Source organism: Nocardia arseniciresistens (assembly GCF_046764875.1).
In the GTDB taxonomy this organism is placed as follows: Bacteria; Actinomycetota; Actinomycetes; order Mycobacteriales; family Mycobacteriaceae; genus Nocardia; species Nocardia arseniciresistens.
Map to the genome: position 1 here is coordinate 629,005 of NZ_JBKORD010000001.1, position 114,748 is coordinate 743,752.

Annotated in this window: 98 protein-coding genes and 2 pseudogenes (2 of these 100 running past the window's edge); 59 read left to right on the top strand and 41 right to left on the bottom strand. The window is 66.3% G+C overall.

Annotated features, from left to right (window positions below; all coding sequences use genetic code 11):
• Positions 1 to 1,192, bottom strand: partial view of a HAMP domain-containing sensor histidine kinase gene (locus ACLMAJ_RS02895; protein WP_412011857.1) — the 5' portion only. Its footprint begins 296 nt before the window's first position; only the first 1,192 of its 1,488 coding nucleotides appear in the window; the start codon lies at positions 1,190 to 1,192; its stop codon lies beyond the left edge, outside the window.
• An 11-nt stretch (positions 1,193 to 1,203) separates the two neighbouring features.
• Complete coding sequence (locus ACLMAJ_RS02900; protein WP_412011858.1) at positions 1,204 to 1,890, bottom strand: response regulator transcription factor; 687 nt, start codon at positions 1,888 to 1,890, stop codon at positions 1,204 to 1,206.
• A gap of 317 nt (positions 1,891 to 2,207) precedes the next feature.
• Here ACLMAJ_RS02900 and ACLMAJ_RS02905 point away from each other — a divergent pair, with 317 nt between their 5' ends.
• Genes ACLMAJ_RS02905 through ACLMAJ_RS02925 form a run of 5 tightly spaced genes read left to right on the top strand, consistent with a single transcriptional unit; the run spans position 2,208 to position 7,300 of the window.
• Positions 2,208 to 5,111, top strand: coding sequence for a sensor histidine kinase (locus tag ACLMAJ_RS02905; protein WP_412011859.1), 2,904 nt, complete (start codon positions 2,208 to 2,210; stop codon positions 5,109 to 5,111).
• Positions 5,108 to 5,515 carry a roadblock/LC7 domain-containing protein gene (locus ACLMAJ_RS02910; protein ID WP_412011860.1) on the top strand — a complete coding sequence of 136 codons (408 nt, stop codon included), beginning with the start codon at positions 5,108 to 5,110 and terminating at the stop codon, positions 5,513 to 5,515. Before ACLMAJ_RS02905 ends, ACLMAJ_RS02910 begins: the two co-directional genes overlap by 4 nt.
• A 7-nt stretch (positions 5,516 to 5,522) precedes the next feature.
• Complete coding sequence (locus tag ACLMAJ_RS02915; RefSeq protein ID WP_412011861.1) at positions 5,523 to 5,897, top strand: DUF742 domain-containing protein; 375 nt, start codon at positions 5,523 to 5,525, stop codon at positions 5,895 to 5,897.
• The gene (locus ACLMAJ_RS02920; RefSeq protein ID WP_412011862.1) at positions 5,878 to 6,501 is read left to right on the top strand and encodes a GTP-binding protein; all 624 of its coding nucleotides are present in this window, start codon (positions 5,878 to 5,880) and stop codon (positions 6,499 to 6,501) included. Before ACLMAJ_RS02915 ends, ACLMAJ_RS02920 begins: the two co-directional genes overlap by 20 nt.
• The gene (locus ACLMAJ_RS02925; protein ID WP_412011863.1) at positions 6,494 to 7,300 is read left to right on the top strand and encodes an MHYT domain-containing protein; all 807 of its coding nucleotides are present in this window, start codon (positions 6,494 to 6,496) and stop codon (positions 7,298 to 7,300) included. The genes ACLMAJ_RS02920 and ACLMAJ_RS02925 overlap by 8 nt, the downstream gene beginning before the upstream one ends.
• 60 nt (positions 7,301 to 7,360) lie before the next feature.
• On the opposite strand, the gene ACLMAJ_RS02930 is transcribed toward ACLMAJ_RS02925, so the two are convergent.
• Positions 7,361 to 8,173, bottom strand: a complete 813-nt coding sequence (locus tag ACLMAJ_RS02930; RefSeq protein WP_412011864.1) for a VOC family protein — start codon at positions 8,171 to 8,173, stop codon at positions 7,361 to 7,363.
• Between the two features lie 332 nt (positions 8,174 to 8,505).
• On the opposite strand from ACLMAJ_RS02930, the gene ACLMAJ_RS02935 reads away from it, so the two are divergent.
• Both ACLMAJ_RS02935 and ACLMAJ_RS02940 read left to right on the top strand, forming a co-directional pair.
• Entirely contained in the window at positions 8,506 to 8,943 is a 438-nt protein-coding gene (locus ACLMAJ_RS02935) for a hypothetical protein (protein WP_412011865.1), read from the top strand.
• 439 nt (positions 8,944 to 9,382) lie between these two features.
• Positions 9,383 to 9,607, top strand: coding sequence for a hypothetical protein (locus ACLMAJ_RS02940; RefSeq protein WP_412011866.1), 225 nt, complete (start codon positions 9,383 to 9,385; stop codon positions 9,605 to 9,607).
• Between the two features lie 82 nt (positions 9,608 to 9,689).
• Here ACLMAJ_RS02940 and rpmF read toward each other — a convergent pair whose 3' ends face one another.
• The 3 genes from rpmF to mrf are packed head-to-tail and all read right to left on the bottom strand — an operon-like array spanning position 9,690 to position 11,456.
• Positions 9,690 to 9,863: a 50S ribosomal protein L32 gene (gene rpmF, locus ACLMAJ_RS02945; RefSeq protein WP_412011867.1), complete on the bottom strand. Its 174-nt coding sequence runs from the start codon at positions 9,861 to 9,863 to the stop codon at positions 9,690 to 9,692.
• Position 9,864: 1 nt separating this feature from the next.
• Positions 9,865 to 10,146, bottom strand: coding sequence for a type B 50S ribosomal protein L31 (locus ACLMAJ_RS02950; protein WP_412011868.1), 282 nt, complete (start codon positions 10,144 to 10,146; stop codon positions 9,865 to 9,867).
• Positions 10,143 to 11,456 (bottom strand): ribosome hibernation factor-recruiting GTPase MRF, encoded by a 1,314-nt coding sequence (mrf, locus tag ACLMAJ_RS02955; RefSeq protein WP_412011869.1) that lies wholly within the window; start codon positions 11,454 to 11,456, stop codon positions 10,143 to 10,145. Before mrf ends, ACLMAJ_RS02950 begins: the two co-directional genes overlap by 4 nt.
• A gap of 101 nt (positions 11,457 to 11,557) precedes the next feature.
• Between mrf and rpmB the strand changes: the two genes are divergently transcribed.
• The 5 genes from rpmB (at position 11,558) to ACLMAJ_RS02980 (ending at position 13,154) form a co-directional block, all read left to right on the top strand.
• On the top strand, positions 11,558 to 11,794 hold the full coding sequence (gene rpmB, locus ACLMAJ_RS02960) for a 50S ribosomal protein L28 (RefSeq protein WP_412011870.1): 237 nt from the start codon (positions 11,558 to 11,560) through the stop codon (positions 11,792 to 11,794).
• Between the two features lie 11 nt (positions 11,795 to 11,805).
• On the top strand, positions 11,806 to 11,976 hold the full coding sequence (gene rpmG / locus ACLMAJ_RS02965) for a 50S ribosomal protein L33 (protein WP_412011871.1): 171 nt from the start codon (positions 11,806 to 11,808) through the stop codon (positions 11,974 to 11,976).
• Positions 11,976 to 12,281 carry a 30S ribosomal protein S14 gene (rpsN, locus tag ACLMAJ_RS02970; RefSeq protein ID WP_412011872.1) on the top strand — a complete coding sequence of 102 codons (306 nt, stop codon included), beginning with the start codon at positions 11,976 to 11,978 and terminating at the stop codon, positions 12,279 to 12,281. The genes rpmG and rpsN overlap by 1 nt, the downstream gene beginning before the upstream one ends.
• 34 nt (positions 12,282 to 12,315) lie before the next feature.
• Positions 12,316 to 12,570, top strand: a complete 255-nt coding sequence (rpsR, locus tag ACLMAJ_RS02975) for a 30S ribosomal protein S18 (protein ID WP_412011873.1) — start codon at positions 12,316 to 12,318, stop codon at positions 12,568 to 12,570.
• A 131-nt stretch (positions 12,571 to 12,701) separates the two neighbouring features.
• Positions 12,702 to 13,154: a hypothetical protein gene (locus ACLMAJ_RS02980; RefSeq protein ID WP_412012030.1), complete on the top strand. Its 453-nt coding sequence runs from the start codon at positions 12,702 to 12,704 to the stop codon at positions 13,152 to 13,154.
• Between the two features lie 74 nt (positions 13,155 to 13,228).
• Here the strand turns inward: ACLMAJ_RS02980 and purH are convergent, their stop codons facing one another.
• From purH to sucC, 6 genes are all read right to left on the bottom strand, one after another.
• Positions 13,229 to 14,806, bottom strand: coding sequence for a bifunctional phosphoribosylaminoimidazolecarboxamide formyltransferase/IMP cyclohydrolase (gene purH / locus ACLMAJ_RS02985; protein ID WP_412011874.1), 1,578 nt, complete (start codon positions 14,804 to 14,806; stop codon positions 13,229 to 13,231).
• Positions 14,803 to 15,435 (bottom strand): phosphoribosylglycinamide formyltransferase, encoded by a 633-nt coding sequence (gene purN, locus ACLMAJ_RS02990; protein ID WP_412011875.1) that lies wholly within the window; start codon positions 15,433 to 15,435, stop codon positions 14,803 to 14,805. The genes purH and purN overlap by 4 nt, the downstream gene beginning before the upstream one ends.
• A gap of 99 nt (positions 15,436 to 15,534) precedes the next feature.
• Positions 15,535 to 17,121, bottom strand: coding sequence for a cell division protein PerM (locus ACLMAJ_RS02995; RefSeq protein WP_412011876.1), 1,587 nt, complete (start codon positions 17,119 to 17,121; stop codon positions 15,535 to 15,537).
• A gap of 90 nt (positions 17,122 to 17,211) precedes the next feature.
• Entirely contained in the window at positions 17,212 to 18,312 is a 1,101-nt protein-coding gene (locus tag ACLMAJ_RS03000) for a DUF5336 domain-containing protein (protein ID WP_412011877.1), read from the bottom strand.
• A 292-nt stretch (positions 18,313 to 18,604) separates the two neighbouring features.
• Positions 18,605 to 19,519, bottom strand: a complete 915-nt coding sequence (sucD, locus tag ACLMAJ_RS03005) for a succinate--CoA ligase subunit alpha (RefSeq protein ID WP_412011878.1) — start codon at positions 19,517 to 19,519, stop codon at positions 18,605 to 18,607.
• Positions 19,520 to 19,547: 28 nt separating this feature from the next.
• Positions 19,548 to 20,711, bottom strand: a complete 1,164-nt coding sequence (gene sucC / locus ACLMAJ_RS03010) for an ADP-forming succinate--CoA ligase subunit beta (RefSeq protein ID WP_412011879.1) — start codon at positions 20,709 to 20,711, stop codon at positions 19,548 to 19,550.
• A gap of 543 nt (positions 20,712 to 21,254) precedes the next feature.
• On the opposite strand from sucC, the gene ACLMAJ_RS03015 reads away from it, so the two are divergent.
• Positions 21,255 to 22,433 (top strand): M23 family metallopeptidase, encoded by a 1,179-nt coding sequence (locus tag ACLMAJ_RS03015; RefSeq protein WP_412011880.1) that lies wholly within the window; start codon positions 21,255 to 21,257, stop codon positions 22,431 to 22,433.
• Positions 22,434 to 22,507: 74 nt separating this feature from the next.
• On the top strand, positions 22,508 to 23,023 hold the full coding sequence (locus ACLMAJ_RS03020; RefSeq protein WP_412011881.1) for a hypothetical protein: 516 nt from the start codon (positions 22,508 to 22,510) through the stop codon (positions 23,021 to 23,023).
• Here ACLMAJ_RS03020 and ACLMAJ_RS03025 read toward each other — a convergent pair.
• Entirely contained in the window at positions 23,020 to 25,590 is a 2,571-nt protein-coding gene (locus ACLMAJ_RS03025; RefSeq protein ID WP_412011882.1) for a UvrD-helicase domain-containing protein, read from the bottom strand. The two genes, ACLMAJ_RS03020 and ACLMAJ_RS03025, sit on opposite strands and share 4 nt — an antisense overlap.
• Before the next feature lie 383 nt (positions 25,591 to 25,973).
• Between ACLMAJ_RS03025 and ACLMAJ_RS03030 the strand changes: the two genes are divergently transcribed.
• A complete protein-coding gene (locus ACLMAJ_RS03030) occupies positions 25,974 to 26,267 on the top strand; it encodes a chorismate mutase (RefSeq protein ID WP_412011883.1) in 294 nt (97 codons plus the stop codon).
• A 139-nt stretch (positions 26,268 to 26,406) separates the two neighbouring features.
• On the opposite strand, the gene ACLMAJ_RS03035 is transcribed toward ACLMAJ_RS03030, so the two are convergent.
• Entirely contained in the window at positions 26,407 to 27,861 is a 1,455-nt protein-coding gene (locus ACLMAJ_RS03035) for an NAD-dependent succinate-semialdehyde dehydrogenase (protein WP_412011884.1), read from the bottom strand.
• A gap of 133 nt (positions 27,862 to 27,994) precedes the next feature.
• On the opposite strand from ACLMAJ_RS03035, the gene pgi reads away from it, so the two are divergent.
• Positions 27,995 to 29,632, top strand: a complete 1,638-nt coding sequence (gene pgi, locus ACLMAJ_RS03040) for a glucose-6-phosphate isomerase (protein ID WP_412011885.1) — start codon at positions 27,995 to 27,997, stop codon at positions 29,630 to 29,632.
• 13 nt (positions 29,633 to 29,645) lie between these two features.
• Here pgi and ACLMAJ_RS03045 read toward each other — a convergent pair whose 3' ends face one another.
• From ACLMAJ_RS03045 to ACLMAJ_RS03055, 3 genes are all read right to left on the bottom strand, one after another.
• Entirely contained in the window at positions 29,646 to 30,191 is a 546-nt protein-coding gene (locus ACLMAJ_RS03045) for a potassium channel family protein (RefSeq protein WP_412011886.1), read from the bottom strand.
• Between the two features lie 89 nt (positions 30,192 to 30,280).
• Positions 30,281 to 30,970 carry a nucleoside/nucleotide kinase family protein gene (locus ACLMAJ_RS03050; protein WP_412011887.1) on the bottom strand — a complete coding sequence of 230 codons (690 nt, stop codon included), beginning with the start codon at positions 30,968 to 30,970 and terminating at the stop codon, positions 30,281 to 30,283.
• 51 nt (positions 30,971 to 31,021) lie between these two features.
• Complete coding sequence (locus tag ACLMAJ_RS03055) at positions 31,022 to 31,933, bottom strand: LysR family transcriptional regulator (protein ID WP_412011888.1); 912 nt, start codon at positions 31,931 to 31,933, stop codon at positions 31,022 to 31,024.
• Between the two features lie 72 nt (positions 31,934 to 32,005).
• Between ACLMAJ_RS03055 and ACLMAJ_RS03060 the strand changes: the two genes are divergently transcribed.
• From ACLMAJ_RS03060 to ACLMAJ_RS03070, 3 genes are all read left to right on the top strand, one after another.
• On the top strand, positions 32,006 to 32,446 hold the full coding sequence (locus ACLMAJ_RS03060; protein WP_412011889.1) for a nuclear transport factor 2 family protein: 441 nt from the start codon (positions 32,006 to 32,008) through the stop codon (positions 32,444 to 32,446).
• 45 nt (positions 32,447 to 32,491) lie between these two features.
• Entirely contained in the window at positions 32,492 to 33,319 is an 828-nt protein-coding gene (locus tag ACLMAJ_RS03065; RefSeq protein ID WP_412011890.1) for a hypothetical protein, read from the top strand.
• Positions 33,320 to 33,539: 220 nt separating this feature from the next.
• Positions 33,540 to 34,454, top strand: a complete 915-nt coding sequence (locus ACLMAJ_RS03070; RefSeq protein WP_412011891.1) for a hypothetical protein — start codon at positions 33,540 to 33,542, stop codon at positions 34,452 to 34,454.
• A 58-nt stretch (positions 34,455 to 34,512) separates the two neighbouring features.
• Here the strand turns inward: ACLMAJ_RS03070 and ACLMAJ_RS03075 are convergent, their stop codons facing one another.
• Both ACLMAJ_RS03075 and ACLMAJ_RS03080 read right to left on the bottom strand, forming a co-directional pair.
• Positions 34,513 to 36,132 (bottom strand): acyl-CoA dehydrogenase family protein, encoded by a 1,620-nt coding sequence (locus ACLMAJ_RS03075; protein WP_412011892.1) that lies wholly within the window; start codon positions 36,130 to 36,132, stop codon positions 34,513 to 34,515.
• Between the two features lie 16 nt (positions 36,133 to 36,148).
• On the bottom strand, positions 36,149 to 36,838 hold the full coding sequence (locus ACLMAJ_RS03080) for a TetR/AcrR family transcriptional regulator (protein WP_412011893.1): 690 nt from the start codon (positions 36,836 to 36,838) through the stop codon (positions 36,149 to 36,151).
• Between the two features lie 76 nt (positions 36,839 to 36,914).
• On the opposite strand from ACLMAJ_RS03080, the gene ACLMAJ_RS03085 reads away from it, so the two are divergent.
• Entirely contained in the window at positions 36,915 to 37,697 is a 783-nt protein-coding gene (locus tag ACLMAJ_RS03085) for a crotonase/enoyl-CoA hydratase family protein (RefSeq protein ID WP_412011894.1), read from the top strand.
• Entirely contained in the window at positions 37,645 to 39,033 is a 1,389-nt protein-coding gene (locus ACLMAJ_RS03090; RefSeq protein WP_412011895.1) for a hypothetical protein, read from the top strand. The genes ACLMAJ_RS03085 and ACLMAJ_RS03090 overlap by 53 nt, the downstream gene beginning before the upstream one ends.
• Here ACLMAJ_RS03090 and ACLMAJ_RS03095 read toward each other — a convergent pair.
• Positions 39,016 to 39,696: a pyridoxamine 5'-phosphate oxidase family protein gene (locus ACLMAJ_RS03095; protein WP_412011896.1), complete on the bottom strand. Its 681-nt coding sequence runs from the start codon at positions 39,694 to 39,696 to the stop codon at positions 39,016 to 39,018. The two genes, ACLMAJ_RS03090 and ACLMAJ_RS03095, sit on opposite strands and share 18 nt — an antisense overlap.
• Before the next feature lie 81 nt (positions 39,697 to 39,777).
• On the opposite strand from ACLMAJ_RS03095, the gene pdxR reads away from it, so the two are divergent.
• From pdxR to ACLMAJ_RS03115, 4 genes are read left to right on the top strand one after another with little or no spacing between them, the layout of a single operon-like run.
• Entirely contained in the window at positions 39,778 to 41,145 is a 1,368-nt protein-coding gene (gene pdxR / locus ACLMAJ_RS03100) for a MocR-like pyridoxine biosynthesis transcription factor PdxR (protein ID WP_412011897.1), read from the top strand.
• Positions 41,146 to 41,154: 9 nt separating this feature from the next.
• Positions 41,155 to 41,400: a DUF2630 family protein gene (locus tag ACLMAJ_RS03105; protein WP_412011898.1), complete on the top strand. Its 246-nt coding sequence runs from the start codon at positions 41,155 to 41,157 to the stop codon at positions 41,398 to 41,400.
• Positions 41,397 to 42,851: a dihydrolipoyl dehydrogenase family protein gene (locus ACLMAJ_RS03110; RefSeq protein ID WP_412011899.1), complete on the top strand. Its 1,455-nt coding sequence runs from the start codon at positions 41,397 to 41,399 to the stop codon at positions 42,849 to 42,851. Before ACLMAJ_RS03105 ends, ACLMAJ_RS03110 begins: the two co-directional genes overlap by 4 nt.
• Before the next feature lie 13 nt (positions 42,852 to 42,864).
• Positions 42,865 to 44,367: a carboxylesterase/lipase family protein gene (locus ACLMAJ_RS03115; RefSeq protein ID WP_412011900.1), complete on the top strand. Its 1,503-nt coding sequence runs from the start codon at positions 42,865 to 42,867 to the stop codon at positions 44,365 to 44,367.
• Positions 44,368 to 44,398: 31 nt separating this feature from the next.
• On the opposite strand, the gene ACLMAJ_RS03120 is transcribed toward ACLMAJ_RS03115, so the two are convergent.
• Together ACLMAJ_RS03120 and cobF are read right to left on the bottom strand one after the other, a co-directional pair.
• Positions 44,399 to 45,265, bottom strand: a complete 867-nt coding sequence (locus tag ACLMAJ_RS03120) for an Fpg/Nei family DNA glycosylase (protein WP_412011901.1) — start codon at positions 45,263 to 45,265, stop codon at positions 44,399 to 44,401.
• A gap of 51 nt (positions 45,266 to 45,316) precedes the next feature.
• Entirely contained in the window at positions 45,317 to 46,060 is a 744-nt protein-coding gene (gene cobF / locus ACLMAJ_RS03125; RefSeq protein WP_412011902.1) for a precorrin-6A synthase (deacetylating), read from the bottom strand.
• A 39-nt stretch (positions 46,061 to 46,099) separates the two neighbouring features.
• On the opposite strand from cobF, the gene ACLMAJ_RS03130 reads away from it, so the two are divergent.
• From ACLMAJ_RS03130 to ACLMAJ_RS03160, 7 genes are all read left to right on the top strand, one after another.
• A complete protein-coding gene (locus ACLMAJ_RS03130; RefSeq protein WP_412011903.1) occupies positions 46,100 to 46,909 on the top strand; it encodes a thymidylate synthase in 810 nt (269 codons plus the stop codon).
• Complete coding sequence (locus ACLMAJ_RS03135; RefSeq protein WP_412011904.1) at positions 46,906 to 47,415, top strand: dihydrofolate reductase; 510 nt, start codon at positions 46,906 to 46,908, stop codon at positions 47,413 to 47,415. Before ACLMAJ_RS03130 ends, ACLMAJ_RS03135 begins: the two co-directional genes overlap by 4 nt.
• A gap of 226 nt (positions 47,416 to 47,641) precedes the next feature.
• Entirely contained in the window at positions 47,642 to 47,968 is a 327-nt protein-coding gene (locus ACLMAJ_RS03140; RefSeq protein ID WP_378688246.1) for a cupin domain-containing protein, read from the top strand.
• Between the two features lie 50 nt (positions 47,969 to 48,018).
• A complete protein-coding gene (locus ACLMAJ_RS03145; RefSeq protein WP_412011905.1) occupies positions 48,019 to 49,050 on the top strand; it encodes a Dyp-type peroxidase in 1,032 nt (343 codons plus the stop codon).
• The gene (locus tag ACLMAJ_RS03150) at positions 49,047 to 49,847 is read left to right on the top strand and encodes a family 1 encapsulin nanocompartment shell protein (protein WP_412011906.1); all 801 of its coding nucleotides are present in this window, start codon (positions 49,047 to 49,049) and stop codon (positions 49,845 to 49,847) included. The genes ACLMAJ_RS03145 and ACLMAJ_RS03150 overlap by 4 nt, the downstream gene beginning before the upstream one ends.
• A 64-nt stretch (positions 49,848 to 49,911) precedes the next feature.
• Positions 49,912 to 50,454: a hypothetical protein gene (locus ACLMAJ_RS03155; RefSeq protein WP_412011907.1), complete on the top strand. Its 543-nt coding sequence runs from the start codon at positions 49,912 to 49,914 to the stop codon at positions 50,452 to 50,454.
• 219 nt (positions 50,455 to 50,673) lie between these two features.
• On the top strand, positions 50,674 to 52,134 hold the full coding sequence (locus ACLMAJ_RS03160) for a TerD family protein (protein WP_412012031.1): 1,461 nt from the start codon (positions 50,674 to 50,676) through the stop codon (positions 52,132 to 52,134).
• Positions 52,135 to 52,150: 16 nt separating this feature from the next.
• On the opposite strand, the gene ACLMAJ_RS03165 is transcribed toward ACLMAJ_RS03160, so the two are convergent.
• Positions 52,151 to 52,819, bottom strand: coding sequence for a TetR/AcrR family transcriptional regulator (locus tag ACLMAJ_RS03165; protein ID WP_412011908.1), 669 nt, complete (start codon positions 52,817 to 52,819; stop codon positions 52,151 to 52,153).
• A gap of 222 nt (positions 52,820 to 53,041) precedes the next feature.
• On the opposite strand from ACLMAJ_RS03165, the gene ACLMAJ_RS03170 reads away from it, so the two are divergent.
• The 4 genes from ACLMAJ_RS03170 to ACLMAJ_RS03185 all read left to right on the top strand — a co-directional run bounded on the left by ACLMAJ_RS03170 (position 53,042) and on the right by ACLMAJ_RS03185 (position 58,251).
• Positions 53,042 to 54,601, top strand: a complete 1,560-nt coding sequence (locus tag ACLMAJ_RS03170; RefSeq protein ID WP_412011909.1) for an amino acid permease — start codon at positions 53,042 to 53,044, stop codon at positions 54,599 to 54,601.
• 208 nt (positions 54,602 to 54,809) lie between these two features.
• Positions 54,810 to 55,562, top strand: coding sequence for a DUF1989 domain-containing protein (locus tag ACLMAJ_RS03175; RefSeq protein ID WP_412011910.1), 753 nt, complete (start codon positions 54,810 to 54,812; stop codon positions 55,560 to 55,562).
• Complete coding sequence (locus tag ACLMAJ_RS03180) at positions 55,559 to 56,179, top strand: urea amidolyase associated protein UAAP2 (protein WP_412011911.1); 621 nt, start codon at positions 55,559 to 55,561, stop codon at positions 56,177 to 56,179. The genes ACLMAJ_RS03175 and ACLMAJ_RS03180 overlap by 4 nt, the downstream gene beginning before the upstream one ends.
• The gene (locus tag ACLMAJ_RS03185) at positions 56,176 to 58,251 is read left to right on the top strand and encodes a 5-oxoprolinase/urea amidolyase family protein (protein WP_412011912.1); all 2,076 of its coding nucleotides are present in this window, start codon (positions 56,176 to 56,178) and stop codon (positions 58,249 to 58,251) included. Before ACLMAJ_RS03180 ends, ACLMAJ_RS03185 begins: the two co-directional genes overlap by 4 nt.
• Positions 58,252 to 58,307: 56 nt before the next feature.
• Here ACLMAJ_RS03185 and ACLMAJ_RS03190 read toward each other — a convergent pair whose 3' ends face one another.
• On the bottom strand, positions 58,308 to 58,592 hold the full coding sequence (locus ACLMAJ_RS03190; RefSeq protein WP_412011913.1) for a hypothetical protein: 285 nt from the start codon (positions 58,590 to 58,592) through the stop codon (positions 58,308 to 58,310).
• A 63-nt stretch (positions 58,593 to 58,655) separates the two neighbouring features.
• On the opposite strand from ACLMAJ_RS03190, the gene ACLMAJ_RS03195 reads away from it, so the two are divergent.
• The 4 genes from ACLMAJ_RS03195 to ACLMAJ_RS03210 all read left to right on the top strand — a co-directional run bounded on the left by ACLMAJ_RS03195 (position 58,656) and on the right by ACLMAJ_RS03210 (position 62,981).
• Positions 58,656 to 59,606 (top strand): helix-turn-helix transcriptional regulator, encoded by a 951-nt coding sequence (locus tag ACLMAJ_RS03195; protein WP_412011914.1) that lies wholly within the window; start codon positions 58,656 to 58,658, stop codon positions 59,604 to 59,606.
• 353 nt (positions 59,607 to 59,959) lie between these two features.
• Entirely contained in the window at positions 59,960 to 60,721 is a 762-nt protein-coding gene (locus ACLMAJ_RS03200) for a restriction endonuclease subunit S domain-containing protein (RefSeq protein WP_412011915.1), read from the top strand.
• Between the two features lie 78 nt (positions 60,722 to 60,799).
• On the top strand, positions 60,800 to 62,074 hold the full coding sequence (locus ACLMAJ_RS03205) for a class I SAM-dependent DNA methyltransferase (RefSeq protein WP_412011916.1): 1,275 nt from the start codon (positions 60,800 to 60,802) through the stop codon (positions 62,072 to 62,074).
• The gene (locus tag ACLMAJ_RS03210) at positions 62,067 to 62,981 is read left to right on the top strand and encodes a DUF5655 domain-containing protein (RefSeq protein ID WP_412011917.1); all 915 of its coding nucleotides are present in this window, start codon (positions 62,067 to 62,069) and stop codon (positions 62,979 to 62,981) included. Before ACLMAJ_RS03205 ends, ACLMAJ_RS03210 begins: the two co-directional genes overlap by 8 nt.
• 375 nt (positions 62,982 to 63,356) lie before the next feature.
• Here ACLMAJ_RS03210 and ACLMAJ_RS03215 read toward each other — a convergent pair whose 3' ends face one another.
• Complete coding sequence (locus ACLMAJ_RS03215; protein WP_412011918.1) at positions 63,357 to 63,596, bottom strand: hypothetical protein; 240 nt, start codon at positions 63,594 to 63,596, stop codon at positions 63,357 to 63,359.
• A 509-nt stretch (positions 63,597 to 64,105) separates the two neighbouring features.
• Between ACLMAJ_RS03215 and ACLMAJ_RS03220 the strand changes: the two genes are divergently transcribed.
• Positions 64,106 to 65,596 carry an HNH endonuclease signature motif containing protein gene (locus tag ACLMAJ_RS03220; RefSeq protein ID WP_412011919.1) on the top strand — a complete coding sequence of 497 codons (1,491 nt, stop codon included), beginning with the start codon at positions 64,106 to 64,108 and terminating at the stop codon, positions 65,594 to 65,596.
• 483 nt (positions 65,597 to 66,079) lie between these two features.
• Here ACLMAJ_RS03220 and ACLMAJ_RS03225 read toward each other — a convergent pair whose 3' ends face one another.
• Positions 66,080 to 66,481: a nuclear transport factor 2 family protein gene (locus ACLMAJ_RS03225; protein WP_412011920.1), complete on the bottom strand. Its 402-nt coding sequence runs from the start codon at positions 66,479 to 66,481 to the stop codon at positions 66,080 to 66,082.
• Positions 66,482 to 67,092: 611 nt separating this feature from the next.
• On the opposite strand from ACLMAJ_RS03225, the gene ACLMAJ_RS03230 reads away from it, so the two are divergent.
• Positions 67,093 to 67,404: a recombinase family protein gene (locus tag ACLMAJ_RS03230; RefSeq protein ID WP_412011921.1), complete on the top strand. Its 312-nt coding sequence runs from the start codon at positions 67,093 to 67,095 to the stop codon at positions 67,402 to 67,404.
• Between the two features lie 442 nt (positions 67,405 to 67,846).
• Positions 67,847 to 68,170: a hypothetical protein gene (locus ACLMAJ_RS03235; protein ID WP_412011922.1), complete on the top strand. Its 324-nt coding sequence runs from the start codon at positions 67,847 to 67,849 to the stop codon at positions 68,168 to 68,170.
• A gap of 4 nt (positions 68,171 to 68,174) precedes the next feature.
• Here ACLMAJ_RS03235 and ACLMAJ_RS03240 read toward each other — a convergent pair whose 3' ends face one another.
• Positions 68,175 to 68,666, bottom strand: a complete 492-nt coding sequence (locus ACLMAJ_RS03240) for a MarR family winged helix-turn-helix transcriptional regulator (RefSeq protein WP_412011923.1) — start codon at positions 68,664 to 68,666, stop codon at positions 68,175 to 68,177.
• Positions 68,667 to 68,776: 110 nt separating this feature from the next.
• Here ACLMAJ_RS03240 and ACLMAJ_RS03245 point away from each other — a divergent pair, with 110 nt between their 5' ends.
• A complete protein-coding gene (locus ACLMAJ_RS03245; RefSeq protein WP_412011924.1) occupies positions 68,777 to 69,901 on the top strand; it encodes a GDSL-type esterase/lipase family protein in 1,125 nt (374 codons plus the stop codon).
• Positions 69,902 to 69,967: 66 nt separating this feature from the next.
• On the opposite strand, the gene ACLMAJ_RS03250 is transcribed toward ACLMAJ_RS03245, so the two are convergent.
• Positions 69,968 to 70,579 (bottom strand): TetR/AcrR family transcriptional regulator, encoded by a 612-nt coding sequence (locus ACLMAJ_RS03250; protein ID WP_412011925.1) that lies wholly within the window; start codon positions 70,577 to 70,579, stop codon positions 69,968 to 69,970.
• Between the two features lie 69 nt (positions 70,580 to 70,648).
• Between ACLMAJ_RS03250 and ACLMAJ_RS03255 the strand changes: the two genes are divergently transcribed.
• Both ACLMAJ_RS03255 and ACLMAJ_RS03260 read left to right on the top strand, forming a co-directional pair.
• Positions 70,649 to 71,209, top strand: a complete 561-nt coding sequence (locus ACLMAJ_RS03255; protein ID WP_412011926.1) for a peroxiredoxin-like family protein — start codon at positions 70,649 to 70,651, stop codon at positions 71,207 to 71,209.
• Positions 71,210 to 71,411: 202 nt separating this feature from the next.
• Positions 71,412 to 71,987: an ATPase gene (locus ACLMAJ_RS03260; RefSeq protein ID WP_412011927.1), complete on the top strand. Its 576-nt coding sequence runs from the start codon at positions 71,412 to 71,414 to the stop codon at positions 71,985 to 71,987.
• A gap of 14 nt (positions 71,988 to 72,001) precedes the next feature.
• Here the strand turns inward: ACLMAJ_RS03260 and ACLMAJ_RS03265 are convergent.
• From ACLMAJ_RS03265 to ACLMAJ_RS03285, 5 genes and pseudogenes are all read right to left on the bottom strand, one after another.
• Positions 72,002 to 90,271, bottom strand: a pseudogene (locus tag ACLMAJ_RS03265) (non-ribosomal peptide synthase/polyketide synthase); the annotation flags it as partial.
• Between the two features lie 322 nt (positions 90,272 to 90,593).
• Positions 90,594 to 91,343 carry a precorrin-4 C(11)-methyltransferase gene (gene cobM, locus ACLMAJ_RS03270; RefSeq protein ID WP_412011928.1) on the bottom strand — a complete coding sequence of 250 codons (750 nt, stop codon included), beginning with the start codon at positions 91,341 to 91,343 and terminating at the stop codon, positions 90,594 to 90,596.
• 29 nt (positions 91,344 to 91,372) lie between these two features.
• Positions 91,373 to 91,798: a PPOX class F420-dependent oxidoreductase gene (locus tag ACLMAJ_RS03275; RefSeq protein WP_412011929.1), complete on the bottom strand. Its 426-nt coding sequence runs from the start codon at positions 91,796 to 91,798 to the stop codon at positions 91,373 to 91,375.
• 170 nt (positions 91,799 to 91,968) lie between these two features.
• Positions 91,969 to 92,586, bottom strand: a complete 618-nt coding sequence (locus tag ACLMAJ_RS03280) for a response regulator (RefSeq protein ID WP_412011930.1) — start codon at positions 92,584 to 92,586, stop codon at positions 91,969 to 91,971.
• Positions 92,583 to 93,791 (bottom strand): sensor histidine kinase, encoded by a 1,209-nt coding sequence (locus ACLMAJ_RS03285; protein WP_412011931.1) that lies wholly within the window; start codon positions 93,789 to 93,791, stop codon positions 92,583 to 92,585. The genes ACLMAJ_RS03280 and ACLMAJ_RS03285 overlap by 4 nt, the downstream gene beginning before the upstream one ends.
• A gap of 130 nt (positions 93,792 to 93,921) precedes the next feature.
• Here ACLMAJ_RS03285 and ACLMAJ_RS03290 point away from each other — a divergent pair, with 130 nt between their 5' ends.
• Both ACLMAJ_RS03290 and ACLMAJ_RS03295 read left to right on the top strand, forming a co-directional pair.
• A complete protein-coding gene (locus ACLMAJ_RS03290; protein ID WP_412011932.1) occupies positions 93,922 to 94,989 on the top strand; it encodes an ABC transporter permease in 1,068 nt (355 codons plus the stop codon).
• A gap of 19 nt (positions 94,990 to 95,008) precedes the next feature.
• The gene (locus tag ACLMAJ_RS03295) at positions 95,009 to 95,740 is read left to right on the top strand and encodes an ABC transporter ATP-binding protein (RefSeq protein ID WP_412011933.1); all 732 of its coding nucleotides are present in this window, start codon (positions 95,009 to 95,011) and stop codon (positions 95,738 to 95,740) included.
• A 41-nt stretch (positions 95,741 to 95,781) separates the two neighbouring features.
• Here ACLMAJ_RS03295 and ACLMAJ_RS03300 read toward each other — a convergent pair whose 3' ends face one another.
• Positions 95,782 to 96,702 carry a LysR family transcriptional regulator gene (locus tag ACLMAJ_RS03300; RefSeq protein WP_412011934.1) on the bottom strand — a complete coding sequence of 307 codons (921 nt, stop codon included), beginning with the start codon at positions 96,700 to 96,702 and terminating at the stop codon, positions 95,782 to 95,784.
• 142 nt (positions 96,703 to 96,844) lie between these two features.
• Between ACLMAJ_RS03300 and ACLMAJ_RS03305 the strand changes: the two genes are divergently transcribed.
• Together ACLMAJ_RS03305 and ACLMAJ_RS03310 are read left to right on the top strand one after the other, a co-directional pair.
• Positions 96,845 to 98,260, top strand: a complete 1,416-nt coding sequence (locus ACLMAJ_RS03305) for an MFS transporter (RefSeq protein WP_412011935.1) — start codon at positions 96,845 to 96,847, stop codon at positions 98,258 to 98,260.
• Positions 98,257 to 99,003, top strand: a complete 747-nt coding sequence (locus tag ACLMAJ_RS03310) for a 3-hydroxybutyrate dehydrogenase (RefSeq protein ID WP_412011936.1) — start codon at positions 98,257 to 98,259, stop codon at positions 99,001 to 99,003. Before ACLMAJ_RS03305 ends, ACLMAJ_RS03310 begins: the two co-directional genes overlap by 4 nt.
• A 4-nt stretch (positions 99,004 to 99,007) precedes the next feature.
• On the opposite strand, the gene ACLMAJ_RS03315 is transcribed toward ACLMAJ_RS03310, so the two are convergent.
• Positions 99,008 to 99,601, bottom strand: coding sequence for an SACE_7040 family transcriptional regulator (locus ACLMAJ_RS03315; protein ID WP_412011937.1), 594 nt, complete (start codon positions 99,599 to 99,601; stop codon positions 99,008 to 99,010).
• Positions 99,602 to 99,730: 129 nt separating this feature from the next.
• On the opposite strand from ACLMAJ_RS03315, the gene ACLMAJ_RS03320 reads away from it, so the two are divergent.
• From ACLMAJ_RS03320 to ACLMAJ_RS03345, 6 genes are all read left to right on the top strand, one after another.
• The gene (locus ACLMAJ_RS03320) at positions 99,731 to 101,329 is read left to right on the top strand and encodes a carboxyl transferase domain-containing protein (RefSeq protein ID WP_412011938.1); all 1,599 of its coding nucleotides are present in this window, start codon (positions 99,731 to 99,733) and stop codon (positions 101,327 to 101,329) included.
• 5 nt (positions 101,330 to 101,334) lie between these two features.
• Positions 101,335 to 103,392: an acetyl/propionyl/methylcrotonyl-CoA carboxylase subunit alpha gene (locus ACLMAJ_RS03325; RefSeq protein ID WP_412011939.1), complete on the top strand. Its 2,058-nt coding sequence runs from the start codon at positions 101,335 to 101,337 to the stop codon at positions 103,390 to 103,392.
• Complete coding sequence (locus ACLMAJ_RS03330; protein ID WP_412011940.1) at positions 103,389 to 104,549, top strand: acyl-CoA dehydrogenase family protein; 1,161 nt, start codon at positions 103,389 to 103,391, stop codon at positions 104,547 to 104,549. Before ACLMAJ_RS03325 ends, ACLMAJ_RS03330 begins: the two co-directional genes overlap by 4 nt.
• The gene (locus ACLMAJ_RS03335; RefSeq protein ID WP_412011941.1) at positions 104,546 to 105,040 is read left to right on the top strand and encodes a MaoC family dehydratase; all 495 of its coding nucleotides are present in this window, start codon (positions 104,546 to 104,548) and stop codon (positions 105,038 to 105,040) included. The genes ACLMAJ_RS03330 and ACLMAJ_RS03335 overlap by 4 nt, the downstream gene beginning before the upstream one ends.
• Positions 105,037 to 105,864, top strand: coding sequence for an HpcH/HpaI aldolase/citrate lyase family protein (locus ACLMAJ_RS03340; RefSeq protein ID WP_412011942.1), 828 nt, complete (start codon positions 105,037 to 105,039; stop codon positions 105,862 to 105,864). The genes ACLMAJ_RS03335 and ACLMAJ_RS03340 overlap by 4 nt, the downstream gene beginning before the upstream one ends.
• A 134-nt stretch (positions 105,865 to 105,998) precedes the next feature.
• Positions 105,999 to 107,951: an acetoacetate--CoA ligase gene (locus ACLMAJ_RS03345; RefSeq protein ID WP_412011943.1), complete on the top strand. Its 1,953-nt coding sequence runs from the start codon at positions 105,999 to 106,001 to the stop codon at positions 107,949 to 107,951.
• A 24-nt stretch (positions 107,952 to 107,975) separates the two neighbouring features.
• On the opposite strand, the gene ACLMAJ_RS03350 is transcribed toward ACLMAJ_RS03345, so the two are convergent.
• Entirely contained in the window at positions 107,976 to 108,710 is a 735-nt protein-coding gene (locus ACLMAJ_RS03350) for a DJ-1/PfpI family protein (protein ID WP_412011944.1), read from the bottom strand.
• 119 nt (positions 108,711 to 108,829) lie between these two features.
• Between ACLMAJ_RS03350 and ACLMAJ_RS03355 the strand changes: the two genes are divergently transcribed.
• Both ACLMAJ_RS03355 and ACLMAJ_RS03360 read left to right on the top strand, forming a co-directional pair.
• Complete coding sequence (locus ACLMAJ_RS03355; RefSeq protein ID WP_412011945.1) at positions 108,830 to 110,077, top strand: TetR/AcrR family transcriptional regulator; 1,248 nt, start codon at positions 108,830 to 108,832, stop codon at positions 110,075 to 110,077.
• 83 nt (positions 110,078 to 110,160) lie between these two features.
• Positions 110,161 to 111,405 carry a TetR/AcrR family transcriptional regulator gene (locus tag ACLMAJ_RS03360; RefSeq protein ID WP_412011946.1) on the top strand — a complete coding sequence of 415 codons (1,245 nt, stop codon included), beginning with the start codon at positions 110,161 to 110,163 and terminating at the stop codon, positions 111,403 to 111,405.
• 6 nt (positions 111,406 to 111,411) lie between these two features.
• Here the strand turns inward: ACLMAJ_RS03360 and ACLMAJ_RS03365 are convergent, their stop codons facing one another.
• Complete coding sequence (locus ACLMAJ_RS03365; RefSeq protein ID WP_412011947.1) at positions 111,412 to 112,539, bottom strand: serine hydrolase domain-containing protein; 1,128 nt, start codon at positions 112,537 to 112,539, stop codon at positions 111,412 to 111,414.
• 144 nt (positions 112,540 to 112,683) lie between these two features.
• On the opposite strand from ACLMAJ_RS03365, the gene ACLMAJ_RS03370 reads away from it, so the two are divergent.
• Positions 112,684 to 113,517, top strand: coding sequence for a carboxymuconolactone decarboxylase family protein (locus ACLMAJ_RS03370; RefSeq protein ID WP_412011948.1), 834 nt, complete (start codon positions 112,684 to 112,686; stop codon positions 113,515 to 113,517).
• 44 nt (positions 113,518 to 113,561) lie between these two features.
• Here ACLMAJ_RS03370 and ACLMAJ_RS03375 read toward each other — a convergent pair whose 3' ends face one another.
• The 4 genes and pseudogenes from ACLMAJ_RS03375 to ACLMAJ_RS03390 form a co-directional block, all read right to left on the bottom strand.
• Complete coding sequence (locus ACLMAJ_RS03375) at positions 113,562 to 113,804, bottom strand: hypothetical protein (RefSeq protein ID WP_412011949.1); 243 nt, start codon at positions 113,802 to 113,804, stop codon at positions 113,562 to 113,564.
• Positions 113,805 to 113,918: 114 nt separating this feature from the next.
• Positions 113,919 to 114,137 carry an MbtH family protein gene (locus ACLMAJ_RS03380; RefSeq protein WP_412012032.1) on the bottom strand — a complete coding sequence of 73 codons (219 nt, stop codon included), beginning with the start codon at positions 114,135 to 114,137 and terminating at the stop codon, positions 113,919 to 113,921.
• Between the two features lie 14 nt (positions 114,138 to 114,151).
• The gene (locus tag ACLMAJ_RS03385) at positions 114,152 to 114,619 is read right to left on the bottom strand and encodes a hypothetical protein (RefSeq protein ID WP_412012035.1); all 468 of its coding nucleotides are present in this window, start codon (positions 114,617 to 114,619) and stop codon (positions 114,152 to 114,154) included.
• Between the two features lie 43 nt (positions 114,620 to 114,662).
• Positions 114,663 to 114,748, bottom strand: a pseudogene (locus tag ACLMAJ_RS03390) (AMP-binding protein); its annotated part runs 70 nt beyond the window's last position; the annotation flags it as partial.

Genomic DNA, 114,748 nt, shown 5'->3' on the forward strand with positions numbered 1-114,748 from the left:
TTGTGACATTCACCTGTCCTCCTGCCGGGCTCCATTTGGCGGCATTGTCGAGCACGTTGAGAATCGCCCGCTCCAATCCCGCCTCGTGGCCGTAGACGAACCATGGCCGCAACTCGGCGACGAATTCGATCGAGCCGCGCCGCCGCCGCGCCCTTTCCAGCGCGCGCTCGGCAACTTCGCCGAGATCGATACGGTCGTAGACGGTTTCGGGTGCGTCCTCACGCGCCAGATCGACAAGGTCGCCGACCAAGGTCGACAGTTCCTCGATCTGCCCCATCACATCCGTGCGCAGCCCGGCCATGTCCTCCTCCGGAATCGCGGGTGCGCCGGGGCGGCTGGAGGCGATCAGCAGTTCCATATTGGTGCGCAACGACGTGAGCGGGGTACGCAATTCGTGCCCGGCGTCGGCGACGAGTCGGCGCTGCCGGTCGCGCGATTCGGTCAGTGCCCGCAGCATGGTGTTGAAACTTTCTGTCAGCCGGGCGAGTTCGTCGTCACCGGTGACGGGAATCGGCGTCAGGTCGTCGGTGCGGGCCACCCGTTCGGTCGCCGCGGTCAACCGCGCGATCGGGCGAAGGCCGGTGCGGCCCACCGCGGTACCCGCCCCCGCGGCAAGGACGACGCCGCAGCCGCCAACCACGAACAGCAGCCACGCGAGCCGGTCGAGCACCTCACGAGTCGGCTGCAACCGCTGCGAAATAATCAGTGTCGCACCGGAATGCGTCGGCATGGCCAGTACCCGCTGATTGCTCACTGTGCGCAGCGACAAGGGCAGCGCACCGTCCGCGACCGCGAATTCCTCGCTGCCGACGGGCGGAATGGTCTGCTGTGGCGGCATGTACGGCTTATGGTCGGGAAAGACGAGCGCGACGCCGACATCGTTGGAGTACAGCCCGGCAAGCACGATCGACTGGAAACCGAGGCTCTCGAAATTGTTGTTGATCATCGTGGCCGCGCGGGCCTTCAGTTGCGCGTCCACATCGGCGTACAGCGCCCGCGCCACCATCGCGTAGGCCGCGATCGAGGTCACCGCGACCGCGATGGCCACCACCGAGGCCGCGAGCAGCGTCACCCGCCAGCGCAACGAGACCGATCTGGTCAACGGCATGGGCGGGCGCATCTCCGCCGAATCCGGCCCGCGCTGCTGACCGAGCGCGGCGACCGCTGGTCGCTTGGGAACTGTTCGCACCATCAGTCACCGGCCTACGGAGGTGTTTCGCGCAGAACGTAGCCGACGCCGCGCACCGTGTGGATGAGCCGTGATTCGCCCTCCGCCTCGGTTTTGCGGCGCAGGTATCCGATGTAGACCTCCAAAGCGTTGCCGGACGTCGGGAAGTCGTAGCCCCAGACCTCCTCGAGGATGCGGCTGCGGGTCAGCACCCGGCGCGGATTGGCCATCAGCATTTCCAGCAGTGAGAATTCGGTGCGGGTCAGGCTGATCGCGCGCTCGCCACGGGACACCTCCCGCGTCACCGGATCCAGCGACAGGTCGGCGAAGGTCATCGTCTCCGACAACTCGTCCGGGTCGATGGTCCGCCTGCGCAACAACGCGCGCAGTCGAGCGAGCAATTCCTCCAACGCGAATGGCTTCGGCAAATAATCGTCGGCGCCGGCATCGAGTCCGGCAACCCGCTCGGAAACCGAATCCCGCGCCGTCAAAACCAGAATCGGAAGATCGTCGCCGGTACTGCGCAGACGTCGGCAAACTTCGAGCCCGTCCATTCGCGGCATCATCACGTCGAGAACGAGCGCGTCGGGGCGCTGCACGGTCGCCTTCTCCAACGCGTCGAGGCCGTCTACCGCGAGGTCGACGGTGTAGCCGTTGAAGGTCAGCGACCGCCGCAGTGATTCACGGACGGCGCGATCGTCGTCGACTACCAGAATGCGCATACCACCAGTTTGACCGCACCGACTGAGAGTCGACTGAGAGGTCAGCGTGCGACACGCCGCGACCCACCCGTGTCCCTTTCGTGACCTTCCACAGAACTTCCCGCGCCTGGGAACCAAATTAGGCTTGAATCATGTTCTGTATAGCCATATTCCGACGAATATCAGACTGAGTGCCCCAGATTGCCGTGGCTCACTCTGCGCGGTATGTTCCCTGCGGTAAAAAGAAGACCTCTAGTTGGTTCTCAGCGGGTTGAATCAAAACCGAACAGCCACGCGCCATCCGGGGGCCACTCGTGAAGCGGAGGCAACGGAAGCGGATGGAAGCTGCACCGCGGTCCTGGCAATTCAGCCTGTCCAACTGGTCAGTCACTCGCAAGGTCGGCATCGTACTGGTACTCCCGGTACTGCTGGCAACCGTGTTCGCCGTGCTCCGCATCAACAACGAGCTACGCACTATGTCGCAGCTGGACGCGGCGACCGAACAGGTCATCATCATCCGCCCGATCGCCAAGTTCGGCACGGCGACCGAGCAACTCGCGATCGCGTCGACCTCATCGTCGGGCAACATCACCGACCCTGCCACAGACGCCGCGCTGAGAAAATTCGATGAGGCGCTCGCCGACCTCGAGACCGCGACGCACACCTCCAAGGTGACCAATCGCGTCAACGCCGAGCTCGCCTCGGCCATCGCCACCGGCACGACCATGCGCAACAGCCTGCGTAACGGATCGCCGACGATGGTCGCCGAACAGGCCGACGAGATCGCGGTACGCATCGGCAATGCCTTCGCGAACTCGCCCCCGGTCGAGGACCTCGTCATCTCGCGATACTTCCTGCAGGTGAGTGCGATCCAGACCGCACGAAGGGTGCTCACCCAGCAGCGCATGGTGATCGAAGCTCCGGAGGCGTCCCGCAATCCGGGCGTGCGACCGCGGGTGCTCACCTCGGCGGGCGCCGAGATGACCATGCTCAACACCTACGGGGTCACCCTCCCCGACAACGTTGCCAACATGCGCCCGATGCTGGATGCCGTCTCGGACCGTATCGCCGCCTTCAGCCAGAACGCGGGCGATCCGACGTCGAATCCCGTTGTGCTCGACTCCCTCCACACCAGCGCCGATCTCTACGAAAAGACCACAACCCAGCTGACCAACACCGTCGACAAAGCTCTCGCCAACCGCACCACCGAGGCACAGACCAGCGCGCTGCGTGAAACCACCATCGTTATCGGCATGCTGCTCGCGGGTCTCGCGCTCGCGCTCGCCGTCGCGCGCACCCTGGTCGTCCCGGTCCGCAGGCTACGGCGCGACGCACTGGAGGTCGCGCACGTCAAGCTGCCGGAGGAGCTCGCGGTGGTGCGCAGCGGCGGTGCCACACCGGAGATCACACCGGTCGCCGTGCACACCACCGACGAGGTCGGCCAGTTGGCACGAGCCGTCGACGAAATCCATGAACAGGCGCTGAATCTGGCGGCCGAGCAGGCCCGGCTGCGACTGCAGATCGGGAACATGTTCGAAACCCTTTCGCGCCGTAGCCAGTCGCTCGTCGAGCAACAACTCGCACTGATCGAGGACCTGGAGCACGACGAGGACAACGGTGAACGGCTACAGAGCCTGTTTCGTCTCGATCACCTCGCAACCCGTATGCGCCGCAACGGTGACAACCTGCTCGTGCTGGCGGGCACGGCGCTGCGCCGTGGTCAGCTGCACCCGGTGCCGCTGTCGGACATGCTGTGGAGCGCGGTTTCTCAGGTCGAGGATTACCAGCGGGTCGAGATCGGCGCGGTCCCGGACGGCATCGTGGCAGGCGAGCCCGCGGTCGATATCGAGCACCTGCTCGCCGAGCTGATCGACAATGCGCTGCGCTACTCGCCACCGACAACACCGGTCGCGGTGATGGTCGCGCGCGCGGTGGACGGCGGCTACCTGATCGAGATCACCGACCGCGGCCTCGGCATGAGTCTCGAAGATCTACAGGCGACCAACGACCGGCTTGCCTCGGGTGGCGAGGTCACCGTCGAAACCGCCCGTCGCATGGGCCTTTTCGTCGTCGGACGACTCGCGAAGCGGCACACCATCACCGTCAGCCTGCGCCGCACCTCGACGATGGCGCAGCAGCCGGGCATCACCGCGAGCGTGCATCTACCCGGTGTGCTCGTCGCGCCGTCGATGGATCCGGAGCCGACCCAAAAGGGGCTCGAACCCCCGACCACGCCCACGCTGCCCGCCGCGCCGGCCCAGCAACCGCGCACGCTGGTACCGGTGCCGAGCCTGCCGCAGCGCGAGCCGGCACGCTTCACCAGTTCCGGACTACCGCAACGACGTGCGGCCATCAGGGTGGCCGACACCGCCGAGCAGTCCGCCGTTCCAGAGCCCGAGGCCGACGACGCCGAGCCACTGCCGGATATGTTCGCCGAACATCCGGTCGAGGCCCCGGAGCTCGATCTGCCGAGGGTCGCGCCGTTCGGCCCGTCCAGTTCCGCGTCGAACAGGTCGACGGGACCATCGAACGTCTCCTCCGTCGACGAAGACACCCAGGCCTGGCCCGTCTTCGACACCGGCACCTTTGCCGCCATCGACGAGTCGACACCCGCCGCCGATATCGAACCGCAGGTGCCGCTCGGCGCCACCGCGGATACGTGGACCGAGGACAACGCCGGTTCGTGGTCCGAGGAAGACGCGGATACCTGGGACGAGGATGACGCCCTCGTGTCGACAGGTGTCGTTTCGAGCGACCCGCGAGCAACAACCAGCGCCCCCGACCCGACCGGCGGCAAAGAGCCGGTGACGGTATCGGCGGGTGCGCGGCCGTCTCCCGCCAAGAAGCCCGCGACCACACCGGATTCCGGACCGGCCACCTCGAGCCGTTTACAGCCGGTGGCAGGCGAAACACCGACGCCGATCTACCAACGGATGGTCTCGGAGTGGCTGGTCGAACCCGCGACGACCACACAGCATTCGGACGCGGCATGGTCCTCACCCGCGGCGGACGCGGGCTGGCTGGCCGCCGAGGACGCGGCCAGGCCGACCACCACCTCCCGCACCTCCGGCGGCCTGCCGATCAGGCGCCCTGGAGCGCAGTTGGTGCCCGGTGGTCTGGTGCCGGACGAAGACGCGGCAGCTCGTGATCCGGACGAAATCAGGAGCAGCCTCACCAGGCATCTCAGTGGGGTCCGCAGTGGGCGGGCCGATGCCCAGTACAACGACGGAGGGCTTGGATGACCAACGCGAACAGCACCACCGATGAAAACCTGAACTGGCTGGTCACCCGCTTCACCCGGGATGTGCCGGGGGTATCGCACGCGGTGCTTGTGTCTGCGGACGGCCTGCTGCAGGCGACCAGTCCACATCTACCCAGCGATAGAGCCGAGCAGCTTGCCGCGGTAACCGCGGGCCTTGCCAGTTTGTCGGCGGGTGCCGCGCACCTGTTCGACGGCGGCAAGGTGATGCAATCGATCGTGGAGATGCAGCGCGGCTACCTGCTGGTGATGAGTATCGGCAACGGCTCGCACCTTGCCGTGCTCGCCAACAAGTCGCATGACATCGGCCGGATCGGCTATGAAATGGCCCTGCTGGTCGACCGAGTGGGCACGGCGGTCACCGCGACCGCCCGCACCGCCGTCTGAGGGTGAGATGTCCAGCCCGAACGGACCAGGACAACATCGACCGGCAACCCGCGTCAGACCATATGCGCTGACCTCCGGGCGTACCGAGCCCGCGGTCGACCTGCCGCTAGAGGCTGTCATCGAAACCCTGTCCTACACTGCACATCTCGACTGGTCGACAGGAGATCTTCGTACCGAGATCCTGCGGCTGGGCACGCACCGTCTTTCGGTCGCCGAGATCGCCGCACACCTGGACCGCCCACTCGGAATGGTGCGGGTCATGGTCGGCGATCTGGTCGTCGACGGACACTTGAGGGTGCATTCGACACTGACAGAAGAGGCGAGTTTTGACGAGCGCCGTTCACTGATGGAGAGGACTTTGCGTGGACTCCGCGCGTTATAACAACCTCGCACCCAACGATGCCGATTCCCGCGTCGCATCGACGAAAATTGTTGTCGCAGGCGGCTTCGGAGCAGGCAAGACCACCTTTGTCGGCGCGGTCTCGGAGATCGTCCCGCTGCGGACCGAGGCGATGGTCACCCGCTTCTCCGACGGGATCGACGATCTCGCCGACACCCCGGAGAAGGAAACAACCACGGTCGCCATGGATTTCGGGCGGATCGTGCTGCCGGGCAACCTGGTGCTCTATCTGTTCGGCACTCCTGGCCAGCGCCGCTTCTGGTTCATGTGGGACGACCTGATCCGTGGCGCCATCGGTGCGGTCGTACTGATCGACACCAGGCGACTCGAGGACAGCTTCGCGGCCGTCGACTTCTTCGAGGCGCGCAAGCTGCCGTTCCTGATCGCGGTCAACCGCTTCCCCGATGCCCCTCGCTTCCCGATCGCCGAACTGCGCGAGGCGCTTTCGGTCCGGGAGGGCGTGCCGATCGTCGATATCGACGCCCGCAACGCCATGGAGGTGCGTCAGGCACTCGCGGCGGTGACCGAGTACGCAATCGCCCAGCTGAAGGCCTCAGAACTGGAAGGATCTGCCTCACATGCATGAGGTCCGGTTGTTCTCACTCGGGAACAACGGTGCTGTGGACCAATTCTCGATGGGGTACTGGATCGCGGCGCTCTCGTTGGGGATTTCGGTTCTCGGCGCGGTTGTCGGGGTGGCCTGCATCCTGCACGGCGCGCGTTCGAGTCGCTTCCGACTGGTGTGGCTTGCCTCTGGCGCGGTCGCGGTCGGCGGCGTCGGGATCTGGCTTGCCACGTCAGTGGTGCTGCTGGGGGTGCATATACCCGGCAGCGATGTGCGTTTCGAGGCGGGCAGCCTGATCTCCTCGATGATCGCGGCCTTCGTCGCGGTGTTCGCCGCGCTGGTGATCATCGGGCGCACCATGCAGCTACCGCGCCTGATCCCCGGCGGGGTTGTCATGGGGCTGGGCACCGGGCTGTCGCTCTATCTCGGCATCGGGTCGATCCGGGTCCAGGGCTCGGTCGAGATTTCGCCGCTGCTCGCGACCGTGTCGGTGGTGGTCGCCATCATCACCGCGACCGCGACGCTGTGGTCCATTCAGTCCTTCCACTTTCCGATGGCGAGGGCGGCGACGACGCTGCTGTTCGGCATCGGGGTAGCGGCCGTGTACTACGCCGGTATCGCCGCGATCGAGCTCACCATTGATCCGGACGCGAAGGCGCCCAGCGGGCTGCCCCTGTTCGATTTCGTCTTCCCCATGTTCGTCATCGGGTCGCTTGCCATGACCGTGCCGATCACCGCGGTGCTGGTCGCCCCCGACCGGCGCGACACGGCGGCGATCATCGCGACAAGGCGGCGGGTCGAGCTCGAAGCGGCGCACTGATTCGCCTCCCGCCCGGCCGAGCCCGGGCGGGAGGCGACTGCGCTCAGCTCTTCGGTGTGCTCAGCTCTTCGGCGGGGCCATCTCACCGACCGTTCGGCTCGGATCGATGATGCCGAACTGCTCGCCCTGCGGCGCCGCGATGATGGCCGAACGCCCGACCGGTGAGTCCGTCGCGGGCTGTAGCACCGAGCCGCCCAGTTCGAGTGCCTTGGCGATGCCCGCATCGACATCGTCGAACTGGAACCACACCAGCCAGTAGTCCGGCATCGACTCGCCCATCGTGGCCGAATCATCGCTCAGTCCGCCGACACCTTCGGTCCGGCCCGGCGGGGTGAACATCAGATACTCGCTGCCGTCCATGTCGAAATCGGTGTAACCGAAGCCGAATACGTCGGCATAGAACTTCTTCGCCGCCGGCAGGTGGCTGGTACGCAGCTCGTTCCAGACGTAGGCACCGTGCTCGTTGTAGACCGCGGCACCGTTGTGTGCCTTCGCCTGCCATACCGCGAAGGCCGCGCCGCTCGGGTCGGCGCCGACGAACATCCTGCCGAACTCCATGACGTCGAAGGTCGGGACAATCAATTGGCCGCCGGCCGCAACCACGGCCTCGGCGCTCGCATCGGCGTCCGCGACCGCGAAGTAGGTCGTCCAGACCGCGGGCATCCCCGGCATGGCGTCGGGCTTGGGCCCGATCCCCGCCACGGCCGCGCCGGACTTCGCCGCCATCAGATAGCCGCCCGAGTCCGGGCCGCCGTCCTGGATTTCCCAACCGAACAACTGCGCGTAGAACTCACTGGCCTTGGCAGGATCGTCGACCTGACAGTCGATCCAGGCGGGCGTCCCAGGTTGCCAGACCTCGTTGCGTATGGGCATCGACATCTCCGTTTCGATGAGTTTCGGTATCGACAAACGGCCGTGCAATCGCCTCTTCACAACTCCGCGGTGTTCACACCATTCCGGCGACCACGCGAGCCACCCCTAGTCAACCAGCACGGACCGACAGTTTTCGCGTGTTCGGTAATGCCGCCGTTTTCCGTGACCGACCGTCTTACAGTGAGAGGCATGCGCTTCGGTAGACGCGCATGGCCGGAGCGAAGCCGGAGGTACGCCTACCTCGACGGTGCCGCGACCGTGCTCGGCGCCGCGAATGTCGGTGTATACGGTGGGTATTGGTCGGGGATTTCGTCGTACAGGAGGAACCGGACGTGACGCCGGAACAAGAGGCAGTGCTGCGCGATATCCAGATCCAGCTGCGCGGACCGGGGCTTGCCGGCTGGCCACAGTTGGGCACCGACGCCGATGGTCACAGTCTGACCCTGGTCGACGGGCTCGCCGCGGCGCTGCACCGCATCGATGACCTGGAGCGCGAGTCGAACGGATTGCGAACGCAGGTGGACGAATTGCGCACCGAGATAAGCGAACTCGAGGCCACGACGGCCGAGCTGGTCGACGAGGTCGAGCGGTTGAACGGGTCGCACTGGCCGTGGCCGTTGTCGCTGATCGAAGGGCCTGCGGCGCTCGTCGGGGAGCAGCTGGCGCGATTGGAGTCGTTGTTGCCGGTTTTGCCCGGTTTGCCCGGCCATGCCGACTCGACACCGGCTCGTGGCGCGCGAGTCACAGCGAAAAGTGAGTCAGAAGAGTGAATCGGCCGATGTGGCCTGAAGTTTGGCGATGAGCGGGTTCTCTCGGGGGTCCAGGAGAACCCGCCCTCTCGGAAGAGGCTACCGGCGCTCGAGCACGAAATCATCACTTCCCGGGGACTTTTACGGCTACCAAAAACCAACCCTCAGTACGTATTTCACCTGATAGCTACCTCATCGCAATCGACTCTTGAGGAAGATTACCATGTGACGTAGAACATACAGGTAGCTAATCGCTTGCCACGCGTCGCGCAAGACGCTGACCTGGACTTCTCACACGGGGCCATGTCATCTAAGTCGGTCAAATGACCTGGAAAGACGAACCGACCCGCCCGTTCACCACCCATGGCAGCACCGATCGAGTTATCGTCGGCTGGCACAGAGCGCTCGGCGGGGCGGTGCCTTGCCTCGGCGCAACTCGTTCCCATCCGAAGGAGTTCGTATGGCTGTCAACGTGGTGCTCGACAAGGCTCTCGACAAGGCGTACGAGAACAAATCGCTCGCGGACATCCTGGCCGCGCCGCCCTCGGCACTGGCAGGCTTGACCGAAGCGCACGACAAGCAGCTGCTGGAAGCCCTGAAGATCAAGACGATCGCCGACCTCGGCAACAACAAGTTCTTCCGGCTCGCCGCGACCCTGGCGGACCTTGCCGCGAAGGAAGGCTGACGCTCGAAACGGCCAGTGGGCCGACGGGGGTTCCCGCCGGCCCACTGCTGTTCGGGCACAAGCCGTTCGAGACGGACCGCAGTCAGATCCGATCGAGATCGATGAGCCCTCGTCGCACCGCTTGAAGCAACCGGCGCGGCACCTTGTGCACCACGCCACCGACATCGACCGGCACCAGATCCGGTGGCGTCGCCTTCCACTGCGCACGACGGCTGCGGGTATTCGATCGCGACATCTTGCGCTTCGGGACCGCCATGTCAGCCCTCCCCTCGTCCGGGCTGGGACGTGTCCTTGGCCCGCTTGCCGTACTTGCGCTCGAACTTTTCCACCCGGCCCTGGGTGTCCATCACGCGATTCGCTCCGGTCCAGAACGGGTGCGAATCGGACGTCACATCCACCATGAGCAGCGGGTAGGTATTACCGTCGGACCACTCCACCGTCCGCGTGCTGGTCGAGGTGGACCTGGTCAGAAACTGTTTGCCGGTGCTCGAATCCTCGAACACCACCGGGTGGTAGTCCGGATGTATTCCGGTCTTCATCTTCCTTCTCCTCTCGGGCTTTTCCCTTGTCCCGCACTGCCTTCCACGGGCCGACCGGTCGCTTCCCCGGTCTCACACGGGTCGCTGTGCCATTCGCCGAACGGGTCTTCCCACTGCGCGACCAGTTCGGGCGCGCGTTCCAGTAGGCGTAGTTCGTCGTCCTCGACCAGCGCCCAGTGCAGGGCCTGGCGGATCTCGGCCGGGTCGGCGTCGTGCACCAGGATCACCAGCGAGATGTCACGGTCGCCGAACGTGTCGTCCCAGCGCAGCGCGGCCAACGCCCGCCGCGTCGGATCAGCGCTTGCCAGCTCCGAGTTGCCCATCGCGGCCAGCCACGGACCAGCACCGCCGACCCGAAGACCGCCGCCCGCCGACTCCAGCCACACCACCTCGTCGGACTGGGTGGCCAGCCACATGCGTCCGCGCGCGGTCACCACGCCGTCGAACAGCACGTCGAGCGCTTCGTGCAGGCGCACCGGATGGAAGGGGCGGCTCGCGGAAAATTCCATCAGCGTGACCCCGTGCTCGGTGCCGAGCGGCGGTTGCCCACGCAGCAGCGGCGCGTGTGCGTCGAAGACCCTGCCGCGCCGCGAGTCCTCGGGTATCCGCGTGAGCACGGCCTCGATCTCCTCGGAGTCGAGGCTGCCATGGTCGGCGACCGATGCGACCGGCGCGCCGGGCACCAGCCTGGCCAGCACGGCGTCGAGGCGGGCCCGCTCCAGCGGATCGTCCTGACGACCGAGTGCCACAACCGCATCCGCGAACTCGACCTGACCGACGGCGAGTTGCGCGACCGTCCGTTCGTCATCCGCGGTGGCGAGCCCGCGTTCGGCGAGGGTCTCCTCGCTCGTCGCATCGGCGAGCCAGTCCGCGACCTCCAAGCAGGTCACCACGGCCGCCACCCGCACATCACGCCCGGCCGGACCGTCCACCCTGCCGACGATGCCGCTGACGACGACATTCTCGATCGCCTGGCAGACCGCTTCGGCCTCGAACGCGGGATCGAGCGCAAGCACGATGCGCCGCACCGAATCTCGCGCGGCCAACGTGCACAGCAGTGGCAACAGATCCATCCGCAGCGTGCAGGACACACAGCCGTGCGCGAGTTCGAGCACCGCGGAGGTCTGCTGCTCGCCGGTGCGCACTGTTCGATGCACGATGCCCTCGCGCAGTTCACTCAGGTCGTGCCGGATCGTCACGGTACCGAGCGCCGCGCGTAGCGCCTCGGCCGCGCTATCTACCCCGGCCGTCGCGCGCCCGGAGCACCCGGCGATCACCACGACGGGCGTTCTCCGGTCGGACTCGATCACCGGAACCCCTTTCGACAACGATTTTCATTTACCGAAGACCGACGGTACATTGTTGAGCAGTCGTTGTCGAAAATGATTTTCATCTACCGGAGGGAGCGCACATGTCGGCGCATTGCCAGGTCACCGGGCGCAAGCCGGGATTCGGCAAGTCCGTATCGCACTCGCACAAGCGGACCAACCGGCGCTGGAACCCCAATATCCAGCGCAAGACCTACTACCTGTCCAGCGAGGGTCGGCGCGTGACGCTGACCGTCTCGACCAAGGGCATCAAGACCATCGACCGGGACGGGATCGAAGCCGTTGTCGCTCGGATCCGGGCCCGAGGCGACAAAATCTGAGAGGAACACCCATGGCATCCAAGTCGACCGAGCTCCGGCCGATCATCAAACTGAAATCCACTGCGGGAACCGGCTATACGTACGTCACCAGGAAGAATCGGCGCAACGATCCGGACAGGATGGTGCTGCGCAAATACGACCCCGTTGTCCGCAGGCACGTCGATTTCCGCGAGGAACGCTGATGGCGAAGAAGTCGAAGATCGCGCGCAACGAACAGCGCAAGGAGATCGTCGCGCGCTACGCCACCCGGCGCGCCGAACTGAAGGAACTGATCCGGAACCCGGCCACTTCCGACGCCGACCGGGCCGTCGCGCAGTCGGCGCTACAACGGCTGCCGCGCGATGCGAGTCCGGTACGATTACGCAATCGGGACGCCGCGGACGGACGACCGCGCGGTCACCTCCGGAAGTTCGGACTCTCCCGTGTGCGAGTGCGCGAGATGGCCCATCGGGGCGAACTGCCCGGTGTGCGCAAATCGAGCTGGTAGACAACCACTGTTCTCGTGAGAAGGAACCCCTCATATGGCAGTCAAGCGAGCACCGTCGAAAAAGGTCCGCGCCGAGCAGAACCGCAAACCCAAGAAGAACCCGCTCATCGCCGCGGGCATAGAGACCGTCGACTACAAAGACGTGAACCTGCTGCGCCAATTCATCTCCGATCGCGGCAAAATCCGCAATCGCAGGGTCACCGGGCTCACCCCACAGCAACAGCGCCAGGTCGCAGTCGCGGTGAAGAACGCCCGCGAAATGGCGTTACTCCCCTTCACCAGCCGGTAGACGACCTCCCACGAGCATGACGAGGGCTCCCGAAGTATTACTTCGGGGCCATTGTCGTACTGCAATACGGCCTACCGGATGGTCAGCACTGGCAACCGGCATAGTCAACTAGGGTGATGCCCATGTCTCGGATGTCGGGCGCGCGCCCCGCTGCTGCTGCCGCAGTTCTGCTCGTCGGCCTCGCTGTCGCAGGATGTGGCGGCTCCGATGACGAAGGCGGACAACAGAAAACGACCACTACAACGACATCGGCACCGACCACACCCACCGAAGAGACCGGCGGAAACTCCGGTAACTCCTTCGTCGCCGATCCGACCATCGTCGGCGCCCGTCCGATTCCATTCGCCTCGTGGACCCGGGTGGCCGATGATCGGATCGCGGTGAACTTCCAGACCGGCGCGCCCGAGTGCTACGGCGTGGACGCCACCGTGAAGGAAACCGATTCGACGGTCACCATCGAATTGCGGTCCGGCACCCGTGCCGATGCGGTCGGGCGGATGTGCACCATGATCGCGGTGTTCGGCACGCTGGAGGTGCCGCTGCAGGCTCCGCTCGGAAATCGCCAGGTCCTCAGCGCCGTATAGCATCGTCGCGCAATGCGTCCCGAATACACAAGAGGACGGACCCGAAGGCCCGTCCTCTTCGTGTAGTACTCGACTCAGTGTGCGAAGTGCCGAGAACCCGTGAGGTACAGGGTAACCCCGGCTTCACGAGCCAGGTCGACGGTGTCCTGATCACGGACCGAGCCGCCCGGCTGCACGATCGCGCGGACGCCGGCCTGGATGAGGTGCTGCGGACCATCCGAGAAGGGGAAGTACGCGTCCGAGGCCGCGACCGAGCCCTTGGCACGATCTCCGGCGCGCTGCACGGCAAGGCCGACCGCGTCGACCCGGTTCACCTGGCCCATGCCGACACCGACCGAAGCGCCGTTGTGCGCGAGCAGGATGGCATTCGACTTCACGGCACGGCAAGCGCGCCAAGCGAATTCAAGATCCGCGAGGGTCTCGGCATCGGCGGCCTCGCCGGCGACAAGCGTCCAGTTCTCCGGATCATCGCCCGCCGCGTCCAGGATGTCGCGCTGTTGCAGCAGTGCGCCACCGCTGATCGGACGCAGTTCGCCACCCGCCCGCTGCGGCGCTGTGGCGCTCAGAATGCGGACATTCTTCTTACGCTGCAACACCGCGACGGCACCGTCGGCGTAGGAAGGAGCGACGATCACTTCGGTGAAGATCTCGGCGACCTGCTCGGCCATTTCGACGGTGACCTCACGATTGGCCGCGATCACCCCGCCGTAGGCGCTGACCGGATCACACGCGTGCGCCTTGCGGTGCGCCTCGGCGATGTCGGCGCCGATCGCAATGCCACAGGGGTTGGCGTGCTTGACGATTGCCACCGCGGGAGCGGTGTGGTCGTAAGCGGCCCGCCAGGCGGCGTCGGCATCGGTGTAGTTGTTGTACGACATCTCCTTGCCGTGCAGCTGCTGCGCCTGTGCGAGCCCGACGCGACCGTCATTGTTGACATACAGCGCGGCGCCCTGGTGCGGGTTCTCGCCGTACCGCAGCACCGCGGCCTGCGCCCAGGTGCCACCGAGCCAGCCGGGGAACTGCACGCCGGTCTGCTCGGCCGATACCGCCTCGCCGGGCACGAGCACGTTGGTCATCCAGCTCGCCACCGCGACGTCATAGCTCGCGGTGTGCTGGAATGCCTTGGCCGCCAGCGCGGTCCGCTCGGCGAGTGTGAAACCGCCGGACCCCACCGCAGCGAGCACGTCGCCGTAGTCACCGCTGTCGACGACGACGGCGACCGAAGGATGGTTCTTGGCGGCGGCGCGCACCATCGACGGACCGCCGATATCGATCTGCTCGACGCACTCGTCGGCGGTCGCGCCGCTGGCCACGGTCTCGGTGAACGGGTAGAGGTTCACCACCACCAGCTGGAACGCCTCGACACCCAGCTCCACCAGCTGATCGACGTGTTCGGACTTGCGGGTATCGGCGAGGATGCCCGCGTGCACACGCGGGTGCAGCGTCTTGACGCGACCGTCGAGGGTCTCCGGGAAACCGGTCAGATCCTCGACCTTGGTCACCGGGATACCGGCATCGGCGATCTTGCCCGCGGTCGACCCGGTCGACACGAGCTCGATACCCGCGGCGTGCAACCCGGTCGCGAGCTCGATGAGCCCGGTTTTGTCGTAGACGCTGACCAGCGCCCTACTGATCTGCTTGCGATCACTCACCGAAGTACTCGCTCATCTGGAATTACTGCCTTTCGTCCGTCGGAGACAATGCCTCTGATGGCGACGGCGGCGACAACCTCCGCCAGCAACCGTCGCTCGACAACCTTGATGCGCTCGTGCAGGCTGGCCTCGTCGTCGTCGTCGAGCACCGGCACCGCTTCTTGCGCGAGGATCGGCCCCGTGTCCACGCCGGAGTCGACCAGGTGCACCGTGGAGCCGGTGACGCGGGCACCGTAGGCCAGCGCGTCACGCACACCGTGCGCGCCGGGGAAGGCGGGCAGCAGCGCGGGGTGGGTGTTGATGATCCGGCCGCCGAATCGAGCCATGAAGGCCGGGCCGAGGATCTTCATGAAACCAGCGGAGACGATGAGATCCGGGCGGTACGCGGCGACGGCTTCGGTCAGCGCGACATCCCAGGCGGCGCGGTCGGGAAAGTCTTTGAGTGCCACCCGGAAATCCGGGATACCCGCGGCGGCCGCGTGCTCGGTCGCGGCGCAGTTCCGGTCGACACCGACGGCGACAATATTCGCCGGGTAGTCGGACGCGGACGCGGCAGCGATCAGCGCGCGTAGCAGGGACCCGGTGCCGGAGGCCAGCACCACAACGGTCGCAGGGGCCTTGATTGGCACCCACTGAGCATGCGAGGACGTCAGTGCTCTACTCCTGCGTGTCGGCCGAAAAGGCGGGGCTGCTGGAACGCGGGCGGTGTGACACCGCCGTCCTAGAGCCTAACGACCGTCCACCGGGTCACTTTCCGGCAGGTCCGACTCGACCACTTCGGCATCCACGATGTCCGGGATGGTATCGCCGGCCACCGCCGACCCGCGCTCGGCAAGGGCAGGCTGCTCGTCGACGAGCTCGCCCTCGACTTCTACCTCCAGGTCGGGGCCGTCGTAGTGCTGATATTCGTCGTCGAAATAGTCGTCGTCGGAGTCGTAGTCGTCGGAGTCGTAGTCGTCGGTCGCGTACTCGTCGTGATAGTCGTCATCGGCGTAGCCGTCGTCGTGATAGTCGCGGTATTCGTCATCGGGGTAGTAGTCGTCGTCCGCGTGATATTCCGGACTCGGTGTGCCGACCGGGATGACGAACAGACGGCCGAACACCAGTCCCGCATAGCCCGCGATGGCCAGCCAGAGAAAACTCGCCGCCGCGAACACCGGCAGGTCGAGACCGATCCTGCCGAAGGTGCCGAGCTCGCCGCCCCCGACAGCGCCGAGCAACGCGAGCAGCACGCTGGCAAGACCGGCCGAGGACAGCGTCGCCCATGGAGCGGTGATCCGGTCGGTGGATGTCCGCGCACTGTCCAGCCCGCCGAGCACACCGACGGCTGCCGGAATCAGCAGCAGTACCGGCCACCACCCCGCTGCGGGCCCGGTCGGCACCGCGACAAGCACCGGCACCGCGGGAATCGGCCCGCCTACAACCGAAAACACGCCGACCGACGCGTCGCCGAACTGAGTGCTCGCGCCCATCAGCACGCTTACGGCGTCGACGACGACATTCGGCAGATAGGCGAGCGAGAGCAGCGTCAGCCCGATGACCCCCGCGGCATTGCCTGCCAATTGGTAAGAGTCACCGATCCGGGACACGTGCGCGAGGAATGACACCACGGTGACCGCGGCGGCGCAGGCGAGCAGGCGCACCACGGTCCTGCTCGCACCGAAGATCCCCGCGACGGCCCAGTCCGGCATCCGCAGCAGTGTGAACACCCTGCGTCGATTGCGGCTGGCAAGCCCGGCCGACGCGGCGATCAGGTGCACACCGCCGACCCAGCCGAACGTGGCGAGAGTGTTGGGCGGTTGCAGCGCGATGACTCCGGAGGCATCTTCGGCGACCGCGAGGCAGACCGCCGTGACAAGCAGCGGCCCGGCCAGCGCCGCGCCGAGGATCCAGCCGAGATCGGCGCGACCGCTGTTGGGCTCCACCGCGCGTGCGCATTCACGTCCGGTCAGCCAGACCAGCAGGCCGGTCGGAAGCAGCGGAAGCAGTCCCAGCGAGGTCTTGCCGATCACCAGCGGAACCTGGTGCGCGGCAAGCCAACCCGCGGCGATCGCACCAGAGGTCCCGGCCAGGCTGCTGCCGGAGGCGAGCAACGTGGCGAGCACGAGGACGATGACGGCGGTCAGTGTGAGAGCCGTCGGACGGGCGGCGACCAACACCAAGACCTTGGCACGTTCCGGAGTCAGCGAGAGAAATCCGTGCTCGTCGCCGTCGCCCGGTGCCGCAGCGGCGCTACGCGACCTGCGCACCGAATAATCCGGCGCGCCACGGGACCCGGTGGCCGGGCGAACAAAAGAGGATTTCGGGGAGCTCATAGAAATTCAGCGTGGCAGCTCCCTCGGCGCGAGCGGGTCAGGCGCGCCGCGCCCGAATGCGATGGGCGCGGCGCCGGGAGAGCGGCGTAACTACTTGTTGTCGTCCGACGGACGGAACGCCTGGGTGGCGTCCGAGGCCGGGTCGGAACCCTGCTCGGTGCCGAACGGCTGGCCCTGCTGGGGCTGCGGCTGGCCCGATTGCGGCTGGCCCTGGCCGTAGCTCGGCGCACCGTACTGCTGCTGACCGGGCTGCGGGGCGCCGAAGTTCTGAGTGGCGCTTTCATCGGGCCGAGGTGTGGCGGCCGGCGAACCGTAGGGCGAACCCTGCTGCGCCGCACCGTATCCGGGCTGCTGGCCGTAGGGCTGCGGCTGGCCGTAGGACTGACCCGGCTGACTCTGCCCGTATGCGGGCTGACCCGGCTGACTCTGCCCGTATGCGGGCTGGCCCGGCTGGCTCTGCCCGTAGGTGGGCTGGCTCGGCTGACTCTGCCCATAGGACGGCTGGCCATAGGTCTGGCCCGGCTGACTCTGCCCGAAGCCGGACTGACCCGGCTGACTCTGGCCGAACGCCGACGGCTGCTGACCGAACCCCGAGGGCTGCTGGCCATAGCCGCCCTGCCCGAAACCACTCGGCGGGCCCTGTGGTGTGGCGGGCTTCGGCGCCGGCGGCGTCAGGATGCCCGCCTCGAACAGCACCGCGGCGATGCCGGCGGCCGCCTGCACTAGGGCGAGGAAGAGCACAACCCATGCGCCCCACTTCAATTCGACCCCGTCGGAGAGGAAGAACGACTGGAACATCAGTCCGAGGAAGCCTGCGACCGAAGCCGCGGCGGCCGCTCCGATCCAGTGCTGCTTCGGCAGCAGCGACAGTCCGGCGAGTATCCCACCGAGCAGCAGCAGCGCGAGCAGCGACGTCAGCGGAACCTCAAAGGAGTTGGCGCTCTCACCCGCGATCTTGGCGCCGGTCACCGGATTGATCCCGTCGCGCGCCGCATAGGGCAGGAACCCGAGCAGGAAGTTCAGCACGCCGAGGCCCGCGACGGATGCCGTCAGCAGGAACGGCAGGCCCTTGCCGTCGGATCCGGAAGTGCTCGTACTTGTGCCGGTACTACCCGCCGACTGGCCGAGGCTGGAAGGAACGGAGGGCGTCGCGGGTGTGTTGTACCCAGAGCCCCCGGTCGGGTAGGACATGTCGTCGTCTCCTAGGTCGAGTCGTGCGGTTCTAGACGGCTGGATCTCAATTGACGCTACTGCACCGGCCGGGCGAGGTCATCCTTGACGAACCGGCCGGGCGACCTGATCAAGCCTTCCGTGCCTGGTATGGCATGGCGGTCCCGACTCCATAACGATTCGCACCCGGGCCACCAGCGGTGCAGTGGCACGTCCACGACGACAGGCACGCCGTGTCGGGATCGCGCCCGCCGGGTACCGCGAAGGCCGCCTTCCGTGCACCGGAAAGCGGCCTTCGTGCGGTTGCGATGAATCAGGCGGTGATGCTTGCCTTCTCCAGGATCTCGCGGGCAAGCGCTGCGGTCTCGGACGGCGTCTTGCCGACCTTGACGCCTGCGGCCTCGAGCGCGTCCTTCTTCGCCTGGGCGGTGCCCGCCGAGCCGGAGACGATGGCGCCTGCGTGGCCCATGGTCTTGCCCTCGGGGGCGGTGAAGCCCGCGACGTAGCCGACGACCGGCTTGGTGACGTTGGCCTTGATGTAGGCCGCGGCCCGCTCCTCGGCGTCGCCGCCGATCTCGCCGATCATCACGATCAGCTTGGTCTCCGGGTCCTTCTCGAACGCCTCGATGGCGTCGATGTGGGTGGTGCCGATGACCGGGTCGCCGCCGATGCCGATGGCGGTGGAGAAGCCGAAGTCACGAAGTTCGAACATCATCTGGTAGGTCAGCGTGCCGGACTTCGACACCAGACCGACCGGGCCCTTGCCGGTGATGTTGGCCGGAGTGATGCCGACAAGCGACTCGCCGGGGGTGATGATGCCGGGGCAGTTCGGGCCGATGATCCGGGTCTTGTTGCCCTTCTCCACGTTGTAGGCCCACGCGTAGGCGGTGTCCTGCACCGGGATGCCCTCGGTGATGACCACGAGCAGCGGGATCTCCGCGTCGATGGCCTCGATGATGGCGTCCTTGGCGAACTTCGGCGGCACGAACGCGATGGAGACATCCGCGCCGGTTTCCTTGATGGCCTCGGCGACGGTGCCGTAGACCGGCAGCTCGACCGCGGCGCCATCGGAGTCGGTGTGCGCGACGGTGGTGCCCGCCTTGCGCGCGTTGACGCCACCGACGACCTTGGTGCCTGCCTTGAGCATCAGTGCGGTGTGCTTGGTGCCTTCACCGCCGGTGATGCCCTGGACGATGACCTTCGAGTCCTTGTTAAGGAAGATAGACATTTGAGGTTATTCCTTACTTGGCTCGGTTTTACCGGGAAGCCAGTTCGGCGGCCTTGTCGGCGCCTTCGTCCATTGTCTGCGCAAGTGTGATCAACGGGTGCGCGGCATCGACAAGGATCTTGCGGCCCTCGTCGACCTTGTTGCCGTCGAGACGGACAACCAGCGGCTTGTTCGCCTCGGCGCCAAGAATTTCCAGCGCCTTCACAATGCCGTTGGCGACCGCGTCACACGCGGTGATGCCACCGAAGACATTCACGAACACACTCTTGACCTGTGTGTCGTTCAGGATGACATCCAGGCCCGCGGCCATGATCTCGGCCGAGGCGCCACCACCGATATCGAGGAAGTTGGCGGGCTTGACGCCACCGTGGTTCTCGCCCGCGTAGGCGACCACATCGAGCGTGGACATGACGAGACCCGCGCCGTTGCCGATGATGCCGACCTCACCGTCGAGCTTGACGTAGTTGAGGTCGTTTTCCTTGGCCTTGAGCTCGAGCGGGTCGGTCGCGTCCTTGTCCGCGAACGCCTCGTGGTCCGGGTGCCGGAACGCGGCGTTCTCGTCGAGGGTGACCTTGCCGTCGAGGGCGAGGATCTCGTTGTCGGGCGTGCGCACCAGCGGGTTGACCTCCACCAGGGTGGCGTCTTCGCCGATGAACACCTCCCACAGCTTCTGGATGGTCACGGCCGCGGCGTCGAGCACGTCGGCGGGCAGGTGGCCCTGCTCGGCGATCGAGCGGGCGAACGCGAGGTCGACACCCTTGACCGCGTCGACCGGAACCTTGGCCAGCCGCTCCGGCTTGGTCTCGGCGACTTCCTCGATCTCCATGCCACCTTCGACCGAGCACATGGCCAGGTAGGTGCGGTTGGAACGATCGAGCAGGAAGGAGATGTAGTACTCCTCCGCGATGTCCTTGGCCTCGGCGACCAGGATCTTCTTGGTGATGTGGCCCTTGATATCCAGGCCGATGATGTTCTGCGCGTGCGTGAACGCGTCATCCGGGGTGGCGGCGTACTTGACGCCACCCGCCTTGCCGCGGCCGCCGGCCTTCACCTGAGACTTGATCATCACCGGCTTGCCGAGTTCCTCCGCGATGGCGCGGGCGTCCTCGGCCGTGTCCGTGACGCGGCCCTCGGACGAAGGCACTCCGTGCTTAACGAAGAGCTCCTTCGCCTGGTATTCGAAGAGATCCATGTACTCACCGTCTCGTCTGCGTTGCTATGACAACGTCTTTGTTGGTGGCCCGACACCCGTAGCGGCTGGTTGCAGGTCGCTCGAAATGGTCGGAAGCGGGTCGGGTCGGACTCTAACCAGTCAGATGGACGGCCAATCGGCCACATTCATCGTAAGTGGCGCAGGTCACGGGCCGACGCCAAGGCCGGGAAAACCGCTGGCCAAGGCTACTCGCGAGTAGCTTCCATACGGGGCTCCAGGTAGACCCGCCGAACCCGGGAAAGGTTGCCCTCTACTACAGGACGTCGTCTGTCGACCTCACGCGAGTGCCCAGTGAAATGTGCGATATTCCGTGCTGTTACCGTGATCAATGTCACATGTTTGAATTGAGGGCGCGCAGCGCTTGCGGACTCCGCAATCGTTTCGTTACCGTCATTGCGGTCGATGTCACAACACGGTCACGACGAGGAGGACGGCAAGCTTGGCGCAGCACAGCACTCCGCAAACGGAGAGCCGTTCCGCAGATACCGCGAACATCTCCCGCTCCATGATGTGGCACATCCGATGAACCATCGCTCCACCCTCCCCTCCTCTAATCGCGTGCGCTCCGGTCATCGTTATCGCGCCGACGACGAGGCGTTCGGCGGCTACGCCGATCAGAGCAGGCAGGCACCTCCAGAGGCCGACGCCCGGTACGCGGTCCCCGCCGCCGGAGCGCATGCCGGATACGACTTCCCCTCCGCAGGCGATCACCGCGACGAAACCTGGTCCGCGAACGAGTCGTGGTCACAGCGGGATTCGTGGTCCGACGGCGGCGCTTGGTCATCCGAGGAATCGTGGGCGCCCGACGCCGACAATTCCTGGACGCCCGACGCGGACGACTCGTGGACACCGGATACCGGTGACTCCTGGAGCCCCGACGCCGACGACTCGTGGGAAGAACACGAGACAGACGACGCCGAATCCCGTGCCGTTCCCACCGTGATCCCAGGACGCCGCTCGCAGCGGCGCGGTGGGGCACACCGGATGCCGGCACCCCCGACCGCTCTCAAGGGGCGCGCCGCGGTCGTCGCCGTCGCCGCGGGTGCGGTCGTCGCCGCGGGCCAGGCCGCTTTCGCCTCGCCCGAAATGCCTTCGCAGTCCGTCGATTACGAGGCCGCTGGGCAGATCCACGAGATCGCCGCGCAGTCGGTCAGCGTGACCGACCCCACCGCCGCACCGGATTCGCCGCAGGTGCTCAATGTCGTAGCCCCGACCAACCTGGGCCAGTTCAACGACATCCTGCAAAAGGGCCAGAAGTACGCCCAGGATCTGGCCGCCGAAGAAAACGCCAAGCTTCGCCCGCTGTTCACGAAGTTCGCCGCGGGCAATTTCACCTCCGGCTACGGTGCCCGCTGGGGCGTCCAGCACCTCGGTGTCGACATCGCGGGCCCGATCGGAACCCCGATCTATGCGGTCGCCGACGCCACCGTGCTCGAAGCCGGCCCGGCAAGCGGATTCGGCATGTGGGTACGGCTGCTGCACGACGACGGCACCGTCACCATCTACGGACACATCGACACCGCGACGGTGTCACAGGGTCAGCGGGTGATGGCGGGCGATCAGATCGCCACCATCGGCAACCGTGGCTTCTCCACTGGTCCGCACTGCCACTTCGAGGTCTGGCTGAACGGCTCCGACAAAATCGACCCGCTGCCCTGGCTGGCCACCCGAGGCATCAGCCTCGGCATCCAGCGCGACTAGAGCGGACCCGCCCCTCGGCGCGGGTGGCGTTCGCTGGGACGGATCCCCGCTCGATCGATCGGGGATCCGAACAGGTGGCCGGAGTGGAATGCCGCCGTCGCTTCGGTGCGGCTGCACGGCCGGTTGCCGTCGGCACTACCGGGGACTATCTGCTGAGTGACCGGTTCGTCGGGGCGGTGCACGGGGCAGGCCCCCGCGCTCGAACGCCTCGGCCAACTGGCCAAGGCGGGCCTCGGTGGCCGGTCGGCAGCGGCGAACAGTGGTTCAGCTGGATCCACGCCGAAGACTGGCTCACCATCGTCCGCGCCGCCATCGGACTCGACCCCGACCGCACACTGCCGAACGGAATCCTGGTGGCGGCCACCGAATTCCCCGTCCGAAACCGTGAACTGATGACGGCACTGCGCAGGCACCTGCACCGTCCGCCCACCCCCGCGGCGCTACCGACGGTCGGTGCGGTGCCGCTGCGCACCGCCCCCGCGCTCGGCCTCACCGGCAGGCACGCCACCTCAACGGTGTTGCGCGAGGCCGTATTCCGCTTCCGCTACCCCGAGCCTCGACGAGGCCTCGAGCGACCTACTGCCGTCTAGAGCTTGACCAGGGTACGGCTGTATTGCGGGATGAGGCGGATCTTGCCCGCGGTACCGAAATCGATGGTGACGGTGGCCAGTGGTCCGAAGCCCTCGGCGGCGACAACCCGGCCGAGGCCGTACTTGTCGTCGGTGACTCGGTCACCGACAGCGAGTACGAGATCGGCATTGTTGCGGGTCGCGGTGCCCGGTGCGGGGCGGCGCGGGCCTCGGTCGCCGCGCACGCCGGGGCGCTGCTCGTTCCAGCCGTCGCCTCGGGTCCAATCCCGTTCCACGCCGTCGTCGTCGCCGCGCCGCCGGATGCTCCTGGTCAGCGGTGAACCGCTCGGCTCCAGCCGCTTCCAGTCGATCAGGTGGCTCGGAATCTCTTGCAGGAAGCGGGATTCCGGGTTCGAAACGGGCTGGCCCCAGCCGGAGCGGACGACCGCGCGGCTCAGATACAACCTTTGCCTTGCTCGGGTGATGCCGACGTAGGCGAGGCGGCGTTCCTCGGCAAGCTCGGCGGGGTCACCGAGTGCGCGCATGTGCGGGAACTGTCCGTCCTCCCAGCCGGTCACGAATACGACGGGAAACTCGAGCCCCTTTGCCGTGTGCAGTGTCATCATCGTGACCACGCCGGCGCCCTCGTCGGGGATCTGATCGGTGTCGGCCACCAGCGAGACCCGCTCCAGGAAGGCCGCGAGCGAACCGGGATCCGGTTCGCCGTCGGCGGCATCGGGCACCAGGCCCTCTTCGCGGGCCGCGGCCGCGTTGTTGTAGGCCTCCGAGCTGAATTCCCTTGCGACGCTGACCAGTTCGTTCAGGTTGTCCAGCCGAGCGCCGTCCTGTGGGTCGTCGGACGCCTCCAGTTCGGCGCGGTAACCGGTGCGCTCGAGCACCGCGTCGACCACATTCCCCACATCGGGGAAGTCCAGCTCCACCTGTGTACCCGCCGCCCGAATCTGCTCCAGCAGTTCGAGGAACCCGGCGATCGCCCGCTGTGCGCGAGTATTCAGCAGCGCGACCTTGCCCGCGCCCGCATCGCGCAGCGCCTCGGCGAAACCGATGTCGCGTTGCTCGGCATGCACCGCGACACACGCCTCGGCGCGGTCGCCGATGCCCCGGCGCGGAGTGTTGAGAATCCGGCGCATGCTCACGGCATCTTCGGGGTTCTCCAGCACACGCAGGTAGGCGACGATGTCGCGCACCTCCTTGCGCTCATAGAAGCGGACGCCGCCGACCACCTTGTACGGCAGGCCCATCCGAATGAAGATTTCTTCCAGCGCACGCGAGTTGTTGTTGGTGCGATAGAAGACCGCGACGTCGCCGTAGGTGGCCTCCTTGGCATCCACCAACCGGTCGATCTCCCTGGCCACGAAGGAGGCCTCGTCGTGCTCGTTGTCGGCGACGTAGCCGGTGATGAGATCGCCCTCGCCGGAGTCGGTCCACAGCCGCTTGTCCCGACGGTTCTCGTTGCGCGAGATCACCGCGTTCGCGGCCGACAAGATGTGCTGGGTGGACCGGTAGTTCTGCTCGAGCAGGATGGTTTCGGCATCGGGGAAGTCGCGTTCGAATTCCTCGATATTGCGGATGGTCGCGCCGCGGAAGGCATAGATGGACTGATCGGCGTCACCGACTACGCACAGCTCGCTCGGCGCCACCGCGTCGGGAGCCTGCTCAGCATCACCGGATTCCGCGGCGGCCGTGTGATGTCCGACCAGCTCACGCACCAGGATGTACTGCGCGTGGTTGGTGTCCTGGTATTCGTCGACGAGCACGTGCCGGAAGCGACGCCGGTAGTACTCCGCGACCTGCGGGTGGTTTTGCAGAAGCGCCACCGATTCGCCGATCAGATCGTCGAAGTCCATCGCGTTCGCCGCACGCAATCGGCGCTGATATTCGGTGTATACCCGGGCGACAAGTCCCGGCAGCTCGGTCTCGTCGGATTCGGCGTCGGCCACTGCCCGCGCGGGCCCGATGAGCTCGTTCTTCAGATTCGAGATAGCGGTCGCCAACAGCCGCGCAGAGTATTTCTTCACATCGAGTTCGAAGTCGCGGCTGATCATCGTGAGCAGTCGCCGCGAATCGTCGGCATCGTAGATGGAAAAATTGGAATTCAGGCCGGGCAGCAGGGCCGCCTGCATGCGCAGGATCCGCACGCAACTGGAGTGGAATGTGGAAACCCACATGTTGTTGGCACGCGGGCCGACCAGGCCGATGACGCGTTCCCGCATCTCCGCAGCAGCCTTGTTGGTGAAGGTGATGGCCAGGATCTGTCCCGGCGTCGCGCCGCGCGCGGCGAGCAGGTAGGCGATTCGCCTTGTCAGCACGGCCGTCTTGCCCGAGCCCGCGCCCGCCACGATCAGCAGCGGCGCGCCGGTGTGTACGACAGCGGCGCGCTGTGGCGGGTTGAGACCCTCGAGTAGCCGCTCGGCCTCTTCGGCCTTGCGTTGCTCCCTTTCGAGACGGCGCTGTTCAGGAGACTGCGCCGAATCCACGGCTCGACCATCGCCGACCTGCGGTTTCTGGGCTGAGTCCTGGTGCCGAGTCTGCCCGGCCTGCATCTGGGGAGCCACCGTGATGTCCATCGTCCATCAACGCTACCGGCGGCCACCGACAGAGATGAAGTCCCGGTTCGCGTCGATGTACTTTCGGTACCCTGTCGGCGATGACGAGTGAACCTCTGTAGCACGCTGTGGGCAGCAGATCCGCGACGTCGTTCTCAGCAGATTCACAAATAGAAGTGTTTTGCATTGCTTCGGACCCGTGGCAGACTCACTACATGATCTGCGCGCCGGGGCTATATCCGATACGGTTGACAGCCGGATATCGTGATGACGGACCTAACGCCTGAGCGCCCGTCCGGGGGGACAATGCGACACCCAAATAGGTCTGTCGCACGGTGAAGGAACCGATCGGTAACGAGCTCGGCTCACAAGCCGATCGATGTTCTGACACGAGGAGATGAATGATGAGCACGCCTGCCACGACGACCGGGTCCGACTCGGCTCTCCCGCACTCTGAGGCGGAGATCGAGAAGCTCCGCAAGGAGATCGACCAGCTCGACGCGGAAATCCTCGCCGCCATCAAGCGCAGGACCGAGATCTCCCGAATCATCGGCCGCACGCGGATGGCTTCCGGCGGACCCCGCCTCGTACACAGTCGTGAGATGAAGGTGCTCGAGCGCTTCAGTGCACTCGGTCAGGAAGGCCACACCCTCGCGATGCTGCTGCTTCGCCTCGGCCGCGGCCGCCTCGGCCACTGACCAGCCGCCACGGCGGCTGATATCGGCCGCGACGCGCGGCCCCAAAAACTCGTGCGGCGATCGAAAGACCTCCGCACTTCCCAAAGGCCGCCCCGGGTGTCCACCCCCGGGGCGGTCGTTTCGCGTCTGGGAACAGTGCTCAGGTGAGCGCGATGTACTTGGTGGACAAGTACTCCTCGATGCCCTCGATGCCGCCTTCGCGGCCGAAGCCCGACGCCTTCACACCACCGAAGGGCGCGGCGGGATCGGAGATCACACCACGGTTGACGCCGACCATGCCACTTTCCAGACCCTCGGCGACGCGAAGGGCACGTTCGAGGTCACGGGTGTAGACGTAGCTGACCAGGCCGAATTCGGTGTCGTTCGCGGCGGCGAGCCCTTCGGCCTCCGTCTCGAAACCAATGATCGGGGCGACGGGCCCGAAGACCTCCTCGCGCAGGATCCTTGCGTGCGGCGGCACCTCGCTCAAAATGGTCGCGGGGTAGTACCAGCCAGGACCGCCCGGCGCCTTGCCGCCAAGGCGCACATGAGCGCCGGCGGACACCGCGTCCTCGACCAGTTCGCTGACGATGTTCAGCTGGTCCTCGCTGATCAGCGGGCCGAGGGTGGTTTCGGGATCGGTGCCGGGGCCGAGCGTGACACCGCTCGACATCGCCTCGACGAGCTTGGTCGTGAATTCCTCGAGTACACCGTTCTGCACATGGAAGCGATTTGCCGCGGTGCACGCCTCGCCGCCGTTGCGCAGCTTCGCGAGCATCGCGCCCTGCACCGCCGCATCGATATCGGCATCGTCGAACACCACGAACGGTGCGTTGCCGCCGAGCTCCATCGAGGTGCGCAACAGCCCGTTGGCCGAGGACTGTACGAGCTTCTTACCGACCTCGGTCGATCCGGTGAAGGTGAGCTTGCGCAGCCGAGGATCGTCGAGCAGCGGCTGCGTCACCGCACCGGAATGGCTGGATGTGATCACCGATAGCACACCATCGGGCAGACCGGCCTCGCTGCACAGCTTCGCGAGCAGCAGCATGGTCAGCGGGGTCGCCGAAGCGGGCTTGACGATCATGGTGCAACCGGCGGCCAGCGCGGGACCGATCTTGCGAGTCCCCATGGCGAGCGGGAAGTTCCACGGCGTAATCGCCAGGCACGGCCCGACCGGCTGCTTGTGCACCATGATCCGTCCGGTACCCGACGGCGCGTGCAGGTAGCGTCCGTGCACCCGCACGGCCTCTTCGCTGAACCAGCGAAAGAACTCCGCGCCGTAACGCACCTCGTTGCGGCTCTCCGGCAGCGCCTTGCCCATTTCGAGGGTCATCAGCAGCGCGAATTCCTCGGACCGCGCGGTAATCGCCTCGAAGACCGCGCGCAGGATCTCGCCACGCTCCCGCGAGGGCGTCGCCGTCCAATCCGCCTGCACCGCGGCGGCCGTGTCCAGTGCGCGAACCGCATCCTCCGGGGTCGCGTCCGCGACACGGGTCAACACCTCCCCGGTGGCCGGATTGTGCACCTCGAAGGTGCCGCCACCGGTGGCATGGACCGGCCCGCCGATCCACAACTGCGTCGGCACTGATTGAAGTAGTTCGCGTTCGGACACCATTGCGCCAGCCTATGCCGACCGCACTTTCCGTCGGCGCGGAAATCCCTCGACAGCGGTGACAGACAGTCCAACACCCGCCGAAGTTTGCGGTCCATCCCTGCGCGGCGGATCACGTGCTTGTACCCTCGCGAACGTGAGCAGCGACATCACCGCATCGGCGGCATGGGGGAAACTGCACGACCACCACGGCGCGATCGCCGAGCGACACCTGCGCGAGTTCTTCGCCGACGATCCCGCACGCGGTCGTGAGCTGACCGTCCAGGTGGCAGACCTGCACATCGACTACAGCAAGCACCGCGTCACGCGGGAAACACTTGATCTGCTCATCGAATTGGCGCGCGAGGCCGGTGTCGCCGAGCGTCGGGACGCGATGTTGCGCGGTGAGCACATCAACACCTCGGAGAACCGTGCGGTCGAACACGTCGCGTTGCGCCTGCCCGCCGGTGAATCACTGATCGTCGACGGCACCGACGCGGTCGGCGAGGTGCACGAGGTACTGCGGCGGATGGGCGAATTCACCGACTCGCTGCGTTCGGGCGAGTGGCGCGGCGCCACCGGTGAACCGATCACCACGGTGATCAATATCGGCATCGGCGGATCGGATCTCGGCCCGGAGATGGTGTATCGCGCGCTGCGCCACTACGCCGACGCCGGGATCGGCGCGCGGTTCGTCTCGAATGTCGACCCTGCCGATTTGGTCGCGAAACTCGACGGGCTCGAACCGGCGACAACGCTGTTCATCATTGCGTCCAAGACCTTCTCGACGCTGGAGACGCTGACCAATGCCACCGCAGCACGTCGCTGGCTGGTGGCCGCGCTCGGCGAGGACGCCGTCGCCGACCATTTCGTCGCGGTATCGACGAATGCCGAGCGGGTCGCCGAATTCGGTATAGACACCGCGAATATGTTCGGGTTCTGGGATTGGGTCGGCGGACGCTACTCCGTAGATTCCGCTATCGGCCTCGCGGTGATGGCGACGATCGGCAAGGAACGGTTCGGCGAGTTTCTCGCCGGAATGCATGCCGTCGACAAGCATTTCGCCACCGCACCACTGGAGGCGAACGGCCCGGTACTACTCGGCCTGCTCGGAATCTGGTATTCGAACTTCTTCGGCGCGGAATCCCGTGCGGTGCTGCCCTATTCGAATGACCTGGCCCGGTTTCCGGCCTACCTACAGCAGCTGACCATGGAATCGAACGGCAAGTCGGTACGCGCCGACGGGACCCCCGTGACCACCTCGACCGGCGAAATCTTCTGGGGCGAGCCGGGAACCAACGGCCAGCACGCCTTCTATCAACTACTGCACCAGGGCACCCGCTTGATCCCCGCGGACTTCATCGGATTCGCCCGCCCCACCGACGATCTGCCCACTCGCGACGGCACCGGCAGCATGCACGACATCCTGATGAGCAACCTGTTCGCCCAGACCAAGGTGCTCGCTTTCGGCAAAACCGCCGCGGAAATCATCGCCGAAGGTACTGACCCGAATGTGGTGCCGCACAAGGTGATGCCCGGCAACCGACCGAGCACAAGCATCCTCGCCCCGCAGCTCACACCGTCGGTGGTCGGCCAGCTCATCGCCCTCTATGAACACCAGGTCTTCGTAGAGGGCACCATCTGGGGCATCGACAGCTTCGATCAGTGGGGTGTCGAACTCGGCAAGCAGCAGGCCCTCGCGGTCGCCCCGCTACTCACCGCACCGGAAGACCCCGAGCCCCAAGGAGATTCCTCCACCGACGCCCTGATCCACTGGTATCGCGCCAACCGCTGATATCTCGGGAACCTCAGTCACGCTCAGTGTTTCGAACAGCTGCCGCTTCGATGCGACGGCTGACGCTGGTACTGACAACCGCGACAAGGGTGCCTATCACGACAAGATCGAAGGCCACTTGCACCATGGTCGCCACCTTGGCCGCCTGGCCGACGGCGTGCACGTCGCCGTAACCGATCGTGCCGAGGGTGATGATCGTGTAGTACAGCGCGTCGGTGCGGGTGCTCAGCCCCTCGAACTGGCTCGGGTTCCGCAGTTCGAGAATGTAGTAGAACAACGCGAAGAACATCACCGCCACGCACAGTGCGAACAACACGCCGTCGACGCGCCCGCTGGTCGCCCCCGGGTCCTCGATGTATCGGCCGACCCGCTGCCAGGTCAGCCAGATCAATCCGAAAACGCCCACCAGGAAGGCGACAAGTCCTGCGACCTTTGCGGGCCAATCGTCGCCCAGCGTGAACTCGAGCGGGACGCAGTAGTAGAGCAGCAGAGCACATACGACGGTGGCCACGTTCCACGTGACATGCGCGCGCCCGGAGATCTGCCGAGACTGCTTCATCTGTCCATGATCGGCCCAACCGTGCCGTCCGGTCGTAGCACTCGCCGGGCCGCCGCTACCCGGTCGAGTGTCGGCTCCGCGTCGAAGCCTCAGGCTTGCGCGGCGTAGTAGCGCCCCTCGCGCTGCCGCAGGACCAGATCGGCACGGTCCCTGGTGCCCGCGATCAGGCCGGCATTGGGCAGATCACTGTCGTGCACCTTGATCCGAGCGGCGTCGACGCTGCGACCACCGCGAATGTGGCGGCGTATCAGCCGATGCTCGATCACGTCCCGGTCGACGTCGAGGTACCAGACTTCATCGAGCAGTGCGCGCACCCGGGACCAGGGGCTGGATTCTCGTTCGTCCAGGAGCAGGTAGTTGCCCTCGGTAATCGCGATCTCGTGCCCGCCGAAAACGACACCGGCCGGCGTCGGTTCCTCGATGGCGCGGTCGAAGGTCGGCCACGGCACCGTCTCGCCGATCGGTGTGTCGCGCAGCCTGCGCAGCGTCTCTAGATATCCGTCGACGTCGAAGGTGTGCGGTTCGCCCTTGCGCTCGAGGTCTCCGGTCGCGCGCAACACCGCGTTCGGCAGGTGGAAGCCGTCCATCGGTGCGATCTCGGCGATGACGCAACCGGCTCGCAGGTTCAACTCGTCCCGAATGGACTTGGACAACGTGGACTTACCGGCCCCCGGCGGCCCCGCGATACCGAGCACGTACCGACGGGCACACGCCGCGACTCGTATCCGCAGGTGCTCGACGAGCGAACGCAGGGGCATTTCGACGGTAGTCCGCGTCATCGGGCCACCCTACTCACGCGCGTCCCGTCGGCGGCGAATTTGCGGCCACGGCTACCGAAGCCGCTGCCGCACTTCGGCGGACAGCTCGGCCGCAACATCACGTAGCGCCTCGGTGAACATCCGCCTCGGGGCAGCGTCCGCGGCCTCGGCGCGATAGACGACGGCCGTGGTTCGCACTGCCGAGGGATGGTCGATGCGGATGAGTGCGATGTTCGGAGGAACTACCGGCACGGCGATGCCCGGCACCACCGTAATGCCCATGCCCGCCGCGACCAGCCCGATCTTGGCAAACCAATCGCGCGCGACGAACGCGATGTCCGGCTCCCAGGTGGCGTCGCCGAACGCGCCGAGCAGGGTGCTGTTCAGCTCGGTGCTGCCCGCGATCCAGCGCGCACCGCGCAACTCGGAGGAGGTGACGCTGACGCGGTCCGCGAGCGCATGGCCGGATGCGGCCGCGATGAGGAGTGGGTCCTCCAGCAGCGGTTCGACCTCGACACCGTCGGGCAGGTTCCGCGTTTCGGTGACCACGGCCAGATCCAGTCGCCCGCGAGCGACAGCGGCGAGTAGCCGCGGGCTGGTCCCTTCCCGCAGTGGTACCCGTGCGATTCGGGCGGCGGTGGTGGCAATGGCCCTTGGCACCAGCGCCGCCATGGCGGTGGAGAACGCGCCGACACGAAGAAGTGCGGGCGGACGGGATGCGAGCTCATCGAGGTCGTTGCGCGCGGCGCCGAGTCCACCGAGCACCGTTTCCGCATGCCGAAGCACGATCCGTCCCGCCTCCGTCGGCCGCACCCCGCGAGCATGCCGCTCGAACAACGGCTTCCCCGCCGCCCGCTCCATCAAGGCGATCTGCCGGGATACGGCCGACTGCGTGTACCCGAGGTTCTCGGCAGCGTTCGAAAACGACCCACACCTGGCCGCCTCGGTAACCACCCGCAACCCGACGATCGTGAACTCACCCATGTGTACCAGTCATACCAAACATGCGAGAGTCTCGTTTGTCGCATGCCCTGGCTCCGCAATACCGTCGAAGTCATGAGTGCAGCCGAAAACAAGAAACTGATCGAGCACATATTCGACCGAATGGCCGAGGGCAATACGCAGGCGATGAGCGAATCAATGGCAGCGGACTTTCGCTGGACCTTCCCTGGCAACTGGTCATGGTCCGGTAGTTGGGAGCCGAAAGTGGTTGTCCTCGAGGAACTTTTGCGCCCACTCATGACACAGTTCACCGAATATCGGAGCACGGCCGACTTCATCATTGCCGAAGACGACCGCGTCGTCGCCCAGATCAGCGGCCATGGCATCACCACGCGCGGCGAGCCGTACGAACAGACCTATTGCATGATCTTCCGCCTCGCGAACGGTCGGCTCACCGAAGTCATCGAGCACTGCGATACCGCATTGGTCGAACGCGTACTCGAACACCCCCGCATACAACAGTCGTTAACACAACAGACTTCCCACAGGGAGTAAGTCCAGGATGGGCATCGATCGCTGCCCATTCCTACACTCGGGCAAATGGTGCAGCCGACTCCCTGGCAAGCGGGCGACAATAATCCACAAGGGCAGGCCGAGCCGCCCAACCCCACGTCACGTGGTGCGCCGCGACGCCAGATCGACGTCGCGAAAGTCATCGCCACACTCCGACCGCACCTAGCCTCGCTCCAAGGAAGCTGGGGCTATGTGTTCGCCGCTGTCGGCAGCATCATCACATTCATCACGCTGTTCCAACCGTGGATAAACGCCGTCGCGCGCGACGGCAGAATAAAAGCGAATCCCTTTGGGCGACTCCAGATATCCAGCTCCCTGGTGACCCTCTGGTCCGGATCGCCACCACCTCAAGTCAAGATCAACGGCACGTGGGCAGTCCTCGCCACCATTGCCATCACCATCACCATCTTCGCCACAGTGGTCAATCTTCGGGCACGCACCGAAGCACTTCGCCATTTGGTGGCCGGCACCTCGGTAGCCACGGCACTTTTTGTCGTCTTCGCCATGGTCCACTTGAATAACAAAGGCCCGGCATTGCGGGACATGCTCGGGTACGGAAACCCAAGGGATCTCGGCGGCCAAATCGGCTTGCTGATGCGCTGGGCCTCCGGCAACGGGCAATACCCGGTACCCGGCCTCACCAAGGTTTCCATAACCACCGCCAGTCTCACCGCCTGGGCATGGTTCGCCGCCGTGATGGCGGTAGCTTCGGCCGTAGCCGCTGTCGCCCAGTGGATCCGCAACCAACCGGCCGGTTCCGTCCACCTGCCGATGCGCATTTCTGTCGTCACTTCGCCGCGTGCCGCAAACCCCGCTCCGGCTCCCACTCCCGATCCGCCCCCAGCGACACCGTAAATCTCGAACATGTAGAGCACCCGTCCAGCGAGTGCTCCAATTGCTCGATTGTCGAAGTGCGACAAACGATTTCATACGGAAATTTCATACAGGCGAGGGACGGGTACGCGACCGCCGCAACACAGCAGCGCTCCAGCGTGTACTCCCAAAGATTTCGACCTTCCCACGGGCGGTGAGGTCCTACCGACGCCCTACGCTGTCGGGTTCTAATCTTGGACCGATGGTGCAGCCAACGCCCTGGAAAACGGGCAGAACCCAACAGGCGCAGACCATTTTGCCCAGCCAAACGACAGGCGGTACCTCACGACGTCAGGTCGACGTCACGAAAGTCGTCGCGTGGCTCAAACCACACCTCGCCGTGTTCCGTGGCCATTGGGGCTACCTGTTTGCCGCGGTCGGCAACATCATCACACTCTTCGGGCTTTTCGAGCCATGGGTCGACGCTTCCTCGACCGACGGCCGGATCACGGCCACCCCGTTCGGAAAATTCCAGATATCCAGCTCCCTCGTGGCCCTCTGGTCGGGAGCGCCACCGCCTACCGCGAAGATCAACGGCATGTGGGCCGTGCTCGCCTGCATCGCCGTCGTCATCACTGTCTCCGCCGCGATGATCAATCTCCGGGCGCGTACTCAGGCGCTATCCGCTCTGGTGATGGGTTCCACGGTGGCCGTGTCACTTTTCCTGGTCTTCGCCCTCGTCCACATGAATAACAAATTGCCCGACCTGCGTGCCATGGTCGGTAACGCCAGCGCGCGGGATCTGGGGAGCCAGGTCGGCATGCTGATGCGCTGGGCCTCCGGCAACGGCAATTACGCGCTGCCCGGCCTCAAGAGATACACCTGGACCACCGCGAGTCTCACCACGTGGGCGTGGCTCGCCGGAGGGATGGCTGTGATTTCGGCTATCGCCGCTATCGCCCAGTGGGTACGCAGTCGCCCGGACGGACCCATCGCCATACCGCTTCGCATGCCCATCGTCATCACACGAGCGTCCGATGACCACGCCTCCGAGCAGCCATCTCCCGATCCCGCACCCGCGGCGGCATCGCCGCCTGCCGCGCCGGAGGCACCCATGCCACCGGCACCGGCCACGCCTCCCGAGCGGCCACCCACCGACCCCGGGCATGCCGGCTGACCCAGCACCGCACGGTGATCGCGCCGGTCGAACACCCGCTCGACCGGCGCGATCGCAATTAGACGAAGGCGCGTTCGATGATGGCGCCGGTGTCGACACCGGTGGGCAGCGTGCCGAAGGCGATGCCCCAGTCCTCACCCAACCGGGTGGCGCAGAAAGCATCCGCGACGGCGGGGTGACCGTGACGGACCAGTTGAGCGCCCTGCAACACCAGAGCCATGAGTTCGATGATGCGACGAGCGCGGTATTCGATGTCACCGAGGTCGGAAAGTTCCTTGCCGACGCGGGTAATGGCGTCGTCGAGGCGGGGATTCGCGCCGCGAGCCAGCGAGACCTCGTTGAAATAAGCCTCGACGGTCTCGGGCTGACGCCCCATGGCGCGCAACGCATCCAGGGCCGCGACGTTGCCCGAGCCCTCCCAGATGGACATGAGCGGGGCCTCGCGATAAAGGCGCGGCATGCCGGATTCTTCGGCATAACCGTTGCCGCCGAAGCATTCCAGCGCCTCCGCCGCATGCGACGGTGCGCGTTTACAGACCCAGTACTTGGTGACCGCCAACGCGATTCGGCGCAATGCGGCCTCGGCCGGGTCCTGGCCGGCCCGATCGGTGGCCCCGGCAAGGCGCATCATCACGGTGGTCGCGGCATCGGACTCGATCACCAGATCCGCGAGCACATTGCGCATCGCGGGCTGGTCGATCAGCTTCTTGCCGAAGACATCCCGGTGCCGCGCGTGGTGCGCGGCGTACACCGCGCCGACGCGCATTCCGGTGGAAGAGCCGATCACGCAGTCGAGACGGGTCATATTCACCATCTCGATGATGGTCTTGACCCCGGCGCCTTCGTCGCCGACCAACCAGCCGGTGGCGTTCTCGTATTCGATCTCCGAAGAGGCATTGGACTTATTGCCGAGCTTGTCCTTGAGTCGTTGGATCCGAATGGGATTGCGGGTGTCGTCCGGCAGCACCCGAGGCAGTAGGAAGCAGGACAGACCGCCGGGGGCCTGTGCCAGGGTGAGGAACATGTCCGACATGGGCGCCGAGGTGAACCACTTGTGTCCGACCAGCCGGTAGCTGCCGTCCGGTTGCACAGTCGCGGTGGTGGTGTTCGCGCGAACGTCGGAGCCACCCTGCTTTTCGGTCATCGACATGCCCGCGATGAGACCGGCCTTGGTGGACGGCTCACGCAGACCGAAGTCGTAGGTCCTGGAACCGAGCAGTGGTTCGTATTTCGCGGCGAGCTCTTTGTTGTGGCGCAGCGCGGGCACCACCGCGTAAGTCATCGAGATCGGGCACATGTGCCCGGCATCGGCGACGCCCCAGGTGTAGAACTTGGCGGCACGCGCGGTGTGGGCGCCGGGCCGGTCGTCCAACCACGGCGAGCCGTGCAGTCCATGTGCGACAGCGACATTCATCAGGTCGTGCCAGTGCGGGTGGAATTCGACCTCGTCGATGCGGTTGCCGTAGCGGTCGTGGGTGTGCAGTACCGGCGGATATTCGTTGGCGAGCCGTCCCCACTCCTGCGCCGCGAAACCGCCTGCGAGCACGCCGAGTTCGCACACCTCCTGCTCGGCCCAGCCCGCGCCCTCGCGGTGCAGACCCTCGAGCAGCGCCGGGTTGCGCGAGACATCGAAGGGCACGATGTTCGGAACCTGGTTGAAAACCTCATGCGTCGGCATCGGACGACTCCTGTTTCTAGTGAGCGCCCTCGGCGCTCAGGTTCATCGTGTTGGGGTTCATCGTGTTGCGGTTCATCGCGCGTGGGGGTTCGTCGCGCACGCCGAGCGCGCGCATCGCGAAGGCAACGAGTTCTGGGACAACTGATTCGCCGTGTGGCGCATCGGCCAACGGGCCGACCAGCACCTCGCCGATCGCACCGACCAGTGCGGCGGCGCTGGTTCGTGGGTCCTGTGTGGGCAGTTCCCCGCGCGAAACTCCCTCGGCGATAGCGAATTCGAAGGATTCGGCGAAGGCGCGCCGAAAGTGCAGCCGCTCGGTGTCGACCGCGGCGTCGACGGGTTCGACGAGCAGAACGTAGGCGAGCTTCGGATTCTTCAATGCGCGGCCCGCGAAGGTTTCCACCGCCGCGGTGACGCGTTCTACCGCGGACGCTCCGGCCTCGACCGGGGTTGTCCGTTCGGCGGCCGCGGTGACCGCGGCGACCTCGCGGGCGACCACCTTCCTGAAGACCGCGCTTACCAGTTCGGATTTGCCCTCGAACTGCTTGTACACCGTTCCGGTCGCCACGCCCGCCTCGTTCGCGACAGCCGCCATGGACAGCCCGGCGAAGCCCTCCCTGGAGAGCACCCTTGTCGCGGCCTGCACGATCAGCGTGGCCTGCGCGTCGAGACGAGCCTGCACGGCAGGGGTTCTGCGATACACCACCCAAGAAGTGAAGCACAGATTCATTTCTTCGCGCAAGGACTGTTTCCTGATGGTTTTACGTCGTATGGTCGGATACGTGACTGACCAAGCCAACGGTGCCGCCGTCCGTGTCGAACGCTCCGGCCCCGTGACCACCGTCATCTTGCATCGCCCTGCCGCCCGCAATGCCGTCGACGGCCCGACGGCCGCCGCGCTGGCCGATGCGTTTCGCGCCTTCGACGCCGACCCAGACGCATCCGTCGCGGTGCTGTGGGGTGACGGCGGCACCTTCTGCGCGGGCGCGGACCTCAAAGCGCTCGGCACCGATAACTCCAATAAGGCGACCGAAGAAGGGGACGGCCCCATGGGCCCCACCCGCATGAAGCTGTCCAAGCCCGTGATCGCCGCCGTCTCCGGCTACGCGGTAGCGGGCGGTCTCGAGCTCGCACTGTGGTGCGATCTGCGAATCGCAGAGCAGGACAGCGTCTTCGGCGTTTTCTGCCGACGCTGGGGTGTGCCGCTGATCGACGGCGGCACGGTCCGGCTGCCGCGCATCATCGGGACAGGTCGCGCAATGGACATGGTGCTCACCGGCCGCGAAGTCGGCGCTTCCGAAGCGCTCCAGATCGGCCTGGTCAACCGTGTTGTGCCGAGCGGTGATTCGCGCCGGGCAGCCGAAGAGATCGCCGCACAGCTCGCCGTGCTGCCGCAGACCTGTCTGCGCACCGACCGGATGTCGCTGCTCGAACAGGACGGCCTCGAAGAGGAAGCAGCCATCCGCAACGAGTTCCGCCATGGCATAACCGCCCTCACCGACGGCGCACTGGATGGCGCACAAAGATTCGCCGCAGGCGCGGGCCGACACGGCGCACGCACCTGACCCGATGAGCGGGCCCGGCGCACGGAATCGACTCGGCGGCAGCGATCAACTCAACGGCGCAGACCGACTGAGCGTCGTCGACGAAATCTTTCTGCGCACGCACCGCGGCCTCGGCACGCCCATCGCGCTCCAGGGCCTGTGGCGCACTGCCGACCGCATCGACCCGCGGCTGCTCCAACAGGTCCACACTGCCCTGCGCGCAGGGCCGTTGGGGCGCCGCGTGATCGGCCCACGCGTGCCGGGCGCCCGCCGATCCTGGCGCCCCAACACCAGGGCCCACCCGCTCGACATCACCGACCGGCCGATTCCGACCACAGCGCTGCTCGACTGGGCCGACAACCAAGGCACCGACCTCGATCCCGAGTCCGGCCCTGGCTGGCGACTGTCGGCCGTCGCGCTCGACGACGGCGGATCGCTTGTCTCCCTGACGTGTTCACATGCCATCGCCGACGGCCGCGCACTGACGCTCGCGGTCGACGCCGCCTTACGCGGCCGAACCGCGGCCGAACCGGGCAAGGCCATGACCGACTCCGTGGTGCCCACGAATCCCGGGGCCCCACACTCGGACTGGACCGATGCCCTGCGGCAGTGGTCGATCGTATTGCGCGGCACCGCCCGTGCGATACGCAATGGCATTCCGAAACGGCCCGCGACAGCGGCGGCGGACCACTCCCGCGCCGGCGCCGGCAGCGCGCTGACGCACAGCGCGATCTTCCGATGCGCGGTATCGGAGTGGGACCGGACTGCCGCCGACCGCGGCGGCACCGCCAACAGCCTGTTCATCTGGCTGACCGCGAACATGCTGTGGGCCGGCGGATTCCCGCACGCGACGATAGACGTGAGCCTGCCCGTCGACACCCGAGAAGAACCGCGTGTCGACAACGACCTGTCGATGACAGAGATCACCGTCGGCCGCGCCGACACCCCCGCGTCGATTCGCGAGAAGTCCCGAATCGCCTACGAGCGCCGCATGTCCAGCCCCGGCGGTCTCCCCGAGGAGCTCCTACAGGTAGTTCCCGACCGCTTGGCCCACGCGCTGTCCAAAGGCGCAGGCGAACGAGACATCCTCTGCTCCAACATCGGAACCCTTCCCAGCTCCCTGTACGCACTCGGCCCACACCACTGCACCGGTGTCGCGGCCAGAGCCATCCACCCCGCCCTCACCGCGAACCGACTCCCCCGCACCCGCCTATCCGGCTACCTGTGCCGAATCGCCGACGACTACATCCTGTCCCTGGTCGGCCTCGACTCCACCCTCATCGAATCCAATACCGCCCTAACAGATCTCGCCACCAGGACATCAGCGACATGCCGCTTGTCACTGACCCCGTGGTGATCGGTCGAGTACGTCTTGTGGGATCTCGATGCCGGGCTCGAGGTCTGCCGAAGGAACCGGCGCGCCCCACACCTGCCGTATCGGCAGCACACCCGCCCACACGCCACCGGTCTCGATGTCTTCGGTGTCGTCGTTCGGGCCGCCGGTCCTGACCTTTACCGATGCCTCGGTGAGGTCGAGGGCCAGCACCTTGGTCGCGGCCAGCTCCTTCTTGTCGGGCCGGCGCACACGGTCCCACGCGCCGGGTGCGGCATGCTCGGTCACTATGCGTAAGGCGTGCATCCGCTCGTCGGCGTCGGTCACCTCTACTGCGCGACCGCGCACGACAGCCGAGCGGTAGTTCATCGAGAAGTGCATGGCCGAGCGGGCGTAGATGAGGCCGTCGACGAGGGTGACGGCGATGGAGATATCGCCCTCCAGTGCCGCACGCAGGTTGCCCGCGCCGGTGGAGCCGTGCAGGTACAGCGTGTTGCCGTCGCGCCCGTAGCTGGTGGGAATCACCACGGGGCCGCCCCCGAGCACCACACCGAGGTGACAGATCAGACCGGCGTCGAGGACCGCGTCCAGCTCTGCCCTGTCGGCCCTGGCCCGGTCCTTCGCCCGGGTGGGAGTGCTGCGCGTCGTCGGCGAGAGCGGGGGCCGAGAAGTGGTCGACTTGGTCATATCACTATCTTGAGGGCGTTAAGTGGCATTCTGAAATAGCCAATTCAAGGAAATTTCCACAGTCCAATTCTGGAGGCTGCCGTGCTCGACGAACTCCCGCTCGCGCTCGACCGCGACGCGGCGCGGCCGCTTTCGACGCAGGTCGCCGAGGGGCTACGGGCCGCGGCGAGCACGGGCGTGCTGCGGATCGACGACCGACTCCCGTCCTCACGGTCGCTCGCGCAGCGGCTCGGCGTGAGCCGCACGGTCGTCGCCGCGGCCTACGACCAGCTACACGCCGAGGGGTGGATCGCGGGCAAACGCGGATCGGGCACCTATCTGACTACCGCGCCCACCGCGACTCCCACCCGCCTCGGTGCCATGCCCGAATCGACCGACAACCCGGAACTGCTCGACCTCGGCCCCGGCGCACCCTGCGTCGAGGCCATCGATCAGTCGGCATGGCGCAGGGCATGGCGAGCCGCCGCCGACATCGCACCGATGGTCCGCAAGGATCGTGGTGGCGAGCCGGAGTTCCGATCGACGATCGCCGAGCATCTGCTGCGCCACCGCGGTCTCGGCGCGAACAGCGACGCCGTCGTACTCGCGACCGCCGGAACCAGTTCGGCCGTAAGCGAACTCGCGGCCGCGCTATTGCGGCCCGGTGATGCGATCGCGATGGAGGACCCCGGCTATCGGCGTGCCGCCGGCGCCTTCGTCGCCGCGGGAGTCCGCGTGCTTCCCGTTCCCGTCGATGCCGACGGACTCCGGGTCGATCTGATCCCGCCCGGCATCAAGGCGGTGTATTGCACACCCGCACACCAGTTTCCGCTGGGCGCACGGATGCCCGCGGCGCGGCGGGTTCAGCTCGTCGAATTCGCGAGGCAGGCGGGCGTGCCCATCATCGAGGACGACTACGACGGTGAACTGCGCTACGACACAGCGCCTTTGCCGCTGCTCGCGGCGATGGCGCCGGACGTCGTCGTGCATTTGGGCACGACCAGCAAGATCTTGTCGCCGAGCCTGGGAACCGGCTGGTTGGTCGCGGCCCCGGAAATCGCCGACGCGGTACTCGCGCACCGGGAACTGACCGGAACCGGTCCGAGCCCGGCGGGTCAACGTGTCCTTGTCGAGTTCGCCGAGCACGGCGACCTGGCGCGGCACCTGCGCCGATTGCGCCGCGCGCTGCCGCCACGCCGCGCACTGGTCGTCGACGAAATGCGCGAACGCGGTCTCGACGTGCTCGGCGACGACGCCGGTTCGCACATCGTGGTGCCGCTGAAATCGGCCGAGGCGGAGCGGCGAGCCGTCGCCGCAGGCCGGGCGCGCGGCGTCGCGCTCGACGGACTGGCCCGCCACCACAGCGGCGCACAACGGTGCTTCGGCATCGCCCTCGGGTACACCGCGCTCAGCTGGGCCGATCTGAAGATCGCCGTTCCCGCGGCCGGAGACTGCCTGGCCCAGTCGTAGCATGGTCTGATGACCGAACAGGACATCCTTGCGCGTATCAAGAATTTGGTCGACCGCGAGCACGAACTGCGGTCGAAGGCGACAGCCGGCGAGGTCGATCCGGTGTCCGAACGAAAGCAGCTCGCCGAGCTCGAAGTAATGCTCGACCAGGCGTGGGATCTGCTGCGGCACCGACGGGCCCGCATCGCTCAGGGTGCGCCACCGGACGGGGCAGAGGTCAGTTCGGCCCATCAGGTCGAGGGCTATCTGCAATGACCTCGGGGCCGGCCGCCACCGAGTACGACGTCATCGTGATCGGTGGTGGGCCTGCCGGGGAGAACGCGGCCGCCTACGCCATCGCGGGTAGCGAGCGCACCGCGGCGATCGTGGAGCACGAACTCGTCGGCGGCGAATGCTCGTACTGGGCATGTATGCCCAGTAAGGCGCTCTTGCGGCCCGTGCATGTCCTGTCGGGCGCGAAGGCGATGGCCGGGATCACCGCGAGCGGCCTCGACCTCGACGCGGTGCTGGCCAGACGCGACAGCTTCACCCACAACCACGACGACAGTTCGCAGGTGCAGTGGGCCACCGACAACCGGATCGACGTGATCCGCGGTAGTGGACGCCTCGCCGGTGCGCGCCTGGTCGAGGTCGGCGGCCGCACGCTGCGCGCGCGGCAGGCGGTGGTGCTGGCCACCGGAACCAAGGCCAGCGTCCCCGACATCCCCGGCCTGCGCGACGCACTGCCGTGGACCTCACGTGATGCCACCAACCTGCGCGAAGTTCCCCGGCGAGTGGTGATCGTCGGTGGCGGGGTCGTCGCATGCGAGGCGGCCACCTGGCTGGCAGGGCTCGGTGCCGAGGAGGTCACGCTGCTGGTGCGCGGCGGTTCGGTGCTGGCCAATGCCGAACCGTTCGCACGGGAGCGAGTCGCCGCCGGATTGGCCGACGTGGGCGTTCGGGTCCGCTTCGGCACCCAGCTCGCGCAGGTGGACCGCACGGACGCGAAGGACACCGGCGAAGGGCGGATACACGGCGGCACCGTGACCGTTCGATTGCGCGGCGACAACCTCGAACCCGACGATGCGCGGATCGAGGCCGACGAAATCATCGTGGCCGCCGGGCGCGCGACCGCGACCGGAGAACTCGGCCTGTCCACGATCGGGTTGCCCGACGGATCCATCGACGTGGACGACCGATTGACCGCGCGTGGTGTCGAAGGCGACTGGCTGTACGCGGTAGGCGATGTGAACGGGCGCGCCGCGCTGACACACATGGGCAAATACCAGGCCAGGGTGTGCGGAGACGTCATCGCCGCACGCGCCGAGGGCCGGGAGCTCTCCGAAGCACGTTTCGCCGCGACCGCCGATCACGAGCAAGTCCCGCAGGTCGTGTTCACCGCACCCGAGGTCGCCTCGGTCGGACTCACCGAGGCCGCGGCGCGCAAGGCCGGTTATTCGGTGCAGACCGTGGAGACCGATATCGCGGTGGCCGGTTCTTCGTTGGCGCGCGACGACTATGCCGGGCACGCGAAGCTGGTGATCGATGCGGACGCCGACACGGTGCTCGGTGCGACCTTCGTCGGTCCCGAGGTAGGCGAGCTCATCCACGCGGCGACCATCGCGGTAGTGGGCAAGGTACCGCTGGCGGCACTATGGCACGCAGTGCCTTCCTACCCGACGGTAAGTGAGCTCTGGTTACGTCTGTTGGAAGCACGCCGAACGTAGTTACCATCGATGGATGGCAGATATCACGACCGCCGACGGAGTTGTCCGCGGTCACGACGGCCGTCGCGTCGCACGCTGGCGGTCCCTTCCCTACGCGGCAGCCCCGTTGGGCGACCTGCGCTTTCGTGCGCCACAACCGGTAGTGCCATGGGCAGGTGTCCGCGAGGCGACCCGTTTCGCGGCCGCCGCGATGCAGCACAGGTCGGGTGCGCGGATCGGGCCGCGCCAATACCAGCCGACCAGCGAAGACTCGTTGACACTCAATGTCGTCGCACCGGTCGAGCGCTCCTCGACACCGCGGCCGGTGCTGGTGTTCATCCACGGCGGCGGCTACATGATGGGGACGTCCGCGCTTGGCCTGTACTCCGGGGCGCGGCTAGCGGTGCGCGGCGATGCGGTCGTGGTGTCCCTGAACTACCGCCTCGGCGGGTTCGGTTACGTCGACTTCGGCGAATTCAGCACACCGGAGCGACCCTTCGACGCCAATCTCGGGCTACGCGACCAAGTCGCCGCGCTCGAATGGGTGCAGCGCAATATCGCGGCATTCGGCGGTGATCCCGGCAATGTCACCATCTTCGGTGAATCCGCGGGCGCGCACTCGGTGCTCTCACTATTGGCCACACCGGCGGCCGAGGGCCTGTTCCATCGCGGTATCGCACAGAGCCCACCCGCCGACTGGGCGATGAGCTCCGATGACGCCCGCGTCTTCGCCCGCCGCTGTGTCGAGGCTCTCGGGGCAACTACCGAAAACGCGGCCGAGGCACTGATCACGGCCAGCGCGAACGACATTCGCCGTGCTGTCGACCGCAGCAGCGCCGAGGTGCTGAGGGAATACCCGGGCCTGTTCCCTATCGCGCCGATCGTCGACGGCGTATACCTGCCGAAGGCCCCGATCGAGGCGATCACCGACGGCACCGCACACCGGGTGCCTCTGATCATCGGCACCAATCGCGAGGAAGGCGCCCTGTTCGCGAGGTTCGCCGATGAGCTGCCGACCAACCCCGACCGGCTACACAGGCTGCTGTCGCGCGCGGGTGATGACGCCGAATTCCGGGTCATCGCCGCCTATCCCGGATATCCAGCGCCCAAGGTCGTAGTGCGCGCGGGCGGCGACTACGTGTTCTGGCGACCCTCCGTCACCGCGATGGAGGGCCACAGCCGCCATGCCCCCACCTACGCCTACCGCTACGACTTCGCCCCGCGCGCATTCCATCTCGCAGGCGTCGGCGCGACCCACGCGTCCGACCTGATCCCGGTGTTCGGCGCGGTCGACACCCCCTTCGGTCGAGCCATCACCGCAGCGGGCGGCCGCCGCGGCCTGCGTGCGGTCACCCGCCAATTCCAAGACAACTGGCTCTCCTTCGCCCGCAATGGCGTACCGCTGCCGTCCTGGCCCGCCTACACCGAGGACCGCCGCACCACTCTGATCATCGATGATCCGACCCGACTGGAGAACGACCCGGACCAGACCAAACGCATTGCTTGGCAAGACATTCGGGTGCCGACCCTGACGTGATGCGATCGGAGCGCGCGCGCCGAATGTCGGACTACTTCAACAACCGTGACATGCGCCGATCGGCCAGCACTTTGCCGCCGGTCTGACAGGTCGCGCAGTACTGGAACGACCGCTCAGCGTAGGAGACCTCGCGAACGATGTCGCCACAGACCGGGCACGGCAGCCCGGTGCGCGCGTGTACCTGTATGCCGGAACGCTTTTCACCTTTGAGACGTGCGGCGTCCTGGCCGACCGATCGCTGCACAGCGTCGGTGAGCTCGGCGCGCATGGCCGCGTAAAGCATCGAGATCGTTTCCGCCGACATGGTTTTGGTGTTGGCGAACGGTGAAATGCGCGCGGTGTGCAGGATCTCGTCGGAGTAGGCGTTGCCGACCCCGGCGATCAGTGTCTGGTCGACGATCGCGGTCTTGATGCGCTGCGAGGTGCCGTGCAGGATTTCGGTGAACTGCTCCTCGGTCACCTCGAGCGCGTCGGGGCCGAGGCGGGCAATGCCTGGCACCAGCTTCGGGTCGTCGACGATGTAGACCGCAAGCCGCTTCTTGGTGCCCGCTTCGGTCAGATCGAACGCGGGCGTCGCACCCTCGGGAGTGAAGAAATGCACGCGCAACGCCAACGGGCCCTTGCCCGGCCGCGGCGGTGTCGCACTCGGTTGATCGATCCAGCGCAGCCAACCACCGCGGGACAGGTGCGTGATCAACCACAGCCCGCCGCATTCCAGCCCGAGGAACTTTCCGAACCGACCCGCACCGGTCACATCGCGCCCGGACAGCGCCGTCACCGGCGGGTCGAACGTCTTCACCGCGCTCAACGCGGCCACATCGACGCGCCCGACGACTGCGCCGACCGCGTGCTCCCGCAGGAACTGCGCCAGCGCCTCCACCTCAGGTAGCTCGGGCACGAATCCCAGGCTACCCGGGCATACCGACACTCGAGGGTGCGATGAGCAGGGCTAAGTGCCTGCGCGAAGTAGGTAGATGTCCATGATCCAGCCCTTCGCGGCACGCAGTTCACCACGACGGCGAACAATCTCGTCCTCGACCTCACGCAGCGGGCCCTCGATCAAGGTTTCGTCGGGCATACCGAGGTAGGCGCCCCACCAGATGTGCAGGTCGGCACCGGGGATTTCGGTGAAGGCACAATCTCCGTCCAGCATCACCAGGTTGGAGCCGGGGCCGAGGCCATCCTCACGCAGCCGCCTGCCCGTGGTGATGTGCACGGGTTCACCGATGCGGTGCAGCACCGTCCGGTGCCTGGCTGCCAGCGACTGCGCGCTCGTGACACCGGGAATCACCTCGTAATCGAAGCTCTGGGCACCACGCTCGAGCACCCGCTCGACGATCCGCAAGGTGCTGTCGTACAGCGAAGGATCACCCCACACGAGAATGCCGCCGACCCCGTCGACCTGTGCGAAGGCCGCCTCCAGCAGCGTGCAGCGGCGATCGTGCCAGTCCTGTACGACACGCTGATAGTCGGCGGGCATGCGGTCGCGCGGCGGGTCCGCGATCTCCACGATTCGGTAGTCGCCCTCGACGTGCTCGGTCAGGATGGCGGTCCGCACGTCGACGAGTTCCTGCTTGTCGGCGCCCTTACCGATGACGAAGAACACTTCGACCTGCCGCATGGCCTTGATGGCCTGCACCGTCACCTGGTCGGGGTCGCCGGCGCCGATGCCGATCACGTAGAGCTTGCGCATGTGCGGAGAGCTTGCCAGGCATCAGTAAACTCGCGAGGCGTGGCCACCAATGCTCGCGATACCCAATACGAGGATCTGCTCCGTCTGGTCCTGGACTCCGGGACGGCGAAGGCGGACCGCACCGGGACCGGAACACGCAGCATCTTCGGCCATCAGCTGCGCTACGACCTCGCGGCGGGCTTCCCGCTGATCACCACCAAAAAGGTGCACCTGAAGTCGATCGTCTACGAGCTGCTGTGGTTCCTTCGCGGCGATTCCAACGTCGCATGGCTGCGGGAGCACGGCGTATCCATCTGGGACGAATGGGCTCGCCCCGACGGCGAGCTCGGCCCGGTCTACGGCGTGCAGTGGCGGTCGTGGCCGACACCGGACGGCGCCCACATCGACCAGATCTCGGAGGTGCTGCAGACCCTGCGCACCAACCCCGATTCGCGCCGCATGATCGTCTCGGCCTGGAACGTCGCCGAGCTGGACAAGATGGCACTCGCACCGTGCCACGCCTTCTTCCAGTTCTATGTGGCCGACGGCAAGCTGTCCTGCCAGCTCTATCAGCGCAGCGCCGACCTGTTCCTCGGCGTCCCGTTCAATATCGCGAGCTATGCACTGCTCACCCAGATGGTCGCGCAGCAGACCGGACTCGAGCCCGGCGACTTCATCTGGACCGGCGGTGACTGCCACATCTACGACAACCACGTCGAGCAGGTCACCGAACAGCTGACCCGCGATCCGTACCCCTTTCCAACCCTGCGGCTGCGCCGGGCGGCGAGCCTGTTCGACTATGCCTACGAGGACGTAGAAATCGTCGACTACCAACACCACCCGGCCATCAAGGCCCCGGTGGCGGTGTGAGCGAACCGAACCGCACGATCGGGCTCATCTGGGCGCAAACACCCGACGGGGTAATCGGTTTCGAGAACACCATCCCGTGGCGCGTGCCGGAGGATATGGCGAATTTCAAGGCTGTAACCATGGGCCATCCGGTGGTGATGGGCCGGCGCACCTGGGATTCGCTACCCCCCAAATTCCGCCCCCTCGACGGCCGCCGCAACATCGTGGTGACCAGACAATCCGACTGGTCCGCCGAGGGTGCCGAGCGTGCGGAATCACTCCCCGAGGCCATGTCCATGAGCGCCCCTGACACGGTGTGGATCGCGGGTGGCGGCGAGATCTACCGCGCCGCTATGGATTTCGCGACCGACCTGCTCGTCACCGAGGTGCAAACCACCGTCGAAGGCGACGCCTACGCACCCACAATCGGCCCCGAATGGCACGACGCCGAACCAGCGCCGTTGCGCGAGTCGAAAACCGGACTTCGCTTCCGGATTCGTCATTACGTTCGCAGCCGATCCGACTAATCGGCAAACCTCCGGCAACGCTGCGCCGCAGCAGCACAACACCGTTCGACCCGCGGTGACGGCGATGAACACGCCGCACACAGTGCGGGCAATCAAACCGAGCCCGCGGCACGCAGACGTCGGGCATACTCCTGAATAAGCGGCGGTGGGACATCCGTCCACCTCGCACACACAGCCCGTGTCACCAGCCCTGACTCGGGTGGATGTGAAATGTGAAAGGCGGTCCATGGACAAGAAATCGCTGACAGCGGTCGCTCGCCAACAGCTCAAATTGGCAGCCACCGCTACGAGCGGGCGTAGTTCGCAGACCATTTACGGCGGGCACGCCAATTCGCTACGCCAGACCGTTGTCGGTCTGAGCGCGGGCCAGAGTCTGGCCGAGCACGACAATGCGGGTGAGGCGACGCTGCTGGTGCTCAGCGGCACGCTGACGTTGATCAGCGGCACGAACGAATGGAAGGGTTCGGCAGGTGACCTGCTGGTTGTGCCCAAGGCACGGCACAGCGTCAAGGCAGTGGACGACGTCGCGTTTCTGCTGACGGTCGCCAAGTAGCGGCACACCGCTCGCGTGATGTGTCGGCGCGGGCATCTAGGCTGATGATCATGGGCGATCCGCAACCGATCCTCGAACCGCTCACTCCGGCCGCGATCTTCCTCGTCGTCACCATCGACGAGGGTGGCGAACAGAAGGTGCGCGATGTGCTCGCCGACCTGTCCGGCCTGCGCCGTTCGGTTGGCTTCCGGTTACCAGGGGCCGGATTGGTCTGCGTGACCTCGATCGGTTCCGCGGCGTGGGACCGGCTCTTCACCGGCCCCCGCCCCGCGGAGTTGCACGAATTTCCCGGATATGACGGCCCCAGGCACAAAGCCCCCGCCACACCCGGCGACCTGCTGTTCCACATCAAAGCCGAGGTACAGGACGCCTGTTTCGAATTGGCGATGCTGATCAGCGACCGGCTCAACGGCGCGGTGACCGTCGTCGACGAGACGGTCGGATTCCGCTACTTCGAGCAGCGTGATCTGCTCGGCTTCGTAGACGGCACGGAGAACCCCGAGGGCGCCTCGGAAACCTCGGACGCGGGACGCGCCGCGCTGGTCGGCGACGAGGACCCCGACTTCGCGGGCGGCAGCTACGTGATCGTGCAGAAATACCTGCACGCCATGACGGACTGGCGAAAGCTTCCCGTCCCCGAACAGGAACGGGTCATCGGACGAACCAAACTCGACGACATCGAGTTCTCCGACGAGGACAAGCCCGCGAATTCCCATGTCGCGGTCAACACCATCCTCGATCCCGACGGAACCCAGCGTCAGATACTGCGCGCCAATATGCCGTTCGGCAGCATCCGCGACGACGAATTCGGCACGTACTACGTCGCTTACGCCGCGACACCCAGCGTCACCGAGGCGATGCTCGTGCGGATGTTCCTCGGTTCGGACGAGGCCGAATACGACCGAATCCTGGATTTCTCCACCGCAGTGACCGGCACGTCGTTCTTCACACCGCCCCAAGATTTCCTCGACGCACCGCCGGGGCCTCCCGAGGTCGGGGAATCGTCGAGCGCCGACGACAAATCGGATATCACGGACGGATCACTCGGTATCGGCTCGATGAAAAGGAGTATGCAGCTATGAACAACCTCCATCGCGAACTCGCGCCGATCACCTCCGAGGCATGGTCGGCGATCGAACAAGAGGCGACCCGAACCTTTAAGCGGCACATCGCGGGACGTCGTGTCGTCGACCTGTCCGGTCCGCACGGCACCGACTACTCTGCCGTCGGTCTCGGCCGCACCACCTCGATCACAGCGCCGGACGAGGGCGTGCAGGCGTGCCAGCGCGTTGTCGCGCCGCTGGTCGAGCTGCGGGTCCCGTTCACGCTGTCGCGCGACGAACTCGATGATGTGGAGCGCGGCGCCAAGGACACGGATCTGGATCCGGTGAAGGAGGCCGCGCGGCGCATCGCGTTCGCCGAGGATCGCGCCATCTTCGAGGGCTATCCGGCGGCGAATATCACCGGTATTCGCGCGAGTTCGTCCAATGAGGCGATCAACGTGCCGAGCGACCCGCGGCTGGTACCCGAGGCCGTCACCCAGGCGCTCAGCGCGTTGCGGCTGGCGGGGGTCGACGGCCCGTATTCGGTGCTGCTCAGCGCGGACCTGTACACGGCGGTCAGCGAGACCTCCGATCATGGACATCCGATCCGCACCCACATCGAACGCCTCATTCCCGAAGGCGAGATCATCTGGGCGCCCGCCATCGACGGCGCGTTCGTGCTGACCACCCGTGGCGGCGACTTCGATCTCCAACTCGGCCAGGACCTGTCGATCGGCTACCTGTCGCACGACGCCGAATCGGTGCGGCTGTACTTCCAGCAGAGCCTGACGTTTCTCGTGTACACGGGCGAGGCCGCGGTCGCCTTGGAGGCGTGACCCACGCGATATCGCGCGGGCCTGCCGACCCGGTACGGTGATTTCGCATTAGGCAGGAGGCGAGATGACGATGGTGCGCGCTGGCGTGGTTTCCACTCGACGAGCGCTGTTCTACGGCGTCCTCGGGATCGGGGTGACCGCGCTCGTCTGTGGCGCGATCGTCTCGGGGTTCGGCCCGAACCGGGTGTTCACGGGGCTTCTGGCCGGTGTCGTCGCGGGCATCGCGATCCTGGTCGCACTGTTCGCACGCGACGCCGTCGTACTCACCGAAAGCGCGATCTACCGCCGCACCCCGTGGCGGGAATCCAGCATCGAATGGGATCGGGTCGTCGCCGGGCGGTTCGCCCTCGACGAGCGGGCCAGGTGGTCGCTCGCCCTCGACCTTTCCGGAGGCGACGAACGACACGGCGAACTGGTGTTGCTGTCCATTCCGCCGGTGCTCCGTCCGGTCTCGGGCGCCTACGACATGCGCAAGCGTGAGCAGGTGCAGGAAATCCGGGAGATGCTGCGCCGCAAGCGAATCCCGGTCACGGTGCTGCCGGAAATCGCGGGCGGGCTGAGTCGGCACTGGCAGATCGCACCGCCGACCCGCGGCGCGGACGCCTGACGCGAGCCCGTCTGTCGCGGCAACCGGCCTTCCTGTCGCAACCGCCCTGCCCTGTCACACCCCGGCCCCATCACAACCACGCCGTACCGGTGCGGCGTGTGGTCCCCGTGAAATGCCCGGTTCCGACGCATGCTTGGTCCGGCCATGGCTGTGGTTCCCAACACGGCGACGTTGTTCTGACGCGGGGTCGCGTTTCCGATACCGTTGGCACCTGTGTCGATGATGAAGGGTGCCAACGTACCGGTGCCGATGTCCGCGGTCCGCGTCGAGCTCGGGTGGCAGTCGGGCCAAGGAGTTCCGGACGCCGATGCGTCTGCGCTGTTGCTCGTGTCGGGCAAAGTGCGGTCGGACAGCGACTTCGTCTTCTACAACCAGCCCGCACATGCGTCCGGCGCCGTCCGGTACGAGGGCAAGCAGCAGGGGCCGACCGTCCTCGACACGTTGTCGGTGCAGTTGGCCCAGGTCGAGGCGCAGGTTGACACCATCGTGATCGCGGCATCCGCGGACGGCGGCACCTTCGGACAGTTCAACGGATTGTTCGTGCGCGTGGTCGACCCGGCGACCGGCAATGAAGTAGCTCGCTTCGACAGCACCGGGGCCACCACGGAGACCGCGTTCGTGCTCGGTGAGCTGTACCGCCGCCAGGGCGCGTGGAAGTTCCGGGCAGTGGGCCAGGGATACGCCTCCGGCTTGGCCGGTTTGGCCACCGATTTCGGTATCTCGGTCGACGACGCGCCCACTCCGGCACCAGCGCAGCAGTTCGCGCCACCACCACCGCCGCCCGCACCGCCGCAGCAGTTCGCGCCGCCTGCGCCGCAATTCGCGCCGCCGCAGCAGCAGCCCTACCCCCAGGCCTCACCGCAGCAGCCCTATCCGCCGGTACCGCCGCCCAACCAGTACGCACCGCCGCCCGCACCGTCCGGCGCACCAGTCAGTCAGTACGCGCCGCCTCCTCCGGGTAACCAGTACGCACCCCCTCCCCCGGGTGGCAACCAGTACGCACCCCCTCCGGCGCCCGCGCCGCCGGGAGCGCCGGTCAACCTCAGCAAGATCTCGCTGACCAAGGAATCGCCGTCGATCTCGCTGACCAAGCAGGGCGCGATCTCGGGCACCATGCGGGTGAACCTGAACTGGACGACCGCGGCACCGCAGAGCGGTGGCGGCCTGTTCGGCAGGAAGCGCGGTGGCGGCAGGCTCGACCTCGATCTCTGCTGCTTCTTCGAGCTGGCCGACGGTCGAATCGGATCCGTTCGCGCCCTGGATCGTTCCTTCGGCGCCCTTGATCGTCCGCCCTTCATCAAGCTCGACCAGGACGACAGGACCGGCAGCAGCACCACCGGCGAGAACCTCGACATCAACCTCGATTTCACCGCGCAGTTCCGCAGGATTCTGGTGTTCGCATCCATCTATGAGGGTGCGACCGATTTCCGCGGCGTGCAGGCGACCGCGACGCTGTACCCGGTCAACTCGTTGCCGATCGAGATGACCATGGACGGTTCCACGGACAACTCACGTGATGTTGTCCTCGCCCACATCGAAAACCTCAACGGCGAGTTCGTCGTTCGCCGCGACGGCACCTTCATTCGGCCCCCAGGGGGCCGTCCGGGCAGCGGCATTCGGGAGATCGCCCAGATGTACGGCTGGGGCTTCGAGTTCCAGGCTTCCAGCGGCAAGGGCTGATACCGGCGTAAAGAGGTCAGTCCGCCTGTAGTCGCGAGAGCAGTTCGCCCGCCACATCCCTGAGGCCGTCCAGGTCGCCGGGCCAACTGAGCATCCGGAGCACGGCATCGGGGATGGTGCGCTCGACATAGGCAGGCGCGCTGCCCGCATCGGAGCGGATGCCGATCACCGTCTCGACGAGGCGGAACGGCAGCCCCTCGACTCCCGCGACGCTCGCGCCCGCCACCTCGGCGATCACCGCTGCGGCCAATACCTCGTAGTGCCTGCGTAATTCGTCGCGCCGTAGCCGGAAGGCGGCAAACCGTTCGGTGCGTAGTTCCGGAAGTAGGTACAGCGCACCAAGATTCCAACGGGCCGCGCATAGCTGGCGGACATCGAACCAGGCCAGCGCGTATAGTCGCGCGGCCACCGACTCCGGCACATCGCGAAGGCGCTCAACGAGTTCCAAAGGTGCGGCGACGGTTTCGCCGAGCAGCGCGTCGAGGATGTCGTCCTTGGCCGCGAAGTGGTGATAGAGCGAGGCCTGTCGGATACCGACCGCGTCGGCGATGACCCGCGTCGAGGTATTGGCGTAGCCATTGGTGGTGAACAGTTCGCCCGCGACGTCCAGGATCTCGGCACGCGGTGTCTGCCCGCGACGCGGTCGCTGATCCAGTCGAGGGCGGCCGGGGCCGAGGTTTGCCACCAGCCCATTCTGGCATCGCGTTTCGTGGCTCTCACCGGCGCATTGGCGTTCGCACGCCCGGTCGTCGGCGGCCTGAGAGGTTTCTGTCACTCGATAGAAATCCAGGCAATCCAAAAGTAACCGGGGTTCCCCCAAGCGATACACGCCTGATACCGAATGCGCGATCGCGAACGCAAAACTGTCGTCTGATAGGTATTGGCCGCTCGCCGAAGGACCTCACCCATGGCCATTAAAGTCGATTCGCCCGCCCCCACCTCCGCTACCCCCGCATCACGACCCGACACCAGCTCGGACGGCGCGGACCTCGAAAGCTTCGGCTATCAGCCGGTGCTGCACCGCAAGCTCGGCCGCTACGCCTCGTTCGCGGCCGGTTTCTCCTTTGTCTCGATCCTCACCACGATCTTCCAGTTCTTCGGCCTCGGCTACTCGTTCGGCGGCGCAGCGTTCTTTTGGACCTGGCCGGTTGTGTTCGCGGGACAGTTGCTCGTCGCGCTCAACTTCGCCGAACTGGCCGCGCGCTATCCGATTTCGGGCTGCATCTACCAGTGGTCGCGCCGACTGGGTGGTGAAGTCGTCGGCTGGTTCGCGGGCTGGATGATGGTCATCGCCCAGATCGTCACCGCCGCGGCCGCGGCGATCGCGCTCCAGGTGGTGCTGCCCTCGATCTGGAGCGGATTCCAGGTCGTCGGCGAGGACACCGCGCTCACCTCGCCCTCCGGCGCCACGAATGCTGTACTGCTCGGCAGCGTCCTGCTCGTGGTCACCACGGTCATCAATGTGATCGGCATCGACCTGATGTCGAAGATCAACTCGATCGGTGTCACCGTCGAGATCGTCGGCGTCATCGCGATCGTCGCGCTGTTCTTCACTCACACCGAGCGCGGCCCCGGCGTGGTGCTGCAAACCGATCAGGCGGCACCGGGGCCCTACTGGGCCGCGTTCCTGGTCTCCGGCCTGATGGCCGCCTACGTGATGGTCGGATTCGATTCCGCGGGTGAGCTTTCCGAGGAGACCAAGAATCCGCGTACCGTGGCCCCGCGCACCATCCTCACCGCGCTCTCGGTCTCCGCGCTCGGCGGCGGTCTGCTGCTCATCGGCGCGCTGATGGCCGCACCGAGCCTGTCGGACGGCTCGCTGGCCACCGACGGCCTGGCCTATGTGCTCACCTCGAAGCTCGACAGCCCGGCGGGCAAGATACTGCTCGGCTGTGTCGCGGTGGCGATCATGGTGTGCACCTTGGCAATCCAGACCGCTGGTTCACGGCTGATGTTCTCGATGGCGCGGGATGGCAAGTTGCCGTTCGCCGGGCAGCTCGCCGCGGTGCACCCGCGCTACGGCACGCCCATGCTGCCCGCCATCGTGATCGGCGCGCTCGGCATCGGCCTGCTGGTGCTCAACCTGGGCAACGCCGCGATCTTCGCGACACTGGCCAGCGTCTGCATCGTGACGCTGTACCTGGCATACCTGCTCGTCACGGTGCCGCTGCTGGTGAAGCGGTTTCAGGGCTGGGGCCGCGACAACGCCGACGCCGGGTTGTTCAATCTGGGCCGCTTCGGCATTCCGATCAACCTGCTCGCCGTCGGGTGGGGCATCGCGATGGCTGTGAACCTGATCTGGCCGCGCGCCGAGGTGTACACCCCCAAAGGCGGCAGCTGGTGGATGCTCTGGGCAGCACCACTTTTCGTGATCGTCGTGGTTGCCGTCGGCGTCGTGGTACATCGGTTCGTCAATGCGCGACCGCGCCGCGTAGAGACCGCCGAACCCGCCGTCGTACCCGCCTGACCAGGCCGTGCGCGGTGGTGCGCATCCGCTGTCCACCACCGCGCACACCCGAACCGACCGAACCGACGCCGCCGATCCCGCACCACCTGATCCACATTCGGGCAATCCAACCGACGCAGCCACCGAACCCCCCGCGACCCGACCGACTCCGGAAGGAGGAAGGCGCTACCACTCCCCCGAACGAAGGAGTAACCGCGCCGAACACCCGATGACCAGCACCGCTTCCACCACAGACGCACGCGCGCACGCGCGATCGCAGGCAGCCGAGGCCGCTCTCGCCGACCCGATGCTGCCCGCAGACATCGCCACCGCGAAGATCACCTGGGCCCAGCGCATTCCGGCAGGTGGCTACGCCAACGTCGTGCTCGGTCGCGGCACTCGCATCCGGCTCGGCGACCCCGAGGGCGCCGCGTGCGGACATCTGCTGCTGCTACGCGCCGACGCGCCGTGGGAACGCCTCAATGTCGCGGACACCGTCAAGGTGCCGTGGCAGGCCTACCTCGCGGACGGACATCCCTTGCTCTCCGATCAGGGCCGGGTGCTGGCCACCGTGCTCGCCGACACATCCGGCCACCACGACACGCTGTGTGGACCCACGCCGGAGGCTCGTGGCCTGCTGCGACTCGCCGGAACCAAACAAGGTCTCCAGCCACGGGATATCGCACCGACGGTGTCGTTCTTCCGCGGTGTCCGCGTCGAAGCCGATGGCGCGCTGACCGCGACCGGCAGCGCAGGTGCGGGCGCCTCGGTCGATCTGCTCGTGCACCTGCCGGTAGTCGCACTGATCGCCAACGCCGCCCACCCGCTCGACGACCGCCCCGCAACGGATCTCGACGTCGTCGCCTGGTCCGCACCGGAGGACCTCACCGCCACCTACAACACCGACCCGGAATACCAACGCGCAGTACAGAACACCGAACAAGCCTGGACTGCCGCGCTGACGATGGAGGCATCGGTATGAACTCGACACTGACGCGCACCATCGTGCTCGACGAGACCGTACCCGCGTGCGCGCCGTGGTCCACGGTGGTCAGGACAGGCGATCAGCTCGAGATCATCGACCTGCACGGCAATCAGGCCGTCGACTGCCTGCTGTACTCGGCCGCCGACCATACCGACCGCTATAGCGCCCAAACCACCGTCGCCGCGCAGCGCAACATCTTCCTCACCACCGGCAGTGTGCTGCGCACGGATGCGGGGGCCGCCCTGATGACCGTTGTCGCCGACGAGGTCGGCAACCACGACACCATCGCGGGCGCCTGCTCACAGGAGTCCAACACCCTGCGCTACGGCCACCACACCCGACACCAGCACGCCTGCGTGGAGAACTTCCTGGCCGAAGCCCTGAAATGGGGGCTCGGCAATAGAGATCTGGTGTCCAACATCAACTGGTTCATGAACGTCCCGGTGGAGGCCGACGGCACCCTGGGCATCGTCGACGGATTGTCCGCTCCCGGAAAGAAAGTCACTCTTCTGGCCGAGATGGACACCCTGGTGCTCGTCTCGAATTGTCCACAGATCAACAACCCTTGCAACGGTTTCGACCCCACCGCCGTTCGACTGGTGGTGACACGATGACCGTCGCCGAACTACCGCTGGGTGGCGCGACGACCAGCGGTTCACCCGGCGCTGCCGAAACCTCCTCTCCCACAACCGTGTACTCGTCCGATCTCACACAGGTCGAGGTGATACGCCCGGGAATGCTTACGACCGTGCAGGATTGGCCCGGCCGAACCGGGTATTGGCATGTCGGTGTGCCGCCGTCGGGGCCGATGGACGATCTGTCCTTCCGGCTCGGCAATCGTGTGCTCGGCAACGACGAGGGTGCGGCCGGACTCGAATGCACGCTCGGCGGGCCCGCGCTGAAGTTTTCGGCACCGACTTGGGTGGTCGTGACCGGTGCGCCCACCGAGGTCACGGTGGACGGCATCCGGGTGCAGCAATGGCGGACGGTGCGAGTTCCCGCCGGTGGCGTCCTGGATGTCGGCGCTGTTCGCGGACCGGGCATGCGCTGCTACGTGCTTGTTGCAGGCGGTATCCGGCTCCCCGAATATCTCGGCAGCGTAGCGACTTTCACGCTCGGCAGGTTCGGTGGCAGCGAAGGCAACGCACTTCGGATCGGCGAGATATTGCCGCTCGCACCGCATATCGGGAGAGTGGCGACGGCAGTGCCGATGGAGGAGCAGCCGGTGATGAGTCGGCGCTGGGAGCTAGCGGTTACCGAAGGGCCGCACGGCGCGCCGGAATTCTTCACCCGCACCGACTTCGACACCATCATCGGCACCGACTACGCAGTGCATTTCAATTCCGACCGGACCGGTGTCCGTCTCATCGGCCCCAAGCCGGAGTGGGCTCGGACCGACGGCGGCGAGGCGGGACTGCACCCTTCGAACATCCATGACACCCCGTATTCGGTTGGCGCGCTGGACTTCACCGGCGACACACCGATCCTGCTCGGTCCGGACGGCCCGAGCCTCGGCGGTTTCGTCTGCCCGGTCACCGTGGTCGCCGCCGACCGCTGGAAACTGGGCCAACTCGCCCCCGGCGACGCCGTGCGCTTCGTGCCGATCCGCAGCGAGCGCGCGGCCTCCATCCGTGAGCTCGGCCCGGCGCGGCGGGCCGCCTGGTCCGCGGTCCTCTCGACCAGCGGCGACGGTGACGACGGTGTGCTGCGCCGCACCGATGTCGACGACGAGACCGGCGTAACCTACCGCCGCCAGGGAAACGACGGTGTGCTCGTCGAATACGGCACTATGACACTGGATTTGGGACTGCGGGCTCGTGTCCACGCACTGCACGAACATCTCCTGGCCGCCGATGTGCGCGGCGTGACGGAGCTGACCCCGGGCATCCGGTCCTTGCAGGTCCGCGTCGACCCCGCCGTCCTCTCGGTACCCGCATTGCTCGACCTGCTCGCCGAGGCCGAACGCAACATCCCGGCCTCCGACCAGCTCATCGTCCCGAGCCGCACCGTCCACCTCCCCCTCTCCTGGGACGATCCGTCGACAAGGGAGGCCATCACCCGCTATATGCACGGCGTCCGCGCCGACGCCCCCTGGTGCCCATGGAATATCGAGTTCATCCGCCGAATGAACGGATTGGGCACGGTCCAAGATGTCTATGACACCGTCTTCGACGCCGAATACCTGGTCCTCGGTCTCGGCGATGTCTACCTGGGCGCCCCGGTAGCCACCCCCACCGACCCCCGCCACCGCCTCGTCACCACCAAATACAACCCCGCCCGCACTTGGACCCCGGAGAACGCGGTCGGCATCGGCGGTGCCTACCTGTGCATCTACGGCATGGAGGGCCCCGGCGGCTATCAGTTCGTCGGCCGCACCACCCAGGTCTGGAAGCACCGCAACCCCGGCACCGACCTCGACGACAACCCATGGCTGCTCCGCTATTTCGACCGAATCCGCTGGTACCCAGTCGAAGCCGACGAACTCCTCGACCTACGTGCCGATTTCGCCGCGGGCAACATCCAGACGAAAACCGAAGACGGCGACTTCCGCCTCGCCGACTACCGCCAATTCCTCGCCGACAACGCCGATTCCATCAGCGAGTTCCGCAGCATCCAAGCGGAAGCCTTTGCCGAGGAACGCAACTCGTGGCAGCGCGCCGGAGAGCTCGCCGAGGCCAAACCCTGACCGCCAGGTATTACGCTCGATGCTCTCGCGGCTCGAGTTGGCCACCGATGACTGGGTTACCAGCCGAATAGCTCGGCCATGTCGATCGACTCGTCGTCCCAGCGGGTTTCGATAGTCAGGCGTTCGGGGGTGGGCAGCTCGGGTGACCAGCCGCAGCGGCGCCAGAAGTCTTCGCGCTGGTCCTGGGTCAGCCTTCGCGGCTCGCTCATGACTGTGCCTCGCTTGTAGCCATGGGGTGTTCGCATCGATTGTGGGCCCGTTCCGGCTACGACATGCCGGAACAGGCTCACGGGCTGCGGTTTCAGCGCGACCGCAGAAGAATTCGCGATCTCTGTGGTCATGCCGTCTACATTATGACCCACCTAGGACGTCTCTGGTCCTAGGCTTCCGGCAGACTTCTGTTCATGTTGGAAACCTCCGCCCGCCTGCTGCGTTTGCTGTCGCTACTACAGACGCCTCGCGACTGGAGCGGCACCGAACTGGCCGAACGCCTCGAGGTGGATCCGCGCACCGTCCGGCGCGATATCGACAAGCTGCGCAACCTCGGCTACCCGGTCGACGCCACCCCGGGTGTCGCGGGCTACCGCCTCGGCGCCGGTGCGAAGCTCCCACCGCTGCTGCTCGACGACGACGAGGCCGTCGCGGTCGCCATCGGTCTGCGCACCGCCGCCGGCGGCACCATCACCGGCATCGAGGACAGTTCCCTGCGCGCACTCGCCAAACTGGAGCAGGTCCTCCCCTCCCGGCTGCGTCACCGCGTCAGCCTCCTGCACTCCACCACCATCACCGTCCCCGCTGCGGCCGCAACCGTCGACCCCGATGTTCTCACCGCCGTCGCCGCCACCATCCGCGACAACCACCGCCTGCGCTTCGACTACCGAAGCCACAGCGGCACAACATCTCTGCGCACCACCGAACCCCACCGCCTGGCACACACCGGCCGCCACTGGTACCTCATCGCGTGGGACCTCGACCGCACCGACTGGCGGACCTACCGCGTCGACCGAATCACTCCCCGCATCCCGACCGGCCCCCGCTTCACCCCACGCGAAGCCCCCGATATCGACCTCGCGGGCTACGTATCCCGCGGCGTCACCACCTCCCCCTACCGCTATTCCGCCCGCATCACCGTGCAGGTCGCCGCCGAAGTAGCAGCCGACCAAATCGCGCCGACCATCGGCGTAATCGAACCGATCGACGCCCAATCCTGCCTACTCCGAACGGGTTCCAACTCCCTAGACGAGCTGGCAATCTACGTGGGCCTCTTCGGCTTCCCCTTCCACATCCACGAACCCCCCGAACTCATCGACCACATCCGAGTCCTCACCGCACGACTCAACAAAGCGGTTGAATAGTCGGCTCAACCTTTCAGGCAGCAAAGATGCCGGGCTGATCGTGAACTCGTATGGACTGCGCGGGGTAACTGTCTCCCCCGTAGGCCCCGGTGGGCACTAGGTGATCTTCCATCCGCAGCGGACGGCCCTGCATCCACCGACCTTCCGTTCCACAGAACGGCTGTGCCGCAGGCGATACCAATGGTGCGGCCCATCACGGTGGTAACACTCATGGTCAGCGTTTCGATGGAGAGTGCACAGTCGATATCGGTCATGCGGCAACCAAAAATTCACCCCGATCGTGCGGCGCGTTCGTTATGCTGCACGGTTCAACTCTGTTCCGTTGGGCTGAGGCGATGGTAAGGGCGGTACCAGTGGGCGGCGACGACCAACAGAACGATCAGCTCAACGCGGCGGCGGCGCAAACGGCAAATTTCGGCTACCTGCTGGCAGACGAACCGCTTCTTGTGTTCTACGGCGCGGTCGCAGAGACAAACGTCTTCACCGACCCCAACACGTCGATGATGAATTCTCGCCAGTTCGGCGAGACGCTCACCAAAGCTTTGTTCGCGAACCTGAGCCTATCGAAAATGCCGAAGGACCAGTTCAAACGCATCAAGGTGCTAGTGGACCAGGGCGCGCTGGATGCGCGTATACACGACTACCTGAACTTTACCGAAGAGGAAGTTGAAATCTATCGGTTGCGTCGGGGAGATATTGTGCTCTACGAAGCGTCCGGAAGCCCTGGAGCGGTCGGAAAGCCAGCTATCTGGCGGGACGAAATTGAGGACTGCTGCTTTCAGAACACCCTTATCAGAGTCCGCAGCCGGGGGCCCGATCCGCTCTATTTGCTGCACTACTCGGCGGCTATCAACTGGTGGGGTTCAACCCAATCTGAACCTCGGCCTCGTAAAAGCGATGCAAGTGGCGCTTCCGCCTCCCGATCTTCGAGATGCCCTAGTAAACGAAGCACAGAACCGACTGGATGGGGCGAATCGGCTGACCGTAGGGATCAACGCCGCTGTGCGGCGGGGGTTGATTCTGAGGCAAGCAATGCTCACCGAAGCTTTCACTGGTCACCTTATCCCCCAAGATCTCGACGACGAGCCTGCTACGAAGCAACTCGAGCGAATTAAGGCCGAACAAGACGCAACGTCGAGACCCCAACGCACTCGCCGCCGAACCAAGCCAAATCCTACCCAGGAGACCCTGCTGTGACGACCGCCCAATTCCACACCGACGCTGGGCAACTGGTCGCCAAACTGTGGAACTACTGCCACGTACTGCGCCACGACGGCGTTTCCACCTTCGACTACGTCGACCAGTTGACTCTGCTGCTGTTCTTGAAGATGGCGCAGGAACGGGCCGACCGCAGGCTCGGTCGGGAGGAGATAATCCCGGAACATCTCAGTTGGCCGACTCTACTGGACTCTGATGCCAAGGATCTCAAGGATCACTATGAGGACATCCTCGATGAGTTGGGTAGCCGCGGCGGCGCACTAGGTCGCATCTTCCACAACGCGCAGAACAAGATTCGCAATGCCGCCACACTCGAGAAGCTGATCGTTGATCTGATCGACAAAGAGCATTGGAGCAGCACCGGCGTCGACATCAAGGGTGACGCCTATGAGTCACTACTGGAGAAAGGCGCAGAAGACGCCAAATCCGGTGCCGGACAATACTTCACACCATGTGCTCTGATCGACGCGATGGTCGACTGTATGCAGCCGACCCCGAAGGACACCATAGTCGACCCGGCATGCGGCACCGGCGGGTTCCTTCTCGCCGCACACAAGTACATCGAAGACAATCATGGCGACGGCCTCTCTGTCCCAGAGGCGAAGCACCTCGAGAGTGGCGGGATCAGCGGGGTCGAATTGATGGAGGACACCGCTCGCCTGGCACAGATGAACCTCCTGGTGCATGGTATCGGCCGGGCGAGCGGCGACGCTCTGATCAAGCTCGAGGACGCGCTTGCCAAGACACCCGAGAACCGCGTTTCCCTCGTCCTGGCGAATCCTCCGTTCGGCCGGAAGTCGGGATTCACCGCGGTCGACGAGATCGGCCGCATCACCCGCGAGGATGTGAGCTACAAACGCTCCGACTTCTGGGTGACCACCACCAACAAACAGCTGAATTTCATCCAGCACATCTACACGCTGCTGGCGATCGACGGACGCGCAGCAGTTGTCCTTCCGGACAACGTGCTGTTCGAGGGCGGTGCGGGCGAAGACATCCGCCGAAATCTGTTGCAACACTGCGATGTCGGCGAAGACCGCGAAACCCGCGAAGAGTCAGAGCGTTTCAAGCCGTTCACCTATGACGAGCTGATCGCCCGGGACAAGCTCAACCTGGACATCACCTGGCTGCGGGATCCTGATCTAGAGGACAGCGAGGACCTCCAGGCAGCCCTCGCGGAGTTCGCGGCCGTCGCCGAGGCCCTGCAACTGGCAAAGGCCGAAAGGGAGGGGCTCATCGCCGATGAGTGACCTTAAGCTGTTCCGGATCGAAGGCGGCCAGGCGACCGAATTATCCGGTACCTCGGCCGCTTTGGAGCGCCATCTCCAGAACACCATTGAGTCGAACATGGAGGTTCTGTTTGGCGTACGGTTCCTGGCCTCGGAATACTCCACTGGCACCAAGCATCGAGGCCGGATCGACTCGTTGGCGATCGACGAGACCGGCTCACCGGTGATCTTCGAGTACAAGCGGGCGCGCGACGAGAACGTGATCAATCAGGGTCTGTTCTACATGGACTGGCTGCTCGACCACCAAGGCGAGTTCAAGCTGCTCGTCATGGAACGGCTCGGCACTGACGCGGCCGAGCAGATCGACTGGACCAGTCCCCGACTCGTTTGTGTTGCTGGGGATTTCACTCGATACGATGAGCACGCGGTGCAGCAGAACAACCACAACATCGAACTCGTCCGGTATCGAAATTTCGGCGATGGGCTGCTGGCCCTCGAGTTACTGACCGCGGTCAATAGCACGCCCACTCGACCGGCTACGCATTCGAGTTCCACCACGTCGGCGACACACGAACCGACAATGGACGACCGCCTGTCGAAAGCACCGGAGTCGCTGAGAAACCTGTTCGCAGATCTCGACGCGCAGCTGACGGCGTTCGGTGACGATGTTCAGAAGACCACTCGCAAGCTGTATTTCGCGTACAAGCGACTCAAGAACTTTGCCTGCGTCGAGGTACACCCACAGAGTCGGACGCTTCTCGTCTATCTCAAGGTCGATCCCGACGCAGTACAACTAGAGCCCGGCTTCTCCCGCGACGTCCGCAGCATCGGACATTTCGGCACTGGCGACCTCGAAGTCCGCTTGAAGACCTCATCAGACCTCGTCCGCGCTGAGAAACTGCTCCGAGCAAGCTACGACGCCAGCTGAGCCGAGAGCTACGCGACGAACTCTCCGGCGCGGATGCCCGCGGTATAGGCGGTCCACTCGGCCGCGGTGTAGTGCAGCGTCATGCCGTCTGCGGCACGGAGGGTGACGTCGCCCTCGGTGCGGTGCTCGATAGCGGGGAGGCCGAACGCCTCATCGACTGGTCCGCCGAGTGCTCCGTCGAGGAACGCGGCCCACGAATCGGCCGGGACCGTGACGACAGGCGGGGTGGCCGGGTCGTTGGCCGGCTACGCAAGTACTTGCTGTCAAGGATGAGCACTGTGTCCCCGGCGAACCTGACCTCGACGCAACTGGCACCTTCTTTGGAGAGCGAGGACTTGAATCAATCCCTCTGAGGAGTGCTGATGCGGTTGGTGCTCATGTCCTTGATGCTAACTCACGAGCAGTTTGCTCGATGAGTGCCAACGAATCCTGCTTGTTCGGCATCGCCGCAAACACGTTGTCGTACAGGTAATTCAGATTGCGGACGTGCTTCGGATCTTCCACGATCACACCGGTCGGACTATCGGTGGTCGCGATGCTTGCGGCCGAGGACGTTGCGGTGATCGGCGGGCATGCACGTTCACTCGGGCTTACCGCGATTGAATTGGTGGGCATGGTTTCGGCCGAAGCCCATCGGCTCGATCGACTGAGCCCTGATCGTCCAGACGCATCGGCTCTGATTCCTGGAGCCTCCGTGCGTCTTTCGCTGATGCGACCTTCCGGCAAGCGGTGGCCCGACGCCCGCACTCACATGCCGGGTATCGCGTCCTTGCGCGTGCTGACTATCGCGCTGCTGCCGCCGTCACGAACCGGCTGGCAGTCGAATTGCGCCGCCACGGCATCGATGTGTCGATCGACAACGACCTCCCCGACACCCCACCCATCCTGCCCTGCGCCGCGTTATGGGCGGATTGAACCGACGGACGCCACCAGCGCCATCAGCACCCGCCTAGCCTGAGGTTATCTGAGGAAATTCCGCTTCGGACAACTCGCGCAAGCATGACTGTCGGCCAGCTCGAATCCGGAGCCTCTCCGCTTCAGACATCATCGACGGAATCTGAAAAGGGGCAGATCAGATGCCATTCACTATGGCCTCTGACCGCCGAGGTCGATAGTATTAGAACATGCGTTCGAACGATGGGTTCGTAACTCAACGGGCCGCCGACCCGTTGCTCATCGCCGTCGCGGGCTTACTCGAACAACCCCTCACCGCCCTGTGCGACGATGCCGTCACCGACCTGCTGCGCGATATCGAGCAGGCCGCCCGGATGCTCACCACCATGGGGCATCGGCTGATCGTGGAGGCCTCCGACCGATCCCTGCCCGATCGCGCAGGAGAGAAGTCACTGAAGGCGTTCCTGATGCATACCCTGCGCCTGGCAAGCGCCGATGCCGGGAGTCGCGTCAACGCCGCCCGATCACTCGGGACCTGGCACGATCTCAACGGCGACCCCGTCGAATCACAACTGCCATACACAGCAGCGGCCCAGTCCGCCGGAGCAGTCTCCGCCGACCACGCCCGCGCGATCGCCTCGGTGATGAAGCGCGTCCCCGGATCCATGTCGAATCCCGAATACGAAGCCGCGGAAGAGATTCTGGCCGAATTTGCCCGTACCGGCTCTCCGGACGACATCCCCAAAATCGGTGAAGCAATCCTCGCCCACCTCGACCCCGACGGCAGACTCACCGACGACAAAGACCGCCAACGCATGCGCGGGATCAACATCGGCCACCAACGCGCCGACGGCATGTCACCCATCCACGGCGACATCACCCCCGCCCTGCGCGCTCTGCTCGACGCGACGCTCGCGAAACTCGCCCGACCAGGCATGAACAACCCCGATGACCCCGAAAGTCCCAGCGGGGAATACGAATTCATCAACCACGACACCCTGGCCGCAGCTGCCGGGCGCGATATCCGCTCCGCAGCACAACGCACCCACGACGCGTTCACGGCACTGCTGCAACCTGACACCTCCCTCGACGAACTCGGCTCACACCGCGGGCTGCCCGTCGCCACGATCCTGACAATGAACATCACAGATGTAGAACGCGCCGCCGGGGTGGCGACCACCGCCACCGGCGGCACTGTCCCGATGTCGGAGGCGTTGAAGCTCGCCGAGCGGGCGCTGCCGTTCCTGGTCATCTTCGACCACCAAGGAGTGCCACTACATTTCGACCGCACCAAACGCCTCGCGACACCCGCGCAACGGATGGCCTTGGTCGCCGCACTACGCGGCTGCACTCGCCCCGGCTGTGACGCACCAGCAAGTTTGTGCGCCACCCACCACGTCACCGACTGGATCAAGGGCGGTCCCACCGACATCGACAATGAGACCCTGGCCTGCGACCGCTGCCACGCCCTGATCCACGACGGCCCCGGTGGCTGGAAAACCGTTGCCCTGGGACACGACTCGAAATACCCGGGCCGAACAGCATGGATCGCGCCTCCACATATCGATCCCACCGGCACTCCGCAGGTGAACCACCGCCACCACCCCGGCGAACTCCTAGCCAATGCCCTCGCTCGCCTTCGCGCCCGCAACGAACACGAACGCCGACAACACCGCGAGTGGCTGCGAACATTGGAGCGGCCCGACACAGACGCGGCCTAACAACGGTGACTGTAGCTATTTGGCTCTGCGATCGGCGGCGTCGTGGAGTTCGGCGCCCATATCAAGTCTCCGAGAGGGTGTGATGCCAGGTGGCGTCACCGGGCGGTACTACCGTTGCGACCCGGTTTCGAGTTTCGAATACTGACACTGGTCGCGAGAATCTCCAACCGACACCGACACCGACACAAGCATCTAGAGGCAAATTGCCTGCCGGGCAGACGGTCTCGATTCATTCCGGTGGCACATCAAAGCCCGATACCCGTGCCAGAGCCCGTACCGTCGAATGCGTTGCCTGCGACGGCAGGCTGCATCGGACAACCCTGAAACTCCCGGCCGGGTTGCCCGGATTGCTGAGCTAGCGCCGAGCCTCGGGCCTACACCGGAACTGCTGCGACGGCTTCTCGGCTACTGCGCTGGGGACGGCAATCCCGGAGACCTTGGCGACGGTGATGGCGGGTGGGTTGGGGCGGCGGAACCGACAAACTACGCGGCCTCGAACATCTTCAGCAGGTACCCGATGTCCTTGCCCGAGCTGAATTCGCGCAGGATCGTGGTCGGCTTGCCGTCGCGCAGTTGCCAGATGAAGGTGCAGAGGACCGGCACTCCACCCTGCACGCGCCGCATGACGATCGCCGCGTAGTCATCGAAGACCGCGGTGGCCGGGAAGCTCACATCGTCGATGGACTCACTCACCGACTGCCCCCGCACGCGCATTGCCCGAAACCTCGCCATGAACTGCGCCTTGGAAATGATCACCGATCGCCCCGCCGCATCGGTGCGCACATTCACGAAATCCGGGTCGTACAGTTCGTCCAGCTTCGCAACATCCATGGCCAGCCCCGCCGCCAGGTAGTCCCACATCGCATCGACCACAGCCTGGTTCATCACCACTCCTTCGAGTCCCTGCCCAACTTGGTGACCACAGACTGCCGGTCTGCCCTTGCATGCCGCATGCACGAGACATGCATGCCGACCTCAGCGGCGACGACACAACACCCGAGCGTGGGCCGGTCACAAACGCGGTGCGCCAGAAGTCGTCCGCTACGAGCCGCGTACGCGTGCTCGGAGTACCACACCGCACGGTTCCGCCTCGTGCCCTCGCTCGCCAAAGCACTCAACGTCCCCACCCCGGCACCGCGCAAGCTCGGATCCACATGGGCCGAGCTGCCGTGCCCGGCCACCTCCGCCGCCGAACCGGCCGGGCACATCCGAATCGGCTATGCCCGCGCGTCCACCGCCCGCCAGTCCCTGGACACCCAACTCGACTCCCTGCGGCCGCCGGCATCGGCCGGGTCTTCGCCGAAAAGGTCTCCACCCGCGCCACCACCCCGCCCCGAACTGCACAACCCCGTCACCCTGGCCCGAGAATTGCGCGCCTCCGGCGTCGCGGTCACCCTCGTCGTACAAGAGCACAAACGCCTCGGCCGTGGAATCGAGCTGGCAGCCCTGGCCGCACAGCTCAAAGCCTGCACGGCTCCCACGACCCATCCGGGATCGTGTTCACCGTACTGGCCGCCCTGTCCGGCATGGAACGCGAATACATCCGCGACCGCACCCTGGAAGGCCACGAATCCGGCCGCAAACGCGGCAAAGCCATCGGCGGCGCCACCGTCGCCGACGACACCATGCTGTTCATGGCCCTGCACCTGCGCGAACACAACCACAGCCTGCGCGACATCGCCGCCCGCCTCGTCATCGCCAAAGGCAAGAAGAAGAGGCCAGCACCCCTCCCCGGCCACCGTCCTGCGGCTGCTCCGCGACCACGACCAGGCCGCAAGACCGACCAACTGAAAAGACCAACCAACTGAACCGCATCACCGATCGAGCGTGCACATCACTCCGGAAATCCGTTGGCGGTTCGGGCACATGCGTAGGTGGTGCTGCGCAAAGAATGGGCAAATCTACCGATGCGGGCCGTGCTACCCATACGGCAAGAATCGGAGGTGTCGGCGGACAAAGGTGTCACCCCCACCCGGGATGGAGGGTTCAACCGCAAGACGCCCGCCGAGGACGAACACGATCCCCGCGGTCCACAACGAGGTGCGGCCGAGGTCGAGCAAGGACGACCGGTGGGATCGGTGGCAGTCCCACATCTTCGCCGACGAGGCCGAAGATATCGAGACAGCTCCTGGCCGATGCCATGAGCCACAGACAACGGGGCGACGAGCGTGAGCTGCCGCCCCGTGACAACCGATCCGGCCGATAGAGGGAATCCCCTCCAAGCCGGGCAACCGAAACCGAGTCAGTTTTATGACCACTGCGCTTTTACCTCTTGCCTACGGATACCTGCGTGACGATCTACTCGACGACCACAGCTCGCCGAGCGAAGAAAGACTGCGGCTTACCGCCGAATCACTCGGGTACGAGCTGGGCACCGTGTTCCACGAGCCCGCACCGCAGAGCGCGACACTCCCCCCGGCGTTCGTCGATCTGGTCCAGGAGTGCCGGCGAGCCGCGGCACACACCGTGATCACCCTGCGCGGGCACCTGTCGAACATGTCGGTGTGCCGAATGGTCCTGCTGACGGTCCTGGACGTGCGAGCCGACGCCGCGGTGCACGAAGTCGAGTTCTGACACCTCAGAGCCGACCGACAGTGTCTTCGTCGAGTGCGGTGGCCTCAGGATTGACCGCGTCGCGCACGACGCGCAGGCCGAGGACCAACTCGTTCAGTTGGTCTCGGTTCAGCAGGCCGGTGAACCATCGCTCGATACCTTCCAGGTACGCGGGGAGCGCCCGCGCGAGACGTGTCGCGCCCGCGGCGGTCAGTACCGCGTAGGAGCTGCGGCGGTCGTCGGGAGCGGCTTCGCGGCGAACGAGCCCACCCCGCTGTAGGCGGTCGACCAGTCGAGTGATGCCACTGGTGGAAAGGTTGGTCTGGGCGGCCAGGTCGGTCATGCGCAACCGTCGACCAGGCGAGCGGCTCAGCCGCATCAGCGCGTTGGCGTCCAGGCCCGAAAGTCCGTTCGCCTTCCAGATCGGATCCAGTTTCGCGATCAGGCCCTCGTGCACCTCGTAGAGCAGGCCACTGGCGGTGAGCCGGGGGTCGTCGAAGAGGTCTGTCGCGTCCATGGGTGCGAGCCTAGTCGAGGTAATTGCTATGCGGATAGTTGACATGAGGAATATCTGTACTAGGTTGTTGTCATCGCAATATTCCTCACGTCAACTAAATGGAGATTCCGATGGCTGCCACATCGCGTTGGATCGCAGGATTCCGTTCGGCTCTCGTCGACCCGGCAGAGCAGATTCGATTGGTCGAGCCGAGGGGCTTCGCCGATCAGACAGTGCGCCAGGTGCTGCACCTCGCCGGCGGCGGCGAGCAGCTGCGGATACACCTGACCAACCGCTACGGCCCGGCACCGCTGACCATCGGCGCTGCGCACATCGCCGTACGCAAGGTGGGCGAGGAGATCGTGACCGAGACCAACGTCGAGGTGCGGTTCGGCGGGGCCACCGAGGTGATCATCCCGGCAGGCGGTGACATCACCAGCGACGCAGTCGAACTGGCCGTGACCGCGGGCACCGATCTGGCGCTGAGCCTCTACCTTCCCGAGGAAACCGGCCTGGCGCCGTTCGCCCAGATCCCCTCGGAGTCGGCCTATGTTGCCACTGGAAATCACACGGCCGCAAGCAGTTTGCCGGACGCCGAAGAGGTCACCTCCCGCTTCTACGTCACCGGAATCGACGTGCTCACCTCGACGAACACCCCACTCATCGTTGCCTTCGGCGACTCCTGGTTCGAGGGGGTCGGTTCCAGCCACGGCGCCAACCATCGCTCGGTCGACGTGCTCAACGAGCGACTGCTCGAAGGCTGGGCGGTCAATCAGGGCATCAGCGGAAACCGACTACTGACGGATGAAATCGGTGACCATGGGCTGGCCCGGTTCGATCGCGACGTGCTCGGCGTCCCCGGGGTGACGCACGTCCTGGTGAACTTCGGCATCAACGACCTGATCCTGACGGGCACCGCACCGGCGGCGGATCTGATCGCCGGTTTCACCGCTCTCGCCCAGCGCACCCACGCTGCGGGACTGCCCGTCTACGCCAACACCATCGGCCCCTTCGCGGGTGTGATCTACCCGGGCCTCAGCACCGAAACCGGCGTTCCGATGCGCAACGAAGTCAACAAATGGCTGCGCACCACAGACGTTTTCGACGCGGTGTTCGATGTCGCACTGGCCGTGGAAGATCCGAGCAAACCCGACTACATCCGCCCGGATCTGGACAGCGGCGACGGCATGCATCTCAACGACGCGGGCGCGCGGGCCATGGCCGAAACCATCGACATCCCCACTCTGACACGCTGACCACCAGAGGTCGAAAGCCGTTGCCGCGCCGGGCAACGGCTTTCGTCGTTCCACAGCGTGGATCGGCTAGGGCTGAAGGCCGCGCAGCACGATCTCGAGTCCGCCGCGAAATTCATCCGCCGCCGACACTTTTCGCGCATCGGCGGCCGTCAACGCCAAGTGCGGGTAGTCCTGCGTGGACAGGTTCGACATGTCGGCGGTGCCGGTTCCCGCGAGCGAGGCATAGTGGGCGTTCTGCAAAAACCCGAGCAGGAAGCCGATCAGCGTGCGCTGGGCGATCACTCGATCCCTGCCGGTGAGTCCACCCTCGGTGAGGACCGCGAGCATCGCCTCGATCCAGGCCAGCGAGCCGACCGACGATTGTCGGTGGCGCAACACCAGCGGTACCGCGTCGGGATGCGCCATCGCCGCGTCACGCATCCGCGTCAAGAGCGCCGCCGCGCGGTCGCGCCAGTCCCGCTGCGGCGGCGGGGACATATCGATCACCTGGAAGATCTCCTCGACCACCAGCGCCTCGAGCCCGTCGCGGTCGGGGACATAGCGATACAGCGCCATGGTCGCCATGTGCAGCTCCTTGGCCACGGCCCGCATCGTGAGCCCAGACAGGCCGTCACGGTCGATCACCGCGAGCGCGGCGGCCGCAATGGCGGTAGGCGTCAACGAGCGTGGACGGGGCATGGGTTGACAGCGTACCGGGTACGCGCATACTGATTGTAGGAGTACCGCGTACGCCTACGAAGGAGCATCATGCCGCTGCCAACCACTGTGACCACCCGAACGCTGGACACCGTCGCCGGTGCCACCGTGCCGATACCCGATCCCGATTGCCTGATACACCTGCAATTCCGCCGCTTCGCCGGATGCCCGGTGTGCAACCTGCACCTCCGCTCGATCGCCACCCGGCACGACGAGATCCTCGCCGCGAACATTCGCGAGGTCGTCGTCTTTCATTCCAGTGCCGCCGAATTGCGGAAATACGAGGGCGATCTGCCATTCGACCTGATCGCCGACCCGGCCCGAATCCTTTACCGCGAGTTCGGCATCGAGTCTGCCCCGCGCGCACTACTCGACCCACGAGCCTGGCCGGCCATCGCACGGGCCGTCGCGACCACGGTTGTGTCCGTGCTCCGCAAGAACAAGCCCGCGCCCCCCAATGAACCGGAGGGCGGCCGCCTCGGCCTACCCGGCGACTTCCTCATCGCGCCCGACGGCCGGGTGCTGGCAAGCAAACTCGGCAAACACGCCGACGACCAATGGTCGGTCGACGAACTCCTCGGACTGGTCCCGGTACGAGAACACGGACTATAAGGTCTGGCGAATGGTTCAGTTCGACAATGATATTCGGCCTGGTTCTCAATAGCTTGTTGGCCGGTCGTTCCGATATGGCGCTGCCATCCGGTGCGAACCTGCCGCGCTCTCGCCGCTTCCTCCTGATCGTCGATCTGCCCCTGCTACCAGCGAAAGAATCACACTCATGATGACTGTCGAATTGTTCATATCCGATCGGACTATGACCGATGAACGACGCCGCGAACTCGCCGAAAAGCTGATGCGGGCGCTGACCACCGAAGACTCCGCGCCGGACGCGGTGATGGACAAGATGCGCGAACTCACCCACGTCATCGTGCACACGCCCGACGTCTGGGTCACCGGTGGACCGAAATCGGCAGCCGCACCGCGCTACCTTGTTCGCCTCACCGCGCCCGCGGCGTGGAGCAACAACAGCGAATTCGGCGGAAATATCGTCCCGCTGATCACCAAGGCGATCGCCGCGACCGAGCCCGACGCCGACCGACTGTTCCGGGAGCCGCATTGCCTGGTGCAGATCGTCGGACTGCGGGAGCACGCCATCGGCAACCTGGGCCGGGCCATGAACAGTACCGAAATCACCAAGCTGATCACCGAGGACTACCGGCACGATGCGCAACAGGCGGTGCCGGACGGCTACGCCATCGATCCGGTCTGCGGCATGACCGTCGAACTGGCCACCACGCAACTCACCTTCACCCATGAGGGCGTCGACTACGCGTTCTGTGCGCCGGTGTGCCGCAAGGTGTTCGCCGAGCAGCACACGACTTCCGCATAGCGCCGGGTGTTGTCCTACTCGGCGACCACGATTCGAATCTCCGCGCCGGCCGCGTCCGTCGATTCGCCCGGAGCGACGAACCAGTGGGTGACCTCACCGTCGGCGAGATCACCGGCCAGGTCGCCGCCGCTCGCGAGCACCGAAAGCGCGCCCGCAGTCGCCGTGGCAAGGAACTCCAGCAATGCGGCCCGACCGGAGACCGCCGTGGTGAACGTCGTCGACCCGTAGTCGATTCCGTACTCCTCACGCACTCGCACGGCCCTGTCGAGGGCCTCGGCCTGGCTGAGGACGACCGGGTCGCCGTCCGCGAACAGCACGAACGCCGGATGCTCGTCGGCGAGCGGACGGACTCGATCCGAGTACGAGACCGGATACGATGGCGCGGCCGCAATTTCGGTCCGCAGCTGCGGGTCCGACGGCACCAGCCATTGCACAGCGGCCGCCGTCGCCGGTTCGAGCGTGATCCCGAACCCCGCTCCAGCGCTCTCGATCTCGGCGACCGACTGCGCGAACAGGCAGGCTGCGCCCGCCTTCTGCACGGCCCAGGCCGCGACAACCGCGTCCACCGAGCGTGGCAGTGCCACCGCGACGGTGTCGCCCGGTCCCGCACCACGATCAATGAGCACCCTGGCCAGCTGCGAGGAGCGCCGATCCAGGACGTGGTAGGCGATTTCGTCGCCGTCGACCAGCAGCGCGGGCGCCTCTGGATCCTCCTCGACAACCTCCGCGAGCACGTTGGCCACCGTGCGCGCACCGACCATGGCCACCGGTTCCTGCGTCGCCGCCGCACCGATGCCGGATTCGGCGAGTAGGCGGGTGGGCGCGCCGCTGTCGAGGATGTCGATGGCGCCGACCGGCCCCGCCGGATCGCCGAGCAGCGCCTCCAGCACCCGAATCAGTCGGGCGGACAGTGTTTCCACCGCATCGGCGGAGAACATGCTCGTCAAATACTCGAAGGTGAATTCGAGGGTCGAGTCGACGGCAACCTGCAAGGTCAGCGGGTAGTGCGCCGCGCTCTCGACACTGACATCGGTCACCGACATCCCGTCGATCGAGCTCGCCGCCGCGATCGCCGCGCAGTCGATCGGATACGACTCGAACACCACCACTGTGTCGAATTGCGAGCCGGGACCGGCCGCCCGCTGGATGTCGGTGAGCCCGACATAGTGGTGGTCGAGCAGCTCGATCTGATCGCGCTGCAACCGCTTCAGATGATCGTCGATGGTCGAGTGATCGTCGACGCGCACCCGAACGGGCAGCGTATTGACGAACAGGCCGACCATGGATTCCACGCCGGGCAGCTCAGCGGGCCTGCCGGACACCGTGGCACCGAAGACCACATCGTCGCGGCCGGTGAGCCTGCCGAGCAGAATTCCCCATGCCGCCTGCACGAGGGTGTTCACCGTGATGCCGAGTTCGGCGCAGTGTTTGGTCAGCTGACGGGTTCGGTCGGCGTCGATCTCGGTGGTGAGCTTGCGAGTCTCGTAGGTCTGCACCGAACCCGACGGCGGCGCGAGCTCGGTCGGCTCGCCGATACCGTCGAGCGCATGCGCCCAGGCGCGCATAGACGCGGTCACGTCGCGCTCTGCGAGCCAGTCCAGGAAGCTGCGGTATGAGGTCACCTGCGGCAGCACGGCAATGTCTCCGCGCGCCGCGTACAGCACCAGCAGATCGCGCAGCAGCAGCGGCATCGACCAACCGTCGAGCAGGACATGGTGGGTGGCGATCGCCAGATGCCACTGCTCGGCGCCGGTACGGAACAGCGTGTAGCGCATCAGCGGCGCGACGGACATATCGAACCTGGTCGCCCGGTCCGCGGCCAGCTGCCGCCGCAGTTCCTCGGCCCGCTCGGCTTCAGGAAGCCCGCTCAGGTCGACCTCGCGCCACGGCACCTCGAGCCGATCGACAACGACCTGCACGGCCTGCCCGGCAGAGTCGCTGACGAACGCGGTGCGCAGGTTCGGGTACCGGTCGAGGATGGCCTGTGCGCACGCGCGCAGCCGATCGCCGTGCACAGAGCCGCTCAGATGCACGACGGCCTGCATGGTGTAGACGTCCACGGTCGCCGCGGTCATCAGCGTGTGGAAGAGCAGACCGGACTGCAACGGCGAGACCGGCCACACCTCCTCCAGACCCGGGTACGCCTGCTCCCACCGCTCGATGTCGGCCTGACCGACCCGCACCAGCGGCATATCCGACGGCGCGAGACCACCGGCGTCCGGCCGCTGCGCGTGCTCGGCAAGTGCGGTGAGCGCGACGACCCACAGATCGGCGAGCTCCCGCACCTTTTCCTTGTCGAGCAGCCCAGCCGGGAATGCGAAGGTGGCGGCCAACTTCGGACCGTCGGCACCCTCGATGACATGCGCCTCGATATCGAGCGCGCCGTCGGCGGGCGCGTCGCCGGAGGTCTCGGCGGTGACCGTGACCGGCGCCGGACCCCGGTAGCGGAAGCCGACCTGACCCACCCGCGCCAGCGCGAGCAGGCCGTGACCGACACCGTGATCCGGCACGGCGAGCAGCTGTTCCTTGACCGCCTTGACGATCCCGCTCACCGCGATTCCGCCGGTGAACGCGTTGTCCAGGTCGGCGTCGCCGAGGTCGAGCCGGACCGGGTAGTCGGTGGCGAAGGCGCCGATGGTGTGCGCGAGCTCCGCACCGGACGCCGCATCGCGACCGTCGGCCTCGAGCCGGACCAGCACCGCACTGCCCTGGCCGCGCCAACGCACCAGGGCCATGGCGAGTGCTGAAAGCAGTCCGTCGGTCACTGTGCCGCGGTACAGCTCCGGAATCGCGGTCAGCACGGAATCGGTGACCGCAGTGGGCAATTCGACTCGCACCCGCCGCACGGTGGCGGCGGTGTCGATCTCCTTGTCGAAAGCACGGGACCCGAGCAGCGGATCCGGCGTCGCCGAAACCTCCTGCCAGAATGGCAGTTCGGCGGCGCGAGCGGTGGCCGCGTCGGTCAGGCCGCGGCCCCGACGCCGCAGCGAGGTACCCGCGCTCGGCAATGCGACCGGCAGCCCGGCCGCGACCTGCGACATCGCCAGGGCAAGATTCGAGATCAGTATCAGCAGCGACGGGCCGTCGACCGCGAAGCGGTGCGCGACTACCAGCAGTTCGTCGCCGTGTTCTTCATCTGTGATGCACAACCGCACGTACTGCGCCATAACGGCGTTCGCCGGATCGAGACGATCGGCCGCGGCGGCACGTTCGACGTCGATGATTCGCGACAGTTCCGCGTCCTCGAGCGGCGAATCGACCGACACCTCGCTTATCAGGTCGTCGACATCGGCAATGCTGTCGAGCACTTCGAGCACCCAGTCCTCGTCCACCCGACGCAGGCGGGTGCGCAGCGCGTCGTGGTGATCGACGACCGCGGTGATCGCCGCCATCAGCGTCACCCGATCGAGCACGGCAGGCAGTCGCAGCGTCGTCGCCTGCGAGCAGCGCCGGTAGTCGCCGCCATTCGCCAGCGCCGCCGCAATGCTCGGCGGCAGCGGGATGGCGCTGACACCGCCGCCGGGCAGCTCCGTCGAGCGCGACTGCTCGGCATCGGCCGCCGAGGTGGCCAGGCCCGCGACACGACCCCGATACTCCAGCTCACCGTTCGCGTTCCATGCCACCAGATCACCGGTGCGATACATCCGCATCGACTGACCGAACGGATTGGCGACGAACCGTTGCGCGGTCAGATCCGGTCGCGCCACATAGCCGCGCGCCAGCTGATCGCCCGCGAGGTACAGCTCACCGGCGACACCGACAGGAACCGGCTGAAGTCGTGAATCCAGCACGTACACCTGGGTGTTGAATACCGGAGCACCGATCGGCACCGACACCGTGTCGGCATCGACGACCTCGTGATAGGTGACGTCGACGGCGGCCTCGGTCGGGCCGTACAGGTTGTGCAGCCAGACACCGGTCAGCTCGCGAAACCGCTGCGCGGTGACCACGGGCAGTGCCTCACCGGAGACGAAAACATTACGCAGATCGACACATTCGACAGCCCTGTCGTCCTGCACGAAGACCGAAAGCATCGACGGCACGAAGTGCACCGTGCTGACCTGTTCGTCGGCGATGACCTGTGCCAGATAGTCGGGATCGCGGTGACCGTCCGGCTTGGCGAGGACCAGGCGCGCGCCGACCTGCAAGGGCCAGAAGAACTCCCACACCGACACGTCGACGTTGGCCGGAGTCTTCTGCAACACCACGTCGCCGCGGTCGAGGCCGTACTCCGTCTGCATCCACACCAGCCGGTTCACGATCGCACCGTGGCTGACCGCGACGCCCTTCGGGTAGCCCGTCGAACCGGAGGTGAAGATCACATAGGCGGTGTTCGACGGACGCAACGGCGCCGATCGCTCGGCGTCGGGCACGGTCTCGTCCGAGTAGGTCGACAGGTCGAGCCGATCGATCTCGAGCACAGCGGTCCGCGCGTCGAGCTCGAACTCATCCGACGAGGTCGTCAGCACACAGACCGGAGCGGCCGTATCGAGCACGTAGCCGATGCGATCGGCGGGCTGATCGGGATCGAGCGGGACATACGCGCCGCCCGCTTCCAACACCGCGTACATGCCGACCACCAGGTCGATGGACCGGCGCATGCCGAGGGCCACCAGCGACTCGGACCCGACGCCCAGCGAAATCAGATGCCGGGCGAGACGATTCACGCGACCGGCGAACTCGCCATAGGTGAGGTGACCGGTTTCCTCGAACGTCAGCGCTATCGCCTTCGGCGTCCGCGCCGCCTGCGCCTCGAACATCGAAACCAACGTGGCGGGCTCGACCTCATGGGCGGTGTCGTTCCAGCCGCGCAGCACCCGCTCGGCTTCGCGATCGTCGAGCATCGCGATATCGCCGATGACCCGATCGGGTTGGGCCGCAACCGCCTTCAGTATCCGGTTGAAGCGGCGGCCGAACTCGGCCATCGTCTTGCGGTCGAAAAGATCCGTGGCGTAGATCAATTCGGCCGTGATCCCGAACGTCGGTAGCTGCGAACCGGCACCGTTCGAGGTGCTGCCCGGCGCGTCGCTCTGCTCCGACAGCACCAGTCGCAGGTCGAGCTCGGCGACGTCGATCGGCAGATCGACACCCCTGACGGTCAATCCCGGCAACCCGAGGCTGTTCTGGCCGAGGTTCCGGAACGAGAGCATCACCTGGAACAACGGATGACGGGCCTGCGAACGAGCCGGGTTCAGGAGCTCGACAAGGCGCTCGAACCGCAGGTCCGAATGTCGGTATGCCGCGATATCGGTGGCACGCACCGCATGCAGCAGGTCGGTGAAGGTGGCGTTGCGGTCGATGGGGGTCCGCAATACGAGGGTGTTGACGAACATGCCGATGAGGTCGTCGAGCGCGCGCTCGCCACGGCCTGCGATCGGGGTGCCGATCACGATGTCGTCCTCGCCGGAGAGCCGGGCGAGCAGCACCGCGAGCGCGGTGTGCGCGACCATGAACAGCGTCGCGCCCCTGGTGCGTGCGAGTTCGGTGAGCCTGCGGTGTGTCTCGGCGTCGATCTCGAAGGCGTATGTCGCACCGCGGCCGGACGCGACCTCGGGACGCGGCCCGACGGTGGGCAGGTCGAGCTGGTCGGGCAGGCCGCGCAGGGTGCTCGACCAGTACTCGACCTGTTGGGAGATGACCGAATCCGGATCGCGCTCGTCGCCGAGGACCGTGCGCTGCCACAGGGCGAAGTCCGCGTACTGTACCTCCAGCGCTCGCCACGCCGGCTCGCCGCCGCCGACGCGCGCCGTGTAGGCGGTCATCACATCCCTGGTCAGCGGGCCCATGGAGAAGCCGTCGGCCGAAATGCGGTGCACGACAAGGGCGAGCACGTGTTCAGTCGGGCTGATCTCGAACAGCCTTGCCCGCAACGGCACCTCGGTGGTGACGTCGAAGGGGCTCAGCACGACTTCCGAAAGCCGCACGGGCAGTTCCGCTTCGGTGACATCGATCGGCGAAAGGTCGGGAATCACCCCGCCGGTCGAGACGATCCGCTGATAGGCGGTGCCGACGATCTCGGGATAGAAAGTACGCAGCGATTCGTGCCGCGCGAGCACGTCGGCGACCGCGATCTGTAGCGCCTGCCGGTCGAGCAGACCCGAAAGCCGCACGGCAGCATAGATATTGTCGACGGCCGAGTCGGGATCGGAGCGGTCGAGGAGCCAGATGCGCTGCTGTGCCAGCGACAGCGGCACCTGATCGGGACGCTGCTGCGGGACCAGCGCGGGGCGCGCACCGGCACCGGCGCGGGTCTCCGCGCGGGCCGTGAGCGCGCCGACGGTGGGTGCCTCGAAGAGCTCACGGACACCGAGGTCGGTGTCGAGCGCGGCGGACAGCCTTGCGGCGACCCGGGTGGCGCTCAACGAGTTACCGCCGAGTGCGAAGAAGTCGTCGCCGAGCCCGACACGTTCCAGCCCGAGCACATCGGCGTAGGTGGCCGCGATGATCTCCTCGACCGGTGTGGTCGGCGCGCGGAACACCGCGGCCTCGAACACCGGCGCCGGCAACGCCCTACGGTCCAGCTTGCCCGAGGCATTGAGCGCGAACTCGTCGAGCACGATCACCAGCGACGGCACCATGTAGGCGGGCAGCTGCCTGCCGAGGTCTTCGCGGATGGACTCGGTGTCCATCCGAACATTCGGCGCCGCAATGACATACGCCACCAGCTGGTCGCCGGTGTGCTGATCGCCTCGAACCACGACGACCGACCGGGCGACCTCGTCCAGGCCCGTCAGCGCCGATTCGATCTCGCCGAGCTCGATGCGCAGACCGCGCAGCTTCACCTGGAAGTCGTTGCGGCCCAGGTACTCCAGCTCGCCGTCAGCGGTCCAGGACACCAGGTCGCCGGTGCGGTACATGCGTGCGCCATCGGTGCCGAACGGACTCGCCACGAAGCGATCACTGGTCAGATCCGCCCGAGCGACATAGCCGGTTGCCAGCTGAGCGCCCGCGAGGTACAGCTCACCCGCGACACCGACGGGAACCGGGCGCAATCGCGCATCGAGCACGTACACCTGGGTGTTGAACACCGGAGCACCGATCGGCACCGTGTCGAGGTCGGCCTCGGTCACCTCGTGGAAGGTGACGTCGACCGCGGCCTCGGTCGGGCCGTACAGGTTGTGCAGCGCCGCGCCGGTGAGCTCGCGCAACCGGTGCGCGGGCTCGGGCGAGAGCGCCTCACCGGAGGCGAAAACAAACCGCAGCGCCGCACAGCGCGCGGCGGCGGCCTCGGCGACGAATACCGCGAGCATGGACGGCACGAAGTGGGTGACGGTGACCCGCTCGGTCGCGATGACCTCGGCCAGGTAGCCGGGATCCAGGTGTCCGTCCGGCTTCGCGACCACCAGGCGCGCGCCGACCTGCAACGGCCAGAAGAACTCCCACACCGAGACATCGAAGGTCGCGGGTGTCTTCTGTAGCACCGTGTCGGTGCCCGACAGTCCGTAGGCCGACTGCATCCACACCAGACGGTTCACGATCGCGCCATGGCTGACCGCGACACCCTTGGGGCGGCCGGTCGAACCTGAGGTGAAGATGACGTAGGCGATGTTCGAGGGCAGCAGCGGAGTCCGCCGCTGCGCGTCGGTCACCGGCTCGTCCGACAGGGCATCCAGGTCGAGCAGGTCGATGCGCACCTGCGCGGTGTCGATGTCGAGGTCGGCGCCGGTGGTGAGCACGCACACCGGATCCGCCGTCGCGAGAATGTATTCCGTGCGCTCGGCCGGATGATCCGGATCGAGCGGCACGTAGGCGCCGCCTGCCACGGTGACCGCGTACATACCGACGACCAGATCGATGGACCTGTGCATGCCGAGGGCCACATACGAGTCCGGACCGACGCCGCGTTCGATGAGCCAGCGCGCCAGACGATATACCCGGCCGGCGAACTCGGTATAGGCCAGACTCGTCCCTTCGAACGTCAGGGCGGTCGCCTCGGGCGTCTCGGCCAGCTGCGCCTCGAACATCGAGGCCAGCGTCGCGTGGCTATCCACTTCGTGCGCGGTGTCGTTCCAGCCCGACACCACCAGCTCACGCTCGGAGGTGTTCAGCAGTTCGATATCACCGACGGCCATACCGGGCTCGGTGATCATGGAGGTGAGCACTCGGACGAGGCGGTCGGCGATCCGCCGCACGGTCTGTTCGTCGAACAGGTCGCGCGGGTAGCCCGCGCGGATCCGCAAACGGGTATCCAACTGCGCGATCAGCGTGAGCGGGTAGTGCGTGGCGTCGGCGGCCTCGATGCCGACCACCGCCATCCCGTCGATATCCGCGGCCCGCGCCTGGATGCCGTCGGAGTCCACCGGGTAGGACTCGAACACCACCAGCGAGTCGAACAAGCCGCCGATGCCCGCGGCGGATTGGATTTCGGCGAGGCCGACGTAGTGATGGTCGAGCAGATCGTTCTGCTCACCCTGGGTCCTTGTCAGCAGCTGCTGCACGGACTCCGACGGATCGAGACGGACCCGCATCGGGACGGTGTTGATGAACAGGCCGACCATGGCCTCGACGCCGGCCAGCTGGGTAGGACGGCCGGAAACCGTGGTACCGAACAGCACGTCGTCGCGGCCGATCATCCGGCCGACGAGGATGCCCCACGCGGTCTGCAGGACGGTATTCGGGGTGACGCCGAGCGAGGCGGCGAGCGTGGTCAGTCGTGTCGTCGCCGACTCGTCGATGTCGAAGTAATACTCACTCGACAGCGCGGTGATTTCGCGGCAGGCGTCCGGCCGAGCGAGCAGGGTCGGATGGGTGACACCGCGCAGCGACTCGCGCCACACGTCCACCGAGGCCGAAAGATCCTGCTGTGCGGTCCATTCCAGGAAGTCCCGGTAGGAACGGACGGCGGGCAGCACGTTGGCGTCGGCGTGTTCCGCGTAGAGCACAAGTAGATCCCGCATGAGCAACTGCATCGACCAGCCGTCGAGCAGAATGCGATGGTTGGACACCACGAACTGCCAACGATCAGTGTCCTGCGGGGCGGCCGCTCCCGCCCGCGCCACCTGGATCAAAGTGAACCGGATCAGCGGCGGCGCGGTCAGGTCGAAGCGCCGCATCCGGTCCGCGGTGATGAGGTCTTCGATTTCGCCGGACTCGATGCGATCGTGCTCGGCCCACGCCACCCGAACGCTGTCGAGCACCACCTGCACGGCGTTGCCGTCGTTGTCGGTGACGAACGCGGTGCGCAGGTTCTCGTAGCGGTCGACCAAAGCCTGTGCGGCCGAACGCAACCTGCCCGCATCCACCCGACCGGTGAGGGTCAGCACCGCCTGCGCGGTGTAGACGTCCACCGAGCCGGCCGCCAGCCCGGCGTGGAACAGCAAACCGGCCTGCAACGCCGAGAGCGGCCAGACGTCGGCCAGCGCCGGGAATCGCTGCTCCCAGCCGTCGATGTCGCGCTGCGTGCTGCGTACCAGCGTGAAGTCGGACGGGGTGTGGCCGCCCGTACCTGTCGCACCGACGCCACCACCGGGCAGTTCGGCCGGTGTCGGCTGCGTCGCCGCCTCGATCTCCACGACCGAGGCGGGCTCTGCGACGGTGTGCTGCTCGAACACGTGGCGCGGGGTGACGACCACACCGGGTGCCCTGACCCGCGACACCAGCTGGATCGCATCGCTACGCGACGCAGGCACCCATCTGGCTATGTCACCGGTGCGGTACATGCGTTGACCGTCGACATACGGGTTGGCGACGAACCGCTCGGCGGTCAGCCCTGTCCCTGCGTGATAGCCACGCGCCAGCTGGATGCCCGACAGATAGAGCTCACCCGGGACACCCACCGGAACCGGCCGCAGCTGGGCATCGAGAATCAGTGACGACATGCCGCGGACGGGTCCGCCGATGGTCACCGTCTCGCCGATCACCAGCGGATCGCTGATGTTGGTCATGATGGTGGTCTCGGTCGGGCCGTAACCGTTGTGGAAGTTGCGCACGGAGCCGTTCGCGAGCGGCACCGCCCATTTCGCGACGAGTTCCGGCGGGCAGGCCTCGCCGCCGACGACGAGCACCCGCAGCGTATCGAGGCCGCTCGGGTCGAAGGTCGCCAGCGCGGCGGGGGTGATGAACGCGTGCGTGACCCGCTCGGCGCGAATCAGCTCGGACAGTTCCTCGCCGCCGTACACCCCTGGCGGCACCACCACGAGCGCGCCACCCGCGCCGATGGCGAGCAGCAGCTCGAGGATCGAGGCATCTACGCTCGGTGACGCGAAATGCAGTGCGCGCGAGCCGGAGTCGAGGTCGTAGCGAACAATCTGTTCGACGCTCGAGTTCGCGAGACCGGCGTGGGTGACCACGACGCCCTTCGGCACACCGGTCGAGCCCGAGGTGTAGATGACATAGGCCGGATGCGCCGGACGCAGCGGCCGGACGCGATCGGCATCGGTGATCGGTCCACCGTCGAAGGCGTCCAGATCGAGCTCGTCCAGTGCCAGCCAGCGCACCGATTCGGGGAGGCCGTCGCGGACCGACGCCACCGTAAGACCGATCGGAGAACCGGAATCGGCGACCATGTGCGCGATGCGCTCGGCCGGGTAGTTCGGGTCGAGCGGCACGAAGGCCGCGCCTGCCTTCGACACCGCCCACGCGGCGAACACCGACTCCGCGGAGCGTGGCACGGCGACGGCAACCAGATCCTCGGAACCGATGCCATCGGCGATGAGCATGCGGGCCAACCGGTTGGACCGCTTGTCCAGCTCACCGTAGGCCAGCGTCGCGTAGCGACTCGTTGAGGGGCGGTGGTCGGGCGACGGGTGGGCCGGCCGTGTTCCCTGGAACACCACGGCGGTGGCGTTCGGATCCATGGCAGCGGCTTCGGCAAGCAGCTCGGGCAGGGTACGTGCGGGGATGGCGAGCGGGCCTGTGCGGGTGATGAGATCGGCCCGTTCCTGTGCGTCGAGCACATCGATGGCACCCACCGCGACCGACGGATCGGTGGCGACGGCTTCGAGGACTCGCTGCCAACGCAGCGCGATATCTGCCGCGCTCGACTCGTCGAAGAGCTCGGTGGCATAGGTGAGCGCGAGCGTCATGCCGGTCGCGTCGTTCTCCGACAGCGTGAACTGTAGGTCGAAGCGCGCCACGTTCTCTTCGAGATCGTGCGCCGAGATCGAGAGGCCGGGCAGCTCCAGCGAGTTGTGCTCCAGGTTTTGGATCGCGAGCATCACCTGGAGCAGCGGGTTGCGGGCCTGCGAGCGTTCCGGTGCCAGCAGTTCCACCAGCCGCTCGAACGGAACGTCCGCGTTGCCGAAGGCGTCCAGGTCGGTGCCGCGCACCCGGTCGAGCAGTCCGGTGAACGACTCGGCATGGTCGATTCCGGTGCGCAGCACCACGGTGTTGACGAACGTGCCGACCAGATCGTCGAGCGCATCGGCGCGGCCCGTGATCGGCGTGCCGACCGCGATGTCGTCGGTGCCCGAGATTCGGGCGAGCAACACCGCGAGCGCGCTGTGCATCACCATGAACAGCGACGCACCGCGTTCGCCGGCGATGTCTTCCAGCGCGGCGACCAGGTCGCTCGGCAGCTCGCGTCGCAGGGTCGCGCCGCGATGCGAGGCAAGCGCGGGACGCGGCCGATCGGTCGGCAACGGCAGTTCGTCCGCGACGCCGTCCAATGCGCGCTGCCAATGCGAGACCTGGCGCACCAGCTCGTCCGCCGAGCGCGGGCGGGCGACAAGGCGGGCCCGCGCGCCGTCGGCATGCGATTCCACTCGCGCCGCAAGCGCTTCCACGGTCGAAGCCTCGAACAGCGCGCACACCGGAACCGTGGTACCGAGCGCGACGCCGATGCGCGACACCACCCGTGTCGCGATCAGCGAGTTGCCACCGAGATCGAAGAAGTCCTCGTCGACGCCGACCCTCGGCAGGTCGAGCACTTCGGCGAATATCGTGGCGACGGTCTCCTGCACCGGCGTGACCGGTGCACGGAAACTACGAGCCTGCACGGCCGGTGCCGGAAGTACGCGGCGATCGAGCTTTCCGTTCACTGTCAACGGAATCCATTCGAGACGCACCAGCGCGGTCGGCACCATGTAGGACGGCAGTTGCTCGGCCGCGCCGCTGCGGACGACGTCGAGATCCGGAATGACGTCGGGATCGGCGACCACGTAGGCCACGATCCGTGGATCGCCCGGCTTGTCCTCACGCACGATGACCGCCGCCTGGGCGATGCCGGGCTGTGCGAGCACGGCCGACTCGATCTCACCGAGTTCGATGCGGAAGCCGCGGACCGTCACCTGATCGTCCGCGCGACCGAGGTATTCGAGCTCGCCGAAGCGGTTCCAGCGCGCCAGATCCCCGGAGCGGTACAGGCGCGAGCCTGCCGCGTCGACACCGGCGAGCGGGTTCGCGACGAAGCGGGTGGCACTCAGGCCGGGGCGGCCGAGGTAGCCGCGGGCCAATTGCGGTCCCGCGACATATATTTCGCCCGCGACACCGACCGGGACCGGTCGCAGCCTGCTGTCGAGCACGAACACCTGAAGTCCGGCGATCGCCCGGCCGACGATGCTGGCGGAGGCGGCGGTAATGGTCGCCGCGTCCAGCGCGCGGTAGGACACGTGCACGGTGGTCTCGGTGATGCCGTACATGTTGACCAGCAGCGACGCGGCCCCCACGGTGCGACCGTCACGAGCGGTGACACCGTCACCGTGGCGCGCGACCCAATCCGAGAGCCTGCGCAATTCCAGCGCCTCGCCACCGAACACCACGTACCGCAGTGCGAGCGGCGCGACATCCGGTGCGGCGCCGCGATCGGCTTCCGCGAGTTGGTAGAACGCGGACGGGGTCTGGTTGAGCACGGTAACCCGTTGCGCGCGTAGCAGTTCCAGAAACTGCTCCGGCGAACGCGAGGTGTAGTAGTCGACCACGACGACGGTGCCGCCGAACAGCAGCGGTCCCCACAGTTCCCACACCGAGAAGTCGAATGCGTAGGAGTGGAACAGGGTCCACACGTCGTCGGCGCCGAAGCCGAAGTCGCGATCGGTATCGGCGAACAGGCGCACCACATTCCGGTGCGTGACCGCGACGCCCTTGGGGCGGCCGGTCGAGCCGGAGGTGTAGATCACATAGGCGATGCTGTCCGGGTTCAGCGGGGCGTTGCGGTCCGCATCGGCGATGGGGGCGTCGTCTGCATCCACGACATTGCCGGTCTCGACGGCAAAGCCGTCCACCACGACCGTCGCGACGCCGTCCGGAACGCCGACCTCGACCGTCGAATCGACGATCACGCTCGTCGGACGCGAATCCGACAGCACATAGGCGACGCGATCGGCCGGGTAGGCCGGGTCGACAGGCACATAGCCCGCGCCCGTCTTCACCACGGCGAGCAGCGCGACAACCAGGTCCAGCGAGCGCGGCAGGATCACCGCGACCAGCGACTCCGGTCCCGCACCATCGGCGATCAGCCTGCGCGCCAGCACATTCGCAAGCCGATCCAGCTCGGCATAGGTCAGCGAATCGGTACCGAACTTCGCCGCGATGCGTTGCGGATGCGCGAGCGCCGCCGCGTCGAACAGCCCGGCCAGCGTGGCGTCCGCATCGTCGAAGCGACCGGCGCTCGTTCCGATGGCGGAATCCGCGCCCGAGGACACCCAGCGCTGCGACACATCGAGCCGCTCGTCCGCACCGAGCAGATCGATATCGCCGACGATGATCGCCGGATCTTCGGCAACGCTGTGCAGGATCCGCACCAAGCGGTCGGCGAACAAAGCCACCGTTTCTGGATCAAAAAGCTCGGTGGCGTAGTTCCACGACAGGTTCAGCGCGCCATCGGCGGCCGCGCGAACGGTCAGCTGCACGTCGAACTTCGCGGTACCCGCGTCGAATTCGATCACATCGAGGTCGAGGCCCGGCAGCTCGACGGTGCCCATCTCGGCGGCCGAGACCGCCTCGAAGGTCAACGCGACCTGGAACAGCGGGTGATGCGCCTGCGAGCGAACCGGGCTGATGACATCGACAAGCCGTTCGAAGGGCACGTCCGCATTGGCGAAGGCCGCGAGGTCGGTACGACGCACCTGCTCGAGCAGTTCGCTGAACTCAGCACCCAAGTCGACCTCGGTGCGCAACACCAACGTATTGACGAACATGCCGACCAGGTCGTCGAGCGCGCGTTCGCCACGTCCGGCGATCGGGGTGCCGATCGCCACATCGGTGCTGTTGGACAGTCGGGCGGCCCAGGCGGCCAGCGCGGCGTGCACCACCATGAACAGGGCGACGCCGTGCGCGTGGCCGACGTCGGTCAGCGCCGTGCGCAGCTCGGCGTCGACCGAGAAGTTGTGCATGCCACCGGCATTGGTGGCGACCTCCGGCCGAGGCCGGTCGGCGGGCAGTTCGATCTGATCGGGCAGATCACGCAATTGCTCGGTCCAGTAGGCGATCTGGGCGGCCGCGACCGATTCCGGATCGTCCTCGCTGCCGAGCACCTCGCGCTGCCACAGCGCGTAGTCGGCGTACTGCACCTCGAGCGGGGCCAACACGGGAGTCGCGCCCGTTGCCCGATCGCTATAGGCCACCACCAGGTCGCGCAGCAGCGGACGCAGCGAGAAGCCGTCGGCGCTGATGTGGTGCATCACCAGCACGAGGACATGGTTGCGCGCATCCAGCGACAGCAGCGCGGCACGGAACGCAATCGCACTCGTCACGTCGAAGTGCACGCTCGCGAGCTCGACGATGCGTGCGGGCAGCGCACTTGCCGTCACCGGCTCGGCCGCCAGCTCGAAACGTGCCTCGTCAGTGGCATTTCGAGCGCCCTGCGCGCGAAGGTCGGCGACGCTCAGAATGCGCTGGTAACCAGCACCTTCCACCTCCGGGTACACGGTGCGCAGCGCCTCGTGGCGCGCGAGCACGTCACCGATGGCGGCATCGAGCGCGGCCGTATCCAAGGCGCCCGTCAGCCGGATCGCGACCGGAATGTTGTTGACGGCAGTGCGGTTGTCGAAGCGGTTGAGGAACCACATGCGCTGCTGTGCGAACGACAGCGGCATCAGTTCGGGACGTTGCTGCGGCACAAGCGGTACCCGATCGGCTTGTCCGACAGTCGATTCCACCCGCGACGCCAGCGCTATGACACTGGACGCCTCGAACAGCACGCGCACCGGGATCTGGGCGTCGAACGCCTGGCCGAGCCGGGTGGCCACCTGGGTGGCGACCAGCGAGTTGCCGCCCAGTTCGAAGAAGTCGTCGTCGAGCCCGACCCGATCGATGCCGAGTACCTCGGCGAAGGTGCTCGCGACGATATCCTGCACCGGCGTCGTCGGCGCGCGGAACACCTTCGCCGCGAAAATGGGTTCCGGCAGCGCCTTTCGATCCAGCTTGCCGCTGGCGTTGAGCGGGAACGCGGCGAGAACCAGGTAGGCCGCGGGGACCATATGGGCGGGCAGCCGCTCGCCGAGCGCGATCTTCACCGCGTCGATGTCCACGGTCTTGCGTGCCGCGGCGACGACATAGGCGACCAGCTGATCGCCGGTCCGCTCGTCGGTACGCACGAGCACAACAGCCTGCGCGACGGCAGGCAGCGTCATGAGCTCCGATTCGATCTCACCGAGCTCGACACGCAGGCCACGAAGCTTCACCTGAAAGTCGGTGCGGCCCAAGTACTCCAGCTCGCCGTCGGAGGTCCAAGACACCAGGTCGCCGGTTCGGTACATCCGTTCGGCGTCGCCGAACGGATCGGCGATGAAACGCTCGGTGGTCAGGTCGGGGCGTGCCACATAACCGTGCGCCAGCTGCGCTCCCGCCAGGTAGAGCTCACCGGGAACGCCGACAGGAACCGGCCGCAGCCGCGAATCCAGCACGTACACCCTGGTGTTGAACACTGGCGCGCCGATCGGCACCCACGTGGTGTCGGCGTCGGTGACCTCGTGGAAGGTCACATCGACGGCGGCCTCGGTCGGGCCGTACAGGTTGTGCAGCCTGGCACCGGTCAGCTCGCGCAGCCGCTGCGCGGTGACCGCGGGCAATGCCTCGCCAGAAGCGAAAACATGGCGCAGGCTTGTGCATTCGGCCGCAAGGGACTCGGCGACGAACACCGAGAGCATCGAGGGCACGAAGTGCACCGTGGTGATCTGCTCGTCGGCGATCAGCCGCGCGAGGTAGGCCGGATCACGATGACCGTCCGGCTTGGCGATGACAAGGCGGGCACCGACTTGCAGGGGCCAGAAGAACTCCCATACCGATACGTCGAACGTGGCGGGAGTCTTCTGCACGACGACGTCATCGGCGCCGAGACCGTATTCGGCGTGCATCCACACCAGGCGGTTGACGATCGCCGCGTGCGAGACCGCGACACCCTTCGGGCGACCGGTCGAACCGGAGGTGAAGATCACGTACGCGGTATTGGTCGGCCGCAGCGGCTTGTGCCGGTCGGCGTCGGTCAGCGGCTCGGCCGAGAACTCGGACAGATCCAGTTCGTCGATCCGAACCTGGCGCGAGACAACGGTTTCCAGATCGGCGCCCGAGGTGAGCACACACACCGGGCGCGCGGTATCGAGGATGTAGTCGATGCGCTCGGCCGGATGATCCGGATCGAGCGGCACGTAGGCGCCGCCCGCGGCGTTCACCGCGTACATACCGACCACGAGATCGATGGAACGGCGCATGCCGAGGGCCACATACGATTCCGGGCCGACGCCGTTGCGCTTGAGCCAGCGCGCCAAACGGTGCACCCGCTCGGCGAACTCGCCATAAGTAAGCGTCACGGAGTGACTCGTTGGGGGGTGGTGGTCGGGCGACGGGTGGGCGAGACTTGTCCCCTCGAAGGTGAGGGCGTACTCGTCGGGCGTCCGCGTCACCTGGGCTTCGAACAGCGAGACCAGCGTCGCGGCCGCATCGCCGACCGGTGAGGTCAGCGCCGCGTCGACCGGGAATTCGGTGGCGTTCCACTGCTCGAGCACGAGCAAACGCTCGGAGGGGTCGAGCAGTTCGATATCGCCGACCGCGACCGAGGGTTCGATGGCGACGCAGCGCAATACCCGGATGAAACGCTCGGCGAAAGCATCCGCGAAGGCCGCATCGAAGAGATCGGTGGCGTACACCAGTTCGGCATCCATCTCGGCTTCGCCGCCGGGCACCTCGCTCAGCGTGAGCCGCATGTCGAACTCGGCCGACGGCGCGTCGACGCCGAGCTCGGACACCGTGAGACCCGGCAGCTCCAGCGCGGTGCGATCGAGGTCCTCGAAGCTCAGCAGCACCTGGAACAGCGGGTGGCGGGCCTGCGAGCGAGCCGGGTTGAGCACCTCGACCAGCCGCTCGAACGGCACGTCCGCGTGCGCGAATGCCTGTAGGTCCCGCTCACGCACCTGTGCGAGCAGATCGGCGAACGAGGCCGTCGAATCGACCTGTGCGCGCAGCACCAGGGTGTTGGCGAACATGCCGACCAGGTCGTCGAGCGCCTGTTCGCCACGACCCGCGACCGGCATGCCGATGGCGATGTCGCCGGATCCGCTCAGCCGCGCGAGCAGCGCGGCAAAGGCGCTGTGCACCACCATGAACAGCGTGGTGTCGTGCCCATGCGCGACCCGGTTCAGCTCGTCGATGAGATCACCGGGGACCCGGAAACGGTGCGTGCCAGCCGAATACGACGCCACGGCGGGACGTGGGCGACCGGCAAGGCGCAGCTCGTCCGGCAGACCGGCAAGCGCACCGCGCCAATAGTCGAGCTGCTCGGAGATCAGCGAGGTGGGATCGTCCTCGGAGCCGAGCGTTTCGCGCTGCCACAGCGCGAAGTCGATGTACTGCACCTCGAGCGCAGGCCAGTCGGGCTCCGCGGCGGAACTGCGTGCCAGGTAGGCGGTCATCAGGTCGCGGACCAGCGGGCGGATCGAGAAACCGTCCGAGGCAATGTGATGCACGACGACGACGAGGACGTGCTCCCGGTCACCGACCTGGTAAACACGCAGCCGCACCGGAGCCTGGGCGGTCACATCGAACCCGCGACTCACGAATTCGTCGATCGCGCCCCTCATCTCGGATTCAGCGACGGTGACGACATCCAGCTCCGGAATGGCCCGATCCGAGGAGAGCACACCCTGATAGGCGACGCCGTCGTGTGCCGGGTAGATGGTGCGCAGCGTTTCGTGCCGAGAGATCACATCGGCGATCGCGCCACGCAATGCCCCCAGATCCAACACACCTTGCAGTCGGACCGCAGCGGGAATGTTGTTGGCGGCCGAGTCGGCGTCGAAGCGGTTGAGGAACCACATCCGCTGCTGCGCGAGCGATAGCGGCGGATATTCCGGACGGGTACGCGCGGTCAGCGGCACGCGGACACCGAAGCCTGTACGCGGTTCCACCCTGGAGAAAGCGCGGCAAGATCGAGGTCGCCACGGAGATAGAGGTACTCCTCAGTTTCGCCGCTTCCGGCGAAATCCAGCCGGTCCCTGCTGATCACCGAAACAATCTACCGTCGCGCACGGCACCCGACCAACCAATGCCAATAGCGGTACCACATCACCCCAGGCAGCGGGATCATCGCAAGTTCGCTAGCCGACCGGCACCGGTCTCACACTGCTTGCTCGAGGTCGCATGACCGCGGCAAACCGGGCATTTGGCAACTGAGGCCGATGCCGAGGACACCCACGCACGGGGACGGCTCGAGGCTGACAACGGCTGGCCGATCGCTCAATTCGAGCGGTTGCGAGCCGGATCGTAGAGGTGTGAGCGTGCGCAGAGCGATGCTTCGCCGAGGGCCCTGCCGACGAGGATGATCGCGGCCTGCCGGAGGTTCGTGGCTTCGACCTGGTCGGCGATGTCGGTCAGCGTGCCGCGAAGGACCAACTGTTGCGGCTGGCTCGCCCGGTACACCACCGCGACCGGGCACTCCGCGCCGTAATCCGCGACCAGTTCGGCGGCCAGCGTGCGGATCCGGGTAATGGCCAGGTGCAGGACCAGCGTCGCGCCGGTGTTGGCGAAGTTCGCCAGTGCTTCGGAGTCGGGCATCGCCGTCGAGCGGGCCTGGGTCCGGGTGAGCACGACCGACTGGACGAGTTCGGGCACTGTCAGTTCGGTGCCGAGCACGGCGGCCGCGGCGGCATAGGCGGGGACGCCCGGGGTGACATCCCATGAGATGTTGTCGGCGTCGAGGCGGCGGGTCTGCTCGGTGAGTGCCGAGTAGATCGAGGGGTCGCCGGAGCAGAGACGGGCCACGTCCTTGCCGGACTCGTCGGCGCGGACCAGGTGGCCGATGATCTGGTCGATATCCAGATGCTGGGTGTCGATCAGTTCGGTGTCGGGCGCGCAGTACGCGAGCACCTCCGGATCAAGGTAGGTGCCCGCGTACAGGCAGACGGGCGAAGTCCGTAGCAACTGCACCGCGCGCACCGTCAACAGGTCGGCGGCGCCGGGCCCGGCCCCGATGAAGTGCACGGTCATACCGGAGAGTCTATTCAGGCCATGACAGCTCAGCCGATCGCGTCGAAATGCGCGATCACCTTGGTCGGCCGCACCCGCACCACGAGTTCGCCCGGCACGCCGTTGCGCTTGCCGAATTCCTCGGCGCGCTCGGCGCCCATATAGCGACCGCCGATTTCGGTGGCCGTGCGGACGAGGTTGTCGAGATCCTCGGACAGGGTGACCGTGCCCTGGATCTGGATGGAACCGTAGGGCGGCTCCTCGAGATCGACGCAGATGGCGATGCGGGGATCACGAGCGAGGGCCTTGCCCTTGGCACTGGTCTTGCCGGTGTTGAACACCAACTCCTCGCCCTCGAGGACGAACCAGACGGGGGTCACGATCGGCCTGCCATCGGCGGCGACGAACGCCACCTTGGCGGTCTTGGTGCCCTGGGAGAGGAACTCGCGCACTTGGGGGTCCGTCAGTGAGGCCATGGACCACACCATAAAGCCCACTCGCCCGGCCTCGCCGCCCTCAGGGCCGCATGTCGCCGCACCGCACCATCCAGCACTCCACGTGTACTGCGAAATGGTGGCTCCATGCGGAAATGGTGGCACCCGCGAGCCGACCACCATCCAACTGGTTCACCGCAACGCGAGCAGTGTCAGATTGCGCCGTGTTCGCGAGCGCGGGCAACCGCGGAGGTGCGGGAGCGGACGCCGAGTTTGGCGTAGATGTGGACGAGGTGAGACTTGACGGTGGTCTCGCTGAGGAATAGTTCTTTGGCGATCTCACGGTTGGATCGGCCGTCGGCGACGAGACGAAGCACCTCGATCTCGCGTGCGCTCAGCGTCGTGTCGGCTCGACGGACTCGAGTCATCAGCTTGGACGCCACCGCGGGCGACAGCACGCTCTCCCCCGCCGCCGCCGAACGGACCGCGGCGAGCAATTCGGTGGGCGGAGTGTCCTTCAGGATGTAGCCGCAGGCGCCCGCCTCGATGGCGCCGAGAATGTCGGCGTCGGTGTCGTAGTTGGTGACTACCAGCACGTTCGGCGGGGTGGGGAGGGCGCGCAGCTCGGTGGTCGCGTCGACGCCGGAGCGGCCGGGGCCGAAGCTCAGGTCCATCAGCACCAGATCGACCGGGGTTGTCGCGCAAAAGGCGACGGCGGCCTCAGCGGTGGGCGCCTCGCCTACGACGGTGATCTCATCGCCGCTTTCGAGCAGAGCGCGCAGTCCGGCGCGGACGATGGCGTGGTCGTCAGCCAGCAGCAGTCTGATCACGGGTGATCCAGATCGACTGAATCTAGCAGGGGTGCAAGGGAATTCGACTGGACTGGGCCCAGTGGAAACGAGGCGGTGACGGCGGTGTGTCCCGGTTCGGACTCGACGGCCAATGTGCCGCCTTGCTGTTCGACTCGGCTACGCATGGCGGCAAGTCCGAAGGTGCCGGACGGGGCGCGTTCCAGCACAACCGGGTCGATGCCCATGCCGTCGTCGACCACGTCGAGGTGCACATCGGTGTCGGCGTAGGTCAGCGTGAGACGCATCCGGCTCGCGCGGGCATGGCGCACGACGTTCGAAACCGCCCCCTGGGCGATGCGCACCAACGCGGCTTCGATCGGCATCGGAAGCCGTTCGGGGACACCTTCGATCACCATCTGACCGGTCAGTCCGGGCGACTCGGCCCGTCGGCATATTCGTTCGAGAGCCTGCGCCAGCGACTGGCCCTCCAACGCGGCGGGCGTCAATTCGGCTATCAGCCTTCGGGTTTCGGCAAGATCCTCCGCCGCGGTCTCCCGCGCGAGTCGAATCTGTTGCAGCGCGGGATGGTCCGGCGACGATTGCTCGACCGCGTGCAGCAGCAACTGGATGCTGCTGAGTCCCTGGGCGACGGTGTCGTGGATCTCCTGCGCCAACCGCTCACGCTCGGCCAACTTGCCCGCCGTGCGCTCCTGGTCCGCGAGAGTCGCTCGGGTGCTGAGTAATTCGTCGATCAGTCGCTGCCGATCGACGGACTCTCGGAACAGCGCCTGGTAACCCAGCCCTATCCCGACGGCAACGGCGGCACCGAGGGTCGGGCCGATCGCGCCTGCCACCGACCACCCACGATGCAGCCCGAAACCGACCACGGCCACCACGTCCGCGGCCACCACCGCGAGCAGACTCCATGGTCGCGGCAACAGATGCAGGTACAGGAAGAATAGGCCGAATGCGAGATATCCGGCATCGGGCGCGACCACGACGAGGCCGAGCCACAGCACGGTGAGCGCCAGCAACCAGAGCTGGATCGCGCGAGAACCGGTGCCGAGCAGGGCACCCGCGAAGTAGGTCGCCAGGAACGCGACGGTCAGCGTGATCACCGGGACCGGATGCGCGGCGCCCGGCAGCAGCGCCCGCACGGCCGTCAGCACCGCAAGCGCCGTCACCAGCACATGCAGCCCCAACCGCAGCGCGGTGAAGACAGGGGTGAGTGGCGACGAGTGCACGATGCCAGCTTATGTGCGGCTACCCGGGCGGCATCCATCGAAAGGTGTAAAACACCGGCCAACCTTCGATCGGCCTCCGATCCATCGCTCGCGCGATGGCAACACCCACCGCGAACAGCAGAGTGAAGGTATGTTCGTCGCACTCCGGGATCTACGGGCCGCACGCGGCCGTTTCCTGCTCATCACTCTGGTCGTCACTCTGGTGGCGCTGCTGGTGAGCTTTCTCAGCGGGCTCACTGCCGGGCTCGCGCACCAGAACATCTCGGCTATCGAGGCCATCTCCGCCGACGCCATCGTCTTCGCCGACACCGGCGCGGATCCCTCGTTCGACGCCTCCGCACTGACCGAACAACAGATCGAGACCTGGCGCAACGCCGCGGGCCGCAACGGCACTGTCGACCCGATCGGCATCGGTCACGCGGCCGCGGCGGTGGCCGGTCGCGGCGACTCCGAGCCCGCTCGGGTCGCCCTGTTCGGCGCGGGAGGAACCGCTTTCGGCAATCGTGTCGCAACCGAGCCGGGCACGGTGGTGCTCAGCTCGGGCGCGGCCGAGGCTCTCGCCGCACGAACCGGTGACAAAGTCACCCTCGACGCAGGTACTTTCACGGTGGCCTCCATCGGCGGCGACGACTGGTACAGCCACACCCCGGTGGTCTGGATGACGCCCGCGGACTGGCGGTCGGTAAGTCCACGCGGCGCAGCCGCCACCGTGCTCGCGGTATCCGGTGTCCCGAACATGGTCGCTGTCAACACAACTGCGCACACCACCACGACAAGCGTCTCCGGATCATTGTCGGCTCTGAGCGCGTACCAGGCCGAAAACGGTTCCCTGACACTGATGACGGTGCTGCTGTTCGCCATCTCGGCCTTGGTGATCGGCGCCTTCTTCACCGTATGGACCGTCCAGCGCGGACCCGATATCGCCACACTGAAAGCGCTCGGCGCGACCTCGGGTTCCCTGGTTCGCGACGCGCTCGCCCAGGCCGCGATCGTGCTGGCCGTCGGTGTCGCGACCGGCCTCGGAATCACTTTTGTCGCAGCCACATTCATGGGCGGCGCACTGCCCTTCGTGCTCGCCCCGACAACCACCCTGCTACCCGCCGCGGCCCTGATCGTGCTCGGCCTCCTCGGCGCAACCTTCGCGCTGCGCTTCCTGTTCACCACCGACCCACTCACCGCGCTCAACGCGGCGCGCTGACCAACGGAGCCGCGATACCATGACCGCCACCGCACTGACCGTCGACGACGTAACCCTCACCTACCCGGACGGCACCGGCAGGCTCACCGCGTTGAACAGCGTGCGCCTGCACGTCACCGGTGGCACCGTCGCCGCCATCACCGGCCCCTCCGGCTCGGGTAAATCCAGCCTGCTCGCCGCCGTGTCGACACTGATCCGCCCCGACTCCGGCCGTATCACTCTCGAAACAGTGGACAGCACAGTCGATCTCGTGACATTGACTCGGCGTGAGGCTGCCGCGCTCCGCCGTTCGTCCATCGGCATCGTCTTCCAACAGCCGAATCTGATCCCGGCCCTCACCGCGGTCGAACAGCTCACGGTGATGTCACACCTCGGCAGGCACCTGTTCACCCCACCGGCACGTCGCCGCGAAACCAACACCAAGGCAATGGAACTCCTCGACGCGGTGGGCCTGGCCGATCAGCACGGCAAGCGTCCCGCCCAACTCTCCGGCGGCCAACGCCAGCGCGTGAACATCGCCCGCGCACTGATGAACGACCCGGCGCTACTGGTCATCGACGAACCGACAAGCGCACTCGATACCGAACGCGGCGCCGCCATCATCGACCTGATCCTCACCGTCGTCCGCGACCACAGCGCGGCAACCCTGCTCGTCACCCACGACCGCGCCCATCTACACCAGATGAACGCGGTCTATCGAATGGTCGACGGCATCCTCGACATCGACCGCACGATCAGTCGCGTCGCCTGACAGCGGGAGGTCGCCGCTACCGACAGCGGCGGCGCGACCATTCACCGGATCCCCAGCAGCGCATCGCTCTGCTCGCGCACCCGAACTCGAATCGCATCGACCACCGCCGCCACCTCCGGTCTGCGCAGCGTCTCGGTGCGGGTGACGAGCCAATAGGCGAGTCGAATCGACACCGCGTCAGGGAGCACACGCACCAGGTCGTCGTGGCGGTCGGCCATGAAACAGGGCAGCAGCCCGAGGCCCGCCGAGGCCCTGGTCGCCTCGACGTGCACGAAAACGTTGGTGGATGACACCGATTCGCGCATCGCGGGCACGAAACTCGAGGCGACGTCGAGGACGTCGACCTGCAACATCGAATCGATGAAGTACACCAGCGGGTGGCGCGCCAGATCGTCGATGTGCTCGGGCGTTCCGCGTTCCCGCAGGTAGTCCCTGGAGCCATAGAGCCCGAGGCAGTAGTCGGCCAGGCGAAACGCCTTGGCGCGGTGCACCTGCGGCTCGCCGACCACTACCTCCACATCCAGCCCCGAACGCTGCTGGGACGCGCGCCGTGTCGTCGCGACGATTTCGACCGCGATCTTCGGATGTTGCCGCCGCACGTCGGCGGCCGCGGGCGCGGCCAGGTAAGCACTGAAACCGTCGGTTGCCGAAAGCCGGACCACGCCTTCCAACACCCGGGTCCCGGTCGCGTCGACCGTGAGCGACTTGACCGCCGTCTCCACGACCTCGGCGGCGGCGAGCGCCTCCCTGCCGAGGTCGGTGAGTTCCCAGCCGCCACTGGCGCGGGCAAGCACCCGGCCGCCGAGGGTTTGCTCCAGCGCGGCGATCCTGCGCGAGATCGTAGTGTGGTTGATGCCGAGCTCTTCCGCCGCGGACACGAAGCGGCCGGACCTGCCGACGGCGAGCAGAACCAGCAGATCATCCGCGCTCGGGCGGTTCGGCCCTGAAGGTGTCGGGCTCATTTCTGCATTCTTGCAGATGCCTCGTGCACATCTGGCCATTGCGGTCCTAGTTACCTGCACGAATACTCGTCCTGACCATGAAATTGTGGGCGCCATCACATTTGATCTCCAGATGTGGCGCCGGTCATGAAGGAGAACCTCGATGAGCGTGCAAAATGCATTGCGCCCGACCGGCGACGATCCCGGCGGCGTACCGACGGGCCTGCGGCGAGTGGTTGCCGCGTCGATGGCGGGCACGGTCGTCGAATGGTACGAGTTCTTCCTCTATGGCACCGCGGCGACGCTGGTCTTCAGCAAGGTGTTCTTCGCCAAGGACACCAGCGACCTCGACGCCATCCTCGCGGCCTTCGTCACCTACGCGGTCGGCTTCGCGGCGCGCCCACTCGGTGGCATCGTCTTCGGATACTTCGGCGACCGCTACGGCCGCAAGAAACTGCTCCAGTTCAGCCTGCTGCTTGTCGGCGTCTCGACGTTCCTGATGGGCTGTCTGCCGACCTTCGGCCAAGTCGGCTACTTGGCGCCCGCACTGCTCGTCACACTCCGTTTCATCCAAGGTTTCGCGGTGGGCGGCGAATGGGGCGGCGCGGTGTTGCTCGTGGCCGAACACAGTCCGAGCAAGAGCCGCGGATTCTGGGCCAGTTGGCCACAGGCGGGGGTGCCGGTGGGCAACATGCTCGCCACGGTCGCACTGCTGACCCTGACCTCGACGCTTTCGGATGCCGCGTTCCTCAGCTGGGGCTGGCGGGTCGCGTTCTGGTTGTCCGCGGTCGTGGTACTGGTCGGCTACTACATCCGGACCAAGGTCACCGACGCACCGATCTTTCTCGAGGCGCAGCAGCAGATGGAGCGGATCAAGGCCAGTTCGTTCACCGTCGTCGAGGTGCTGAAGCGTTATCCGCGTGGCATTTTCACCGCGATGGGCCTTCGGTTCGGCGAAAACATCATGTACTACCTGGTTGTCACCTTCACGATCACCTATCTCAAGGTGCATGTCGGTATCAACACCAAGACCATTCTCTGGTGGCTGCTCATCGCGCACGCCGTGCACTTGCTCGCCATCCCCCTGGCCGGGCGACTGAGCGACCGATTCGGTAGGCGGCCCGTCTATTTCGTCGGCGCGATCACCGCGGGTACCTGGGGCTTCTTCGCATTCCCGATGATGGACAGCGGGCACAACGCGATCATCATGTCCGCGATCATTATCGGCCTGGTATTCCACGCGCTCATGTATGCCGCACAGCCCGCGATCATGGCGGAGATGTTCCCGACCCGGATGCGCTATTCCGGTGTGTCGCTGGGGTATCAGGTCACCTCGATCGTGGCCGGGTCGCTCGCACCGATCATCGCCGTGCGGCTGCTCGACGAGTTCGACTCCGCCGTCCCGATCGCCTGGTACCTGGCCGCGGCCGCGGCCGTCACAGCGATCGCCGTCTACTTCGCCAAGGAGACGAGCGGCATCGACCTGGAGAGCATCGACCTCGCCGACGCCGACATCCTCGCCGCCGAAGCCGATGCCGCACCGAAGGCAGCCGAAACCGCGGGAAAGAGGCTCAAATGACTGATTTGACCGGACGTTCGGCACTGGTGACCGGTGCTGCGAGCGGTATCGGCGCGGCGTGTGCGCGCGAGCTGGCGGCACGTGGCGCGCTGGTCACCATCGCCGATATCGATGACGTCGGCGCGAAAGCGCTGGCCGCCGAGATCGGCGGAAAGGCTTGGGCGGTAGACCTTCTCGAGGTCGCCGCCTTGGAAGATCTGGATCTCGAGGTAGACATCCTGGTGAATAACGCCGGGGTGCAGAGCATCAGCCCGATCGAGCAGTTCGCGCCGGAGGAGTTCCGGAAGCTGCTGACGCTCATGGTCGAGGCGCCGTTCCTGCTCATCCGCGCGGCTCTTCCGCACATGTATCGGCAGGGGTTCGGTCGGATCGTCAATATCTCGTCGGTGCACGGTCTGCGGGCCTCCGAATACAAGGTGGCGTATGTGACGGCCAAGCACGGGCTGGAGGGCCTGTCGAAGGTAACCGCACTCGAGGGCGGCGGGCGCGGGGTGACCAGCAATTGCGTCAATCCCGGTTACGTCAGAACGCCGCTGGTCGACAAGCAGATCGCCGATCAGGCCAAGGCACACGGCATCCCCGCGCAAGAGGTGCTCGAGCAGGTGCTGCTGACCGAGAGCGCGATAAAACGCCTGGTCGAACCGGAGGAGGTCGCCAACCTTGTCGGATGGCTCGCCGCATCCAGCGCGAGCATGGTGACGGGGGCTTCCTACACCATGGACGGCGGCTGGAGCGCTCGTTGACACCTCACCCCAGCGCGGCAAGCGCCATTCGACGCAGGATCGGACGGGCGCGGGTCGCGGTGGCGGAGGTCGCGCTGTGCGGGGTGGAGTTGATCAGACCGAAGGCCGCATGAGCTTGCACACGTGCGGTCTCCTCGAGGAGATCCGGATGCAGCTCACGCAGGATCGCGACCCAGATCTCGACATACTGCCGCTGGGTTCGGCGCAGTTCGCGGCGGGCGACGGTCGGCACGTTGTCCAGGTCGCGGTCCTGGATCCGAATGAGCTCGGGCTCACCGAGTGCGAAATCCAGATGGAAGTCGACGAGACCGGCGAGCGCCGCCTCCGCGGTGCCCGTCCGCGCGACCACCGCCTTCCCGCCGTCGAGCAGTCGCTGGCTGACACCGACGAGCAACTCGACGAGCAGTGCCTCCTTATTGGGGAAGTGACGGTAGACCGCGGGACCGCTGATGCCGACGGCGGCGCCGAGGTCGTCGAGGCGCATGCCGAGGAACCCGCGCTCGGCGATGAGCCGGGCACCGGCTTCCTTCAACTGCGCCCTGCGCTGCGCCTTCAGCTGCTCCCTGCGGGTGAAAGCGACAGGTTCGATGCTGGTCACACGCGCCCCTTTCGAATGCTGGTTCTTGCGAGCGACCTGCAAGCAATCGCTATGGCCTGGACATCTCAGTTAATCAAGATTAACCTGAATTCCAGTTATCGGCCACTAACTGGACGACGGGACAGCGTGATGACGGCAGTAGAAACCGCGGTCGACAACCGCACGGCGCATCAGGCGCTGACCGACGACCTGCGCGAACGGCTCGCGCGGGCCGCGCTCGGCGGGCCCGCGAAGGCGCGGGAACGCCACGTCGCCCGCGGCAAGCTGCTCCCCCGGGAACGGGTGGATCAACTGCTCGACCCCGGCAGCCCCTTCCTCGAACTGTCGCCGCTGGCCGCCACCGGCATGTACGGCGACGAATCTCCCGGCGCCGGGATCATCACCGGCATCGGGCGGGTATCGGGGCGTGAGTGCGTCATCGTGGCCAACGACGCCACCGTAAAGGGCGGCACCTACTACCCGATGACGGTGAAGAAGCATCTGCGCGCACAGGAGATCGCGCTACAGAATCAGCTGCCGTGTCTGTATCTCGTCGATTCCGGCGGAGCGTACCTACCGCATCAGGACGAGGTTTTTCCCGATCGGGAACATTTCGGCCGCATCTTCTTCAACCAGGCGACCATGAGCGCCAAGGCGATTCCGCAGATCGCCGCCGTGCTCGGATCGTGCACCGCGGGCGGCGCGTACGTGCCGGCGATGAGCGACGAGGCGGTGATCGTGCGCAATCAGGGCACGATTTTCCTCGCAGGACCGCCGCTTGTGAAGGCGGCGACCGGCGAGGTGGTGACCGCTGAGGAACTGGGCGGCGGTGAATTGCACTCGCGCACCTCGGGAGTAACCGATCACCTGGCCGAGGATGACCAGGACGCGTTGCGCATCGTGCGCCGAATCGTGGCCACTCTCGGCCCGCGTCCCGCCGGACCATGGGAAGTACTGCCGACCACGACCCCGGCCGCGCCGGAGAGCGAGCTGTACGACGTAGTGCCGGTCGACCTGCGCACGCCCTACGACGTCCGCGAGGTCATCAACCGGCTCGTCGACGGCGGCTCGAACGGGGACAGCGCCTTTCACGAGTTCAAGGCCGAATACGGCAAAACACTGGTGACCGGATTCGCCCACATCCACGGCCACCCGGTGGGCATCGTCGCCAACAATGGCGTGCTGTTCAGCGAATCCGCCATGAAGGGCGCGCATTTCATCGAACTGTGCGACAAGCGCAAGATCCCGCTGCTGTTCCTACAGAACATCACCGGGTTCATGGTCGGCCGTGATTACGAGGCGGGTGGTATCGCCAAGCACGGCGCCAAGATGGTCACCGCGGTGGCCTGCGCGCGAGTGCCGAAACTGACGGTGGTGATCGGCGGCTCCTACGGCGCGGGCAACTATTCGATGTGCGGGCGCGCGTATTCGCCGCGCTTCCTGTGGATGTGGCCCAATGCCAGGATCTCGGTGATGGGCGGCGAGCAGGCCGCCTCGGTGCTCTCGACCGTCCGTGGCGATCAGCTCGACAGCAGCGGGCAGCCGTGGTCGACGCAGGACGAGGAGGCGTTCAAGGCGCCGATTCGCGAGCAATACGAGCACCAGGGCAATCCCTACTATTCGACGGCCCGGCTCTGGGACGATGGGGTAATCGACCCTGCGGATACGAGAACCGTTCTTGGACTTGCCCTTTCGGTGTGCGCGCAAGCGCCGCTCGAACCCGTTTCCTACGGCGTCTTCCGGATGTGATGACAATGCTGAACAAATCTCATCCCATCGAATTCGACACCGTGCTCGTCGCCAATCGCGGCGAGATCGCGGTCCGCGTCATTCGCACCCTGCGTGCCTTGGGGATTCGCTCCGTCGCGGTGTACAGCGATGCCGATGCCGAGGCCAGGCATGTCCGTGAGGCCGACGTAGCCGTGCACCTGGGGCCCGCGCCCGCGAGAGCGAGCTATCTCGCCATCGACAAGGTGGTCGCGGCCGCGGTGCGGTCCGGAGCGCAGGCGGTACACCCCGGCTACGGATTCCTGTCGGAGAACGCGGCTTTCGCCGCGGCGCTGGCCGAGGCGGGCATTGTCTTCCTCGGGCCGCCGGTGAAGGCGATCGAGATCATGGGCGACAAGATCGCGGCGAAGAACACCGTCGCGGCCTTCGATGTGCCGGTGGTGCCCGGCATCGCGAAGCCGGGCCTCACCGACGCGGAGTTGATCGCCGCTGCCACCGACATCGGGTATCCGGTACTGGTCAAGCCGTCGGCGGGTGGTGGAGGCAAGGGCATGCGGCTTGTCGAAGCGCCGCAACAGCTTCCCGACGCACTGGCCGGTGCCCGGCGCGAGGCCGGCGCGGCATTCGGGGACGACACCCTGTTCCTCGAGCGTTTCGTCTTGCGACCACGGCATATCGAGGTGCAGATCCTCGCCGACCAGTTCGGCCAGGTCATCCATCTCGGTGAACGCGAATGCAGCTTGCAGCGGCGGCACCAGAAGGTGGTCGAGGAGGCGCCGTCACCGCTGCTCGATGCGCAGACCCGCGCACGCATCGGCGCGGCCGCCTGCGATACGGCGCGCAGCGTGAACTACGTCGGTGCGGGCACCGTCGAATTCATCGTCTCCGCCGACCGGCCGGACGAGTTCTTCTTCATGGAGATGAATACCCGCCTACAGGTGGAACATCCGGTGACCGAGCTGGTGACCGGCGTCGATCTGGTGGAATGCCAGGTCCGCATCGCGGCGGGACAGCAGCTCACCGTCGAGCAGGACGAGATCCGGCTCGTCGGGCACGCGATCGAGGCGAGGGTTTACGCCGAGGATCCCGGCCGCGGGTTCCTGCCGACCGGCGGCACCGTGCTCGATCTGTCCGAGCCGCAAGGCAATGGCGTTCGAGTCGATTCGGGGCTGCGGATCGGCACGGTGGTCGGCAGCGACTACGACCCGATGCTCTCGAAGGTCATCGCGCACGGCAATGACCGCGGCGCGGCGCTGGCGAAACTCGATCGAGCACTGGCCGATACCGTGCTGCTCGGCGTGACCAGCAATATCGAGTTCCTGCGCTTTCTGCTCGCCGACCCGGATGTGGTCGCGGGCAAGCTCGATACCGGGTTGCTCGATCGGCGGGTCGCCGACTTCACCCCCGCCCCGGTCACCGACGACGACCTCATCGCGGCCGCCACCTATCACTGGCTACGGCGCTGGCCGACCACGGCGGGCGATCCGTGGGCGGTGCCCTCCGGCTGGCGGATCGGGACGGCCGCGCCGACACCGATACGGCTGGCCGGTGGCGCCCGCATCGAGCACGTGTACCTGACCGGCACTCCGGAGGCGGCGGTCGCGAAAGTGGGTGACGGCGAATCAACCTCACTGTCAGCCACTTTCGTGGCGCATAACTCGCCGACCGCGGGCGTCCTCACCCTCACATCGGCCGGTCTGCGGCGCGAGTATCGGGTCGCGGAACACGACGAACAGCTCTGGGTCGCGGGACCCGACGGCGTCACCGCGCTTCGGGAATTGGCGGAAGTGAAGGTGCGCGGCGGCAATGAGCATGTCGGCGACGCCGAGATTCTCAGCCCCATGCCGGGTTCGGTGATCGCGGTGCCGGTCCGCACCGGCGACGTAGTGGCCGCGGGTGCCCCGGTGGTCGTGGTGGAGGCGATGAAGATGGAGCATTCGCTCACCGCACCGATCGCGGGCACTGTCGAACTCCTCGTCGAACCGGGCACCCAGGTGCGGCTCGGCCAACCCCTCGCGCGCATCACCGCGCCCGACGCACCTACCGAGACGAATACCGCTGAGCGAGTAGGAGACCCCGCATGAACGACTTCCTGTCCACCGGTACGCTGCCCGACGACTATCGCGACCTCGCCATGACGGTGCGGGATTTCGCGCAATCGGTGGTGGCGCCGGTCGCCGCCGAACACGATGCGAACCACACCTTCCCGTACCAGGTGGTCGCCGGCATGGCGGAGATGGGCCTTTTCGGCCTGCCGTTCCCCGAGGAGTTCGGCGGTATGGGCGGCGACTATTTCGCGCTGTGCCTGGTCTTGGAGGAACTCGGCAAGGTCGATCAGAGCGTGGCCATCACGCTCGAGGCCGGTGTCTCGCTCGGCGCGATGCCCATCTACCGCTTCGGCAATGACGCACAGAAGCAGCAATGGCTGCCGCAGCTGACCAGCGGGCGCGCCCTTGCCGCGTTCGGGCTGACCGAACCGGGCGCGGGCAGCGACGCCGGCGGCACCCGCACCACAGCGACGCTCGACAGCGGCGACTGGGTCATCAACGGCAGCAAGCAGTTCATTACCAATTCGGGCACCGACATCACCAGGTTGGTGACCGCCACCGCGGTGACAGGACAGGCCGGTGGCAAGAAGGAGATCTCCACCATCCTGGTGCCGACCGACACCCCAGGATTCGTCGCCGGACCCGCGTACAACAAGGTGGGCTGGAATGCCTCCGATACCCACCCGCTGAGCTTCACCGACGTACGGGTGCCCGAGGAGAATCTGCTCGGCGAGCGCGGCCGCGGCTACGCGAACTTCCTGCGCATCCTGGACGAGGGCCGCATCGCCATCGCCGCGCTGTCGGTCGGCGCCGCGCAGGGCTGCGTGGACGAGAGTGTGCGCTACGCGAAGGACCGCGAGGCCTTCGGCCGACCGATCGGCCGCAACCAGGCCATCGCCTTCAAGATCGCCCGCATGGAGGCGCGCGCGCACGCCGCACGCACCGCCTACTATGACGCCGCCGCGCTGATGCTCGCGGGCAAGCCTTTCAAGAAGCAGGCCGCGATCGCGAAGCTGGTCGGCAGCGAGGCGGCGATGGACAACGCCCGCGACGCCACCCAGATCTTCGGTGGCTACGGGTTCATGAACGAATACGCTGTGGCAAGGCACTATCGCGACAGCAAGATCCTGGAGATCGGCGAGGGCACGACGGAGGTCCAGTTGATGCTGATCGGGCGGGAGTTGGGACTGTGAGCGCACCGGCGCAGCCGCGCAGGATAGTGCAGCGCGGCCTGTGGTTCGAGGAGTTGGAGACCGACGTTGTCTACGAGCACCGGCCCGGCCGCACCATCACCGAGGCCGACAATGTCCTGTTCACAACGCTGACGATGAACACCCAGGCGCTTCACCTGGATGCGGCGTTCAGCGAGCAGCTGCCACCGTTCCACCAGCGGCTGGTGAACTCGATGTTCACGCTGTCCACCCTGGTCGGCCTCTCGGTCGCGCAGCTGACCCAGGGCACCATCGTCGCCAACCTCGGCTTCTCCGACATCGCCTTCCCGAAGCCCCTGTTCCACGGCGACACCATGTACGCCGAGACCGTGATCATCGACAAGCGGGAGTCGAAGAGCCGCCAAGGCGAGGGCATCGCGACCTTCGCTCACACGGCGCGCAATCAGCACGGCGATATCGTCGCGACGGCGGTACGCAAGACGCTGGTCCGCAAAGAACCGAGCCGGCCATGAGTTGGGAAATGGCGGGCCCGGCCTGGTTGTTCTGTCCCGCGGATCGTCCCGAACGCTACGAAAAGGCCGCCGCGGCAGCCGATGTGGTGATCATCGATCTCGAGGACGGCGTCGCCACGGGAGACAAAGCCGCGGCACGCAAGGCGCTGACCGATACTGCGCTGGATCCCGAGACCACTGTCGTGCGGATCAATGCCGTCGGTACCGAAGACCACGACCTCGACCGCGCGGCGCTCGACCGCACCGATTATCGGCGGATCATGCTGCCGAAATGCGAATCCGCTGACCAGATCACCGCGCTGCCGGACTACGAGGTGATCGCGCTCATCGAATCGCCGCTCGGCGCGCTCGCGGTCGGCAGGGCGATGATGGTGCGCAATGCCATCGGAGTGATGTGGGGTGCGGAAGACCTGATTGCCGGGCTCGGCGGGAACTCGAGCAGGCATGCCGACGGCAGCTATCGCGATGTGGCGCGCCATGTTCGGTCCACCTCGCTGCTGGCCGCCAAGGCGTACGGGAAGTTCGCGCTCGACTCGGTGTATCTGAATTTCCGCGACCTCGACGGCTTGCGGGCGGAATCGCTCGACGCGGCCGCGATCGGTTTCGACGCGAAGGTAGCCATCCATCCGAGCCAGGTTCCGGTGATCAGGGCGGCGTACGCACCGTCCGATAAGGAAATCGACTGGGCCCGTCGGGTACTCGAGGAGGTACCGAAACATCGGGGCGTGTTCGCCTTCGAAGGTCGCATGGTCGACGCCCCGGTGCTGCGTCACGCCGAACAAATCGCGCGGCGTGGTTTCGACCGACCTGCAAGCAGTCGCTAGCGGCGTCGTTTCGACCGACCTGCAAGCAGTCGCTAGCGGCGTGGTTTCGACCGACCTGCAAGCAGTCGCTAGCGGCGTGGTTTCGACCGACCTGCAAGCACCTGATCCGAAAAGCCGAGCCAGGAGGTAGTGCGGTGCAACCACAATGGGTGCCCACCGAAGCAGATATCGCGCAGGCGCGCATCACCGACTTCGCGAAATTCGTGGAGTCTCGCACGGGCGTATCCGCACCGGACTATCGCGCGCTGTGGCAGTGGTCGGTCGACGACCTGCCCGGGTTCTGGCACGCGGTGTGGGACTACTTCGAGCTGGGCGAAATTGATGGCGAGGTACTGACGCGCGCCGAAATGCCCGGTGCGCAGTGGTTCCCGGGGACCGGTCTGAACTACGTCGACCAGGTCGTTCGCCAGTTCCGCACCGACCGCCCCGCCATCGTGCAGCTGACCGAGGACGCCCCGCCGCGTGAGGTGTCCTGGACCGATTTGATCGATGGCACCGCGGCGTTCGCGCGCACTCTGCGATCGCTCGGCGTACAGCCCGGCGATCGGGTGGCCGGATATCTGCCGAATATCGCGGAGACGGTGATCGCGTTCCTCGCGACCGCGAGCATCGGCGCGGTGTGGAGCGCCTGCGGGCAGGACTATTCGGCAAAGGCGGCGCTCGATCGGCTCGGCCAGCTGGAACCGACGGTCCTCGTAACGGCCGATGGCTACCGGTTCGGCGGCAAGGCCCACGATAAGCGCGAGGACATCGCGGCGCTACAGGCCGGGCTCGGCACGCTGAAAGCCACCGTCGCGGTCTCCCAGCTCGGCCTGGAGGTCCCCGGAACTCTGTCATGGAACGAGGCCACCGCCAACGCGGAGACCGAAGCCGCCATCATCGAGACAGCGTCCGTCGATTTCGACCACCCGTTGTGGATCGTGTTCTCCTCCGGCACCACCGGTCTGCCGAAGGGCATCGTGCACGGCCACGGCGGTGTCGTGCTCGAGCACCTCAAAGCCGTTGCCCTGCAAGCCGATATGGGGCCGGAGGACACCTTCTTCTGGTACACGAGCCCCAGCTGGATGATGTGGAACTTCCAGATCGCCGGGCTACTCGTCGGTGCGACCATCGTCTGCTACGACGGCAGCCCCACCTATCCGACATCGGATGCGCTGTGGCACAACGCCGCCCAGGTCGGCGCCACCGTGCTCGGCACGAGTCCCGGCTACGTACTCGCCTGCATCAAGGCGGGCGCCACGCCACGCACCGATCACGATCTGTCCGCGCTGCGCCAGGTCGGCATCACCGGCTCGTCCCTGCCACCCTCTTCGGCACTGTGGTTGGGCGACAACGTCGGCGAGCACGTACAGGTCGCCTCGATCAGCGGCGGCACCGACGTGGTCTCCGCGTTCATCGGCGGCGCGCGCACAGTGCCCACCTGGCCCGGTGAACTCTCCGCCCCCTACCTAGGTGTCGCACTCGAGGCCTTCGACCCCGAAGGTCATCCCGTCCGCGACGAGGTCGGCGAGCTGGTCATCACGAAGCCGATGCCCTCCATGCCGATTCGTTTCTGGAACGATCCCGACGGAACCCGTTACCACGACGCCTATTTCGACATGTTCCCCGGCATCTGGCGCCACGGCGACTGGATAACGATCACCGACCGGGGCAGCGTCATCGTGCACGGCCGCTCCGACTCCACCCTCAACCGCCACGGCATCCGCATGGGCAGCGCCGACATCTACCAATCTGTCGAGCGCCTACCCGAAATCATCGAGGCACTCGTCATCGGCGCCGAACAACCCGACGGCGGCTACTGGATGCCCCTGTTCGTCGTCCTCACTCCCGGCACCGAACTCACCGACGACCTGAAAACCCGCATCAACACCACCATCCGCACCGAGGTCTCCCCCCGCCACGTCCCCGACGAAATCCTCCTCGCCCCCGGCATTCCGCACACCCGCACCGGCAAAAAGCTCGAGGTCCCCATCAAAAAGCTCCTCCAGGGCGCCGACCCCACCCGCGTCGTGGAACGCAGCGCCGTCGACAACCCGGAATTACTCGACTGGTATGGCTCTATTCGCTCGGCAACCGATGTCGACTGACCGGCAATAGGACATGTCGGGCTGCTAGGCGCGGATTCGGTTGATTGCGCTGCGCCACAAGGCTCTCTGAGCGCCGGTGATGGTGGTTACCAGGGTTTCGCTGCGGCGCAGGGCCGGGGCGAGGCGGGCCTGGTCGACGAGGGCCTTGCGGCGGACCGCGGGGGTGGCCTTGCTGGGGTGGCCTGCGTCGAAGGGGGGCTGTGGGTCGTATTCGATGTCGAGCTGGATGATTTCCGCGCGTTCCTGGCCGTGAGTGTCGCCGACTAGCCAGAGGGCGAGGTCGATGCCTGCCGCGACGCCCGCGGCGGTCGCGATCCGGTCGGCGAGCACGATGCGCTGGTCGCGCTGTGGTTTGGCGCCGAGCAGGGCGAGGGCGCCCTGCGCGGCCCAGTGGGTGGTCGCGGGTTTTCCGTCGAGCAGGCCCGCCGCAGCGAGAATCAGGGCGCCGGTGCAGACCGATGTGGTCCAGATAGTGGTTTCGTGGGCGGTCTTGAGCCAGTTCAGCACACGTTTGTCGGCGGCGATCGACGTCGCGGCGGGGCCACCGGGAATCACGATGATCTGCGGTCCGGGGGTTTCCTCGAAAGTGTGCGTCACACCGACCGCGAGGACTCCGCTATCGGTGATGACGGGGCCGGGCTCGTGTCCGACGAATCGGATCTGCGCGCCGGGCACGAACCGCAGCACCTCGTACGGTCCGATCGCGTCCAGCGCTGTCATCCCCGGATAGAGGACTATCGCGATCTGTTGAGCATCCATTGCCCAGCCTCTCACTTCGAGCAGAAATCAAACGTTAAACCATCGGCACGCACCGGGCCGCACAAGTCCACCGCGACCTGGGCAAATCATCGGGCCCGCCAGGTCGTTACCATGTCCGCATGAGTGTCGATAATCGCCGTACGGCGCGCAAAGCGGTCAGCGGCGACTCGGCACCTCGGGAAATCCGGCGGCGACCGAAGAATCGGCGAGCCCAGATCGCCGCGGCATCGGCGGCCGCGTTCGGTGCGCTGGGGTATCACGGCGTGAGCATGGAGGACATCGCGTCCGGGCTCGGCATCAGCTCGGCGGCGCTGTACCGGCATTATCCGAGCAAGTACGCGCTGTTCCGCGAGGAATTGCTGCGGGTTGGCACGGCGATGACGGAGTCGGTCGAGTTGCCCGCGGACGCGGCGGACTGGTCCCCCGAGCGGCGGTTGCGTGACGTGCTCGATTCGCTCATCGGCGTGACGATCGAGAATCGCGCGACGATCACCCTGGTCCGCTGGGAGGGGCGCTACCTCGAGCCGCAGGACAACGTGCTGCGCACCGAGCAGCAACTGACCGTCCTCGGCGCACTCGGCGATCAGCTCGCCGCGGTGCGGCCCGCGCTCAGCGAGAACGACGTCAGGGTGCTGCGCGCCGCCATGTTGAGCGTGATCACCAGCATCGCCGACCACCACGCCACTTTGCCTGCGAAACCTCTTGTTCGCCTGTTGAATTCGGCCGGTCTGGCGATCAGCGAAGCGGAACTTCCGCCGGAGCAGGCGGCGGCGGACCCGCTGCCCGCAGTGGAGATCCCCGATTCGTTCAAACACGAGCTGCTGCTGCGCAAAGCCGTCGAGCTGTTCCACGAGCGCGGCTACCCGAATGTCAGCGTCGAGGAGATCGCCACTGCCGCAGGGCTTTCGGCGGCCTCGGCGGTATATCGCTTCTATCGCGGCAAAAGCGATCTGCTCGCCGCCGCGTTTCGGCGCGCCGCCGACCGGGTTTCGGGCGCGATCGGTCCCGCGGTGGCCGCCGCGGCCGACGCCGAGCAGGCCCTCACCACGCTGATCGAGCAGTATGTCGACGGCTCGTTCGCCGAGCGTGCGCTGACCTTCGTGTACTACACGGAGTTCCAGCACATTCCTGCCGACGAGCGGGCGGTCCTGCGAAATATCCAGCGGCTCAGCGTGGAGGAGTGGGCGCGGCTGCTGCGCGAGGTGCGCACGGAGTTGTCGGCCGCGGAGGCTCGATTCCTCATTCATGCTGCGTTCGCATTGGTGGTCGATCTCGGCAGGTCCTTCGGCACCGAGCCGATCGCCTCGCCCGCACGAGTCGCCCTGCTGATGCAACTCGTACTGTTCGGACGCCCGGCACGGGTCTAGTTCACCCGGACCTTCAACCATGGCGCAACCCTCCCCAAACTTGGGCACAACGCCACACCAATTGGTCGATCTACCATCGCGAGATGGATGCCCGAGATCGCCGCTCAGCGCGGGAAGCGACAGCAGGCTCCTCGCGCGCGGTGCGCCGGCGGCCACGGGACCGCCGGGCACAGATCGCGGCAGCGTCCGCGGAGGCATTCGGATCCTTCGGCTATCACGGCGTCAGCATGGACGACATCGCCTCCCGACTCGACATCAGCTCCACCGCGCTCTACCGGCACTACCCGAGCAAGTACGCATTGTTTCGAGAGGAGGCGCTGCGCCTCGGCGCGCTCAGCGAGGAAGCCGTGAGATTGCCCGAGCCGCTGCGCGAGCGGCCCGCCGAGGAACGCCTCGCCCACATCCTCGACGCGCTGATCGCGGCGTCCATCACCAATCGCCGTAGCGCCGCACTATTGCGCTGGCAGAACCGCTATCTCGAGGACGCCGATCGGCAGATCCTGATCGACCAACTCGTGACGACCGATGCGGCGGTCCGCGCGCTGCTGGCCCAGAGCCGCCCGGAACTGGAAGGGCCCGACCATTCGGTACTCGCGGCGGCCGCCATGAGCGTGATCGGCAGCATCTCCGATCACCATGTCTCGGTACCGGTGCGCCCGCTGACGAATCTGCTGCGCGCCGCCTGCCGGGCGGTGACCGAATGCGAGCTGCCGCCACCGGGGCGTGCGGATACCGAATCCATTGGCGTAAGCGAGATTCCGTTGACGTTCAAGCACGAGTTGTTGCTCGAGCGTGCGGTCGAGCTGTTTCATGAGCGTGGCTATCCGAATGTCAGCGTGGAGGACATCGCCAATGCGGCCGGGCTGCCCGCATCCTCGGCGGTGTACCGCTTCTATCGCAGCAAGGGCGATATCCTCGCCGCCGCGTTCCGCCGTGCGGCAGACCGGGTTTCGGCGGCGATCGGACCCGCCATCGCCGCGTCCGACAGCCAAGAGCAGGCGCTGACAACGCTGATCGAGCTGTATGTGACGGGATCGTTCGCCGAACGAGACCTGACCTTCGTCTACTACGCCGAGATCAGCAATGTACCGACCGAGGCACGCACGGTGCTGCGAAACATCCAGCGGCTCAACGTCGAAGAGTGGGCCAAGCTACTCGCGGGCGTCCGTCCCGAGCTCACCGCGGCCGAGGCACGACTGCTTGTGCATGCCGCGCTCGCGCTGGTCGTCGATCTGGGTCAATGGCTCGGCCCCGACAATCCGCGCTGCTCACGTCAGCGAGTGATCCACCTGATGCAGATCATCCTGTTCGGCCGCCCGGCACGCTGATTTGGGTTACGGGCAGAGTGCGTGGCTCAGCATGCTTATGGTTTCGGGCTGTGACTTCGGCGCTTCGGTGAAGGCGTAGGTGATGGCGCGTCCTTCCGGTGTGGCGCCGGAGACTGTGCGATATCCGGAGATGCCTCCGGAATGGCCGAAATACTCTGCGCCACAGGGCAGGCGCGTCGAACCGAGGCCGAGTCCGTAGTCCATGCCTTCCAGCTGCTGCCCGGTCGGCACGCTCGCGCGCATTTCGACCAGCTGGGCAGCCGGGACCACTCGGCCCGCGAGCAGCTCCGAGTAGAAACGATTCAGGTCCACACCGGTGGACACCATCGCGCCGGCGGCCCACGGCACCGAGGGCTCGATCCGTGTCACATCGGTCACGACGCCGTCGATGGTGGCGTAACCCTTCGGATGCGGCCCTCGAATATCGAGCTCACCCGTGCCGGGGAGATAAGTATCCTCGAGTGCGAGAGGCTGCAAGATGCGCCGGTTCAGCTCATCGGCATACCGCGCGCCGGTGACGCGCTCGACCAGCATGCCCGCGACGATGTAGTTGGTGTTGGTGTATTTCCACTGTGTGCCCGGCGCGAATGCCGCAGGTAACCGCAGCGCGAGGGCGATCTCCTGCTCGGGTGTCATCGTGCGGTGTTCCAAGGCCGCCCGATACTCGTCGACCTGCGGATCGTCGGTCAGCTCCGGCAAACCGCTTTGGTGACGCAGGATTTGGCGCACCGTAATCGCGCGGCCATCGACGCCGTCGCCGACCAGCAAACCGGGCAGATAGGTGTCGATCGGCTCGTCGAGTCGAATCTTGTCCTCGGCCACCAATTGCAGCACCACCGAAGCGAGGAACGTCTTGCTGATGCTGCCGATCCGCGTCTGTTGCGGCGGCGCGGCGGGGATCGGTGCGCGGGTTTCGCGATCGGTGACCCCACTGGTCAGCACGACGGTCTCGCCGTTCTCGGTAACCGTGGCGATCGCCCCCGCCACACCGGACTCCACCATGCGATCGATTTCGGCCTGCACGGCATGCTTTCGCCCATCGGACACCCCCGATGTGGCCGGCTTCGGGTCCGACGAGCAGCCGACGAGCAGAGCAACCGCCGACATAGCCACAACGATCGGAAGAAAGCGCATGCTTCAAGGCTAAGGTTTCGCGGTGCTGCGGTACATCCGGGACAACCCCCAGAAGCACCTGATTTCGCGTCGGCCTGGAGGATCAGGTGCAAGCCTCCAGCCTGACCTTGCGTTGGAGTGCACTCCAGCTTTTACAGTTCGAGTATGACAAACACAGAGCCCTCGGCCGCGGCTGCTACCAGTGACAACGACCGTTTCGAGCGCGGCTTGGACCTGTTGCGGAAGGTCGGCGGTAATCCGAATCCCGCGGTCCTGGACAGCCTCGCCGATATCGCGCCAGACCTCGGCAGGCTGACCGTCGAGTTCGGCTACGGCGACATCCTGTCCCGTCCGGGGCTCACGCTGCCGCAGCGACAGTTGGCCACCGTGTCCGCACTCGCCGCTATGGGCAATGCGGCACCGCAGCTGCGCTTCCACATCGACGGGGCGCTGAATGTCGGCTGCACGCGCGAGGAAATCGTGGAGACCCTGATCCACGTCAGCGTGTACGCGGGCTTCCCTGCCGCACTCAACGGACTGACCGCAGCCCGTGATGTTTTCGACACCCGCACCGACATTCCGGTGCGGACCGAATCCGTGCCCGCCCCGACCGGTGACCGGTTCGAGCGCGGCAGTGTCCGGCTCTCGGAGATCGACGGCCATGCGGGCGAGCAGGTTATCGCCTCGCTACAGGACATCGCCCCCGACCTGGCGCGCTATCTCCTCGAATTCGTGTTCGGCGACATCTACTCCCGCACCGGCCTCGACCTGAAGGCACGCGAGCTGGCCACCGTCGCCATGCTCACCGCGCTCGGCACGGCCGCACCCCAGCTCGAGGTGCACATCCACGGACTGCTCAATGTCGGTGGCACCGAAACGGAGGTCGTCGAAGTCATCACCCAGATGGCCGGTTACGCGGGCTTCCCCGCAGCACTCAACGCGATCGCCGTTGCCCGCAAGGTCTTCGCCGATCGCGATTCCGCACGAACGAGGGCGTGACGGATCTGTGAGCGTCAGCGACGCTCACGACGTGACGCTGTGCGTCACACGACGCTGCGGGTGTCTCGCTGCCGCTTGCCGTGCATGACACCGGCAAGCCAGACGCCGACCGGCATGGTCGACTCGGCGTTCGGCATCATCTCGGCGAAAGGTGCGGCTGCCCTGCCGACTTCGGCGGCAGCGGCGATGTAAGCGGACACCGAACTGGCATGGCCCGCCGCCACAGCATGTTCGGCGGTGGCGACCAGTTCCTCGGGGAGCGTCAAGGTGATTCGGCGGGTTGTCATGTCTTCCATCATCCTCGCCTGGGATGACAATGCACGTGTGATCTGTCAACGGCGTGGTGTCGGGGGCGGAGCGCACCGGCCGGTAAGGGGTTGTGGCCGGCGCGCCCCGCGTATTCAGTTGGTTTCGGGTGACATGGCCGCGATCAGGGAGTTGGGACGCATGTCGAGCCAGTGTGATTCGACGTATTCGAGGCATGCGGTCCGGGCGTCCGCGCCATAGGCGATGGTCCAGCCGCCGGGGACAGCGGCGAAGATCGGCCACATGGAGTGCTCGCCTTCTTCGTTGATCAGGACGTAGAACTGGGCATCATCGTCGTCGAACGGGTTTTTCATGGATGGACCTTCCATTAGTGGTTGTCGGCGTTCGCCCAGACCGTGGTCAGCACATGGCCGATCCTGGCGAGGGCGGACCCGGAGGTCATGTGCCAGTGCGAGGACTGGACTGCGTGGTTGTGCACGGTGCCGTCGATGGCGTCGGACCAGCTCGAAGCGCCGGTCGCTCCGGTCGGGTCGTCGAGGGATGCGGTGAAGTAGACGAGATCGCTGCCCCTGTTCCTGCAATTGGATCGCGACCGCGTGCGCGAGCACGCCGCCGAGCGACCAGCCGAGCAGATGACCGGGATCTCTTCGGCAAGTACCGCACCGAGCCGGGTGGCGAGCCGACCACGGTTTCCGGCACCGGCCGCGGCCGTGCGTCGAGCACAAGCACCTGGCTCTCGCGCACCGAACCTCCGATCGGCACCGGCCCCGCGCTCGCCGCGTCGATCGGTGCGTGCGTGGCGTGCACCGTGAATCGGATTCGGTCCGCCAGCCATCGTCCGATCCGGTCAGTACGCAATCCGGCTGGGCCGAAGCGACGACGTGCGCGATCCGAGCCGTCGGCTGGTCGGGATCGACGGGCGCATACGCGCCACCGGCGGTCAGTACCGCGTATGCGCCGACGA

What these genes read in the sequence shown, in the direction of transcription:
- ACLMAJ_RS02900 (WP_412011858.1), bottom strand. Translation starts at nt 1,890, where the DNA reads ATGCGCATTCTGGTAGTCGACGACGATCGCGCCGTCCGTGAATCACTG.
- ACLMAJ_RS02905 (WP_412011859.1), top strand. Translation starts at nt 2,208, where the DNA reads ATGGAAGCTGCACCGCGGTCCTGGCAATTCAGCCTGTCCAACTGGTCA.
- ACLMAJ_RS02910 (WP_412011860.1), top strand. Translation starts at nt 5,108, where the DNA reads ATGACCAACGCGAACAGCACCACCGATGAAAACCTGAACTGGCTGGTC.
- ACLMAJ_RS02915 (WP_412011861.1), top strand. Translation starts at nt 5,523, where the DNA reads ATGTCCAGCCCGAACGGACCAGGACAACATCGACCGGCAACCCGCGTC.
- ACLMAJ_RS02925 (WP_412011863.1), top strand. Translation starts at nt 6,494, where the DNA reads ATGCATGAGGTCCGGTTGTTCTCACTCGGGAACAACGGTGCTGTGGAC.
- ACLMAJ_RS02930 (WP_412011864.1), bottom strand. Translation starts at nt 8,173, where the DNA reads ATGCCCATACGCAACGAGGTCTGGCAACCTGGGACGCCCGCCTGGATC.
- ACLMAJ_RS02940 (WP_412011866.1), top strand. Translation starts at nt 9,383, where the DNA reads ATGGCTGTCAACGTGGTGCTCGACAAGGCTCTCGACAAGGCGTACGAG.
- rpmF (WP_412011867.1), bottom strand. Translation starts at nt 9,863, where the DNA reads ATGGCGGTCCCGAAGCGCAAGATGTCGCGATCGAATACCCGCAGCCGT.
- ACLMAJ_RS02950 (WP_412011868.1), bottom strand. Translation starts at nt 10,146, where the DNA reads ATGAAGACCGGAATACATCCGGACTACCACCCGGTGGTGTTCGAGGAT.
- rpmB (WP_412011870.1), top strand. Translation starts at nt 11,558, where the DNA reads ATGTCGGCGCATTGCCAGGTCACCGGGCGCAAGCCGGGATTCGGCAAG.
- rpmG (WP_412011871.1), top strand. Translation starts at nt 11,806, where the DNA reads ATGGCATCCAAGTCGACCGAGCTCCGGCCGATCATCAAACTGAAATCC.
- rpsN (WP_412011872.1), top strand. Translation starts at nt 11,976, where the DNA reads ATGGCGAAGAAGTCGAAGATCGCGCGCAACGAACAGCGCAAGGAGATC.
- rpsR (WP_412011873.1), top strand. Translation starts at nt 12,316, where the DNA reads ATGGCAGTCAAGCGAGCACCGTCGAAAAAGGTCCGCGCCGAGCAGAAC.
- ACLMAJ_RS02980 (WP_412012030.1), top strand. Translation starts at nt 12,702, where the DNA reads ATGTCGGGCGCGCGCCCCGCTGCTGCTGCCGCAGTTCTGCTCGTCGGC.
- ACLMAJ_RS02995 (WP_412011876.1), bottom strand. Translation starts at nt 17,121, where the DNA reads ATGAGCTCCCCGAAATCCTCTTTTGTTCGCCCGGCCACCGGGTCCCGT.
- ACLMAJ_RS03000 (WP_412011877.1), bottom strand. Translation starts at nt 18,312, where the DNA reads ATGTCCTACCCGACCGGGGGCTCTGGGTACAACACACCCGCGACGCCC.
- sucD (WP_412011878.1), bottom strand. Translation starts at nt 19,519, where the DNA reads ATGTCTATCTTCCTTAACAAGGACTCGAAGGTCATCGTCCAGGGCATC.
- sucC (WP_412011879.1), bottom strand. Translation starts at nt 20,711, where the DNA reads ATGGATCTCTTCGAATACCAGGCGAAGGAGCTCTTCGTTAAGCACGGA.
- ACLMAJ_RS03015 (WP_412011880.1), top strand. Translation starts at nt 21,255, where the DNA reads ATGAACCATCGCTCCACCCTCCCCTCCTCTAATCGCGTGCGCTCCGGT.
- ACLMAJ_RS03025 (WP_412011882.1), bottom strand. Translation starts at nt 25,590, where the DNA reads ATGGACATCACGGTGGCTCCCCAGATGCAGGCCGGGCAGACTCGGCAC.
- ACLMAJ_RS03030 (WP_412011883.1), top strand. Translation starts at nt 25,974, where the DNA reads ATGAGCACGCCTGCCACGACGACCGGGTCCGACTCGGCTCTCCCGCAC.
- ACLMAJ_RS03035 (WP_412011884.1), bottom strand. Translation starts at nt 27,861, where the DNA reads ATGGTGTCCGAACGCGAACTACTTCAATCAGTGCCGACGCAGTTGTGG.
- ACLMAJ_RS03045 (WP_412011886.1), bottom strand. Translation starts at nt 30,191, where the DNA reads ATGAAGCAGTCTCGGCAGATCTCCGGGCGCGCGCATGTCACGTGGAAC.
- ACLMAJ_RS03050 (WP_412011887.1), bottom strand. Translation starts at nt 30,970, where the DNA reads ATGACGCGGACTACCGTCGAAATGCCCCTGCGTTCGCTCGTCGAGCAC.
- ACLMAJ_RS03055 (WP_412011888.1), bottom strand. Translation starts at nt 31,933, where the DNA reads ATGGGTGAGTTCACGATCGTCGGGTTGCGGGTGGTTACCGAGGCGGCC.
- ACLMAJ_RS03060 (WP_412011889.1), top strand. Translation starts at nt 32,006, where the DNA reads ATGAGTGCAGCCGAAAACAAGAAACTGATCGAGCACATATTCGACCGA.
- ACLMAJ_RS03065 (WP_412011890.1), top strand. Translation starts at nt 32,492, where the DNA reads ATGGTGCAGCCGACTCCCTGGCAAGCGGGCGACAATAATCCACAAGGG.
- ACLMAJ_RS03070 (WP_412011891.1), top strand. Translation starts at nt 33,540, where the DNA reads ATGGTGCAGCCAACGCCCTGGAAAACGGGCAGAACCCAACAGGCGCAG.
- ACLMAJ_RS03075 (WP_412011892.1), bottom strand. Translation starts at nt 36,132, where the DNA reads ATGCCGACGCATGAGGTTTTCAACCAGGTTCCGAACATCGTGCCCTTC.
- ACLMAJ_RS03090 (WP_412011895.1), top strand. Translation starts at nt 37,645, where the DNA reads ATGGCGCACAAAGATTCGCCGCAGGCGCGGGCCGACACGGCGCACGCA.
- ACLMAJ_RS03095 (WP_412011896.1), bottom strand. Translation starts at nt 39,696, where the DNA reads ATGACCAAGTCGACCACTTCTCGGCCCCCGCTCTCGCCGACGACGCGC.
- ACLMAJ_RS03105 (WP_412011898.1), top strand. Translation starts at nt 41,155, where the DNA reads ATGACCGAACAGGACATCCTTGCGCGTATCAAGAATTTGGTCGACCGC.
- ACLMAJ_RS03110 (WP_412011899.1), top strand. Translation starts at nt 41,397, where the DNA reads ATGACCTCGGGGCCGGCCGCCACCGAGTACGACGTCATCGTGATCGGT.
- ACLMAJ_RS03115 (WP_412011900.1), top strand. Translation starts at nt 42,865, where the DNA reads ATGGCAGATATCACGACCGCCGACGGAGTTGTCCGCGGTCACGACGGC.
- cobF (WP_412011902.1), bottom strand. Translation starts at nt 46,060, where the DNA reads ATGCGCAAGCTCTACGTGATCGGCATCGGCGCCGGCGACCCCGACCAG.
- ACLMAJ_RS03140 (WP_378688246.1), top strand. Translation starts at nt 47,642, where the DNA reads ATGGACAAGAAATCGCTGACAGCGGTCGCTCGCCAACAGCTCAAATTG.
- ACLMAJ_RS03145 (WP_412011905.1), top strand. Translation starts at nt 48,019, where the DNA reads ATGGGCGATCCGCAACCGATCCTCGAACCGCTCACTCCGGCCGCGATC.
- ACLMAJ_RS03150 (WP_412011906.1), top strand. Translation starts at nt 49,047, where the DNA reads ATGAACAACCTCCATCGCGAACTCGCGCCGATCACCTCCGAGGCATGG.
- ACLMAJ_RS03155 (WP_412011907.1), top strand. Translation starts at nt 49,912, where the DNA reads ATGACGATGGTGCGCGCTGGCGTGGTTTCCACTCGACGAGCGCTGTTC.
- ACLMAJ_RS03160 (WP_412012031.1), top strand. Translation starts at nt 50,674, where the DNA reads ATGATGAAGGGTGCCAACGTACCGGTGCCGATGTCCGCGGTCCGCGTC.
- ACLMAJ_RS03170 (WP_412011909.1), top strand. Translation starts at nt 53,042, where the DNA reads ATGGCCATTAAAGTCGATTCGCCCGCCCCCACCTCCGCTACCCCCGCA.
- ACLMAJ_RS03175 (WP_412011910.1), top strand. Translation starts at nt 54,810, where the DNA reads ATGACCAGCACCGCTTCCACCACAGACGCACGCGCGCACGCGCGATCG.
- ACLMAJ_RS03180 (WP_412011911.1), top strand. Translation starts at nt 55,559, where the DNA reads ATGAACTCGACACTGACGCGCACCATCGTGCTCGACGAGACCGTACCC.
- ACLMAJ_RS03185 (WP_412011912.1), top strand. Translation starts at nt 56,176, where the DNA reads ATGACCGTCGCCGAACTACCGCTGGGTGGCGCGACGACCAGCGGTTCA.
- ACLMAJ_RS03190 (WP_412011913.1), bottom strand. Translation starts at nt 58,592, where the DNA reads ATGACCACAGAGATCGCGAATTCTTCTGCGGTCGCGCTGAAACCGCAG.
- ACLMAJ_RS03195 (WP_412011914.1), top strand. Translation starts at nt 58,656, where the DNA reads ATGTTGGAAACCTCCGCCCGCCTGCTGCGTTTGCTGTCGCTACTACAG.
- ACLMAJ_RS03210 (WP_412011917.1), top strand. Translation starts at nt 62,067, where the DNA reads ATGAGTGACCTTAAGCTGTTCCGGATCGAAGGCGGCCAGGCGACCGAA.
- ACLMAJ_RS03215 (WP_412011918.1), bottom strand. Translation starts at nt 63,596, where the DNA reads ATGCCCACCAATTCAATCGCGGTAAGCCCGAGTGAACGTGCATGCCCG.
- ACLMAJ_RS03220 (WP_412011919.1), top strand. Translation starts at nt 64,106, where the DNA reads ATGCGTTCGAACGATGGGTTCGTAACTCAACGGGCCGCCGACCCGTTG.
- ACLMAJ_RS03225 (WP_412011920.1), bottom strand. Translation starts at nt 66,481, where the DNA reads ATGAACCAGGCTGTGGTCGATGCGATGTGGGACTACCTGGCGGCGGGG.
- ACLMAJ_RS03235 (WP_412011922.1), top strand. Translation starts at nt 67,847, where the DNA reads ATGACCACTGCGCTTTTACCTCTTGCCTACGGATACCTGCGTGACGAT.
- ACLMAJ_RS03240 (WP_412011923.1), bottom strand. Translation starts at nt 68,666, where the DNA reads ATGGACGCGACAGACCTCTTCGACGACCCCCGGCTCACCGCCAGTGGC.
- ACLMAJ_RS03245 (WP_412011924.1), top strand. Translation starts at nt 68,777, where the DNA reads ATGGCTGCCACATCGCGTTGGATCGCAGGATTCCGTTCGGCTCTCGTC.
- ACLMAJ_RS03250 (WP_412011925.1), bottom strand. Translation starts at nt 70,579, where the DNA reads ATGCCCCGTCCACGCTCGTTGACGCCTACCGCCATTGCGGCCGCCGCG.
- ACLMAJ_RS03255 (WP_412011926.1), top strand. Translation starts at nt 70,649, where the DNA reads ATGCCGCTGCCAACCACTGTGACCACCCGAACGCTGGACACCGTCGCC.
- ACLMAJ_RS03260 (WP_412011927.1), top strand. Translation starts at nt 71,412, where the DNA reads ATGACCGATGAACGACGCCGCGAACTCGCCGAAAAGCTGATGCGGGCG.
- cobM (WP_412011928.1), bottom strand. Translation starts at nt 91,343, where the DNA reads ATGACCGTGCACTTCATCGGGGCCGGGCCCGGCGCCGCCGACCTGTTG.
- ACLMAJ_RS03275 (WP_412011929.1), bottom strand. Translation starts at nt 91,798, where the DNA reads ATGGCCTCACTGACGGACCCCCAAGTGCGCGAGTTCCTCTCCCAGGGC.
- ACLMAJ_RS03290 (WP_412011932.1), top strand. Translation starts at nt 93,922, where the DNA reads ATGTTCGTCGCACTCCGGGATCTACGGGCCGCACGCGGCCGTTTCCTG.
- ACLMAJ_RS03295 (WP_412011933.1), top strand. Translation starts at nt 95,009, where the DNA reads ATGACCGCCACCGCACTGACCGTCGACGACGTAACCCTCACCTACCCG.
- ACLMAJ_RS03300 (WP_412011934.1), bottom strand. Translation starts at nt 96,702, where the DNA reads ATGAGCCCGACACCTTCAGGGCCGAACCGCCCGAGCGCGGATGATCTG.
- ACLMAJ_RS03305 (WP_412011935.1), top strand. Translation starts at nt 96,845, where the DNA reads ATGAGCGTGCAAAATGCATTGCGCCCGACCGGCGACGATCCCGGCGGC.
- ACLMAJ_RS03310 (WP_412011936.1), top strand. Translation starts at nt 98,257, where the DNA reads ATGACTGATTTGACCGGACGTTCGGCACTGGTGACCGGTGCTGCGAGC.
- ACLMAJ_RS03320 (WP_412011938.1), top strand. Translation starts at nt 99,731, where the DNA reads ATGACGGCAGTAGAAACCGCGGTCGACAACCGCACGGCGCATCAGGCG.
- ACLMAJ_RS03325 (WP_412011939.1), top strand. Translation starts at nt 101,335, where the DNA reads ATGCTGAACAAATCTCATCCCATCGAATTCGACACCGTGCTCGTCGCC.
- ACLMAJ_RS03330 (WP_412011940.1), top strand. Translation starts at nt 103,389, where the DNA reads ATGAACGACTTCCTGTCCACCGGTACGCTGCCCGACGACTATCGCGAC.
- ACLMAJ_RS03340 (WP_412011942.1), top strand. Translation starts at nt 105,037, where the DNA reads ATGAGTTGGGAAATGGCGGGCCCGGCCTGGTTGTTCTGTCCCGCGGAT.
- ACLMAJ_RS03350 (WP_412011944.1), bottom strand. Translation starts at nt 108,710, where the DNA reads ATGGATGCTCAACAGATCGCGATAGTCCTCTATCCGGGGATGACAGCG.
- ACLMAJ_RS03355 (WP_412011945.1), top strand. Translation starts at nt 108,830, where the DNA reads ATGAGTGTCGATAATCGCCGTACGGCGCGCAAAGCGGTCAGCGGCGAC.
- ACLMAJ_RS03360 (WP_412011946.1), top strand. Translation starts at nt 110,161, where the DNA reads ATGGATGCCCGAGATCGCCGCTCAGCGCGGGAAGCGACAGCAGGCTCC.
- ACLMAJ_RS03365 (WP_412011947.1), bottom strand. Translation starts at nt 112,539, where the DNA reads ATGCGCTTTCTTCCGATCGTTGTGGCTATGTCGGCGGTTGCTCTGCTC.
- ACLMAJ_RS03370 (WP_412011948.1), top strand. Translation starts at nt 112,684, where the DNA reads ATGACAAACACAGAGCCCTCGGCCGCGGCTGCTACCAGTGACAACGAC.
- ACLMAJ_RS03375 (WP_412011949.1), bottom strand. Translation starts at nt 113,804, where the DNA reads ATGACAACCCGCCGAATCACCTTGACGCTCCCCGAGGAACTGGTCGCC.
- ACLMAJ_RS03380 (WP_412012032.1), bottom strand. Translation starts at nt 114,137, where the DNA reads ATGAAAAACCCGTTCGACGACGATGATGCCCAGTTCTACGTCCTGATC.
- ACLMAJ_RS03385 (WP_412012035.1), bottom strand. Translation starts at nt 114,619, where the DNA reads ATGGCTGGCGGACCGAATCCGATTCACGGTGCACGCCACGCACGCACC.